The 85319-nt window shown below is 64.5% G+C and carries 95 protein-coding genes and 1 tRNA gene (1 of these 96 cut by a window edge); 52 read left to right on the forward strand and 44 right to left on the reverse strand.

Annotation, left to right across the window (positions count from 1 at the left end; genetic code table 11):
* A protein-coding gene (locus SAB01S_RS08205) for a ribose-phosphate pyrophosphokinase (RefSeq protein WP_021227672.1) crosses the window boundary here: on the reverse strand, nt 1–572 show its 5' portion. 364 nt of this gene lie to the left of the window's left edge; the window shows 572 of its 936 coding nt (coding positions 1–572); the start codon lies at nt 570–572; its stop codon lies off the left edge, out of view.
* 132 nt (nt 573–704) lie between these two features.
* Here SAB01S_RS08205 and SAB01S_RS08210 point away from each other — a divergent pair, with 132 nt between their 5' ends.
* Nucleotides 705–2366, forward strand: coding sequence for an NAD+ synthase (locus SAB01S_RS08210; RefSeq protein WP_062732560.1), 1662 nt, complete (start codon nt 705–707; stop codon nt 2364–2366).
* Nucleotides 2367–2383: 17 nt separating this feature from the next.
* Nucleotides 2384–3712 carry a glutamate--tRNA ligase gene (gltX, locus tag SAB01S_RS08215; protein WP_062732561.1) on the forward strand — a complete coding sequence of 443 codons (1329 nt, stop codon included), beginning with the start codon at nt 2384–2386 and terminating at the stop codon, nt 3710–3712.
* 25 nt (nt 3713–3737) lie between these two features.
* Here the strand turns inward: gltX and SAB01S_RS08220 are convergent, their stop codons facing one another.
* The gene (locus SAB01S_RS08220) at nt 3738–4487 is read right to left on the reverse strand and encodes an esterase/lipase family protein (RefSeq protein WP_062732562.1); all 750 of its coding nucleotides are present in this window, start codon (nt 4485–4487) and stop codon (nt 3738–3740) included.
* 283 nt (nt 4488–4770) lie between these two features.
* Nucleotides 4771–4847, reverse strand: a tRNA-Pro gene (locus SAB01S_RS08225).
* 186 nt (nt 4848–5033) lie between these two features.
* On the opposite strand from SAB01S_RS08225, the gene yajC reads away from it, so the two are divergent.
* The 4 genes from yajC (at nt 5034) to SAB01S_RS08245 (ending at nt 8480) form a co-directional block, all read left to right on the forward strand.
* Entirely contained in the window at nt 5034–5369 is a 336-nt protein-coding gene (gene yajC, locus SAB01S_RS08230; RefSeq protein WP_062732563.1) for a preprotein translocase subunit YajC, read from the forward strand.
* Nucleotides 5370–5377: 8 nt separating this feature from the next.
* Complete coding sequence (gene secD / locus SAB01S_RS08235) at nt 5378–6976, forward strand: protein translocase subunit SecD (protein WP_021226595.1); 1599 nt, start codon at nt 5378–5380, stop codon at nt 6974–6976.
* 128 nt (nt 6977–7104) lie between these two features.
* Nucleotides 7105–8091 (forward strand): protein translocase subunit SecF, encoded by a 987-nt coding sequence (gene secF, locus SAB01S_RS08240; protein ID WP_021226594.1) that lies wholly within the window; start codon nt 7105–7107, stop codon nt 8089–8091.
* A gap of 47 nt (nt 8092–8138) precedes the next feature.
* Entirely contained in the window at nt 8139–8480 is a 342-nt protein-coding gene (locus tag SAB01S_RS08245; RefSeq protein ID WP_083951225.1) for an MTH938/NDUFAF3 family protein, read from the forward strand.
* 10 nt (nt 8481–8490) lie between these two features.
* Here SAB01S_RS08245 and SAB01S_RS08250 read toward each other — a convergent pair whose 3' ends face one another.
* Complete coding sequence (locus tag SAB01S_RS08250; protein ID WP_062732565.1) at nt 8491–8895, reverse strand: DUF1489 family protein; 405 nt, start codon at nt 8893–8895, stop codon at nt 8491–8493.
* Between the two features lie 24 nt (nt 8896–8919).
* Nucleotides 8920–10359, reverse strand: a complete 1440-nt coding sequence (gene mgtE / locus SAB01S_RS08255) for a magnesium transporter (protein ID WP_062732566.1) — start codon at nt 10357–10359, stop codon at nt 8920–8922.
* Nucleotides 10360–10505: 146 nt separating this feature from the next.
* On the opposite strand from mgtE, the gene SAB01S_RS08260 reads away from it, so the two are divergent.
* On the forward strand, nt 10506–10961 hold the full coding sequence (locus SAB01S_RS08260; protein WP_062732567.1) for a peptidylprolyl isomerase: 456 nt from the start codon (nt 10506–10508) through the stop codon (nt 10959–10961).
* A 49-nt stretch (nt 10962–11010) separates the two neighbouring features.
* Here the strand turns inward: SAB01S_RS08260 and SAB01S_RS08265 are convergent, their stop codons facing one another.
* Nucleotides 11011–11703, reverse strand: a complete 693-nt coding sequence (locus SAB01S_RS08265) for a hypothetical protein (RefSeq protein WP_062732568.1) — start codon at nt 11701–11703, stop codon at nt 11011–11013.
* Nucleotides 11703–12371 (reverse strand): hypothetical protein, encoded by a 669-nt coding sequence (locus SAB01S_RS08270; RefSeq protein ID WP_083951227.1) that lies wholly within the window; start codon nt 12369–12371, stop codon nt 11703–11705. Before SAB01S_RS08270 ends, SAB01S_RS08265 begins: the two co-directional genes overlap by 1 nt.
* Before the next feature lie 315 nt (nt 12372–12686).
* Here SAB01S_RS08270 and SAB01S_RS08275 point away from each other — a divergent pair, with 315 nt between their 5' ends.
* Nucleotides 12687–13253, forward strand: a complete 567-nt coding sequence (locus tag SAB01S_RS08275; protein ID WP_021226587.1) for an outer membrane protein — start codon at nt 12687–12689, stop codon at nt 13251–13253.
* 79 nt (nt 13254–13332) lie between these two features.
* Here the strand turns inward: SAB01S_RS08275 and SAB01S_RS08280 are convergent, their stop codons facing one another.
* The 3 genes from SAB01S_RS08280 to SAB01S_RS08290 are packed head-to-tail and all read right to left on the reverse strand — an operon-like array spanning nt 13333 to nt 15391.
* Nucleotides 13333–14619, reverse strand: coding sequence for an arsenic transporter (locus tag SAB01S_RS08280; RefSeq protein ID WP_062732570.1), 1287 nt, complete (start codon nt 14617–14619; stop codon nt 13333–13335).
* Nucleotides 14619–15047, reverse strand: a complete 429-nt coding sequence (gene arsC, locus SAB01S_RS08285; RefSeq protein ID WP_083951244.1) for an arsenate reductase (glutaredoxin) — start codon at nt 15045–15047, stop codon at nt 14619–14621. The genes SAB01S_RS08280 and arsC overlap by 1 nt, the downstream gene beginning before the upstream one ends.
* An 11-nt stretch (nt 15048–15058) precedes the next feature.
* Nucleotides 15059–15391 (reverse strand): ArsR/SmtB family transcription factor, encoded by a 333-nt coding sequence (locus SAB01S_RS08290; protein WP_062732571.1) that lies wholly within the window; start codon nt 15389–15391, stop codon nt 15059–15061.
* Nucleotides 15392–15501: 110 nt separating this feature from the next.
* On the opposite strand from SAB01S_RS08290, the gene SAB01S_RS08295 reads away from it, so the two are divergent.
* Nucleotides 15502–19080 (forward strand): hydantoinase B/oxoprolinase family protein, encoded by a 3579-nt coding sequence (locus SAB01S_RS08295; protein ID WP_062732572.1) that lies wholly within the window; start codon nt 15502–15504, stop codon nt 19078–19080.
* 17 nt (nt 19081–19097) lie between these two features.
* On the opposite strand, the gene SAB01S_RS08300 is transcribed toward SAB01S_RS08295, so the two are convergent.
* Nucleotides 19098–19856 (reverse strand): class II aldolase/adducin family protein, encoded by a 759-nt coding sequence (locus SAB01S_RS08300; protein ID WP_062732573.1) that lies wholly within the window; start codon nt 19854–19856, stop codon nt 19098–19100.
* 225 nt (nt 19857–20081) lie between these two features.
* On the opposite strand from SAB01S_RS08300, the gene rpsU reads away from it, so the two are divergent.
* Nucleotides 20082–20288, forward strand: coding sequence for a 30S ribosomal protein S21 (gene rpsU / locus SAB01S_RS08305; protein ID WP_021226581.1), 207 nt, complete (start codon nt 20082–20084; stop codon nt 20286–20288).
* Nucleotides 20289–20369: 81 nt separating this feature from the next.
* Nucleotides 20370–20930 (forward strand): FKBP-type peptidyl-prolyl cis-trans isomerase, encoded by a 561-nt coding sequence (locus SAB01S_RS08310; RefSeq protein WP_062732574.1) that lies wholly within the window; start codon nt 20370–20372, stop codon nt 20928–20930.
* Nucleotides 20931–20987: 57 nt separating this feature from the next.
* Here SAB01S_RS08310 and SAB01S_RS08315 read toward each other — a convergent pair whose 3' ends face one another.
* The 6 genes from SAB01S_RS08315 to pyrE form a co-directional block, all read right to left on the reverse strand.
* Entirely contained in the window at nt 20988–21317 is a 330-nt protein-coding gene (locus SAB01S_RS08315; RefSeq protein WP_062732575.1) for a hypothetical protein, read from the reverse strand.
* Between the two features lie 85 nt (nt 21318–21402).
* On the reverse strand, nt 21403–22485 hold the full coding sequence (locus SAB01S_RS08320; protein WP_062732576.1) for an AI-2E family transporter: 1083 nt from the start codon (nt 22483–22485) through the stop codon (nt 21403–21405).
* Nucleotides 22486–22506: 21 nt separating this feature from the next.
* A complete protein-coding gene (gene lepB / locus SAB01S_RS08325; protein ID WP_021226577.1) occupies nt 22507–23379 on the reverse strand; it encodes a signal peptidase I in 873 nt (290 codons plus the stop codon).
* A gap of 35 nt (nt 23380–23414) precedes the next feature.
* Nucleotides 23415–23816, reverse strand: a complete 402-nt coding sequence (gene acpS / locus SAB01S_RS08330) for a holo-ACP synthase (RefSeq protein WP_062732577.1) — start codon at nt 23814–23816, stop codon at nt 23415–23417.
* 109 nt (nt 23817–23925) lie between these two features.
* The gene (locus SAB01S_RS08335) at nt 23926–24654 is read right to left on the reverse strand and encodes a pyridoxine 5'-phosphate synthase (RefSeq protein ID WP_062732578.1); all 729 of its coding nucleotides are present in this window, start codon (nt 24652–24654) and stop codon (nt 23926–23928) included.
* 4 nt (nt 24655–24658) lie between these two features.
* Entirely contained in the window at nt 24659–25240 is a 582-nt protein-coding gene (gene pyrE / locus SAB01S_RS08340) for an orotate phosphoribosyltransferase (RefSeq protein ID WP_021226574.1), read from the reverse strand.
* Nucleotides 25241–25523: 283 nt separating this feature from the next.
* Between pyrE and coxB the strand changes: the two genes are divergently transcribed.
* The 10 genes from coxB (at nt 25524) to SAB01S_RS08385 (ending at nt 34588) form a co-directional block, all read left to right on the forward strand.
* Nucleotides 25524–26591, forward strand: coding sequence for a cytochrome c oxidase subunit II (gene coxB / locus SAB01S_RS08345; RefSeq protein ID WP_062732579.1), 1068 nt, complete (start codon nt 25524–25526; stop codon nt 26589–26591).
* A gap of 13 nt (nt 26592–26604) precedes the next feature.
* A complete protein-coding gene (gene ctaD / locus SAB01S_RS08350; protein WP_009822909.1) occupies nt 26605–28275 on the forward strand; it encodes a cytochrome c oxidase subunit I in 1671 nt (556 codons plus the stop codon).
* Nucleotides 28276–28374: 99 nt separating this feature from the next.
* Nucleotides 28375–29295: a heme o synthase gene (locus tag SAB01S_RS08355; RefSeq protein ID WP_062732580.1), complete on the forward strand. Its 921-nt coding sequence runs from the start codon at nt 28375–28377 to the stop codon at nt 29293–29295.
* On the forward strand, nt 29292–29429 hold the full coding sequence (locus tag SAB01S_RS18610) for a cytochrome c oxidase system small membrane protein (protein WP_009822907.1): 138 nt from the start codon (nt 29292–29294) through the stop codon (nt 29427–29429). Before SAB01S_RS08355 ends, SAB01S_RS18610 begins: the two co-directional genes overlap by 4 nt.
* Nucleotides 29429–30004, forward strand: a complete 576-nt coding sequence (locus SAB01S_RS08360; RefSeq protein ID WP_062732581.1) for a cytochrome c oxidase assembly protein — start codon at nt 29429–29431, stop codon at nt 30002–30004. The genes SAB01S_RS18610 and SAB01S_RS08360 overlap by 1 nt, the downstream gene beginning before the upstream one ends.
* 35 nt (nt 30005–30039) lie before the next feature.
* Nucleotides 30040–30870 (forward strand): cytochrome c oxidase subunit 3, encoded by an 831-nt coding sequence (locus tag SAB01S_RS08365; protein WP_021226570.1) that lies wholly within the window; start codon nt 30040–30042, stop codon nt 30868–30870.
* A 94-nt stretch (nt 30871–30964) separates the two neighbouring features.
* Nucleotides 30965–31615 (forward strand): SURF1 family protein, encoded by a 651-nt coding sequence (locus tag SAB01S_RS08370; RefSeq protein ID WP_062732582.1) that lies wholly within the window; start codon nt 30965–30967, stop codon nt 31613–31615.
* Between the two features lie 44 nt (nt 31616–31659).
* Nucleotides 31660–33075, forward strand: coding sequence for a threonine synthase (gene thrC, locus SAB01S_RS08375; protein ID WP_062732583.1), 1416 nt, complete (start codon nt 31660–31662; stop codon nt 33073–33075).
* Entirely contained in the window at nt 33072–33941 is an 870-nt protein-coding gene (locus SAB01S_RS08380; protein ID WP_062732584.1) for an RsmD family RNA methyltransferase, read from the forward strand. Before thrC ends, SAB01S_RS08380 begins: the two co-directional genes overlap by 4 nt.
* Before the next feature lie 59 nt (nt 33942–34000).
* Nucleotides 34001–34588: a hypothetical protein gene (locus SAB01S_RS08385; protein ID WP_062732656.1), complete on the forward strand. Its 588-nt coding sequence runs from the start codon at nt 34001–34003 to the stop codon at nt 34586–34588.
* 419 nt (nt 34589–35007) lie between these two features.
* Here SAB01S_RS08385 and SAB01S_RS08390 read toward each other — a convergent pair whose 3' ends face one another.
* Both SAB01S_RS08390 and SAB01S_RS08395 read right to left on the reverse strand, forming a co-directional pair.
* The gene (locus tag SAB01S_RS08390) at nt 35008–35274 is read right to left on the reverse strand and encodes a 3TM-type holin (protein WP_062732585.1); all 267 of its coding nucleotides are present in this window, start codon (nt 35272–35274) and stop codon (nt 35008–35010) included.
* On the reverse strand, nt 35271–35825 hold the full coding sequence (locus SAB01S_RS08395; protein WP_062732657.1) for a glycoside hydrolase family 108 protein: 555 nt from the start codon (nt 35823–35825) through the stop codon (nt 35271–35273). The genes SAB01S_RS08390 and SAB01S_RS08395 overlap by 4 nt, the downstream gene beginning before the upstream one ends.
* Nucleotides 35826–36061: 236 nt before the next feature.
* Here SAB01S_RS08395 and SAB01S_RS08400 point away from each other — a divergent pair, with 236 nt between their 5' ends.
* Together SAB01S_RS08400 and SAB01S_RS08405 are read left to right on the forward strand one after the other, a co-directional pair.
* Nucleotides 36062–36610: a hypothetical protein gene (locus SAB01S_RS08400; protein WP_062732586.1), complete on the forward strand. Its 549-nt coding sequence runs from the start codon at nt 36062–36064 to the stop codon at nt 36608–36610.
* Nucleotides 36610–37098: a DUF421 domain-containing protein gene (locus SAB01S_RS08405; protein WP_062732587.1), complete on the forward strand. Its 489-nt coding sequence runs from the start codon at nt 36610–36612 to the stop codon at nt 37096–37098. The genes SAB01S_RS08400 and SAB01S_RS08405 overlap by 1 nt, the downstream gene beginning before the upstream one ends.
* Before the next feature lie 31 nt (nt 37099–37129).
* Here the strand turns inward: SAB01S_RS08405 and SAB01S_RS08410 are convergent, their stop codons facing one another.
* Nucleotides 37130–37630: a MarR family winged helix-turn-helix transcriptional regulator gene (locus tag SAB01S_RS08410; RefSeq protein ID WP_245646427.1), complete on the reverse strand. Its 501-nt coding sequence runs from the start codon at nt 37628–37630 to the stop codon at nt 37130–37132.
* A gap of 269 nt (nt 37631–37899) precedes the next feature.
* On the opposite strand from SAB01S_RS08410, the gene ectA reads away from it, so the two are divergent.
* The 11 genes from ectA (at nt 37900) to SAB01S_RS08465 (ending at nt 50073) form a co-directional block, all read left to right on the forward strand.
* Nucleotides 37900–38406 carry a diaminobutyrate acetyltransferase gene (ectA, locus tag SAB01S_RS08415; protein ID WP_083951231.1) on the forward strand — a complete coding sequence of 169 codons (507 nt, stop codon included), beginning with the start codon at nt 37900–37902 and terminating at the stop codon, nt 38404–38406.
* 3 nt (nt 38407–38409) lie between these two features.
* Nucleotides 38410–39720 carry a diaminobutyrate--2-oxoglutarate transaminase gene (ectB, locus tag SAB01S_RS08420; protein ID WP_062732590.1) on the forward strand — a complete coding sequence of 437 codons (1311 nt, stop codon included), beginning with the start codon at nt 38410–38412 and terminating at the stop codon, nt 39718–39720.
* A 14-nt stretch (nt 39721–39734) separates the two neighbouring features.
* Entirely contained in the window at nt 39735–40148 is a 414-nt protein-coding gene (locus tag SAB01S_RS08425) for an ectoine synthase (protein WP_021226558.1), read from the forward strand.
* Between the two features lie 95 nt (nt 40149–40243).
* Entirely contained in the window at nt 40244–41164 is a 921-nt protein-coding gene (thpD, locus tag SAB01S_RS08430; protein ID WP_062732591.1) for an ectoine hydroxylase, read from the forward strand.
* Nucleotides 41161–42609: an aspartate kinase gene (locus SAB01S_RS08435; protein WP_062732592.1), complete on the forward strand. Its 1449-nt coding sequence runs from the start codon at nt 41161–41163 to the stop codon at nt 42607–42609. Before thpD ends, SAB01S_RS08435 begins: the two co-directional genes overlap by 4 nt.
* Nucleotides 42610–42636: 27 nt before the next feature.
* The gene (locus tag SAB01S_RS08440) at nt 42637–43884 is read left to right on the forward strand and encodes an MFS transporter (protein ID WP_062732658.1); all 1248 of its coding nucleotides are present in this window, start codon (nt 42637–42639) and stop codon (nt 43882–43884) included.
* Nucleotides 43881–45212, forward strand: coding sequence for an MFS transporter (locus SAB01S_RS08445; RefSeq protein WP_062732593.1), 1332 nt, complete (start codon nt 43881–43883; stop codon nt 45210–45212). The genes SAB01S_RS08440 and SAB01S_RS08445 overlap by 4 nt, the downstream gene beginning before the upstream one ends.
* A gap of 54 nt (nt 45213–45266) precedes the next feature.
* On the forward strand, nt 45267–47465 hold the full coding sequence (locus tag SAB01S_RS08450; protein WP_062732594.1) for a penicillin acylase family protein: 2199 nt from the start codon (nt 45267–45269) through the stop codon (nt 47463–47465).
* Between the two features lie 9 nt (nt 47466–47474).
* Complete coding sequence (locus tag SAB01S_RS08455) at nt 47475–48152, forward strand: DUF969 domain-containing protein (RefSeq protein WP_062732595.1); 678 nt, start codon at nt 47475–47477, stop codon at nt 48150–48152.
* Nucleotides 48149–49087 (forward strand): DUF979 domain-containing protein, encoded by a 939-nt coding sequence (locus tag SAB01S_RS08460; RefSeq protein WP_062732659.1) that lies wholly within the window; start codon nt 48149–48151, stop codon nt 49085–49087. The genes SAB01S_RS08455 and SAB01S_RS08460 overlap by 4 nt, the downstream gene beginning before the upstream one ends.
* Nucleotides 49084–50073: a DUF2891 domain-containing protein gene (locus tag SAB01S_RS08465; RefSeq protein ID WP_062732596.1), complete on the forward strand. Its 990-nt coding sequence runs from the start codon at nt 49084–49086 to the stop codon at nt 50071–50073. Before SAB01S_RS08460 ends, SAB01S_RS08465 begins: the two co-directional genes overlap by 4 nt.
* A gap of 43 nt (nt 50074–50116) precedes the next feature.
* Here the strand turns inward: SAB01S_RS08465 and dapD are convergent, their stop codons facing one another.
* The 4 genes from dapD to SAB01S_RS08485 form a co-directional block, all read right to left on the reverse strand.
* Complete coding sequence (gene dapD, locus SAB01S_RS08470; RefSeq protein WP_062732597.1) at nt 50117–50956, reverse strand: 2,3,4,5-tetrahydropyridine-2,6-dicarboxylate N-succinyltransferase; 840 nt, start codon at nt 50954–50956, stop codon at nt 50117–50119.
* A gap of 2 nt (nt 50957–50958) precedes the next feature.
* A complete protein-coding gene (locus tag SAB01S_RS08475; RefSeq protein WP_062732598.1) occupies nt 50959–51624 on the reverse strand; it encodes a pyrimidine 5'-nucleotidase in 666 nt (221 codons plus the stop codon).
* Nucleotides 51625–51827: 203 nt separating this feature from the next.
* The gene (locus SAB01S_RS08480) at nt 51828–52706 is read right to left on the reverse strand and encodes an LOG family protein (RefSeq protein WP_062732599.1); all 879 of its coding nucleotides are present in this window, start codon (nt 52704–52706) and stop codon (nt 51828–51830) included.
* A gap of 91 nt (nt 52707–52797) precedes the next feature.
* Nucleotides 52798–53499, reverse strand: a complete 702-nt coding sequence (locus tag SAB01S_RS08485) for an extensin-like domain-containing protein (protein ID WP_062732600.1) — start codon at nt 53497–53499, stop codon at nt 52798–52800.
* Between the two features lie 161 nt (nt 53500–53660).
* Here SAB01S_RS08485 and SAB01S_RS08490 point away from each other — a divergent pair, with 161 nt between their 5' ends.
* The 3 genes from SAB01S_RS08490 to SAB01S_RS08500 all read left to right on the forward strand — a co-directional run bounded on the left by SAB01S_RS08490 (nt 53661) and on the right by SAB01S_RS08500 (nt 57819).
* Nucleotides 53661–54821, forward strand: coding sequence for a phosphoserine transaminase (locus SAB01S_RS08490; protein WP_062732601.1), 1161 nt, complete (start codon nt 53661–53663; stop codon nt 54819–54821).
* Between the two features lie 122 nt (nt 54822–54943).
* A complete protein-coding gene (gene serA / locus SAB01S_RS08495) occupies nt 54944–56524 on the forward strand; it encodes a phosphoglycerate dehydrogenase (RefSeq protein ID WP_062732660.1) in 1581 nt (526 codons plus the stop codon).
* A gap of 164 nt (nt 56525–56688) precedes the next feature.
* Nucleotides 56689–57819 (forward strand): ATP phosphoribosyltransferase regulatory subunit, encoded by a 1131-nt coding sequence (locus SAB01S_RS08500; protein WP_062732602.1) that lies wholly within the window; start codon nt 56689–56691, stop codon nt 57817–57819.
* Between the two features lie 152 nt (nt 57820–57971).
* Here the strand turns inward: SAB01S_RS08500 and SAB01S_RS18055 are convergent, their stop codons facing one another.
* Nucleotides 57972–58385 carry a DUF4279 domain-containing protein gene (locus tag SAB01S_RS18055; protein ID WP_083951233.1) on the reverse strand — a complete coding sequence of 138 codons (414 nt, stop codon included), beginning with the start codon at nt 58383–58385 and terminating at the stop codon, nt 57972–57974.
* 285 nt (nt 58386–58670) lie between these two features.
* Here SAB01S_RS18055 and SAB01S_RS18740 point away from each other — a divergent pair, with 285 nt between their 5' ends.
* From SAB01S_RS18740 to SAB01S_RS08520, 4 genes are all read left to right on the forward strand, one after another.
* Entirely contained in the window at nt 58671–58952 is a 282-nt protein-coding gene (locus tag SAB01S_RS18740; protein WP_218016146.1) for a hypothetical protein, read from the forward strand.
* A gap of 918 nt (nt 58953–59870) precedes the next feature.
* Nucleotides 59871–61160, forward strand: coding sequence for an adenylosuccinate synthase (locus tag SAB01S_RS08510; RefSeq protein ID WP_062732604.1), 1290 nt, complete (start codon nt 59871–59873; stop codon nt 61158–61160).
* 55 nt (nt 61161–61215) lie between these two features.
* Nucleotides 61216–61398: a hypothetical protein gene (locus tag SAB01S_RS08515; protein WP_021226541.1), complete on the forward strand. Its 183-nt coding sequence runs from the start codon at nt 61216–61218 to the stop codon at nt 61396–61398.
* Nucleotides 61399–61489: 91 nt separating this feature from the next.
* Nucleotides 61490–62374 carry a bestrophin family protein gene (locus tag SAB01S_RS08520; protein ID WP_062732605.1) on the forward strand — a complete coding sequence of 295 codons (885 nt, stop codon included), beginning with the start codon at nt 61490–61492 and terminating at the stop codon, nt 62372–62374.
* An 11-nt stretch (nt 62375–62385) separates the two neighbouring features.
* On the opposite strand, the gene SAB01S_RS08525 is transcribed toward SAB01S_RS08520, so the two are convergent.
* Both SAB01S_RS08525 and pdxH read right to left on the reverse strand, forming a co-directional pair.
* Entirely contained in the window at nt 62386–63717 is a 1332-nt protein-coding gene (locus SAB01S_RS08525; protein WP_062732606.1) for a dicarboxylate/amino acid:cation symporter, read from the reverse strand.
* Nucleotides 63718–63899: 182 nt separating this feature from the next.
* Nucleotides 63900–64475 carry a pyridoxamine 5'-phosphate oxidase gene (pdxH, locus tag SAB01S_RS08530; RefSeq protein ID WP_062732607.1) on the reverse strand — a complete coding sequence of 192 codons (576 nt, stop codon included), beginning with the start codon at nt 64473–64475 and terminating at the stop codon, nt 63900–63902.
* Nucleotides 64476–64614: 139 nt separating this feature from the next.
* Between pdxH and SAB01S_RS08535 the strand changes: the two genes are divergently transcribed.
* The 6 genes from SAB01S_RS08535 to SAB01S_RS08560 all read left to right on the forward strand — a co-directional run bounded on the left by SAB01S_RS08535 (nt 64615) and on the right by SAB01S_RS08560 (nt 71385).
* Nucleotides 64615–65559 (forward strand): DnaJ C-terminal domain-containing protein, encoded by a 945-nt coding sequence (locus SAB01S_RS08535; RefSeq protein WP_062732608.1) that lies wholly within the window; start codon nt 64615–64617, stop codon nt 65557–65559.
* A 17-nt stretch (nt 65560–65576) separates the two neighbouring features.
* Complete coding sequence (locus SAB01S_RS08540) at nt 65577–66542, forward strand: YihY/virulence factor BrkB family protein (protein ID WP_062732609.1); 966 nt, start codon at nt 65577–65579, stop codon at nt 66540–66542.
* On the forward strand, nt 66539–67345 hold the full coding sequence (gene fabI / locus SAB01S_RS08545) for an enoyl-ACP reductase FabI (protein ID WP_062732610.1): 807 nt from the start codon (nt 66539–66541) through the stop codon (nt 67343–67345). The genes SAB01S_RS08540 and fabI overlap by 4 nt, the downstream gene beginning before the upstream one ends.
* Nucleotides 67346–67357: 12 nt before the next feature.
* On the forward strand, nt 67358–68440 hold the full coding sequence (gene aroC / locus SAB01S_RS08550; protein ID WP_062732611.1) for a chorismate synthase: 1083 nt from the start codon (nt 67358–67360) through the stop codon (nt 68438–68440).
* 298 nt (nt 68441–68738) lie between these two features.
* Entirely contained in the window at nt 68739–70520 is a 1782-nt protein-coding gene (locus tag SAB01S_RS08555) for an SLC13 family permease (protein ID WP_062732612.1), read from the forward strand.
* 79 nt (nt 70521–70599) lie between these two features.
* Nucleotides 70600–71385, forward strand: a complete 786-nt coding sequence (locus SAB01S_RS08560; RefSeq protein WP_062732613.1) for a PhzF family phenazine biosynthesis protein — start codon at nt 70600–70602, stop codon at nt 71383–71385.
* On the opposite strand, the gene SAB01S_RS08565 is transcribed toward SAB01S_RS08560, so the two are convergent.
* Entirely contained in the window at nt 71382–72506 is a 1125-nt protein-coding gene (locus SAB01S_RS08565; RefSeq protein WP_062732614.1) for a serine hydrolase domain-containing protein, read from the reverse strand. The genes SAB01S_RS08560 and SAB01S_RS08565 overlap by 4 nt on opposite strands.
* Before the next feature lie 37 nt (nt 72507–72543).
* Between SAB01S_RS08565 and SAB01S_RS08570 the strand changes: the two genes are divergently transcribed.
* The 3 genes from SAB01S_RS08570 (at nt 72544) to SAB01S_RS08580 (ending at nt 75025) form a co-directional block, all read left to right on the forward strand.
* The gene (locus SAB01S_RS08570; RefSeq protein WP_062732615.1) at nt 72544–72864 is read left to right on the forward strand and encodes a hypothetical protein; all 321 of its coding nucleotides are present in this window, start codon (nt 72544–72546) and stop codon (nt 72862–72864) included.
* Between the two features lie 113 nt (nt 72865–72977).
* Nucleotides 72978–73829 carry a D-amino-acid transaminase gene (locus SAB01S_RS08575; protein ID WP_062732616.1) on the forward strand — a complete coding sequence of 284 codons (852 nt, stop codon included), beginning with the start codon at nt 72978–72980 and terminating at the stop codon, nt 73827–73829.
* Nucleotides 73830–74020: 191 nt separating this feature from the next.
* Nucleotides 74021–75025 (forward strand): helix-turn-helix domain-containing protein, encoded by a 1005-nt coding sequence (locus tag SAB01S_RS08580; RefSeq protein ID WP_062732617.1) that lies wholly within the window; start codon nt 74021–74023, stop codon nt 75023–75025.
* A 120-nt stretch (nt 75026–75145) separates the two neighbouring features.
* Here SAB01S_RS08580 and SAB01S_RS08585 read toward each other — a convergent pair whose 3' ends face one another.
* The 16 genes from SAB01S_RS08585 to SAB01S_RS18060 all read right to left on the reverse strand — a co-directional run bounded on the left by SAB01S_RS08585 (nt 75146) and on the right by SAB01S_RS18060 (nt 84162).
* Nucleotides 75146–76234 carry a tyrosine-type recombinase/integrase gene (locus tag SAB01S_RS08585; protein WP_245646428.1) on the reverse strand — a complete coding sequence of 363 codons (1089 nt, stop codon included), beginning with the start codon at nt 76232–76234 and terminating at the stop codon, nt 75146–75148.
* A complete protein-coding gene (locus SAB01S_RS19020) occupies nt 76221–76502 on the reverse strand; it encodes a helix-turn-helix domain-containing protein (RefSeq protein WP_083951235.1) in 282 nt (93 codons plus the stop codon). The genes SAB01S_RS08585 and SAB01S_RS19020 overlap by 14 nt, the downstream gene beginning before the upstream one ends.
* Nucleotides 76499–77026, reverse strand: coding sequence for a hypothetical protein (locus SAB01S_RS08595; protein ID WP_157078298.1), 528 nt, complete (start codon nt 77024–77026; stop codon nt 76499–76501). Before SAB01S_RS08595 ends, SAB01S_RS19020 begins: the two co-directional genes overlap by 4 nt.
* Nucleotides 77019–77876: a BRO-N domain-containing protein gene (locus tag SAB01S_RS08600; protein ID WP_062732620.1), complete on the reverse strand. Its 858-nt coding sequence runs from the start codon at nt 77874–77876 to the stop codon at nt 77019–77021. The genes SAB01S_RS08595 and SAB01S_RS08600 overlap by 8 nt, the downstream gene beginning before the upstream one ends.
* Entirely contained in the window at nt 77873–78154 is a 282-nt protein-coding gene (locus tag SAB01S_RS08605) for a hypothetical protein (RefSeq protein ID WP_157078299.1), read from the reverse strand. Before SAB01S_RS08605 ends, SAB01S_RS08600 begins: the two co-directional genes overlap by 4 nt.
* Before the next feature lie 272 nt (nt 78155–78426).
* Nucleotides 78427–78603 carry a hypothetical protein gene (locus tag SAB01S_RS18430; protein ID WP_157078300.1) on the reverse strand — a complete coding sequence of 59 codons (177 nt, stop codon included), beginning with the start codon at nt 78601–78603 and terminating at the stop codon, nt 78427–78429.
* Nucleotides 78603–78842, reverse strand: a complete 240-nt coding sequence (locus SAB01S_RS08610) for a hypothetical protein (protein WP_062732622.1) — start codon at nt 78840–78842, stop codon at nt 78603–78605. The genes SAB01S_RS18430 and SAB01S_RS08610 overlap by 1 nt, the downstream gene beginning before the upstream one ends.
* Nucleotides 78839–79039 carry a hypothetical protein gene (locus tag SAB01S_RS08615; protein WP_062732623.1) on the reverse strand — a complete coding sequence of 67 codons (201 nt, stop codon included), beginning with the start codon at nt 79037–79039 and terminating at the stop codon, nt 78839–78841. Before SAB01S_RS08615 ends, SAB01S_RS08610 begins: the two co-directional genes overlap by 4 nt.
* Entirely contained in the window at nt 79036–79188 is a 153-nt protein-coding gene (locus SAB01S_RS18435; RefSeq protein WP_157078301.1) for a hypothetical protein, read from the reverse strand. Before SAB01S_RS18435 ends, SAB01S_RS08615 begins: the two co-directional genes overlap by 4 nt.
* 1 nt (nt 79189) lies before the next feature.
* Nucleotides 79190–79504 (reverse strand): hypothetical protein, encoded by a 315-nt coding sequence (locus SAB01S_RS08620; protein WP_062732624.1) that lies wholly within the window; start codon nt 79502–79504, stop codon nt 79190–79192.
* A 22-nt stretch (nt 79505–79526) separates the two neighbouring features.
* The gene (locus tag SAB01S_RS08625) at nt 79527–79835 is read right to left on the reverse strand and encodes a hypothetical protein (RefSeq protein WP_062732625.1); all 309 of its coding nucleotides are present in this window, start codon (nt 79833–79835) and stop codon (nt 79527–79529) included.
* Nucleotides 79828–80022 (reverse strand): hypothetical protein, encoded by a 195-nt coding sequence (locus tag SAB01S_RS08630; protein WP_062732626.1) that lies wholly within the window; start codon nt 80020–80022, stop codon nt 79828–79830. Before SAB01S_RS08630 ends, SAB01S_RS08625 begins: the two co-directional genes overlap by 8 nt.
* Nucleotides 80019–82661 (reverse strand): toprim domain-containing protein, encoded by a 2643-nt coding sequence (locus SAB01S_RS08635; RefSeq protein ID WP_062732627.1) that lies wholly within the window; start codon nt 82659–82661, stop codon nt 80019–80021. Before SAB01S_RS08635 ends, SAB01S_RS08630 begins: the two co-directional genes overlap by 4 nt.
* 282 nt (nt 82662–82943) lie before the next feature.
* Nucleotides 82944–83315, reverse strand: a complete 372-nt coding sequence (locus SAB01S_RS08645; protein ID WP_169802554.1) for an ogr/Delta-like zinc finger family protein — start codon at nt 83313–83315, stop codon at nt 82944–82946.
* The gene (locus SAB01S_RS18615) at nt 83312–83770 is read right to left on the reverse strand and encodes a hypothetical protein (RefSeq protein WP_062732630.1); all 459 of its coding nucleotides are present in this window, start codon (nt 83768–83770) and stop codon (nt 83312–83314) included. The genes SAB01S_RS08645 and SAB01S_RS18615 overlap by 4 nt, the downstream gene beginning before the upstream one ends.
* On the reverse strand, nt 83767–84162 hold the full coding sequence (locus tag SAB01S_RS18060) for a transcriptional regulator (RefSeq protein WP_369405239.1): 396 nt from the start codon (nt 84160–84162) through the stop codon (nt 83767–83769). Before SAB01S_RS18060 ends, SAB01S_RS18615 begins: the two co-directional genes overlap by 4 nt.
* Nucleotides 84163–84196: 34 nt before the next feature.
* On the opposite strand from SAB01S_RS18060, the gene SAB01S_RS08655 reads away from it, so the two are divergent.
* Together SAB01S_RS08655 and SAB01S_RS08660 are read left to right on the forward strand one after the other, a co-directional pair.
* Nucleotides 84197–84862: an XRE family transcriptional regulator gene (locus tag SAB01S_RS08655; protein WP_062732631.1), complete on the forward strand. Its 666-nt coding sequence runs from the start codon at nt 84197–84199 to the stop codon at nt 84860–84862.
* A complete protein-coding gene (locus SAB01S_RS08660) occupies nt 84862–85287 on the forward strand; it encodes an HIRAN domain-containing protein (protein ID WP_062732632.1) in 426 nt (141 codons plus the stop codon). Before SAB01S_RS08655 ends, SAB01S_RS08660 begins: the two co-directional genes overlap by 1 nt.
* Nucleotides 85288–85319 lie beyond the last annotated feature (32 nt).

Genomic DNA, 85319 nt, shown 5'->3' on the forward strand with positions numbered 1-85319 from the left:
TTGTCGACGATTGCCAGCGGCGCATTGTCCAGCCGCTTGGCCAGCGCGCGCGCACGCACCACACCGCCGACGTCAGGCGATACGACCGTGATGTTGCGATCGCCGAACCGGGCCTGGATGTCCGCCGACATGACCGGCGCGCCGAACAGATTGTCGGTGGGGATGTCGAAGAACCCTTGGATCTGCCCGGCGTGCAGGTCGACCGACAGCACGCGATCGGCGCCCGCCGTGGTGATAAGGTTGGCGACCAGCTTGGCGCTGATCGGGGTCCGGGGCCCGGGCTTGCGATCCTGCCGCGCATAACCGAAATAGGGGAGCACCGCCGTGATACGCTTGGCCGACGCGCGTTTCAGCGCATCGATCATGATCAGCAATTCCATCAGATTGTCGTTGGTCGGATAGGCCGTCGACTGGATGACGAACACGTCCTCGCCGCGCACGTTTTCGTGGATTTCGACGAACACCTCTTCATCGGCGAAGCGGCGAACGCTGGCGTCCGTCAGGGGGATTTCAATATAATCGGCGATGGCGGCCGCAAGCGGCTTGTTGGAATTGCCGGTCATGAGCTTCATGGCCAAAACCCCCAGGCTTAGGTGACGTGACGAATTGATGACGCTGCGCGAGACGCGGCCCCTTTAGCGGGGGGAGCCCATGGTGGAAAGGCGCTTTTGCGCCTTAGGCCAAAATGCACTAGGGCGCGCGCCATGACCGACAAACTCGTGATCGCGCTCGCGCAGATGACCCAGTCCATGGGCGACCTCAAGGCCAATGCCGACGCCATGCTGGAATGGCGCGCGCGGGCGCAGGGCGCTGACCTGATCGTCTTTCCCGAATTGCAGCTGATCGGTTATCCGCCAGAGGATCTGGTGCTGAAACCCGCTCTGGTGACGCAGGCCGATTATCAGCTCGACCGCTTGGCCCAGGAAACCGCCGATGGCGGCCCGGCCATGCTGGTGGGCACGGTGGTCGCGGCGCAGGGCGTGCTGTTCAACGTCGTCGCCTTGCTCGATAATGGCGCCGTCACCACGGTGCGCGCCAAGCGCGAATTGCCCAATTACGGCACGTTCGATGAAAAGCGGCTGTTCGCGCCCGGGCCGCTCCCCGCGCCGATTGATTTTCGCGGGGTGAAGTTCGGCGTGCCGATCTGCGAGGATATCTGGTTCCCCTTCGTCACCGCGCATCTGAAGGCGCAAGGCGCGAAAATCCTGATCAGCCCCAATGGCAGCCCGTTCGAAGTGGACAAGGACGATCGCCGGCTGAACGCGGTTGCCGGCACGCGCGTGCGCGAAACCGGCCTGCCGCTTGCCTATCTCAACCGGGTCGGCGGGCAGGATGAACTGGTGTTCGATGGCGCATCCTTCGTCATGAATGCCGATCTGTCCGTTGCGCAGCAGCTTCCCGACTGGGAAGAGACGCTGGTCCTGACGCAATGGGAAAAATGGGACGGGCAGTGGGTCTGCCTGCCCGGCGACCGGCATGAACTCGATCCGCGCCCGGCCGATATCTATAATGCCATGGTGCTGGGGCTGCGCGACTATGTGAACCGCAACCGTTTTCCCGGCGTGGTGCTGGGCCTGTCGGGCGGCATCGACTCCGCCCTGTCTGCCGCCGTCGCGGTCGATGCCCTGGGCGCGGACCGCGTCTGGTGCGTGATGATGCCTTCGCGCTTCACCAGTCAGGACAGTCTGGACGATGCGGTCGAATGCGCGCGCCTGCTGGGCGTGCGCTACGACATCATCCCGATCGCGCCGGCGGTCGGGGCGTTCGATGCCATGCTGGGTCCGGTCTTCGACGGGCGCGCGCCCGACCTCACCGAAGAAAATCTCCAGTCCCGCATTCGCGGCGTGACGCTCATGGGCCTGTCCAACAAGTTCGGGCACATGCTGCTCACCACCGGCAACAAGAGCGAAATGTCGGTCGGCTATGCCACCATCTATGGCGACATGGCCGGCGGCTATTCGGTGTTGAAGGACGCCTACAAGACGACGGTGTTTGACCTTAGCCGTTGGCGCAATGCCCATGTCCCCTCGCTTGGGGCGGGCATGGGACCGGCAGGCCCGGTCATGCCCGAGCGTGTCATCACCAAGCCGCCCAGCGCCGAGCTGCGCGCCGATCAGCGTGATGACGACAGCCTGCCGCCCTATGAGATACTTGACCCCATTCTCTATGGCCTGGTCGAGGAGGAATTGTCGGTCGATGATCTGGTCGCGCGCGGTTTTGAAAAAGAGACGGTCGCCCGGATCGAGCGCCTGCTCTACGTCGCTGAATATAAGCGTCGCCAGGCCCCGCCGGGCGTGAAGCTGGGCATCCGCAACTTCGGCCGCGACCGCCGCTATCCCATCACCAATGCGTTTCGCACCATCTAAGAGCGCCAGACAATCCCATGACCGTCATCACCCGTTTTGCGCCCTCGCCCACTGGCCATCTTCATGTCGGCAATATCCGCGCGGCGCTCCACAACTGGCTGTGGGCACGCAAGTCCGGCGGCCGCTTCCTGCTGCGTCTCGACGACACTGATCTGGAACGCTCGCGCCCCGAATATGCCGATGCGATCAGGGCCGATCTTGAGTGGCTTGGCCTCCATTGGGACGGTGAAGAAAAGCAGTCGGACCGTTTTGCCCTCTATGAAGATCGCTTCGAGGCGCTAAAGGCCGCCGGCCGCGTCTACCCGGCATATGAAACCAGCCAGGAACTGGACCTGCGCCGCAAGATATTGTTGGGGCGCGGCCTGCCGCCCGTCTATGATCGCGCCGCGCTGGCGCTGACTCCCGATCAGATCGCGGCTTATGAAGCCGAAGGGCGCGCGCCGCACTGGCGCTTCAGGCTGGACCATGACCGGCCCATCGTCTGGACCGACCTTATCCGGGGCGAACAGCGGTTCGACCCCAAACTCCTGTCCGACCCGGTGATCCGCCGCGCCGACGGGTCCTGGCTCTACATGCTGCCGTCCGTGATCGACGATATCGACATGGGCGTCACGCACGTCCTGCGCGGCGAAGATCATGTGTCCAACACCGCGACCCAGATACAGATGTTTGACGCATTGGGCGCGCCGCTGCCGCACTTCGCCCACGAAGCATTGCTGACCGGCAGCGAAGGCAAGCTGTCGAAGCGCCTCGGCTCGCTCGGCGTCGCCCATTTTCGTGAGGCGGGTTTGGAAGCATCCGCCATCGCCTCGCTGCTGGCGCGGCTCGGATCCTCGCAGCCTATTGAACCTTTCGTCGATAGGCAGCCGCTGATCGACAGTTTCGATTTCGCCCATTTCGGCCGCGCACCCGCGCGCTTCGACGAGGGGGAGCTGGCCGCGCTCAACCAGAAGATCGTTCACTTGCTTCCCTATGAAGCCGTCGCTGATCGCCTTCCCACCGGCATGAACGCGGCGGCGTGGGAGGCGATCCGGCCCAATCTGGAAACGCTTTCCGGCGCGGCTGACTGGTGGCGGATCGTCACCGGCCCGATTGCAGCCCCCGCGGTGGCGGAGGAGGATCGGGACTTCCTCGCCATGGCGCATCGCATCCTGTCCGACGCTGCCTTTGATGCGGATATCTGGCGCACGCTGACCGGCGCGCTCAAGGACGAGACGGGCCGGAAGGGGAAGACGCTCTTCCTGCCGCTCCGGCGCGCGCTGACGGGCCTTGACCATGGCCCCGATATGGCGCAGCTATTGCCGCTGCTTGGCAAAGATCAGGCATTGGCGCGGTTGGCGAATTGACGGCAGAAGGGCTGCCAGCGGGCCTTCAGCCGCGTATCGTCTCCAGCGCCTTGGCGACCGCCACGATGCCTTCGGGCGCGGCAGCAAAGCCCATATGGGTGCAATCGACCTCGATCGCGGCGTCCCGCTCGCCAGCGCGCCCCTTGGCGCACTCCGGCAGGATCACGCCATCCCGACGCGACCATAGCGCGATCGTGGGCACGGGTGGCTTCTCCTCGCGCGTACAGGGGAAGGGCGGACGATCGACGGGGACGCCCGATACCAGCTGGTAGAGCCGCCAGGCGTGATTGGCACGCGGATCGCCGGAAAAAGGCGTACCCATCGTCACCACACCGCCGACCTTGTTTCGCGCGAACTTGGCATATTCCCGCGCATATAGACCGCCCAGGCTCCACCCCACCAGCGTCACCGGCGCGCCGCTTTCCCGGCGGATCGCATCCACGCGCCGGTCGATCTGCTCCAAGCTGTCGGGGCGCGGACCCATATTACGGCCCATGCCCCAGTCATGCGCCTCATATCCACCAGCGGTCAGAATAGTGCGCAGCCATTCCATCCGCCGCTCCGACGCCATGAGGCCGGGGATCAGCAGCACAGGCCGTCCGTCGCCCTTGACCTGATCCGCCAGCGCGGCGGCCTGCGCCCGTGTGCGCGCAAGGTCGAACGGCAGCGACAAGTTTCCGAGCAGATGGTTGAGCGAGGGCAATTCGGCCGGACGCGGCCCGTCCGCCAGGCGGTCCTTCCAGAAATTGCTGACGGCATGGACGTAAGGCGGCACGGGACGATGATTCCAAAAGCGACTGGGCGAAAGATGACAATATCGTGACAAACGCCGCCGTCGTCCATCAGTTTCACCGCCCGCGACAAACAATTTTCCGTGTGGCGTTCGCGATTGATCGCCAACACCGCGCGCAGCATAGCAACGCTATGGCCGGTATATTCGCTTGGTAAAAAATGGCGGCGGACCGGACGCGTGGCGAACCGCGATCGCCGCAGGCAACAGGCGCCAGGCGCCACCCGCACTATGCGGCAGGGAACTGCTGGCTTAAGAAAAATGATTTTGGTCGGGACGAGAGGATTCGAACCTCCGACCCCCACACCCCCAGTGTGATGCGCTACCAGGCTGCGCTACGTCCCGACCGGAGGGCGCCCAATAGAGCCATGATCGCTGTGATGCAAGGGCTCAATCGCAATGGCGCGCGCGTCTCGCCGCGCGCCCTTATCATATTGCCTCCGCCCCCCTGTCTGTGTTAGCCGCCCGCCCTTGATCCGTGGGTGCTCCAATGGCCGCCCGCGACCGACAGACAACAAGGCAGTCCCACCCATGTTCATTACCCCAGCCTTTGCCCAGACCGAGGGCGGGCAAGCCTCCGGCGCCGGTATCCTGGTGCAGATGGCGCCGCTGGTCCTGATCTTCGTCGTCTTCTATTTCCTGCTCATCCGTCCGCAGCAAAAGAAGATGAAGGCGCACAAGGCCAAGATCGACGCGGTGAAGAAAGGCGATCAGGTCGTCACCGGCGGTGGTCTGGTGGGCAAGGTGGTGCGCGTCGATGACATCTATGCCGATGTCGAACTGGCGCCGGGCATGAAGGTCAAGGCGATCAAGGCGACGCTGACCGACGTCATCGACCCGATGACCGCCAAGCCCGCGAACGACTGAGCGGCGTCATGCTGAACTTTTCGCGCTGGGCGATCGCCGCGATCCTCCTGCCGCTCCTGATCGGCGTGCTGTGCGCCGTGCCGAGCTTCTTGCCCGATGCCGCCGTCGCCAGGCTGCCCGGCTTCATGCAGACGCGCGTCAATCTGGGCCTCGACCTGGCCGGCGGCAGTCATTTGCTGCTCGAAGCTTCGACCCAGGACGTGGCCAGGCAGCGGCTGGTCAATATGGAGGAGCAGGTCCGCACCGAATTGCGCCGCGGCGACCCGCGCATCGCGATCGGTGATATTTCCAGCCGCGACGGCAAGTTGAGCTTCATGGTGCGCAATCCGGCCCAGGTCGACGCCGCGGTCGAGCGCATTCGTCCGCTCACGCAAGGCGCGGGCCTCACCGGGCAGCGCGACTTCAATGTCGAGGTGGTGAACAGCTCAACCATCGTCATCACGCCGACCGAAGCGGGCATCGACAATGCGGTCAAGAGCGCGATGGAAGTCGCGACCGAAGTGATCCGCAAGCGCATCGACGAAATGGGCACGCGCGAACCCACGATTCAGCAGCAGGGCGACAACCGCATCGTCGTTCAGGTGCCGGGCCTGCAAAATCCCAAGGCGCTCAAGGACCTGCTGGGCCAGACCGCAAAGCTCGAATTCAAGCTGGTCGACACGACCGCCAATCCCGCCGAAGTCGCCCAGGGCCGCGCGCCGGTGGGCAGCGAAGTCCTGCCCTATCCTGACAATCCGTCCGGCGTCCCCGTGATCGCGGTCAAGCGGCAGGTGATGGTGTCGGGCGAGGACTTGACCGACGCCACGCAGGGCTATGACCAGAATAACCAGGCGATCGTCAACATCCGCTTCAATGGCTCTGGCGGCCGCAAGTTCGGGCAGGTGACGTCGCAGAATGTCAATCGGCCCTTCGCCATCATTCTGGACGGCCGGGTCTTGTCCGCCCCCAATATCAACGAACCGATCCTGGGCGGCAGCGCGCAGATCAGCGGCAGCTTCACCGTGGAAAGCGCCAACCAGCTGGCGATCGCGCTGCGATCGGGCAAGCTGCCGGTCGCGCTCACCGTCGTGGAGGAACGTACGGTCGGGCCGGGCCTGGGCGCTGACTCGATCCGCGCCGGCCTCATCGCGTCGGTCATCGCCGTGGTCGCGGTCGCCGCGTTCATGTTCGTGAGCTATGGACGCTTTGGCGTCTATGCGAACATCGCCGTCACCATCAACGTGCTGGTGATCCTCGGCGTCATGGGGATTTTGGGCGCGACCTTGACCCTGCCGGGCATCGCCGGCTTCGTGCTGACCATCGGCACCGCGGTCGACGCCAACGTCCTTATCTATGAACGCATTCGTGAAGAACGCAGGCGCGGCCGCAACGTGGTGCAGGCGATCGAACATGGCTATAAGGAAGCCAGCCGCACCATTTTCGAAGCGAACGTCACCCATGCGATCGCGGGCGGCATCATGCTCGCGCTCGGCTCCGGGCCGGTCAAGGGCTTCGCCATTGTGCTGCTGATCGGTATCGCCACCAGCGTGTTCACGGCCGTCACCTTCACGCGCCTGCTGGCGTCGCGCTGGGTCCGCGCCAAGCGCCCGACCGAAATCACGATCTGATGCGCGCGCGCCGCATTTCCGTTCGCCCTGAGCTTGTCGAAGGGCTGTTCTTTCTTCGGAAGGGAACTGGTCTTCAAGAAGGACTGGGCCTCGACAGGTTCAGCCCGAACGGCATTAGGTTTTAAGCCATGAAATTGCTCAAGCTTGTCCCGGACAACACCAATATCGGCTTCGTCGCGATGCGGAAATGGGCGTTCGCGCTCACCGCGTTGCTGACGGTGCTGGCGATCGGCGCCGTGGCCCACAGGGGCCTCAACCTCGGCGTCGATTTCGTCGGTGGCCTGATGATCGAGGCGAAATTCCCGCAAGCGGTCGAAACCGACAAGGTGCGCGCCACCATCGGCCGCCTGGGCGTGGGCGAAAGTTCGCTCCAGCAATTTGGCGATCCCAAGACGGTGCAGATCCGCCTGCCCTTGCCTGAACAGGGCGGCGCGGGCGCGGCCAATGCGGTGGTGGAAAAGACCCGCAACGCGATGACGGCGCAATTCCCCGGCGTCACCTTTTCCCGCTACGATACGGTGTCGGGCAAGGTGTCGGGCGAGCTGATCCAGAACGGCATATTGGCGGTGGTGCTGGCCGTGGTCGGCATCGCGATCTTTTCCTGGCTGCGCTACGAATGGCAATTCGGCGTCTCGACCTTTGTCGCGATCATGCACGACGTGCTGATGACGCTCGGCTTCTTCGCCATCACCCAGCTGGAATTCGACCTCAACATCGTCGCGGCCGTGCTGACGATCGTGGGCTATTCGATCAACGACAAGATGGTGATCGACGACCGTATTCGCGAAAATATGCGCAAATATCGCAAGATGGACATGAAGGCGCTCATCGACCTGTCGGTCAATGAGACGCTGCCGCGCACCGTGATGACGTCGCTGACCATCCTGCTGGCGCTGGGGTCGCTGTTGCTGTTTGGCGGTCATGTGCTGCGCGGCTTCACCGCCGCGATGATGCTGGGCGTGATCGTGGGGACCTATTCGTCCATCTATGTGTCGTCGTCGCTGCTCATCTCGCTCGGCCTCACCCCGCAGGCGTCGGAGAAAAAAGCGTCCAAGGCTGGCATCGCCGCGCAGGCGGAGCGTGTCGGGCCGCGCGATGACGGGGCGCGACCCTGACCGATTCGGGCATCAGGCTGCGCCGCGACGACAGCGGACAGGGGCCGATCGTCACCGGCTTTCAGGGGCGCGGCTTTCGCGTGCGCGATGATGTGTTTCCCGACGGTCTGTTTCTGAGCCCGCTGCGCGCCATGGCCTGGACCGATGCGCCGTTGGTCGACGCGCTGGACGTCGCGCAATTTGGCGATCTGTTCGCCCTCGATCCCGCGCCCGAATTTCTGCTGCTCGGCACTGGCGCGGGCCTGCGACAGCCGCCCCGGCCCTTCGTGCGCGCGCTGGAAGCACGGGGCATCGGCGTCGAGGCGATGGACAGCCGCGCCGCCGCGCGCGCCTGGGGCGTCCTGCGCGCCGAGGAACGCTGGATCGTCGCCGCTTTGCTGCCGCTCTGATCGTCTGCCGCTAGACCAGCCCTAACCGCGTCAGTTCGCCGAGCATAGCGGGCGGCATCGCCTCCAGATCATCCGCTTCGCCACTGCCCAGGTCCGGCGGCGCATCCTTGTCCTCCAGATAGCGCCAGCCCTGATGCGCCCGCTTGGGGCTGGTGCGCACGGGGATGAGCCGGGGGGCCAGCCGCACCCAATATCGCCCCTGGCCCGTTTCCTCGAAACCCAGCAGCGGGCTGCGGCCGATGATGGTGTGGGCGTGAATCCAGTACAGCGATCCGCCCACCATCTCCTCGACGCGCTTGGGCAGATAGCGGGTGGTGATCCGCGCCTCGCCCGATCCGGCCTGGCTTTCCAGCCAGGCGCGCAGCGACGCGGGGCCTTCGCTGCGGAAGGCGATCTTGGTCATATGCAGTGGCATTACGGCCTTACATGGGCGCTCGGATCAGCCGGTCAATCCCGCCGCGGTCGCCAACCCCAGGAAAGCGAAGAACCCCATCGAATCCGTGATCATCGTCACGAAGATGGAGGATGCCACCGCCGGGTCCAGGTTCATCCGGTCAAAGGCCAGCGGGACCGATGCGCCGGCCAGGCCCGCCGTGATGATGTTCGTGACCATGGCGGCCGCGATGACGCCGCCCAGCGCCATATTCTGGAACACCAGCGAGACGCCGATCCCCAGCACGATGGCGACGGTCGCGCCATTGAGCACCGCGACGCGGATTTCCCGCAAGATGGTGCGCCGGGCGTTGGACCCGGTAATCTGGTTGGTAGCGAGCGCGCGCACGGTGACGGCCATCGTCTGGCTGCCGGCATTGCCGCCCACTCCCGCGACGATCGGCATCAGCGTCGCCAGCGCGACCATCTGCTGGATCGTCCCTTCGAAAATGCCGATGATGGTGGATGCGACCAGGGCCGTCAGCAAATTTGTGAGCAGCCAGCGGACTCGTGCGCGATAGCTGTCGAGCACCGGTTCGTTGATGTCGCCTTCGCCCGCGCCCGACAGGCGCAATATATCCTCGCCCGCTTCCTGGCTGATGATGTGGACGATATCGTCCACCGTGATCATGCCCACCAGCCGGCCCGACCCGTCGACGACGGCGGCCGAGATCAGCGCATATTTCTGGAAGCGCAGCGCCACTTCCTCCTGATCCATGTCGACCGGAATCAGCGTCTGCTCGCGCTTCATGAGGTCGCTCATGGGCACGCCGCGCGGGCAGGTCAGGATCCAGCTGAGCTGGCAGGTGCCGATCGGCCGATGGCCTTCATCGACGACGAAGATCTCCCAGAAATCCCGCGTCAAATCGCCGCTGTCGCGCAGATAGTCGATCACCTGGCCGACCGTCATATGCTCGGGCACCGCGACCAGGTCGCGCTGCATCAGGCGGCCGGCGGATTCCTCCGGGTGCGCCAGCGCGCTTTCGATCGCGGCGCGATCTTCCGGCTCCATCGCCTCCAGCACGGCCTGCTGGTCGGCTTCCTCCAGATCCTCGATGATCGCGACCGCGTCGTCGGTATCCAGTTCGGACGCGAATTCCGCAACCTGTTCGGGCGCCAGTGCGCCGATCAGGTCGTCGCGCACATAGTCATTGAGTTCGGAGAGGACTTCCGCGCCGACCAGGTCGCCCAGCGCCGCGGCAATATCGGCGCGCCGTTCGGACGGGGCCAGTTCCAGCAGGTCGGCAATGTCGGCCGGGTGCAGCGGCGACACCAGGTCGCGCGCCTTTTCGCTGTCGCCATCCTCGACCGCGTCCAGCACGGCCGTCAGATATTCGGGCTTCAGCCGGTCATCCTCATCGTGGCTGGCCTCCGCCGCCTCGATCACCGGATCTTCGAAATCATCCCCATGCACCAGGGGTTCGGCCATATCGCCGCGCTCGCTCATGGCGCCCCCTACTGTCCGGTTCCTGTAACATATCGTCGCTTTCGCCCATGCCCACCGGAAATGCAATAAGGAGACAGCGCTTCCATCCCGGTCTTTAGCCTTTATATGGGCTCCATCCCCACGTCCCCGGCAAGAGAGGATTTTTCATGGCCGACGATACGCTTACCCTCACCCTCGACAGCGGCGGCGATGTCGTCATCAAGCTGCGCCCCGACCTTGCGCCCGGCCATGTCGCGCGCATCGTGGAAAATACCAAGGAAGGCTTTTACGACGGCGTCGTCTTCCACCGGGTCATCCCCGGTTTCATGGCGCAGGGCGGCGATCCGACCGGCACGGGCATGGGCGGCCATCCCGACAAGCCCGACCTCAAGGCTGAATTCAGCCGTCAGCCGCATGTGCGCGGCGTCTGCTCTATGGCGCGCGCGTCCAATCCCAACAGCGCCAACAGCCAGTTCTTCATCTGCTTTGACGATGCCACCTTCCTCGACGGGCAATATACCGTCTGGGGCGAAGTGACGTCGGGCATGGAGCATGTCGACGCGCTGCCCAAGGGCGAGCCGCCGCGCACGCCGGGCAAGATCGTCAAGGCGACCGTGGCCTGATTGTTGATGGGGGCGATGGCGGGTCATCCCGGCCATCGCCCCGCCACCGTCATTTCTGTTCTGCCTGCTTCCTGCGCGCCATGCCATCGGTGATGGAAATCGGCGCGCTCGCGCTGGACGCAACTTCCGCCTCCTCCGGGACATAGGCGCCGATCGACTGGATATGCCAGCGGCGCTGCTCTTCCGTAGATCCCGGCACATCATTGACGCGGCGCAGCGTCACCTGCCGCAACGCATACCAAGGCTTTCCGTTGGCGGCGATGCGGCCATAGACCTGCACCGGCACTGTCACATAAAGCGAACCGGCCGCCCCTTCGGGTTCCGATGGCGCACCGACATTGGCATGGATTTCGCTGAAACCCCGGAATCGCGCGGCAAAATGCGCGTCATCCTGCGCGCCGATCGCGGTCGCCGGATTCCACATATCCTGTGCGTCCTCGAAACGCTTTTCCTCCAGCAGGCCGTAATAGCCCTGCACCACCTGCGCCGCGCCCTGCGCGCTGTCCGGGTCGATCGACCCCTCCTCGATCGGTGCAGGGTCGACCGGCAGGCCGCCCGGCGTCCCCGGTTCGGGCGGTGCGAGCGGCTCCATCAGCGCCATCGCTTCGGCCCGTACATTATTTTCCACCTGCGCCTGGTTTGCGCCATTGGCCAGATTGTCGATTGCGCTCTCCTCCCGCCCATCGCAGGCTGCGACGAGCAGGAGGGTGGCCAGCGCGCTTGTCCTGATCGCTCCCCGCATCAGTTCGGGCGGACCCGATTTGCCGGCTCACGACCACCGCCCGACCGCATTGGTCGCGACATGCGTGATCCTGGCGAGGGTCGTGCGCTCATGCTGCGCTGAGGGCGGGGCTGACTTGCCTGGGGGCGGGGCTGGGGCGATGGGCGGACCGCATTCGCGCCATCGCGTCCGCGCCCGCCATTCCAACGTCCACGTCCGTCCCCGCGGCCGTCATTACCGCCAGGGCGCGGTCGGACATAATTGCCCGGCCGGCCATCGCGATCGGGGCGGCCATCACGGTCGGGTCGCTGCCAGTTGCCGGGCCGACCATCGCGATCGCCACGCCATCCGGGTCGACCGTCGCGATCCCTGTCTCGCCACCGGTCATCGCGCCGGTCATTCCGCCGCGCCTGCCAATAGCGCCGCTGGCTGTCGGTCCAGCGGTGCCGCCGTCCGCCGCGGTCATAGACATAATATCCGGTGCCCGGATAATAGAAGTCATTATACCAGCCATAGCCGCCGCCATAATAGCCGGGGCTGTAATAGGGGTCATAATAGCCCCCGCCATAATAGCCGGTGCCGACGCCCACTCCGCCATAGCCATAGCCATCGTCATAGGCGCATCCGCCCAATGTCATCGCGCCAATCAAGCCGAGGGCGGCCAGAAACCTTCGTGCAGGTCCAGTCATCGCCTGTCTCCTTATCTTCTTGCTGACAGGGGTAACGCGTGGAGTTTGAATTGGTTGTGAATGACCGTTCTGCCGCACGAATTTGATTTATCCGCCGTTCAGAAATCTTCCGCCTCGTTCATGTGCACGACAGAAACCGTGTTGTCGGTGCCACAATCTGGCAGTTTTCCGCCTTTTCGTCATTCCGCCGGGAAACCTTCCCGCCATCATGGTCATTATGATCCCTGCCGCTCCGGTCGCTTGAAGCACCCAGGAAGCGGCCCGGCGGGTCCAAACCGCCGCAAGCATCCAACAACAGATCAAAGGGTCACACCCATGAAGACACTGCTTATTTCGGCAGCCGCTGCCGCGTCCCTGATCCCCGCCGCCGCTATGGCCCAGAGCGGCCAGGCCGACGACGCAGGCGCCACCCGCCGCCTGGAACCTTATGTCGGCGTGATGGGCGGCGTGCATAATTTCGACAGCGAAACCGGCAAGGAAGGCATCCCGCCCGTCGGTTACAAGGGCCGCATGGTCGAAGGCGTCGCTGGCGTGAACTACAATGTCGCAGGACCGCTTGTGGTCGGCGTCGAAGGCACGGCTTCCAAGGGCGTCTCCGGCGACATTGATTGGGAATATGGCGTGGCTGGCCGCGCCGGGGTCAAGGCGGGCAAGGACAGCCTGATCTTCGGCAAGGTCGGGTATAAGTGGGTCAATTTTGACGCGCTCGGCCCGGACAGCCCGGACTTCCACGGCACCACCTATGGCGCCGGCGTCGAACTGTCGCCCGCGGACATGGGCGGATCGGCCCAGAGCAGCAACATCCGTCTGCGCGTTCAGGCCGACACGCTCGGCAATTTCCGCTCGATCCGTCCGATGGCGGGTGTCGTCGCGAAGTTCTGACGCGTTTTGACTGAGCTTCAGTGCTCGAGCGGGCGGGGTGGACCAGGGTCTGCCCCGCCCGTTTACGTGAATGGCGGCATCAACCCATCCCAATCCGCAGCGCCAGCGCCGCCAGGGTGACGATCAGGATGGGAATGGTGAGGCAAAAGCCGACCCGAAAATAATAGCCCCAGCCGATCCTGATGCCCTTCTGGCCGAGGACATGCAGCCATAATAAGGTCGCCAGCGATCCGATCGGCGTGATCTTGGGACCAAGGTCGCAGCCGATGACATTGGCATAGATCATCGCCTCCCTGACCGCGCCCGTGGCATCCGTCGCGCCGATCGACAATGCGCCTACCAGGACGGTCGGCAGGTTGTTCATGATCGAGGAGAGGAGGGCGGCGAGCACGCCCGTCCCGATCGCCGCGCCCCATATCCCGCCTTGCGCCATCTGGCTGATCAGCGCCGCAAGATGATCGGTCAGCCCTGCATTGCGCAGGCCGTAAACCACCAGATACATGCCGAGCGAGAAGATGACGACCTGCCAGGGCGCGCCGCGCAATACGGCCCGGGTCGCGATGACATGCCCCCGTGCGGCGATGGCCATCAGCAGGGCGGCCCCGGCGCCGGCCACCACGCTCACCGGCACGCCGCGCGGCTCAAGCAGGAAAAAGCCCACAAGCAGCAGTGCAAGGACGACCCAGCCCGCGCGGAAAGTCGCCATGTCCCGGATCGCCTCGCCCGGCATGCGCAAGGCCGTCACATCATAGGCCGCCGGTATGTCGCGCCGGTAAAAGAGCATCAGCGCGCCCAATGTGGCGGCGACGGCCGCCAGGTTCACCGGCACCATGATGCCGGCATAGTCCGCAAAGCCAAGGCCGAAGAAGTCGGCCGAAACGATATTGACCAGATTCGCTACGACAAGCGGCAGGCTGGCGGTGTCGGCGATGAAGCCCGCCGCCATCACGAACGCCAGCATCGCCTTGTCGCCATAACCCATCGCCCGCAGCATCGCGATGACGATGGGGGTCAGGATGAGCGCCGCGCCGTCATTGGCGAACAGCGCCGATACCGCCGCGCCCAGCAGCACGACCAGGACGAACAGCGCATGGCCATTGCCCTTGCCCAGCCGCGCGACATGCAGCGCCGCCCATTCGAAGAATCCGGCTTCATCCAGCAACAGGCTGATGATGATGATCGCCACGAACGCGCCGGTCGCGTTCCACACGATGTTCCAGACCACGGGCACGTCGGCCAGCGATATGACGCCAGCCAGCAAGGCGACGATCGCCCCGCCCATGGCGCTCCATCCGATGCCCAGGCCCCTGGGCTGCCAGATGACGAGCGCGATCGTGGCGATGAAGATCAATAAGGCCGGCAGCATCAGGCGACACGCTGGCCATCGGCGTCCACGACCGGCTCGCCATCTTCCTTGGCAAAGGCGCTGCGCTGTCTGGTGGGCAACAGGTCCAGCACCGCCTCGGACGGACGGCACAGCTTCACGCCCAGCGGCGACACGACCAGAGGCCGGTTGATCAGGATCGGATGCGCCATCATCGCGTCGACCAGCGCATCGTCGGACAGCGTCGCGTCGTCCAGGCCCAGGGCGGCATAGGGCGTATCCTTCTGACGCAACAGGTCGCGCGCGGTCATGCCGGCGCGGGCGATGAGATTGACCAGCAGGGCGCGGGAAGGCGGCGTCTTCAGATACTCGATCACATGCGGCTCGATGCCAGCGTTGCGGATCATGGCCAGCGCATTGCGTGACGTGCCGCATGCCGGATTATGATAGATGATGATGTCGACAGCCACGGCGCAGCCTCTCAGCACTGGGGGGTAAGTTCAGCGATCAGCGGCGCGCAAAGCTCGGTGCGTCCGGCGCAGCAATCCTGGAGAAGGAACAGAGCAAGCGCGCGCATCCGGTCCAGATCGGCGCGATAGATGATGAAGCGGCTGTGGCGCTCCGCGCGAACCAACCCGGCCCGCGCCAGAATCCCCAGGTGCGAGGACAGACTATTTTGCGGCACATCCAGTTGCCGCGCGATGTCGCCCGCCGCCATGCCCGCTGGCTCATGACGCACCAGCAGCCGGAACGCATCAAGGCGCGTCCCCTGAGCAAGCGCCCCCAGCGCGGATATGGCCGATTCCGTATCCATATATCCAGAATAATGGATATAATTTGATCTGCGCAACAGCTATTTTGTCCGCATACACGCCCATCGCCATCGACCTTGCCATATCCGGCGCGTGCGGCCATCACCCCGCCATGACCTGGCATTTCTGGATCGACCGCGGCGGCACTTTTACCGATGTAGTAGCGCGCGACCCTGAGGGGCGGTTGCACACGACAAAGCTGCTTTCTAGCGATCCCGAACGCTATGCCGATGCCGCCGTCGAAGCGGTCCGCCGGCTGACGGGCGCGGGCGACGGCCCGATTCCGCCCTGTTCGCTGCGCATCGGCACGACCATCGCGACCAATGCCCTGCTGGAGCGCAAGGGCGAACCTGTCCTGCTTGCTGTCACGCGCGGCTTTCGCGACGCCATCCGCATCGGCACGCAGGAACGCCCGGACCTGTTCGCGCGCCATATCCGCTTGCCCGATCCCCTGCATCACGATGTCATCGAGATCGACGAACGAATGAGTGCCGGCGGCGAAGTGCGCGTGGCGCTGGACGAAGCGGCCGCGCGTGCCGCGCTGGAGGCGGCCTATGACCAGGGATTGCGCGCCGTCGCGATCCTGCTGATGCATGGCTATCGCTACCCCGCGCATGAACAACGACTGGCGCAAATCGCCGCCGATATCGGCTTTACCCAGATCAGCGCCAGCCACGATGTCACGCCGCTCATCAAACTGGTGGGCCGGGGCGACACCACGCTGGCCGACGCCTATCTCTCGCCCGTGCTGCGCGATTATGTGGAGGGGTTGCATAAGGCGCTTGGTGGGCAAGCCGACATGCTGTTCATGCAATCCAATGGCGGCCTGACCCCCGGATCGCTGTTCCGGGGGAAGGACGCCGTCCTGTCGGGACCGGCGGGCGGCATCGTCGGCCTGGCGCGCACGGCCGAGCAGGCGGGTTTCCGCGAGGTCATCGGTTTCGACATGGGCGGTACGTCGACTGATGTCTCCCATTATGCCGGCAGCTATGAACGGGACAATGAGGCGCGGGTGGCCGGCGTCCGCCTGCGCGCGCCGATGATGCGGATCGACACGATCGCGGCGGGCGGCGGTTCGCTCTGCACCTTTGTCGACGGGCGTTTTCGCGTCGGGCCGGAAAGCGCGGGCGCGGTGCCCGGGCCGGCCTGCTACCGGCGTGGCGGGCCGCTCACCATCACCGATTGCAACGTCCTGCTGGGGAAGATCCAGCCTGACTTCTTTCCTAGCCTGTTCGGACCCAATGGCGACCAGCCGCTCGATCGCGACGTGGTCGAGCGGCGCTTCGCTACCCTTTGCGAACAGGTCGAGGCAGAAACGGGCCGTGCCATGACTCCGCGTGAAGCGGCGGAGGGCTTTATCGCCGTCGCCGTCGCCAATATGGCCAACGCCATCAAGCGCATCTCGGTCGCGCGCGGCCATGATGTGGCGCGCTATACCCTGGTCAGCTTTGGTGGCGCTGGCGGGCAACATGCCTGCCTCGTGGCCGACGCCCTCGGCATGGACCGGGTCATGATCCATCCGTTGGGCGGCGTGCTGTCGGCCTATGGCATGGGGCTGGCCGACCGGCGGGCAGTGCGGGAACGCACGCTTGCCCTGCCGCTCGCGCCCGACGCCATGCCTCAGCTTAAGGACGCACTCACTGCCATGGAGGCGGATGCGCGCGCCGACCTGCCACAGGCGGACCGGACCGAAATGCTGCTGCGCCTGCGCTATGGCCGCACCGACAGCCTGTTCGATGTGCCGCGCGCCGATCTGGAGACGATGCGCGCCGATTTCCTTGCGCAGCATCGCGCGCGCTTCGGCTTTGACGGGCGCGGCGAAATCCTTGTCGAGATGGCGCGGGTCGAGGCGATCGCTTCCGCGCAGTTGGCGATGGACGACATCGTCGCCTTCCCCGATGCGGCCGCACCGCCGCTGGCGCAGGTGGATTGCAGCGGCAGTTGTGTGCCCGTGCATGATCGCGCTGGCCTCAATCGCGACAGCGTTCTCGATGGTCCCGCCCTCATCATCGATCCGGTGTCCACCACTGTCGTGGAACCAGGCTGGCGGGCGCGGGTGGATGCGATCGGCAACCTCATCCTGACCCGGCACCAGTCCCGCCCATCGCCGCAGGCCATTGAGCAAGCGGGCGTCGATCCCGTGCGGCTGGAGGTGATGGGCAGGCTATTCATGGCGATTGCCGAGGAAATGGGCGCCGCGCTTCAGCATAGCGCCTCCTCCGTCAATATCCGGGAACGGCTCGATTTTTCCTGCGCCCTGTTCGATGCCGCCGGCAATCTGGTCGCCAATGCGCCGCATATGCCAGTGCATCTGGGCAGCATGGGCGAAAGCATCCGCGCGATCCTGCGCCGGCGCGGTCCCGGTGCGGACGGACGGCCTATCGACGGGCGGGGTATGCAGCGGGGGGATGTCTATGCGCTCAACGCGCCTTATGACGGCGGCACCCATCTGCCCGACGTCACGGTCATCATGCCGGTTTTCGTCGAAGGCCGCGACGCGCCTGCCTTCCACGTCGCGGCGCGCGGGCATCATGCCGACATTGGCGGCATCACCCCCGGGTCCATGCCGCCGGGCAGTCGGTCGGTAGAGGAAGAAGGCGTCATCCTCGACAATTTGCTGGTGGTCGACCGTGGCGACTTCCGGGAAGCGGCGATCCGCGACCTGCTTGGCTCCGGCCCCCATCCTGCGCGCAACATAGACCAGAATATCGCCGACCTGTCGGCCCAGATCGCCGCCTGCGCCAAGGGTGCTTCCGAATTGATACGGATCAGCAACGAATATGGCGTCGACACCGTCTCCGCCTATATGGCCCATGTCCAGGATCAGGCCGAAGCGGCCGTTCGCCGGCTGATCGGCCGGCTCGACGATGGGCGCTTCAGCTATGCCATGGACAATGGCGCAACCGTCCAGGTCGCCGTCACCATCGACGCCGCCGCCCGCGCCGCGACCGTCGACTTCACCGGCACCTCCGACCAGCTGCCCGGCAATTTCAATGCGCCCCTGTCGGTCGTGCGTGCCGCCGTTCTCTATGTCGTGCGCACGCTGATCGACGAAGCGGTGCCGATGAATGACGGCTGCCTCAAACCCATTACTATCATCGTGCCCGAAGGGTCGATGCTCCATCCGCGCCATCCCGCCGCCGTGGTCGCGGGCAATGTCGAAACCAGCCAGGTCGTCACCGACGCGATCTTCGGCGCGCTCGGCGTCATGGCCGGGGCGCAGGGAACGATGAACAATGTCACCTTCGGCAATGACCGGCATCAATATTATGAAACGATCGCCGGCGGGTCGGGCGCTGGGCCGGACTTTGACGGCGCAGCGGTGGTCCAGACGCATATGACCAACAGCCGCCTCACCGATCCGGAAATCCTGGAAACCCGTTTCCCGGTGCTGCTGGAGGAATTTTCGATCCGCTCAGGTTCGGGCGGGGCAGGGCGGCATCGTGGCGGCGATGGCGCGGTGCGCCGCATCCGCTTCCTTGCGGATATGACCGCCGGCATCCTGGCCAACCGCCGTGTGGTGCCGCCCTTTGGCCTTGCTGGCGGGGCGGACGGCGCGCCGGGGCGCAACTGGGTGGAGCGCGCCGACGGCTCGGTCGAACCACTGGGCAGCACCGCCGCGGTCGATCTTAACGCCGGCGACGCCTTCGTCATCGAAACGCCCGGCGGCGGCGGGTTCGGCAAGGCCTGACCCGCCCCGCCCCGGCTCTATTGCTTCCAGCTCGAATCGATCCGGTCGATCACCCGCACCATCGCCTGGAAATCCGGCACCCCCGGCCCGACCGGCAATTGCACCCCGGCCAGGTCCCGCTGATGCACGGCGATCACCTCCGCCGGGATGTCGACCGGCGTGCCCGCCGCGCTGGCCGCGACCTGAATCTCGCAGGCGCGCTGCAACGACCAATGTTTGAGGAAGGCTTCGGGCAGGCTCGCTGCCATGACCAGCGTGCCATGATTGCGCAGGATCATCACCCGCTTGTCCCCCAGATTGGCGATCAGCCTCTCGCCTTCCTCCGGCCGGATCGTGACGCCTTCAAAGGCGTGATAGGCGATCTGCCCCGCAAAGGCGGCGGCGTAGAAGCTGATCGGCCGCAATCCCTCGGCGCAGGCGCTCACCGCCATGCCCGCAGTCGTGTGGGTGTGGATGATGCAATGCGCGTCGGGCAGGTGACGGTGAAAGACGCTATGCTGAGTGAAGCCGGCGCGGTTCACCGGATAGGGGCTGCCGTCCAGCACCTGGCCCTCAATGTCGATCTTGACCAGATTGGACGCTGTTACTTCCTGATAGCCAAGGCCGAACGGGTTGATCAAAAAGGCGTTATCCTCGCCTGGCACGCGCAGCGTGATATGGTTGTAGATCAGTTCCGACCATCCCATATGGTCGAATATGCGGTAGCAGGCGGCAAGCTGCTGGCGCGCCTCCCATTCCTGCGGCGTCATGTCGGGTTGTTGTGCGGCGCTGGCCATGGGCGATCCTCCTGTCTGTTATCGCGCCACTATCGGCTGGCCCGGCGCAAATGTCGAGATCATGGCCTTTAGGCTTGAGTTTGCGCGACTCTGCTGGTAGGGCGCCGCCCACATGGCGCAGGGCGACCTGCGACGACTCACTGGCTTTGCTATTCGGTCGAGCCGTCGGGAAGGACAGAAACGTCCCGGCGACCCGCCCGTTTTTGATTGGAGATTGACGGACTTATGCAGATCATCGTTCGCGACAATAATGTCGACCAGGCTCTTCGCGCGCTCAAGAAGAAGCTGCAGCGCGAGGGCGTGTATCGCGAAATGAAGCTGCGCCGTCACTATGAAAAGCCGTCGGAAAAGCGCGCCCGTGAAAAGGCGGCCGCCGTTCGCCGCGCGCGCAAGATGGAGCGCAAGCGCGCCGAGCGCGACGGCGTCCGTTAAGACGCTGTCCTGACGCGGGCGGTATGCTGCCGCCGCGTTGGCGTACGACCTTCCTGCCCTGATTTTAGCGAGCTTAGGCCCATGTCCACGACGGCTGTTCCCCTTCGTCCCATCGCCAAGGGGTCGCTGACCCGGCTCTGGATCGGCGTTGCCATCGTCGCGCTGGCGGCCGGCGGGCTCGCCTGGGCGGGGCAGCAGGGCGTGGCGCCGTCGCCCGCCGCCTTCCTGGCGCAGAATGCGCATGAGGCCGGCGTGGTGACAACGGAATCGGGCCTCCAGTATAAGGTGCTGGAAGAAGGCACCGGCCCCAGCCCGACTAGCAGCGACGTCGCGCTGGTTGGTTACAAGGGCGCGTTGCTGGACGGCACGGTGTTCGACGAAAATCCGCAGGCGCCGATGCCGGTCGATGGCGTCGTGCCGGGTTTCTCCGAAGGCCTGCAAAAGATGAAGAAGGGCGGCAAGTATCGCCTCTGGATTCCGTCGGAGCTGGGTTACGGGGCCGAAGACAATGGCCCGATCCCCGGCGGTTCGGTGCTGGTCTTCGACGTCACCCTGCATGACTTCAAGTCCAAGGCGGAATTGATGCAGCTGCAGCAGCAGATGATGCAGCAACAGGGCGCGGCGCCGCAGCCCGGGCAATAAGTCGCGCAGCCAGTGCGTCGGTGAAAAAAGGGGCCGCCTTTCGGTCCCTTTTTTGTCTTATCCGTTGTCGCCGCAGATGGTTTCGGGCGTCTCGCCAAAGGCAAGCGCACCAGCATCGCCGACCTTGGCCTGTCCGGCAAACAGCTTGTCGAGCCGCTCGCGCACATCGCGGCGATATTCGGGGCAGGCGACGGAGCGGGGCGCGGATACTTCGATGTCGCAGGCGATGGCGTTCTTGATCCGGTCGATCGCCGGTTCGTCCAAAATGCCCGATTCGCGCAGTTCGAGACAGAGCTGAAGCAATCCCGCCGCAGTCGCCTGCGCGCGCAATCCCACATTGGTGAGATCGAAATGCAGCTTCTTCTGCTTGTCCAGGTCCATCTTCATGATCCGCTCCTTTCAGTCTCTTCTATCTTACGCTGAAAGCAAGCGACGGAAAGCCTGTATGTTCCGCTGGGTCAGGATGCCGGAATCATGGGCCGGCGGGCTTGATCGACGCTTGGTCGCCATCCTGCCTGTTCGCCTTGGATCGTTCCTCCAGATAGACCTTGATCATCGCGACGATGGGGTCGGCCAGGAACAGGCCGATGATGCCGAACAGCGCGCCGAACAGGATCTGTGCCGCCAGCACCAGCGCCGGCGCCAGGTCGACCGCGCGCTTGGCCACCATCGGCACGATCAGATAGCCATCGACAATCTGCACGACCAGATAGACGCCCACGGCATAAAGCCCGGTATCCACGCCGCCGGAAAAGCCCACCAGCACGATCAGCACGCCCGATATGATCGCCCCGATATTGGGCAGGAAGGCGAGCAGCCCGGTGAGGATGCCAAGCAGCCCCGCCATCGGCACGCCGAACACCCACAGCAGCAGCCAGGTGCCTACGCCTTCGACCGACATGCCGATGATCCGCCCGAACATCAGCCGGCGCAATGTCCAGCCCATCTTGTCGGCGATGGTGTAGAATTGCGCGCGCTTTTCCATCGGCAGCATCCAGGCAACGCCGCGTTCATAGAGTTTGGGTTCGGTCGCCAGGAAGATCGCCAGCACCAGCATCATCGCGCCGCCGGTGATCGCGCCGACGGCCGTGCCGAGCGCTGCCGTCACGCGCCCCATGGAACTCATCGCCTGCTGGGCCAGGCCTTTTAAATCGCTGGGCGTGGCGGTGATGCCCAATTGCTGCATCCAGCCTCCGATGCGCGTGACCTGCGCCTCGACAATGGTGCGCATCGCCTGCGCCTGTGCGGCCAGGCTGGACCCCGTCAGGTAGAAGGTCCACGCCAGGAAGGCGACGGCGCTCAACAGGACAATGGCGAGGCGCCATCCCCGGCCGATCGGCAGGACCCGGCCCAGCAGTCGCGATCCGCCGTCCATCATCGTGGCCAGCACCATCGCACCCAGGATCAGCATCAGCGGCTGGGCCAGCAACGCGGCAAGGGCGATGGCGATCGCGACCCCGAACCAGACGCCGGCGCGTTTCAGTTCCTGCTGGACGAGCGGGCTGCGGACTTCGCTGGGGCCGGGTTCCTCGACATGCCTGTGCGTCTCGCTCAAAACCCTGTGCCCCTCTGGTCGTCAATCAGGGGCAGCAACGCTCCGTGGACGCAGGCTGTTCCCCGCCCGTCCGCTGCGGAAGGCATGGAACCAGCTGATCGGATTCCAGCTGGCATTGCCGTCGAGGCTGAAGGTGATGAATTCGGCCCGCCCGCCGATCGCCTCCCACGGCACCGGCCCGCCCAGGCCATTTTCCGCCAGCGGCGCGCGGCTGTCGGCGCTATTGTCGCGATTGTCCCCCATCAGGAAGACATGATCGGCCGGCACGCGCACCGGGCCATACCAATCGAGCGCGCTCGGCCCCATGTCGATGGTGAGATAGGTCTTGCCATTGGGCAGGATTTCCTGCCGCACCGGCAATTCGCAATAGTCGCGACCGTCCGCGCCGCGAACGCGCGCGCCGGGAAACTGATCGGGCGAGCAGGGCGCGTTGCCATCGACCGGCAGGCGCAGCGGCTTCATCGCCTTCTGCTTCACCGCCGTGCCGTTCAGGATCACCTGGCCGCCCCGAACCTCGATGATGTCGCCGGGCAGGCCGATCACCCGCTTGATATAATCCTCCCGCCGATTGTGGGGCGACACGATGACGATGTCGCCGCGCTGGGGCAGGCGGCCCAGCACCCGGCCTTTGAGGAAGGGCAGGGGGTGGAAGCTGGGCGAGACATAGGACCAGCCATAGGGGAATTTGCTCACCACCAGACGGTCGCCGGTCAGCAGCACCGGCATCATCGATTCGGACGGGATATAGAAAGGCTTGGCGACGAAGCTATGAAATGCCAGCACCGCCAGGATCAGCAGCGTGATGCTGCGCAATTCATGCCACCAGTTGACGCCGTCCTTCTCCTGCTCCCCGGCGGGCGTGGCGCTGTCCTGGGGCGTGTCGATGGCCGGCATGGGCGAAGTCTCTTGGCGGTCGGCGGGGGGAAGGGTCACGAAGGCAGCGCCTCGATGATGACGAAGGCCTGGGCCCATGGATGATCGTCCGTGAGCGTCAGGTGAATGACCGGCCTATAGCCCGGCGGCACCATCGATTCCAGCCGCGCGAGCGCGCCGCCGGTCAACGCAAGCGTCGGCGCGCCGGATGGCGCGTTGACGACGCCGATATCCTTCATGAACACGCCCGCCTTGAACCCGGTGCCCACCGCCTTGGAAAAGGCTTCCTTGGCCGCGAACCGCTTGGCCAGCGTACCCGCGCGGGTCAGCGGCCGCCGCGCCGCCTTGGACTGCTCGACCGGCGTAAAGACGCGCTGGATGAAGCGATCCCCGAAGCGGTCGAGCGAATTCTGGATCCGTTCGATATTGCAGAGATCGGAGCCGAGACCGATGATCATGACGGCCCCCCCAGGCCGTCACCCCAGCGAAGGCTGGGGTCTCGTGCCTCCAGGTTTAATTTTTGAGGCCTGCGATCCCTGCTTTTGCTGGAATGACAACATGCGCTGGTCACCGCGCCAGGTCCATCTGCCGCCGCATTTCGCGGATGCTGCCTTCCAGCCCGCCGAAAATCGCCTCGCCGATCAGGAAATGGCCGATATTGAGCTCGGCGATCTGCGGGATGGCGGCGACCGGGCCGACATTGTCGAAGGTCAGGCCATGGCCGGCATGCGGCTCGATCCCGTTCTTGGCGGCCAGCGCCGCGGCGTCAGCGATGCGGCGCAGTTCGCCCGCGCGCGCCGCGCCGTCAAGATGGGCATAGGCGCCGGTGTGAAACTCGACGACGGGCGCGCCAAGCTGAATGGCCGCGTCGATCTGCGCGGCGTCCGCCTCGATGAACAGGCTCACGCGAATACCGGCCTCGCCCATCTTCTCGACGATCGGCGCCAGCGCCTCATATTGTCCCGCCGCATCCAGCCCGCCCTCGGTCGTGCGTTCCTCGCGCTTTTCCGGCACGATGCAGGCGGCGTGCGGCTTGTGGCGCAGCGCGATCTCCAGCATTTCCTGCGTCGCTGCCATTTCCAGGTTCAGCGGCACGTCCAGCGCCGCCATCAGCATGGCGATATCCTCGTCGCGGATGTGACGGCGGTCCTCGCGCAGATGGGCGGTGATGCCGTCCGCGCCCGCCTTCACGGCCAGCAGCGCGGCTTTCACCGGATCGGGATGCGCCCCGCCCCGCGCGTTGCGGATGGTCGCGACATGGTCGATATTGACCCCGAGGCGCAGCGGCATGGGCATGGGCCTATTGCTTCCGGCTGCCGGGCTTGGTCGCTGGGATGGCCTCCAGTTCGGGCGGCAGGGCGTCCGCGTCATAGACCGGGAAATTGATCGACACGAGCGGGTAGAAGGGCACGCCCAGATCGACCTCGCCCGCCGACCTGTCGACCAGCGCCACCTCCCCGATCACGATGCCGCCCTCGGCCTCCACCGCCTCGATCGCCTGGCGTGACGACAGGCCGGTGGTTACGACATCCTCGACCATCAATATCTTCTGCCCCGGCGTGATGGCAAAGCCCCGGCGCAGTTCGAACGTCCCTTCCGGCCGCTCCAGGAAAATGGCGTCCCGGTCCAGCGCGCGGCCGACTTCATGGCCGATGATGAGTCCGCCCATGGCCGGCGACACCACCAGGTCGATCTCCTGCCGCACTTCGCGGGGCAGTTTCTGCACCGTGGCGCGGGCCAGCTTGCCGGCGCGCTCGGCGTTCATCAGCACCCGCGCGCATTGCAGATAATTGGCGCTGCGACGACCCGACGACAGAATGAAATGCCCCTCCAGCAGCGCGCCCGCCGCCCGGAATTCCGCCAATACGTCCTCGTCAGTCATGTCGCATTCAAATCCTGTCGCGCGGCTGGCTCCCTCTCGGTGGCCGGGCCGCCTTCATCCCATCGCCGCGCGCCCGCGCGCCGCCATGCCGCGCCCCTGTGCGCGAAGCAGCGAGATAGGCGGGCCGGGGATGCGTTGCAACAGCGAAGAAAATCTGCTCCATCTGTGCTTGAGGCGGCGGGAAAGCATCCCTATAAGCCGCCTCAGACCGAACGGGCGAGGACGGCAGAATGGATGCGTTTTCGTTGCAGCGGCGCCAAGGGGTTAGGGGTACGAAGACGCTATGATGAAGGTGAAATCGTTCATTCTCGCTGGTCTGCTGGCCTTTGCGCCGGCGATGGCGATGAATGGCCAGGCGCTTGCGCAGAATGAAGCGGCCGCATCGGTTGCCGCCACGCCGGTCGATGCCGATCCCAAATCCTCCGATCCCGGCGCGCCCGCCGATTCGGCCGACGCCAATGTCGCCAATGTCAGCGCCGCCGCGCCTGCGGCCAAGGTGGCGGCCCCGCCGCGCATGAAGCCGACCGAAGGCATCGGCATGCCGCGTCCGGGCGAAATCACGCTGCAGGAACAGTTTACCGATACCGGCAGGACCGCCCGCTGGCTGCACGACGTCATGCTGGTGCCGATCATCACCATCATCTCGATCTTCGTGCTGGTGTTGATGCTCTATGTGATGTGGCGCTATCGTCGCGCCGCCAATCCGGTGCCGTCCAAGACATCGCACAATACCGTGATTGAAGTCGTCTGGACGGTGGTTCCCGTGCTTATCCTGCTGGCGATCGCGGTGCCCTCGATCGGCCTGCTCGCCGACCAGTATCGCCCCGCGCCCAAGGATGCGCTCACGGTCAAGGTGACGGGCTATCAATGGTATTGGGGCTATGAATATCCCGACGCGGGCATTCCCGAATTCGTGTCGAACATGCTGCCCGAAGACAAGGCGAAGGCCAATGGCGAGCCATATCTGCTGGCGCCCGACAATCGGCTGGTGCTGCCGGTCGGCCGCCCGATCAAGCTGATCATCACTGGCGCGGACGTCATTCACAGCTTTGCCGTGCCCTCGCTCTGGGTGAAGATGGACGCCGTCCCCGGCCGACTGAATGAAAAGAGCTTCACCATCGACAAGCCCGGCGTCTATTACGGGCAATGTTCCGAACTGTGCGGCGCGCGCCATGCCTTCATGCCGATCGCGATCGAAGCGCTGCCGCCGGCGCAGTTCGACCAGTGGGTCCTCTCGCAGGGCGGCACGTTGAAGGGCGGCACCGCCGCTCCAGCCGGCCAGATGGGACCGCAACAGGGCAGCGCACTGCCCGGACCGCCGGCCAGCGACGCCGGCACGACGACGCTTTGAGAGGGGCAAGGCCATGACCACCATTACCGCAGATCATCATGGCGATCACGCCCATGGGCATGATCATGACGCCGATCACAAGCCAGCCTTCTTCCAGCGCTGGTTCATGTCCACCAACCACAAGGACATCGGCACCCTCTATCTGATCTTCGCGATCATCGCCGGCATCATCGGCGGCGCGATTTCGGGCCTGATGCGCGCCGAACTGGCGGAGCCTGGCATCCAGTATCTCCAGACCTGGGCGCGCTTCAGCGACGGGCCGTCGGCGACGCTGGACCAGGCCTATCATCTTTGGAACGTGCTCATCACCGCGCACGGCCTTATCATGGTCTTCTTCATGGTGATGCCCGCGATGATCGGCGGCTTTGGCAACTGGTTCGTGCCGATCATGATCGGCGCACCCGACATGGCCTTCCCGCGGATGAACAATATCAGCTTCTGGCTGCTCATCCCCGCCTTCGCGCTGCTTCTCGGCTCGACCTTCGTGCCGGGCGGCACCGGCAATGGCGCGGGCACGGGCTGGACAGTCTATGCGCCACTCTCGACCAGCGGGTCGGCAGGGCCTGCCGTCGACATGGCGATCCTGTCGCTTCATATCGCGGGCGCAAGCTCGATCCTGGGCGCGATCAACTTCATCACCACCATTCTCAACATGCGCGCGCCGGGCATGACCCTGCACAAAATGCCGCTGTTCGTCTGGTCGGTGCTCGTCACCGCCTTCCTTCTGCTGCTGGCGCTGCCGGTTCTGGCTGCCGCGATCACGATGCTGCTGACTGACCGCAACTTTGGCACAACCTTCTATGATGCGGCCGGCGGCGGCGATCCCGAACTCTACCAGCACCTCTTCTGGTTCTTCGGCCACCCCGAAGTCTACATCATGATCCTGCCGGGCTTCGGCATCATCAGCCAGATCGTCTCGACCTTCAGCCGCAAGCCCGTCTTCGGCTATCTCGGCATGGCCTATGCCATGGTCGCGATCGGCGTCGTCGGCTTCGTCGTGTGGGCGCACCATATGTTCACCACCGGCATGTCGGTGAATGTGAAGATGTATTTCACCGCCGCCACCATGGTCATCGCGGTGCCCACCGGCATCAAGATCTTCTCGTGGATCGCCACCATCTGGGGCGGGTCGATCAGCTTCAAGACACCGATGGTCTGGGCGCTGGGCTTCATCTTCCTCTTCACCGTGGGCGGCGTCACCGGTGTGGTCCTCGCCAATGGCGGCGTCGATGACGTGCTGCACGACACCTATTATGTCGTGGCGCACTTCCACTATGTGCTCTCGCTGGGCGCCGTGTTCGGCCTGTTCGCCGGCTTCTACTACTGGTTCCCGAAAATGTCGGGCAAGATGTATAACGAGTTCCTCGGCCAGCTCCATTTCTGGGTCTTCTTCGCCGGCGTGAACCTGTTGTTCTTCCCCATGCATTTCCTGGGCCTGTCGGGTATGCCGCGCCGCTATCCCGATTATCCCGAAGCCTTTGCCTATTGGAACGGCATCGCCAGCCATGGCTATGAAATCATGGCGGCGGGCATGCTGATCTTCTTCGTCAACCTGATCTGGTCGCTTGCGGCCGGCAAGAAGGCGGAAGGCAATCCGTGGGGCGAAGGCGCGACGACGCTGGAATGGACGTTGACCAGCCCGCCGCCCTTCCACCAGTTCGAAACGCTGCCCGTCGTCGACTGACGGACGGCACCGCAATGGACGGGGGTCTAGGACCTTCCGTCCATTTGCGCGACATCGGCGTGCGGGTGTATAGGCGCGCGCTGATCGCTTGAGGAGATTATGGCCAGTTCGCCTATATTGACCGGGGTTCACGCGCCCGTCCTGCCGGCTCATTGGCGTGACTTCGTTGCGTTGACGAAGCCGCGCGTCATGACGCTGGTCGTGTTCACGGGCCTGTGCGGTCTGTTGACCGCGCCCGGCCATATCCACCCGGTCCTCGCCTTCACCGCCATCCTCTGCATCGCGCTCGGCGCGGGCGCGGCCGCCTCGCTCAACCAATGGTGGGAAGCGGACATCGACGCCAAGATGAAGCGCACCGCGTCCCGTCCGCTGCCCGCCGGCCGCATGGACCGGCAGTCGGCGCTGCACTTTGGCGTCGGCCTCTCCTTCTTTTCCGTCATCCTGATGGGCATGGCGACCAACTGGCTGGCGAGCGCCGTTCTGGCCGTCTCGATCCTCTTCTACGTCTTCGTCTACACCATCTGGCTCAAGCCCCGGACGGCGCAGAATATCGTCATTGGCGGCGCGGCCGGCGCCTTCCCGCCCGTGATCGGCTGGGCGGCCGTGACCGGCGATGTCAGTGCGCTGCCTATCGCTCTTTTCATGCTGATCTTCTTCTGGACGCCGCCCCATTTCTGGGCGCTCGCCTTATTTGTGAAGACCGATTATGCCGCCGCCGGCATCCCCATGCTGCCCGTCGTATCGGGTGAGGTCGCGACCCGGCGGCATATCTGGTTCTACACCGCCATCATGGCGGTCGCGGCGCTCGCGCCCGTTCTGCTGAACCTCACCGGCGTCATCTACGGCACGACGTCGCTGCTGGGCACGGCGCTGTTCGCGCTGTTCGCCTTTCAGGTCTATCGCCGGCGCGAAAGCGATCCCGCGCGCATGAAGCCGGAAAAGCGACTGTTCAAATATTCGATCCTCTACCTCTTCCTCCTGTTCGGAGCGGTGGTCGTCGACCGCTGGCTGCTGGCATGACGCCCGAAGAGCAGGATCTGGTGCGCGCCCGGCAAAAGTCGCGGTCGATCGTGACGGGCCTGTTGCTCGGCTTTCTCGTCATCTTGTTCTTTGCCATCACGCTGGCGAAGATCGGCGCGAGCGACGCGATCTGATGGCTACGCTTCCGCCCTCGCCCTTTGATCGCGCCCGGCGCAACCGGCGGACCTTCATCGCCATGATCGGCGTCGGCCTCGCAATGCTGGCGCTCGGCTTCGCCTCGGTTCCGCTCTATCGTATCTTCTGCCAGCAGACCGGCTTCAATGGCACGACGCAGCGCGCCGACGCCGGCGTGGATGTGCAGCAGGCCACCGGCCACACGCTCTCGATCCGGTTCGATTCGAATGTTCAGCCCGGAATGCCCTGGCAATTCCATCCCGAACGCCCGACGCAGACCGTGACCGTGGGCGCCAAGTCGATGGCCATTTTCGTCGCCAGGAATATGTCGGATCGACCGGTCACCGGCACCGCCAGCTTCAACGTCACGCCGACCCAGGCCGGCGCCTATTTCACGAAGATCGAATGTTTCTGCTTCACGCAGCAGACATTGCAGCCGGGGCAGGAAGTGCGGATGCCGGTGCTTTATTATGTCGATCCCAAGATATTGGCGGATCCCGACAATAAGGATACGCAAGAGATTACGCTGAGCTACACTTTCTACCCTGTTGAGCAGGGGCAAAAGGCGGGCTAAGGTCCGGCATAGAACAGGAAACGGGGAAGATACGCATGGCAGGCGCCAAGAATCACGATTACCACATTCTTCCGCCCAGCATCTGGCCGTTCTTCGGCTCGATGTCGGCGCTGGTGATGGCGCTGGGCGCGATCATGTGGATGCATCCCGATGCCATGGGGCCGGGCGGCGGCTGGGTCTTCCTGATCGGCCTTGCCGGCGTGCTGTTCACCATGTTCAGCTGGTGGGGCAATGTCATCAACGAGGCGCATGCGGGCGATCATACCCCGGTGGTGCAGCTGCATCTTCGCTACGGCATGATCCTGTTCATTGCATCCGAAGTCATGTTCTTCGTCGGCTGGTTCTGGGCCTTTTTCGACTTCGCGCTCTTCCCCAGCCTCTTGCCGCCGATCGACGGCCTCTTTCCGTCCAAGGATATCGAGGTGATGAACGCGTTTGAGCTGCCCTTGCTCAATACGCTCATCCTGCTCTGTTCGGGCACGACAGTCACCTGGGCGCATCACAGCCTGATCCATGGCGACCGCGACGGCCTGATCAAGGGGCTGTGGTGCACGATCATCCTGGGCGCGCTGTTCAGCAGCATCCAGGCCTATGAATATATGCACGCGCCCTTCGGCTTCGGCGGCAATCCCTACAGCTCGGCCTTCTACATGGCGACCGGCTTCCACGGTTTCCACGTCCTGGTCGGCACGATCTTCCTGATCGTCAATCTGGTCCGCGCCTATCAGGGGCATTTCACCCCGCGCCAGCATTTCGGCTTCGAAGCGGCGGCCTGGTACTGGCACTTTGTCGACGTCGTCTGGCTGTTCCTCTTCGTCGCCATCTATGTCTGGGGCGGCTGGGGCGCACCGGTCCATGGCGGCTGAACCGGCACACGGACGATATCATAATCGGGATCGACGGCCGGCGCTTTCCACGCCGGCCGTTTCTCTATCGGCAGCTATTGGGTAAGCATCCTGCATGACCGGACCGTCTCACCCTTCCATGCGAATCCCGATCCTGCCTACGCTGCTGGTCATCCTCGCCGTTCTGACGATGATCGGGCTGGGCCTCTGGCAACTGGATCGCCGTGCGGAAAAGCGGGACGCAATCGCTCTGGCGCAGGCCAATCCGCAGCGCCCTTCTGTCGCCTTTCCCATGCTGCCGCCGGTCGCGCCTGATCTACTATTCCGGCCATCGTCCGTCCATTGTCTGCGCGTCGTCGATTGGCGCGTGGAGGCTGGCCGGGCCGCTGATGGCAGCACCGGCTATCGCCATATTGCTGAGTGCGCCACCGGTGCGGAGGGGCCGGGTGTCCTCGTCGCGGTCGGTGTCGGGCAAAAGCCGGACCAGAGGCCGGACTGGCCCGGCGGGCAGGTTGCCGGCTGGATCAGCCAGGAGCCGGACCATCGCGCCCTGCTGAGCCGCATTGGCGGGAAGGCACCGCCGCTCCGTCCGATGCTGATCGCCCGGTCCGCCCCGCCCGGTCTCAAGCCGCTCGCGCCGCCCAGCGCTGCCGACCTTCCCAACAATCATCTGGCCTATGCCGTGCAGTGGTTCATCTTCGCGGCGCTCGCCATGCTGATCTATGGGCTGGCCCTGCGCCGGCGCGGCACCGGGAAGCCCGCCTAAACGCTTGCTCCCCGCGCTCGCTGCCGCTACCGCGCATAGCCATCATGCAATATCAGAGCACCAGGGGGAGCGCGCCCGCGCTCGGGTTTGAGGATGTGACGCTGGCCGGGCTGGCGTCGGATGGCGGTCTCTATCTGCCCACGCAGTGGCCGGCCTTCACCGCCGATCAGATTCGCGCCCTGGCAGGCCTCTCCTATGTCGATACCGCCGTTCAGGTGATGACCCCGTTCGTCGCCGGATCGCTTGGCGAGGACGAACTGCGGGAGCTGTGCACGGCCGCCTATGGTCGCTTCAGCCATCAGGCGGTGACGCCGCTGGTGCAGATGGACCACCGGCACTGGATGCTGGAACTCTTCCACGGCCCCACGCTCGCGTTCAAGGACGTGGCGCTGCAATTGCTCGGCCATCTGTTCGAACGATTCCTCTCGCGCCGGGACGATCATCTGACCATCGTCGGCGCGACCTCGGGCGATACCGGGTCGGCGGCGATCGACGCGGTGGCGGGACGGGCCAAGATCGATATCTTCATGCTCCATCCCGATGGTCGCGTGTCCGACGTGCAGCGTCGGCAAATGACCACGGTGCGCGCGCCCAACGTCCATAATATCGCGATCTCCGGCAGCTTCGACGATGCGCAGGCGCTGGTGAAGGCGATGTTCAACGATGCGGATTTCAAGAGCCGCTTCAACCTGTCGGCGGTGAACAGCATCAACTGGGCGCGACTGATGGCGCAAATCGTCTATTATTTCTACGCTGCCGTGCGGCTGGGCGCGCCCGAACGCTCCGTGGCCTTTTCCGTCCCCACCGGCAATTTCGGTGATGTCTTTGCCGGCTATGTCGCGGCGCAAATGGGCCTGCCAGTGGCAAAGCTGATCGTCGCGACCAATGTGAACGACATTCTGCATCGCGCGCTGGGGGAGGGTGACTATAGTCAAGGTCAGGTCGTGCCCACCGCCACGCCCAGCATGGACATTCAGATCAGCTCCAATTTCGAGCGGCTGCTGTTTGACGCGGGCGGCCGCGATGGCGCGGCGCTGGCTGACCAGATGCGCGGCTTTGAAACGAGCCGCGCCATGCGCCTTACCAATGCGCAGCGCGACGGCGCGGCGCGGCTCTTGTCGTCGGCGCGGATCGATGCCGACGCCATGACCATGGCGATGCGCTGGGCCTATGACGCGGCGGGCCATGTGATCGACCCGCACAGCGCGGTCGGCCTTGCCGCCGCGCGGGACGCGGAGCTGGCCCCCGACATACCTGTGGTGACGCTGGCGACCGCCCATGCCGCCAAATTTCCCGATGCGGTGGAACGGGCGACCGGCCTGCGTCCGCCGCTGCCCGCGCGCGTGGGCGACCTGTTCGCGCGGGAGGAACGCTATGATCGCCTGCCCGCGACGTTCGAGGCCATCACCGCCTATGTCGCCGAACGCGCGACGCCGCGGCACGGAGCCGGTCCCGCTTGAACCTCACCACCCTCATCGGCGAACCCTGGTCGGACTATGGCCTGATCGATTCGGGCAACGGCCGGAAGCTCGAACGCTATGGCCGCTTTCGCTTCATCCGCCCCGAACCGCAGGCGATGTGGCAGCCCGCCAGCGACGACTGGCGCGCGGACGGCGAATTCATTCCCGGATCGGATGAGGATGGCGGCGGCCGCTGGTATTATGAGCAGCCCGTGCCCGCCGATGGCTGGCCGCTGCACTGGAACGAAGTGACGTTCCAGTCGAGCTGCACGCCCTTTCGCCATTTGGGATTTTTCCCCGACATGGCGCCGGTGTGGGAGGATCTGCGCGGCGCGATCGCCGACAAGCCCGATGCCGAGGTCATGAACCTGTTCGGCTATACCGGCGTCGGCACGCTGGCCCTGTCGGCCGGCGGCGCGCGGATGGTGCATGTCGATGCCTCGAAGAAATCGGTGGCGCAGGCGCGCGCCAATGCCGCGCTGTCGGGGATGGAGGATCGGCCGGTCCGCTGGATCGTCGAGGACGCGGCCAAGTTCGTCGCCCGCGAAGTCCGGCGCGGCCGCCGCTATGACGGCATCCTGCTGGACCCGCCCAAATATGGCCGTGGCCCTGATGGCGAGATATGGCGGCTGGAGGAGGATCTGCCCGCGCTCATCGCCAATTGCCGCGCTCTGCTGGACGCTGACAGCCGCTTCCTGTTTCTGACCGTCTATGCTGTGCGCATGTCGGCGCTGGCGATCGGTGAATTGCTGCGCCAGGCGTTCGCCGACCTGCCCGGCACGGTGGAAGCGGGCGAACTGGCCGTGCGCGAGGAACAGCGCGGCCTGCTGCTGCCGACCGCCATCTGGGCGCGCTGGCGGCGCTGATCGCTCCATCGGTCCTTTTCGGGTTGAGCCGTCCCGCCCGGTCCGGCATGACGCAGGGCATGCGCTTGCCCCTGACCTTTACCACCGCTTCGTCCCTTCTGGTGCTGCTCGCGTCGTGCGTCGGCCCGCCCGCCTCTGCGCCAGCGCCCTCGCGTGCCGCCCGCGCCCGCCCGGCGCCCGCACCCCGGCCGGCTCCCGCGCCAGCCCCCACACCCACGCCCGTCGCAACGCCCGCGCCCGCAACGCCGGTTGCCGCCTCGACCGCCTGGGCCGATCGCCCGCTGACGCCGGGCAGTTGGAGCTATCGCGCCGAACAGGGCGGCAGCATCGCGCGGTTCGGTCCGTCGGCCCAGCCGCTGCTGACGCTCCGCTGTGATCTGGCAAGCCAGCGCGTCGTCCTGACGCGCTATGGCGCAGGGCAGAACGCGATGGTGATCCGCACCAGCTATGGCGCGGTCAGTTGGCCCGCCACCGCGCAGGGCGGCGCGCAACCGGCGCTGGTGGCCGCGCGCGCGGCCAGCGACGCCGTTCTGGACCAAATGGCCTATAGCCGTGGCAAGATCGCCGTCGACGCGCCAGGCCTTGCGCCTCTGGTCATGCCGGCCTGGGCGGAAATCGCGCGGGTGGTGGAGGATTGCCGCGCCTGACGCGGGATCTGTGCCGCCCCGACGCGGACGCACAAGTATGATTCCAAAAAAGAATAATACAAGGCTTGAAGATCGCCTTCGTCTGATTCACATTCCGTCTTGTGGACGGATGCAGACATGCTCTTGCGGCGGCCACACGGGCTCAACATAGCGAAAGGAGGTGATCCGATGTCTCATGGTTCAGCAATGGGGTCGGTCAAGTCCATTCGGGGAATGCGCCGCTGATCGACGCGCAAGCGTCGGCGATGTCGGGGTGATTCCGGAGCCTTGCGTAGGCCGACATACAGGCCGCTCCTCCCCTGATAGAGCGCGATTCACCATTTCCCACTGGGCGGCGCTTCTGGCCGCTGACCATGTCAATGATGGGCCGTCGGGGATTATGTCGCCCGGCGGCCCCTCTCATTTTTACGTTCTGGGCGTCACCGCTCGCTGCCCCTGGCCTTCCCCCAGGCGCGCGCGGCGGTGTAGCCCAGATACCCCGTCCCAAATAGCGCATAGAGCGGTTCGGGCAGCGCGTTGAGATAAGCACGCATCCCCGCCGTGATCGCGGCGGCCATGTCCGGGTCGATCCCTGCGATCAGCCCCATGGGAATGGACCAGAGCAGCAGCGCATAGATGACGTACAGAAAAGCCGGGCGCGCCCGCCGCGTCCAGACGTCCGGCTCGACCTCTCCCGCATCGCTCATGACCGTGCGCCCGAACCGATCCGGTTGGCGAGCCACCCGTACAGAAACGCCTCATTGGCCGGACGGCTTTCGGCGAGCGTGATATAGCGTTCACCTTGCAGCGCCTCCATCGCCTTCAGCAGCACGATGTCCCCCGACGGCCCGCGCAGCGCGCGAAACGCCCGCAGCGCGGCGAGCGTGCGCCCGCCCAGAAGGCGATCGACCTTGATGTCGGGATAATCCTTCTGGTTGCGATTAAGGGCGTTGAGCGCGCGCTGCAAAAATCCCGTTGCGGTCGGCGGGCCCATATTGACGGCGGCGTCGAACAATTCGGCCGCCACCGGCCAGGACAGTTCCGCCACGAAGGCATAGCCGGGCTCCTCCCAGTACAGGCGGCGATAGAGCGCTTCCGCCGTGGCGCGCGGCAGCGCCTGCATCGCGCCAAAATAGCCATTGTCGCGCGCGACCGCTTGCGTGATGCCCATATTGGTGGCGCCACCCCGGTCCGCCGGATGATCGCTATAGCCGCCTTCACGCGCGATCACCTCGTCAATCAAATCCTGCACGTCCATGGGGGCCTCCTGCTTCGCAATGAGGTGGAGCATTTATCCCATATGGTTATCTGTAGGACAGCCGAAATTGGATTGACGCTCCATGTCCTTCATTTGTCCGCCTGGATGGCGCATTAGCCCACCGGAACGGAAGGCGTGGGCTTCGGTTTCTGCTGATTGGCATGAAAGGTATGGAATGATGTACAGGTCATTGGGGGAACATGGCCAAGTCCCCATTGCGGAAAGACGACCGCGATATGACGTCTGACCCCGAAGCCCTGGCTCGTGCCGTGCCGGCCGGCGAATTTCCCGACGGCATCAGCCTCCGCAATTTTGGCGGCAGCCGCGCTGCAAATCCGCTGCCGCCGCTTTTCCTTGGCGCGATTTTGCTCGCGGGCCTTGCGGGTCTGTTTGGCGGCAAGCCCGACATGACGCGCCGGGTCGACTCGACCGATGCCAGACTTACCGTCAAGGCGCCCGTCGTAATTCGTAACGGTATGTTCTTCGAAACGCTGGTCGAAGTGCGAGCGCGCCGGCCAATTGGTCAACTCGTCATTGCCATCTCCGACCCGCTATGGCGACAGATGACGATCAACACCATGATCCCGGCCGCCAGCGAGGAAAGCTATAGCGACGGCGCGCAACGCTTCACCTTCGCCCGCCTCGACGCAGGCGACACGTTCCAATTCAAGGTCGATGGGCAAATTAATCCGTCGCTGCTGATCGGGAACCGGGGCGATATCACGATACTGGATGGAGAGCGCAGGCTGGTCTCCATGCCGGTGACGATGAAGGTTCTCCCCTGATGGACATCATCCTGCGTGCTACCGTGATGTTCTTCATCATGTATCTGTTGCTGCGGCTGCTGGGGAAGCGGGAACTGAGTCAGGTGACGCCGTTCGAACTGGTGCTCCTCATCGTCATGGGTGATCTGGTGCAGCAGGGCGTCACGCACAATGATTTCAGCGTGACCGGGGCGGCGCTGGCGATCGGCACGATCGCCTTCTGGGCGCTGGCCTTGAGCTGGCTCACCTATTTGTCGCCCCGCGCCGAACGGGTGCTCGAAGGTGTGCCGCGCGTGCTTATTCGTAACGGCGTCATCGTTCAGGCCAATATGCGCCGTGACCGAATCACCGGGGCGGAACTGGAAATCGAAATGCGGTTGGCAGGTATCGCGCATATGCGTGATGTCGCCTGGGGCATATTGGAACCCAATGGCAAGATCAGCTTCATCCGACGTGAACGGGGCGGCGACACCGACAGCAAGCAGGAAGATGACGATGATCCGGTATGAGCCCCGCCATCGGCCATCGGCTCGTTCGGCTTCAATCGACCTGCCATACCGGTTCTGACCGGTCGATCAGTCCGCTGTCCAGCAGCGGCGCGGCGTCGATGTCCTGCGCGCCCATCAAAGACGACAGCCGTTCGACGGACGCCAGGATCATCGCCTGTTCCCAGGGCTCCAATCTGCCGAACCCGTCTGTGAACTTCATCTGCAACGGGTCGGGCGCATCGGCGAGCGCCGCCACCCCATCGGGCAGGATACGCAGATGCGACTGGCGCTTGTCGCGTTCGCTGCGCTGGCGCTGGACATAGTTGAGCGCGACCAGCCGGTCGACGATCGTGGTGATCGTAGCCTGGCTGAAATGCAGCGCATGGGCGATGGCGCCCGGCGTCGCTGCATCGCGCGCATCAATCTCGCGTAGCACCAGCAATTGCGAAGGCGTCAGGCCGGTGGCCGCCGCCAACTGTCGGCTGCCAATCTCGGTAGCGCGCATGATCCGGCGGAGCGCGCGCAGGGTCTGGGTGGCGATATCAGCATGCATATTTGGCTCCATAGCGGAACCAAAGCATGGCCACCAACATTGTCTTCGCTCCTTTTTGGGCCGGCCAAAATACTTCGCTCTGCAAAATAAAATTTCAACGGCGGGGTTGAAAAATTCGTCAAAAATGGCATATTCCGTGCCGTATCGAGAAGGCATCGAGTCCTTCGCCTAGAAAATAATTCGGGAGATGAACAATCTTCGACACCCAAGCTACAGCGGCTCTGCCGCCACGGGCTTCTGCGCGCCCTGATCCGGGCACGGGGCAGGACATCAGTTTCCGCAAGCCCGTCGGCACGGACGGACCGGCCATCAGCGCGCTGATCGCGGCTTGCCCGCCGCTCGATCCCAATTCGGCCTATTGCAATCTGCTGCAATGCACCGATTTCGCCGACAGCTGCATCGTTGCGACACGCGACGGCGCGGTGGTCGGATGGGTATCGGGCTATCGTCCGCCCGCCGCCCGCGACAATTTCTTCGTCTGGCAGGTCGCCGTGTCATCCGCCGCGCGCGGCCAGCGCCTTGCCAGTCGCATGATCAGTGCGCTGCTGGCCCGGCCGGAACAGGATGGCGTCACCCATCTCACGACGACCATCACGGACGACAATGACGCGTCATGGGCGCTGTTTCAGGGGCTGGCCCGCAAGTGGGGCGCGCCGCTGGAAAAGACCGCCCGTTTCGAACGCGAAGCCCATTTCGCCGGTGCCCATGCCACTGAATGGCAGGCGCGCATCGGTCCGCTGACCCCAAAGGGGCTGCCCCAACAGGAGGACATTTGAGCCATGACCACGACCCTTCTTCCCAAACCGACCTCGTCCATTCCCGACCGCGCCATTTACGAACGCCGCGAATCGGGCGTGCGCAGCTATGCCCGCTCGATGCCCCGCCAGTTCAACAAGGCGCAGGATGTATGGATGCACGACACCCAGGGCGGTCGCTATCTCGACTTCCTGTCGGGCTGCTCGACGCTGAACTATGGCCATAATCATCCGGTGCTCAAGACCGCGCTGATGGACTATATCGCCAATGACGGGGTGACCCACGGCCTTGACCTCCATACCGACGCCAAGGAAGCCTTTCTCGAAACATTCGAAGAGGTGATCCTTCAGCCGCGCGGCCTGGATTATCGCGCCATGTTTACTGGCCCGACCGGCACCAACGCTGTCGAAGCCGCGATCAAGCTGGCACGAAAGATCACCGGGCGCGAACTGGTGATCGCCTTCACCAACGGCTTCCACGGCATGACGCTGGGTGCGCTCGCCTGCACCGGCAACGCCGCCAAGCGGGGCGGCGCGGGCGTGCCGCTCAACCATGTCAGTCATGAACCTTATGACGGCTATCACGGTCCGGACGTGGATACCGCCGAATTGCTGGAACGCCGCCTGTCTGATCCGTCGAGCGGCCTGGATGCCCCCGCCGCCATTCTGGTGGAAACCGTGCAGGGCGAAGGCGGCCTCAATGCCGCCTCGCCGGCCTGGCTGCGCAAGATCGCCGAAATCGCCAAGCGTCACGGTGCGCTGCTGATCGTCGATGATATTCAGGCGGGCGTCGGCCGCACCGGCAGTTTCTTCAGCTTCGAAGGCATGGGCTTCACCCCGGACATCGTCACGCTGGCCAAATCGCTGTCGGGCATGGGCCTGCCCTTTGCCCTAACGCTGTTCCGCCCGGAACTCGACCAGTGGTCGCCGGGCGAACATAACGGGACTTTCCGGGGCAATAACCACGCCTTCGTCACCGCCACCGCCGCGCTGCGCCATTTCTGGAGCAACGACGCCTTTCAACAGGATATCGCCCGTCGCGGCGCGTTGCTGGAACGGCGGCTCGACGCGATGGCCGCAGAGCACGGCCTTTCGACCCGCGGCCGCGGCATGATGCGCGGCATCGACGTCGGGTCCGGCGAGGTCGCCGGAACCATCACCGCCGCCTGCTTCGCGCAGGGGCTCATCATCGAAACCAGCGGCGCGCATGACGAAATCGTCAAGGTGCTGGCGCCCCTCGTGATCGACGACGCCGTCCTTTCGGCGGGTCTCGACATATTGGAGGAAGCCGTCCGTTCCGCCCTGACCGTCACCTATGGCGTCGCCGCAGAATAAAGGAGACAAAAGCCATGTTCATCCGCAAGCTTCAGGACATCCGCAAGTCCGACCGCAACATCAAGTCCAAGGGCTGGGAAAGCGCCCGCCTTCAGCTGAAGGACGACAATATGGGCTTTTCCTTCCACGTGACGACCATGTACGCGGGCGAGGAACTGCACATGCATTATCAGAACCATCTGGAATCGGTCCTGGTGCTCAAGGGCACCGGCACGATCGAGGATCTGGGCGAAGGCGTGACGCATCAGTTGGCGCCGGGCGTCATGTATGCGCTCGACAAGCATGACAAGCATATCGTCCGGCCCGAAACCGACATTTTGTGCGCCTGCGTCTTCAATCCCCCGGTCACGGGCAAGGAAGTACATGACGAAAGCGGCGCCTATCCCGCCGATACGGAGCAGGTGAAGGAACCCGCATTCGCCGAATGACCGGCGGTGCGACGGCCTTTCGTTCGTAGCGAGACCGGACGAAAGGCCTGGCGCCTTCTTGAAATCTCACATCACCAAAAAAAGGGGGAAGTCCCATGCAAGACGTCTACCCGTCCCGCCACGCCGATGTGGCGGAATTTATGCCGCGCCTCGATCTTGTCGTGCATAGCGAATGGAGCGAAGGCGCGCCGCTCAGCCGCGAACAAACCGAACGCTTCGACCGCGACGGCTTCCTGGTTCTGGAGGATATTTTCTCCGACGCAGAAGTCACCTTCCTTCAGCGCGAGGCCGGCAAGCTGCTGGCCGATCCGCAGGCGCTGGAAGATGAAACCGTCATCACCGAACCAGGCGGCAAGGAAGTCCGCTCGATCTTCAAAATCCATGCGCAGAGCGATGTGATCGGCCGCCTTGCCGCCGACAGCCGCCTGGCCGGCGTCGCGCAATTCCTGCTGGGCGACCGCGTCTATATCCACCAGTCGCGCCTCAACTATAAGCCCGGCTTCACCGGCAAGGAATTTTTCTGGCACAGCGATTTTGAAACCTGGCATGTGGAAGACGGCATGCCGCGCATGCGCGCTTTGTCCATGTCGGTGCTGCTGGCGGAAAACACGCCCGATAACGGCCCGTTGATGCTGATCCCGGGCAGCCACAAGGCGTTCCTCACCTGCATCGGCGAAACGCCCGACGATCATTATCGCCAGTCCCTGAAGAAGCAGGAATATGGCGTGCCCGACGAAGACAGCCTGGCCGAACTGGCGCACAAGCATGGCATCGTTGCCCCGACCGGAAAGCCCGGTTCGGTCGTCATCTTCGACTGCAACACCATGCACGGGTCGAACGGCAATATCACGCCCTTCCCCCGCGCCAACGCCTTCATGGTCTATAACGCTGTCAGCAATCGCCTCGTCGCGCCCTTCGGCGTCGACAAGCCGCGCCCCGAGTTCATCGCCGCGCGCGGAGAGCCTGCGGCCATCACGCCCAGGACAGGTCTATTGATGGAGGAGGCGCTGGCATGAGCGGCCAACATAGTGTGGAAAAAGTCGGCGGCACGTCCATGGCGGCGACCGGCGTGCTGTTCGACAATGTCCTGATCGCGGGGCGCAAGGACGCGGACCTCTATAACCGCATCTTCGTCGTGTCGGCCTATGCCGGCATGACCGACCTGCTGCTGGAACATAAGAAGTCGGGCGAGCCGGGCGTTTATGCCCGGTTCGTCGCCGACGATGGCGCCGATGGCTGGCGCGATGCGATCGAAACCGTGCGCGACGCCATGCATGCGCGCAATGCCGATATGTTCGCGCGCGCCGAAAGCCTTGCCGAAGCCAATGGCTTTGTCGACGCGCGCATCGACGCGGTTGCCGCCTGCCTCGACGATCTGGCCCGCCTGCGCAGCCATGGCCGTTTCTGTGTCAAGGAACAGCTGATCACGGTGCGCGAACTGCTTGCCGGGCTTGGCGAAGCGCATAGCGCCCATTCGACCGCATTGCTGCTGCGCGATCGCGGCGTCAACGCCTGCTTCGTCGATCTGACATTGTGGGATCAGCAGGATATGCGCGGCCTCGACGAACGGATCGAACAGGCGTTCGCGCCCATCGACCTTGCCACCACCCTGCCGATCGTCACCGGCTATGCCGGGTGCAGCGAGGGCATGGTCCGCCGCTATCAGCGTGGCTATTCCGAAATGACCTTTTCCCGCATTGCTGTGCTGACGCAGGCGCGCGAGGCGATCATCCACAAGGAATTTCATCTGTCGAGCGCCGACCCCAAGCTTGTCGGCACCGACAAGGCGCGCAAGATCGGCCGCACCAACTATGATGTGGCCGACCAACTCGCAAACCTGGGCATGGAGGCGATCCATCCCGGCGCCGGGCGCGGCCTGCGCCAGACCGACATTCCGCTGCGGGTCCGCAACACCTTCGACCGGGAAGATGGCGGCACGCTCATCTGCGGCGACTATGTGTCCGACACGCCCCGCGTCGAAATCGTCACCGGCATCCGCACCGCGCAGGCGTTGCAATTCTTCGAACAGGACATGGTCGGGGTGAAGGGCTATGACGCCGCCATCCTGGACGTGCTGACCCGCCATGGCATCTGGATCGTCAGCAAGGCGTCCAACGCCAACACCATCACCCATTATCTTTCCGCCGACGCGGTCAAGGTGAAGCGGGTGATCGGCGACTTGCAGGATCGTTATCCTGACGCGTCCATCTCCGCCCATCCGGTGGCGATCGTCTCCGTCATCGGCAGCGACATTTCCCGCCCCGGCCTGATGCCCGATGCGCTCAAGGCGTTGGCGCAGGCCGATATCAACGTGATCGCGATGCAGCATCAGATCCGCAACGTGGATGTCCAGTTCGTCGTCGATGTGCGCCAATATGACGCCGCCGTCGCCGCGCTCCACCGCGCGCTGGTGGAGGATAATGACGAACCGGTAGCAGCGGAGGGCCGGCGCGCGGCCTGAGTGTCGCGCGCCGTCGGGCGCCTCCAGATGATAGCTGCGATCCGTCCCGTTCAAAGCCTGCTGCTCGCCATCTTCATGCTGATGGCGGGCAGCGGCTTTTTGTCGACCCTCATCAGCCTGCGACTGGAGCGCGCGGGCGCTGGCACCATGGCGATCGGCGCGGTCGCCACCGCCTATTTCGGCGGGTTGGTGGTGGGGGGCCTGCGCGCCGGCGGCATCGTGCGGCAGGTCGGGCATATCCGCGCCTTCGCCGCCTTCGTCGCGCTGCTGTCGGCTAGCACCTTGTCCTATGTGCTGCTCGATCACCCCTTGCTGTGGACCGCATTGCGGCTAATCGATGGCGTCTGCGTCGCGGGTGTGTTCATCTGCCTGGAAAGCTGGCTCAACGACCGGGCCGATGTAGAAACCCGCGGCAGCATCCTGGCCGCCTATATGGTCGCGCTCTATTCCGGCCAGGCGGTCGGCCAGTTGCTGCTGGGCGCGAGCGGGACGCTGCCCGCCATTCCCTTCCAGATCGCCTCGATCCTCATTTCGCTCGCCATCATTCCGCTCTGCCTCACCCGGTCGAGCGCGCCCGCGCCGCAGGAGGCGACGGCCTTTTCGCTGCGCTCGCTCTTCGCCGCGTCGCCGCTGGGCGTCATCGGCGCGGTGACGACCGGACTGATGCTGGGGGCCTTTTACGGGCTGGCGGCCGTCCATGTCCGCCGCCTCGGCCTTAATCTGGGCGCGACCGCCAGCTTCATGATGATCGTCATTCTGGGCGGCGTCGCGATGCAATGGCCGCTCGGCCGCCTGTCGGATCGCTATGATCGGCGCGCTGTGATCGTCTGGAGCTTCGCCGCGACCCTGGCGGTCAGCATCGCCCTCTCGACGCTCAGCCGGGGCGGCCTGCCGCTGCTGGTGCTGGGCGCAGCCTTTGGCGGGCTAAGCTTTGCCCTCTACCCGCTCTGCGTCGCGCACAGCAACGACCGGCTGCTCGCGTCCGAACGGGTCGCGGCGAGCGGGCGGCTGGTGCTGCTCTATTCGGTCGGCGCGGCGCTGGGGCCGATGGGTGCGGCGGCGATGATGACGCTGGCGGGTGCCAGCGGCCTCTTCCTGTTCATCGCCCTATGCGCCGGCACGACGCTTGGCTTTGGCCTGTGGCGTCAATTGTCCTCCGATCCGGTGCCCGCGCCCGAACAGCAGGATTTCCAGATCGTGCCGCGCACGACCCCGATGGCCTCGCTGCTTGACCCCAATACCGCAGATCATCTGCCCGATGGAGAGACGACATGACCGCAACCACCATCGCCGCGCCTCCCGGTGCGGCCGGGTCTGTCGATCAGGCAACGCTGCGCCGCGCGATCGCGGCCTCGGCGCTCGGCAATGCCACCGAATGGTTCGACTATGGCATCTATGCCTATGGCGTGACCTATATCTCCGCGGCGCTGTTCCCCGGCGAGGTGGATGACGCAGTCTTGTTCGCGCTCGCCACCTTCGCCATTTCCTTCCTCGTACGTCCGCTCGGCGGCCTCTTCTGGGGGCCGCTGGGCGATCGCATGGGGCGCAAATCCGTGCTCGCGCTCACCATATTGATGATGTCGGGCGCGACGCTGGCGGTCGGGCTGATCCCCTCTTATGCCAGCATCGGTTTCTGGGCGCCGGCGCTGCTCATCCTGCTGCGCATGGTGCAGGGTTTCTCCACGGGCGGCGAATATGGCGGCGCGGCGACCTTCATGGCCGAATATGCGCCCGATGACCGGCGCGGCTTTTACGGCAGCTTCCTGGAATTCGGCACGCTGGCGGGCTTTTCCTTCGGCGCGTTGCTGATGCTCGGCTTTTCGCTGCTGCTGGGCGACGCGGCCATGCATGCATGGGGCTGGCGCATCCCCTTCCTGGTCGCCGCGCCCATGGGCCTGATCGGCATGTATCTGCGCGCCCGCATGGAGGATACGCCGATCTTCCGCGAGGATGGGCAGGCCAGCGGAAAGGCGGAAAGCCCCAGCCTTGGCCAGTTGCTGGAACGCCATTGGCGGCCGATGCTGGTCGTGGGTGGCCTCGTGGTGGCGCTCAATGTCGTCAACTATACGCTGCTCAGCTACATGCCGACCTATCTTCAGCGGCGCATCGGCCTCACCACCGACGAAGCATTGGTGGTGCCGATCATCGGCATGATGTTCATGATGCTCTTCCTGCCCTTTGCCGGGCATCTGTCCGACCGCGTGGGGCGACGGGCGATGTGGCGCGTGTCGCTGCTCAGCCTGCTTGTCGGGGTGGTGCCGCTCTACCTGCTGATGGCGACCGGGCTTGTGGGCGCGATCATCGGCTTCGTGCTGCTCGGCCTCTGCTATGTGCCGCAACTCGCGACCATTTCCGCCACCTTCCCCGCGCTGTTCCCGACGTCGGTGCGTTTCGCCGGCTTTGCCATCGCCTATAATGTTTCCACCTCGTTGTTCGGCGGCACCGCGCCCGCGATCGGCAGCGGGCTCATCTCCTGGACCGGCAACGAACTCATGCCCGCCTTTCTGATGATGGCGGCCTGCCTCGTCGGCCTTGTCGCCTTGCGCTACATGCCCGAAACGGCGGGCAAGTCCCTGCGCGACGACCCGTTCGCGCGACACTGACGCGCATAGGCAAAAAGGATGACAGGGGGCTGCGAAGCGGGTTAGCTGGCGGCCATGAACATCACATTGTCGCTCGCCTGCATCCTGCCCGCCCTGCTGGTTGCCCAGCCCGCCGCCGCCCAGCCCGCCGCCCAGCCGCCCAGGGCGCAGGGCGACAGCGCGCGCTGGCAGGCGCAGGCGGCGCGCGTCACCATTCAGCGCGATGACTGGGGCATTGCCCATGTCCATGGCCGCAGCGATGCCGACGCCGTATTCGGCATGATCTATGCTCAGGCCGAAGATGACTTCAACCGGATCGAAACCAACTATCTGACCGCGCTCGGCCGCATGGCGGAGGCGGAGGGCGAGGACGCGATCTGGCAGGATCTGCGCGCGCGCCTCTACATGGACCCGCAAAAGCTACGCGCCGATTATGCGGCCAGCCCCGCCTGGTTGCGCGCTTTGATGGACGCCTGGGCCGATGGGCTGAACTATTATCTCGCCACTCATGGCCAGGTAAAGCCGCGCGTCATCACCCGCTTTGAGCCCTGGATGGCGCTCAGTTTCACCGAAGGCAGCATTGGCGGCGATATCGAACGCATCCCGCTCGACCGGCTCAAGGCCTTTTACGGCGCGCCCGACGGGCGTCCGATCGCCATGGCCGATCCCGACCCCGAACCGCGCGGCTCCAACGGCTTCGCCATCGCGCCGGGCAAAAGCGCCAGCGGCCATGCCCTGCTATGGATCAATCCCCACACCAGCTTCTTCTTCCGCTCCGAACTGCAAATGACCAGCGACGAAGGGCTCAATGCCTATGGCGCGGCGACCTGGGGGCAATTCTTCATCTATCAGGGGTTCAATCCCACCGCCGGATGGATGCACACCTCCAGCACCGTCGATGCGGTCGACGAATTTCTCGAAACCGTGACGCGCCGGCCGGACGGCACGCTGACCTACCGCTATGGCGCGGAGCAGCGCCCGGTCCGCGCCTCCACCGTCACCATCGCCTATCGCACGGCAGACGGCGGCCGTGCCGACCGCGGCTTTACCGTCTATCGCACCCATCATGGCCCGATCATCGGGGATCAGGACGGCAAATGGGTTGCCTTCGCCATGATGGACAAGCCCATCCCCGCGCTGGAGCAATCCTTTTTGCGGACGAAGGCGCACGATTACGCCGCCTTCGTCAAGGTGGCGACGCGTCAGGCCAATTCGTCCAACAACACCATCTTCGCCGACGCCAATGGCACCATCGCTTATCTGCACCCGCAATTCGTGCCGCTGCGCGATGACCGTTTCGATTATACCCGGCCAGTGGACGGCAGCGATCCCGCCACCGACTGGAAGGGGCTGACCCCGCTCGACGCATTGCCGGCCCTGCGCAACCCGGCGGGCGGCTGGATTCAGAACACCAATAATGGTCCGTGGTCGGCGGCGGGCAGGGACAGCCAGAAGGCCGCCGACTTCCCGCGTTACATGGACATGATAGGCGAAAATCCGCGCGGCGAGCATGCGGTCATGCTGCTGTCGGCCGGGCGGGACTTTACGCTCGACTCGCTCCGGGCGGCGGCGTTCGACAGCTATCAGCCCGCCTTCGCGCGGTTCCTGCCGCCGCTCCTGCAGGCCTGGGACACTCTGCCCGACACGGATGCGCGCAAGGCATTGTTGGCGCAGCCGATCGCCATGCTGCGCGACTGGGATTATCGCTGGGGCCTGACCTCTGTGCCCAACAGTCTTGCGGCGCACTGGGCGGAGGATCTGCGCCAATGGACGCTGGACCATAGTCAGGGGGCGCCGCGCACCCTCTATGATCGCATGGCCGCCGCATCCCCTGATGTGCAACTGACCCTGCTGGCGGGCGTGGTGCGGCGGCTGGATCGCGATTTCGGCAACTGGCGCACACCCTGGGGCGACATCAACCGGTTGCAGCGGCTTACCGGCGCCATCACCCAGGATTTCAGCGATGCCGCGCCCAGCATTGCCGTGCCCTTCAGCTCGGCGCGCTGGGGCTCGCTCGCCTCCTTCGGCGCGCGCGCCTATCCCGGCACGCGCAAATGGTATGGCACCAGCGGCAACAGCTTCATCGCCGCCGTCGAATTTGGCGATCGCGTCCATGCCAGGGCGGTCAGCGTCGGCGGCGAGAGCGGCAATCCCGCCTCGCCCCATTTCAACGACCAGTCCGCGCTCTATGCGCGCGGCATGCTGCGCCCGGTCTATTTCCATCCCGATGAACTCGCCGGCCATGTCGAACGCCGCTACCGGCCTGGGCAATAGGCGCCTGTAATGTGGGTCCTGCTCGGCATCGCCATCATCGTCGCAGGTTTCCTGCTGCGCTTCCATCCGCTGCTGGTGATCCTTGCCTCGGCGATCGTCACTGGCATCGCGGCGGGCCTCGACCTGCTCACCATCCTCGCCGCCTTCGGCAAGGCGTTCAACGAAGCGCGCTATGTCAGCATCATCTGGATCGTGCTGCCGGTCGTCGGCCTGCTCGAAGCCTATGGCTTGCAGGAACGCGCGCGCGGCCTGATCGCCAAGATGCGCGGCGCGACCGTGGGACAGTTCCTCACCGGCTATATGTTGCTGCGCCAGGGGCTGGCGGCCGTCGGGCTCACATCGGTCGCCGGCCATGCCCAGACCGTGCGCCCATTGGTCGCGCCGATCGCCGAAGCAGCCGCGGAGGCGCAGGCGGGCACACTGGACGACGACCGCCGGGAAGAGGTAAAGGCCTGGGCCGCGGCGACTGACAATATCGGCTTGTTTTTTGGTGAGGATATCTTCCTCGCCATCGGCTCGATCCTGCTCATCAAGGGGCTGCTGGAACAATATGGCATCAGCCTGGAGCCGCTGCATTTGTCGGTCTGGGCGATCCCGACCGCCATTGCCGCCTTCCTGATCCACGGCTTCCGCCTATGGCGTCTCGACCGCCGGCTGAGGCGCAGCGCGCCGGAGGACCCGGCATGATCACCCTGCACTGGGTCTATGCCGTCGCGGGCGCGATGTTCGCCGCTTTCGCCCTGCTCGGCGCTGGCGACCGCACCAATCCGCGCCGCTGGACCACGTCGGCCTTCTGGGCCTTGCTGGCGCTCAGCATGTGGGGCGGCGACAGGCTGGGCGATCTTGGCAATGGCGTCCTGCTGCTGGGCCTCGTCGCGCTGGCGGGGCTGGGCGGCATGGGGCGGGGGCAGTCCGCGCTGCCCGACGCCCTGCGCCGCGACCGGGCCGATCGCATGGGCAACCGCCTGTTCGTCATCGCGCTCATCATCCCCGCGACCGCGCTCATCGGCACCTTCGTCTTCAAGCAAGCCCCCGACTGGGTCGATGGCAAGCAGGCAACGTTGATCGCCCTGGCGCTGGGCGTGCTGATCGCCTCGGTGGTCGGCTGCCTCTGGCTGCGCGCGTCGCCGCTCGAACCGCTCCAGCAGGGGCGGCGGCTGATGGATTCGGTCGGCTGGGCCGCCATCCTGCCGCAAATGCTCGCCAGCCTGGGCGCGGTGTTCGCGCTGGCGGGCGTGGGGGATGTCGTCGGCCAGATCGTCAGCATGGCGATCCCGCAGGGCAGCCTCCTGGGCGCGGTCATCGCCTATGGCCTTGGCATGGCGCTCTTCACCATGGTGATGGGCAACGCCTTTGCCGCCTTCCCGGTGATGACCGCCGCCATCGGCCTGCCGCTGCTCATCCGCACCTATGATGGCGACCCGGCGGTCGTCTGCGCCATCGGCATGCTGGCGGGCTTCTGCGGCACGTTGATGACGCCAATGGCCGCGAACTTCAACCTCGTGCCCGCCGCCCTGCTCGACCTCAGGGACAAGCATGGCGTCATCAAGCGGCAGGTCGGTACCGCCGTCCCGCTGCTCGTCGTCAACATCCTCCTCATTTACTGGCTCGCCTTCCCATGACCCTGCTCACCCCTGATATCGCCAGCCGCTTCGCCGGCCTCACCCTGTCGCATCTCGGCCGCGAATATCCCTTCAAGATGGATCTGGTGCTGACCGGGCCGCAGGACGCCCGGCCCCCACGCGCGCATCACCCGATCTTCCACGGCAGTTTCGACTGGCACAGCTGCGTCCATGGCTGGTGGCAGGTGATGCGGCTGATGCGGCTCTATCCCGACATGGCGCAGGCGCCCGCCATCCGCGCGCGCGCCGACGCGATGCTCACGCCCGCCAATGTCGCGGGCGAACGCGCCTATCTCGCCCGCCCGATGAGCGCCGGGTTCGAACGCCCTTATGGCTGGGCGTGGGCGCTGGCATTGCACGCGGAACTCGCGCGCCACGATGCGCCTTGGGCGGCGGCGCTTGAGCCGCTGGCGCGCGATTTTGCCGCCCGCTTCCACGCCTTCCTGCCCAAACTCACCTATCCGCTGCGCGTCGGCACCCATTTCAACATCGCCTTCGCCCTCATCCTCGCGCGGGACTGGGCGCAGGGGCGGGACGACGCGCTCGCCGCCCTGATCGACGACCGCGCGCTGGACTGGTTCGCGCAGGACCGCGCCTGCCAGGCCTGGGAACCGGGCGGCGACGAATTCCTCTCACCGGCCCTCTGCGAAGCCTTGTTGATGAGCCGCCTGATGCACCGGCCGGATTTCGCCGCCTGGTTCCACGCCTTCCTGCCGGACGTTACGGACCGCGAGCCGGCGACGCTCTTCACTCCCGCCACCGTGTCGGATCGCAGCGATGGCAAGATCGCGCATCTCGACGGCCTCAATCTCAGCCGCGCCTGGTGCTGGCGCGGCATCGCTGCGGCCCTGGGCGAACATGATCCGGTCCATGTCTTGGCGCAGCAGGCCGCGCGCGTCCATCTCGACGCCAGCCTGCCTCATGTCGCGGGCGACTATATGGGCGAACACTGGCTCGCCACCTTCGCGCTGCTGGCGCTGGAATGACAGCGGGGGAGGGGGGCAGACACCCTCCCCAAAACCCGCCGCGTCAGTCGCGCAGCAATTCGTTGATCCCGGTCTTGGACCGCGTCTGCGCGTCGACGCGCTTGACGATCACCGCGCAATACAGGCTGGGGCCGGGCGTCCCGTCGGGCAGCGGCTTGCCGGGCAGGCTGCCGGGCACGACAACCGAATAGGGCGGCACTTCGCCCATGAAGATTTCGCCGCTGGTGCGGTCGATAATCTTGGTCGACTGGCCGATGAAGACGCCCATCGACAGCACCGATCCCTTGCCGATGCGCACGCCCTCGACCACTTCGGACCGCGCGCCGATGAAACAGTCATCCTCGATGATGACCGGATCGGCCTGCAACGGCTCCAGCACGCCGCCGATGCCGACGCCGCCCGACAAATGGACATTCTTGCCGATCTGCGCGCAACTGCCCACCGTCACCCAGGTGTCGACCATCGTGCCTTCATCGACGAACGCGCCGATATTGACGAAGCTCGGCATCAGGATGACATTCTTGGCGATATGCGATCCCGCGCGCGCGAAGCTGCCCGGCACGGCGCGGAAACCGGCGGCGCGGAACGCGGCCTCGTCCCAGCCGGCGAACTTGCTCGGCACCTTGTCCCACCAATGGCCAGCGCCCGGGCCATTGTCGATCATGGCATTGTCATTGAGGCGGAAGGACAGCAGCACCGCCTTCTTCGCCCACTGGTTGACCTGCCAGCCTTGTGGAGTTGGCTCGGCCACCCGCAACGCACCGCTGTCGAGCAGGGCCAGCGCCTTGTCCACCGCCTGGCGCACGTCGCCCTGCGTCTGAAGGTTGACGTCGGCGCGCCCTTCCCAGGCGGCGTCGATGGTGGCGATAAGGTCTTGGCTCATGGTCATTTCCCCAGAATGTCGGCCAGAAATGGCGTCAGATGGTCGGTTTCGAAATCGATGAAGTCGGGATGATGGTCATGATTGCCCGCTTCCGACCCGTTATTGACCCAGATGGTCGCCATGCCGATCGCCTTGGCCGGACGCAGGTTGCGCGCCATATCCTCGAAAAAGGCGGCGCGCGTCGGGTCGATGTCATGGGTCTTGCACAGCGCATCATAGCCCGACGGGTCGGGCTTGGGCACATATTGGCAGGCATGAATGTCGTGGATCAGCTCGAACGCGCCGGAAAGGCCCAGCTTCTCCAGCACGCGCCCGGCATAATCGGCGTCGCCGTTGGTGAAGATCAGCTTGCGCCCCGGCAGCGCCCCGATCGCGGCATTGAGCGCGGGGTCGACCTCCAGCCGCTCCATCGAAATGTCATGAACATAGTCGAGAAATTCGCGCGGCTCGATGCCATGATGATGCATCAGGCCCGACAGCGTGGTGCCATGCTCGATGAAATAGCGTTTCTGCGTCTCGCGCGCCAGCACAGGGTCGCAGCCGAGCAGCCCCTGGATATATTCGCCCATCTTGACGTCGATCAGCGCGAACAGGTCCGCCTTCGCCGGATAGAGCGTATTGTCCAGATCGAAGATCCAGCTATCGACATGGGAAAGCGCCGGCAACATGGCCGCGCCCTAGAGCGATGCGGGTTGCAGGGCAAGGTCTCTGACCTTCTCCCCTTGCGGGGAGAAGGATATGCAGCCTTGGCCCGAAGGGCCTAGGCGAAGTTGGAAGAGGGGGGCTTAGCCTTGGGCGCACCCCTTCTCCGGCTGCGACTAGGCGGCATAGCCGCCAAGTCTCGCGTCCCCCTCCCCCGTGGGGAGAGGGATTAGTCGCACCCCGGCGCGTCGCTATCCTCATAGAAACGCTGCACCGCGTCCCATCCTTCCTGCGCGCTCTCGACCCAGGTCAAAAGGTCCAGATCCTTGTGCGAAATCACCCCTTCGTCCGCCAGCGCCTCGAAATCCACGACGCGATTCCAGAATTCCTTGCCATAGAGAAGGATCGGAATCGGCTTCATCTTGCCGGTCTGGATGAGCGTCAGCAATTCGAACATCTCGTCGAACGTGCCGAACCCGCCGGGGAACACCGCCAAGGCGCGCGCGCGCAGCAGGAAATGCATCTTGCGCAGCGCGAAATAGTGGAACTGGAAACTCAGCTCCGGGGTCACGAAGCGATTGGGCGCCTGTTCGTGCGGCAGGACGATGTTCATGCCGATGGTGGTCTGGCCGACATCCTGCGCGCCGCGATTGGCCGCTTCCATGATCGACGGGCCGCCGCCTGAACAGACGACGAAATGGCGGCATCCCGCCTCGTTTACCGGATATTGGGCGGCGATGCGCGCCAGCTTGCGCGCTTCCTCGTAATAATGCGCCTTCCGACCCAGATTTTCCGCCAGCCGCTTGAGTTCGGGCGTCGGCGCGGCGTCGATCCGCGCCTGCACCTGGTCGGGTTCGGGAATGCGCGCCGACCCGTAGAAGACGAAGGTCGATTCGATCTTCGCCTCGTCCATCAGCAACTGGGGTTTCAGCAATTCCAGCTGGAAGCGGACGGGCCGCAGGTCTTCGCGCAGCAGGAATTCGTCATCCTGAAAGGCCAGCCGATAGGCCGCGCTCTGCGTCTGGGGGGTGCCGGTCTGCTTGGCGGCGTCGCCTGCCTCTTCGCGGGCAGGGCGGAACTTGCGTTCCTCAATCTCTTTTCTTGTCATCCATGGCCAATTAGGCGTCGGCGATGACATTGCCAAGACGCCAGGCCATAGAATCGCGTCTTGCCGCTGCGGCCAAAGCCGCGCCGCCGCCTCAGCGGCAAAAACCGCCTCTCCCGCCCATGTCGAAATGGAAATGGTCGTGATGCGCGGCATTATAGTCGGGGCTGAGCACGGTGTTGAACCGCTTGCAGGCGCTGGCGTGGATCAGACTCAGGAACTGGCGCGTCTGCCGGTCGCCATGCCAGCCCTGCTGCACCGTGATCCGCCGTCCGTCCGACAGGACGAAGGCCGATACGTCGATAGCATTGCTGTGCGCATGTTCGCTCAGCTTCGCGCTGCCCGCGATCGGGCGGCAATTATAGGTGCCGAACGTTTCGATCTTCTCGATCTCCGCGCCCAGCACCAGCCGCGCCGCCGGTTGCACGGCATAGCGCGCCCATGCGGCGAAATTGGCGGCCAGATTGCATGTCATCGCCCCCAGGCCCGTCGCGGGCACCCCGATGTCGAGCAGCTTGACGCTGCCGATCGCGCTGCATCCGCCGCCGAAATTGCGGTCGGGCAGGGGCTGGAAATTGACCGACTGGGATTGCAGTTTCGCGAAACATTGCCGCGTCTCCAGCGCCGGTTGCGATGGCGGGCGCGTCGCGCGCGCAGGTGCGCGGACCGGCTTCGACGCACGCGCCACCATGCCACGCGGCACCAGGTCGCCACCGCACCCCGCCAGTGTCATCATGCTTGCCATTAGCGCAGCCGTGGCCGCGCCGCGCAGATTGCTCATCGCCCGCTTTTCCATGAATCGGATGTTTACCAACCCAATCCTTTACGAAACTTAACCGCCCGCTCGGCTCGTCGCATTCCGACAATCGCCTTGACTCTTTCGCTGCGATCTTTAGGGCGGCCGACGGGCCACGCGGTCCCAACGCCGCGCGCGCTCTCTGCAAGGAGAAGCATGACATGACTGATCTGACTGCCGCCGACGCCACCATTGCGCCTGCCGCAAAGCCCGCCACCACGCCGGCGCGCCCCTTTTTCTCTTCCGGTCCCTGCGCCAAGCCGCCCGTGTGGAGCGCCGACAAGCTGAGCACGGACTCGCTCGGCCGCTCGCACCGCGCCAAGATCGGCAAGACCCGCCTCGCTTATTGCATCGACCTGATGCGCGAGATTTTGCAGCTGCCCGACACGCACCGGATCGGCATCGTCCCGGGCTCCGATACCGGCGCCTTTGAAATGGCGATGTGGACGATGCTGGGCGCGCGCCCCGTCACCACGCTCGCCTGGGAAAGCTTCGGCGAAGGCTGGGTGACGGACGCCGCCAAGCAGCTCAAGCTCGATCCCACCATCATCCGCGCCGACTATGGCCAGCTGCCCGATCTGACCCAGGTCGATTTCAGCACCGACGTGCTCTTCACTTGGAACGGCACCACGTCGGGCGTGCGCGTGCCCGATGCCGACTGGATTCCTGCCGATCGTCAGGGCCTGACCTTCGCCGACGCGACCAGCGCGGTCTTCGCCTATGACATCGACTGGGCGAAGATCGACGTCGCCACCTTCTCCTGGCAGAAGGTGCTGGGCGGGGAGGGCGGCCATGGTGTCCTGATCCTGGGCCCCCGCGCGGTCGAACGGCTCGAAACCCACACCCCGGCCTGGCCGCTGCCCAAGGTCTTCCGCCTGATGGCGAAGGGCAAGCTTGCCGAAGGCATTTTCAAGGGCGAAACGATCAACACGCCCTCCATGCTGGCGGTCGAGGATGCGATCTTCGCGCTCGAATGGGGCAAGTCGCTCGGCGGCCTTGCCGGCCTTATCGCCCGCTCCGACGCCAACGCGGCCGCGCTGGACAAGATCGTCGCTGACCGCGACTGGCTCGGCCATCTCGCCGCCGATCCGACTTCGCGGTCGAAGACCAGCGTCTGCCTGACGGTCGAGGGCGCGGACGAAGCCTTCATCAAGGCCTTCGCCGCTCTCCTCGAAAAGGAAGGCGCGGCCTATGACATTGCGGGCTATCGCGATGCGCCGGCGGGCCTGCGCATCTGGTGCGGCGCGACGGTGGAAACCGCCGATATCGAAGCGCTCGGCCCCTGGCTCGACTGGGCCTACGCCCAGACCAAGGCCGCTTAACTCCACGCCCCGTTTCTCGTCATCCCAGCGAAGGCTGGGATCTCAGGCCTCTAGCTACGGCTTCGCCGCCTGAGATCCTGACTTTCGTCAGGATGACGAATTGCAAAGAAAGGCAATTCGCCATGCCCAAAGTCCTCATTTCCGACAAAATGGACCCTCGCGCCGCCGCCATCTTCCAGGAACGCGGCGTCGACGTCGACGTCATCACCGGCAAGACGCCCGAAGAATTGAAAGCCATCATCGGCGACTATGACGGCCTCGCCATCCGTTCGTCGACCAAGGTGACGAAGGAGATTCTCGACGCGGCCACGAACCTCAAGGTCATCGGCCGCGCTGGCATTGGCGTCGACAATGTCGACATCCCCTATGCCTCGGCCAAGGGCGTGATCGTCATGAACACGCCGTTCGGCAACTCCATCACCACCGCCGAACACGCCATCGCCCTCATGTTCGCGCTCGCCCGCCAGCTGCCCGAAGCCAATGCGCAGACGCAGCAAGGCCTGTGGCCCAAAAACGGCTTCATGGGCGTCGAAGTCACCGGCAAGACGCTGGGCCTCATCGGCGCGGGCAATATCGGCTCGATCGTGGCGAGCCGCGCGCTCGGCCTCAAGATGAAGGTCGTGGCCTTCGATCCCTTCCTGACGCCTGAACGCGCCGTCGAAATGGGCGTGGAAAAGGCCGATCTCGACACGCTGCTCGCGAAGGCCGACTTCATCACGCTGCACACGCCGCTGACTGATCAGACCCGCAACATCCTCAGCCGCGAGAACCTCGCCAAGACCAAGAAGGGCGTGCGCATCATCAACTGCGCGCGCGGCGGCCTGATCGACGAGGCCGCGCTCAAGGATGCGCTCGATTCGGGCCAGGTCGCGGGCGCCGCGCTCGACGTGTTCCAGACCGAACCGGCCAAGGAATCGCCGCTGTTCGGCACGCCCAATTTCATATGCACCCCGCATCTGGGCGCATCGACCGACGAGGCGCAGGTCAACGTCGCGCTCCAGGTCGCCGAACAGCTCAGCGACTATCTGCTCGACGGCGGCATCACCAATGCGCTGAACGTGCCGAGCCTCAGCGTCGAGGAAGCGCCTAAGCTCAAGCCCTATATGGCGCTAGCCGAAAAGCTCGGCTCGCTGATCGGCCAGCTGGAAGGCGACGCCATCACCGGCGTCGCGGTGGAGGTCGAGGGCCAGGCTGCGCAGCTCAATCCCAAGCCGATCACCGCCGCCGTCCTCGCCGGCCTCATGCGCGTCTATTCCGACACGGTGAACATGGTGAACGCGCCCTTCCTGGCCAAAGAACGCGGCCTCGACGTGCGCGAAGTGCGCCATGATCGCGAAGGCGACTATCAGACGCTGGTGCGCGTCACCGTGACCACCGCCAGTGGCGACCGCTCGGTCGCGGGCACGCTGTTCGGCCACGCCCAGCCGCGCCTTGTCGAACTGTTCGGCATCAAGGTGGAGGCCGATCTGGGCGGCACGATGCTTTACATCGTCAACCAGGACGCGCCCGGCTTCATCGGCCGCCTGGGCTCGACGCTCGGCGAAGCGCAGGTCAATATCGGCACCTTCCACCTTGGCCGCCGCGACCAGGGCGGCGAAGCGGTGCTGCTGCTCTCGGTCGACGGCACCGTCACCGAACCGCTGCGCTGGGAAATCTGCAACCTCACCGGCGTCAACCAGGTCAAGCTGCTCCGCTTCGCGTAAGGTTTCCCTATCCGTTCGTCCTGAGTAGCCATTGAGCGAAGTCGAAATGGCGTATCGAAGGAGGTCCGCGAGGCCATCCTTCGATATGGGTCTTCGACTCCGCTCAGCCCCTACTCAGGACGAACGAAGTGGAATAAGCGGCAATTTCCGCTAAAGGGCCGTTCATGACTACCATCCCCCCCGGCCTCCTGCCCGAAGGGCTGTCCGATCGTCTGCCGCCCCAGGCCGAAGCGTCCGCGCGGCTGGTGCGGCGCGTGCTCGATACCGTGGCGACCCATGGCTATGAACGGGTCATGCCCCCGCTCGCGGAGTTCGAGGATACGCTGACGCAACGGCTCACCTCCATGCGCGCGCAGGATCTGGTGCGCGTGGTCGATCCGGTGTCGCAGCGGACCCTGGCCTTCCGCCCGGACATGACCGCGCAGGTCGGCCGCATCGCCGCCACCCGCCTTGCCGCCGCGCCGCGTCCGCTGCGGCTCTCCTATGCCGGCCCCGTCATCCGGCAAAAGGCGAGCCAGCTGCGTCCCGAGCGTGAAAAGATGCAGCTGGGCGCCGAACTCATCGGCAGCGACAGCGTCCCGGCCGCCGTCGAAATCGTCAACATCGCGATAGAGGCGTTGCAGGCCGCCGGCGTCACCGGCATCACCATCGACTTCACGCTCCCTGACCTTGTCGACATGCTCGCCGCCGGCCCGTTGCCGCTTGGCGGCGCCCAGGTCGAGGCGGTGCGCGCCGAACTCGACGCCAAGGATGCCGGCGCACTCGCCGCCCACGGCCCGGCCGCCGCCGCTTACCTCCCGCTCATCGAAGCGACCGGCCCGTTCCACGCCGCGATGGAGCGGCTGGAGGCGTTCAGCGCCAGCGTCGGCGGCGCGATCGACAGCCGCATTGCGGGCCTGCGCGCCATTGCCAAGCCCATTGGCTGGGACATCACCCTGACGCTCGATCCCACCGAACGCCATGGCTTTGAATTCCAGAACTGGTTCGGCTTCTCGATCTTCGCCGAAGGTTTCGTCGGTGAAATCGGCCGCGGCGGCAGCTACGCCATCGCCCGCGCCGATGGCGCCGATGAACCGGCGATGGGCTTTTCGCTCTATCCCGACCCGCTGATCGACGCAGGCTTTGGCGGCGACAGCCCGAAACGCCTATTCCTGCCCCTGGGCCACGACCCCGCCCGCGCGGCGGAACTGCGCGGCGAAGGCTGGCACACCATCGCCGCGCTCAGCGAAGGCGAAGACGGCGCCGCCCAACGCTGCTCCCACTGGCTCGATGGCGCAGAACCGCGCGCTTATTGATCGCGGGGAATCCCGGAAGGCCCGCCAAGCGGCCTCAATGAACGGCGAGGTTGGGTGGATAGGGGACTGTCGGCTTTTGGAGAGATGATCGACGATAGCGGACGTTGCGCGGTAAAAGATCGTTCGATAACAATCGCACCAGTTTCGGCCATTCACTCTGGCTCTGGTGCGCCATAAATATCGAGATCGAGGCACAAACCCCGATCACCAAGACGAGCAAGAGTTTGAGACCGGAGGGTAAGGCCCTCGTTGCTATCTTCAAGGAACAAGCCGCAAAATACGCGACTTCTAAACCGCTGCGAGAACATCCGCCATGATGTAATATCATCCGACAAACTATCTAACAGATCATTGATTTGTCGATCGAGATCGGCTGGTTGCTGATCTTTTGCTGTCACGCGCCATGACCCCGTGCGGGCTATCTTGTCCCTGCCGCCGGGCGTCTGAAATGTGCCGCCCATCTTGACGGCGACAGTTGGCTCACCAAGCCGTTCTGTTATCTCAGTCGGGTCAAGATCGTCTCCATAGAAGCCTATTGATGCAGCCGATCGGTGTAAGACGCCCATATCGCAGCCTAACATGGGCTGTTGCTTTTCGCCAGATTTCGTCGTTCAGCGTCCGATGTGCCATCTGAATGAGTGGACGGTTTCAGGGATGCGAATGGCATTAGCGAGCGACGACGAATGGTCGGTTGCGGTCAATCGTCAGCCGGGTCGTGGTGGCTTCGGAGTCAACCCGATGGCCACGGCTGCAATGCCAAGCATCAATGCTACCAAAGAATGATTTGCCGATAAAGCGTAGCCCGCTGCGACCAAAAGTATCACGATGGTAGCCAGACGGACCCAAAGAGGTTGGCTGTTCAAGCCTTTCAAACTCCATTCCTGGTTTTATTGGCAAAGCTGAAACATGAGATAGCTCGCCTTGGACAACGTCCGCTAGTGGGCAAAGAGATTTTCAACCTTAACGGCAATTTCTGGTCGATTTCAGATTGGCAGGTCTGTCCCCAAGAATTCCACTTCATCCCCAGACGCAACGATGCTCTCGCCTTCGAGGGTGCGAAGTCCAAGAATAGGTTCGCCATCAGCGTCCGCGATGTGACGCTCAGCCTGAACTACGATTACCGGGACCGTTGATCCGGTTTCGTCTTTCCAAAATGCATACTGCGGTATGGTAATCGGATATGCTTCGGCTGCCCCGCCTTGACTGAAAACCGCCTCCCCTTGATCCACATCGCCAACGCGAGCGGATCGGCCGGTGATAAACCCGCCTTGCGGTAGGTCTGGCCATGGAATACCCGGCTGCGAAAGAGAATATCGCTTATCGCGCTTGAACCACTTGCCGATCATGGGCGCAGTTTTGCAGTATAACTGACCGTCTGCAACCGGGGAGCCGTCAGCCCTGCTTTTACGGCAATTTCTGGTCGCTTTCTGCCATTCCTACAGTCGTCATGCCGGGCTTAACCCGGCATCCCGCTTTTCTTCGCTCACATGAAGAAGCGTGATCCCGGCTCAAGGCCGGGATGACGGTGAATGATGGCCCTTCCCACATAGCCCCCGTTCGCCCTGAGCTTGTCGAAGGGCCGTCCTGTTCCTCCGACCCATGGCCAGCCCGCCGGGCGACCGCCAGATTCATCCATCCCCCTTCCAATGTAGGATTTTCTCTGATCTACCCTCGGGGATGACGCCTGCGCCCTTCCCCTGCGGCCCCGCCGCCGTCCCCGGCCCGCAACGCGCCGCTTCCCCGCGCCGCGCGGCTATTGCCGGGCCGTCGACGCCGTTTCTGCCAGGTGTCGCTTCGTGGTCGCCTCATGGTCGCGTCGCGGTCGCTTCATGGGCGCATAGGCCCTGCGACACTGTGAACTTCGGCCGAAGGCGACACGCCCGCGCAGCCCTCTCTCCCGGCGCTCCGGCGCGGCCAGCCTTGACGCGGCGGTCCCACGCCGCTACCCCGCGCCCCGCATTCGGACGCCCCCGCGTCCCTCATCCCACCGGCATGCCGAGTCCCGTCGAAGGGCATGGCCGGTCACCGCGGCGGGCGGAAGGATTGTATCCATGGCAAATGTGACCGTGATCGGCGCCCAATGGGGTGACGAGGGCAAGGGCAAGATCGTCGACTGGCTGTCGGAGCGCGCCGATGTCGTCGCCCGCTTCCAGGGCGGCCACAATGCCGGCCACACGCTGGTCGTGGGGGACAAGGTCTACAAGCTGTCGCTGCTCCCTTCGGGCATCGTGCGCGGCACCCTGTCCGTCATCGGCAATGGCGTGGTGCTCGATCCCTGGCATTTCCGGGACGAGGTCGCCAAATTGAAGGGGCAGGGGGTGGAGATCACGCCCGACAATCTGCAGATCGCCGAAACCTGCCCGCTGATCCTGCCCTTCCACCGCGACCTTGACGGCCTGCGCGAGGATGCATCGGGCGCGGGCAAGATCGGCACCACCCGGCGCGGCATCGGCCCCGCTTATGAGGACAAGGTCGGCCGCCGCGCCATCCGCGTGTGCGACCTTGCCCATCTTGACGATCTGGGGCCGCAGATCGACCGGCTGACCGCGCACCATGACGCACTGCGCGCCGGTTTCGGCGAAGCCCCGATCGACCGCGCGGCGCTGATCGCCGACCTGACCGACATCGCCGCCTTCATCCTCCCCTTCGTCAAGCCCGTCTGGCTGACGCTCAACAAGGCCAAGAGCGAGGGCAAGCGCATCCTGTTCGAAGGGGCGCAGGGCACCTTGCTCGACATCGACCATGGCACCTATCCCTTCGTCACTTCGTCCAATACGGTGGCGGGCACGGCGGCGAGCGGCACCGGCCTTGGCCCCAGCGGCGCGGGCTTCGTGCTTGGCATCACCAAGGCCTATACCACCCGCGTCGGCTCCGGCCCTTTCCCCAGCGAACAGGATAATGATATCGGCCAGCGCCTGGGCGAGCGCGGCCATGAGTTCGGCACCGTCACCGGGCGCAAGCGCCGCTGCGGTTGGTTTGACGCCGTGCTGGTGCGCCAGTCGGTCGCGGTGTCGGGCGTCACCGGCATCGCCCTTACCAAGCTCGACGTGCTCGACGGCTTTGCGGAGCTGAAGATCTGCACCGGCTATCGCATCGGCGACCGCAGCTTCGACTATCTCCCCGCCCATGCGCAGGACCAGGCGCGCGCGGAGCCGATCTACGAAAGCATCGGCGGCTGGAGCGAAACCACGGCGGGCGCGCGCAGCTGGGCCGACCTGCCTGCGCAGGCGATCAAATATATCCGCCGGATCGAGGAGCTGATCGGCTGCCCGGTCACGCTCGTGTCCACCTCTCCCGAACGCGACGACACCATCCTCGTCCGCGATCCCTTCGCGGATTGATTTTGGGTTTCAGCTGAGCTGAAACCGGTGCGGTTCTCTAAATAAAGGAAATCCGATGGCGGGAGAACGGTTCGAGCGGCATAAGCAGCCCTGGACGCAGGATGAAATCCAGAAGCTGCACACGCTGGCGAAAAAGGGGATGGCCTTGAAGGCCATCGCCAAGGCGCTGACGCGCAGCGAGGAATCGGTCAAGGCCCGCGCCAAACAGGACGGGTTGTCGATTGCGAAACTGCGCTGATCGGCGGACTGTAATTTTTCGTTGCGGCCCCTTTACGGGGGAGCCTCTCCGCTGATGTTGCGTTGCAGCATTTCTGTATTCGGAGAGCCACATGATCGTTGATCCCGTCCCCAGTTTCCGCCGCATAGCGTCCGAAGTCTGGAAGCCGCTGACGGTCCTGTTCATCTGGGATTGCGCGGTCACAGTTACTTATTATCTGCTGCCCTTCAAAGCGCCCGAATTGCCGCTTACCATCTTCGGCTCGGCGCTCGCCCTGTTCCTGGGCTTCCGGTCGAACAGCGCCTATCAGCGTTGGTGGGAAGCGCGAACGCTTTGGGGGGCGATGATCAACGCCTCGCGCAACCTGGCCCGCGCCACCCGCAACTTCATGCCGGACCCCGATTCGGCCGAACTCAAGCGCGAGATCGTCAAGCGGCAGATCGCCTATGTAAACGCCCTGCGCTGCCAGCTGCGCCGCCAGCCCATCGGCGATGATGTCACCAAATTCCTGACGGATGAGGACAAGGGCAAGGCGCTGGCCCGCGTCAATCCCGCCAACGGCCTGCTCGACAGCACCGGGCGGCGGATCGACATCGGTCGGGGCAACGGCTGGCTCGACACCATCCAGCAAACGCAGATGGAGGCCGTGCTGGTCGACATCGCCAATGCGCAAGGGGGGATGGAGCGGATCAAGAACACGCCGCTGCCCGTCCAATATCGCTATCTGCCGACCATTTTCACTCACATCTTCTGCATCGCCCTGCCGATTGGCCTGGTGGAAACGCTGGGCTTTGCCACCCCGCTGGGGTCGACGGTCGCGGGGTTGATGTTCCTGGCGGTGCTGCGCATCGGCGACGATCTGGTCGATCCCTTCGCCAACACGGTGCACGACAATCCGCTGACGGCCATGTGCCGCACGATCGAGATCGACCTGCTCCAGTCGATCGGCGATCCCGCGCCCGACCCGATCAAGCCGGTGCGCGGGGTCTTGTGGTAGGGCGCGGCGAATCAGCCCTTGCGCGGGTCGTCCACCATGTCGGACGCCAGCTCCAGCCCGCGCCGGCCATCGGCCGATGTATGCGCGGGTGCCTTGGGATGGGGCACATCCTCCGGCTCCTCGACCTCCAGCATCCCTTCCCATTTGGTGATGACCGACGTCGCGATCGCATTGCCCAGCACATTGGTCGCGGTGCGGCCCATGTCCATGAAGTGATCGACCGCCAGGATGAAGGCGATACCCTCGACCGGCAGGTCGAACTGGCCCAGCGTCGCGGCGACGACGACCAGGCTGGCGCGCGGCACGGCGGCGATGCCCTTGCTGGTCACCATCAGCACCAGCAAAATGGTGATCTGCGTGGTGATCGGCAGGTCGATGCCATAGGCCTGGGCAATGAAGATGGTCGCGAAGGTCGCGTACATCATCGACCCGTCAAGGTTGAAGCTATAGCCCAGCGGCAGCACGAAACTGTAAATCCGCCGCGGCACGCCGAACCGGTCGAGCTGCTCCAGCATCTTGGGATAGGCCGCCTCGGACGACGCGGTGGAAAAGGCGATCAGGATCGGTTCGCGCACATAGCGGACCAGCTTGATCATGCGCTTGCCCAGGAACAGCGACCCGGCCAGGAACAGCAGGCCCCACAGGCAGAAGATCGCGATGTAGAATTCGCCGACCAGCTCGCCATAGGTCTGGAGCACGCCCAATCCCTGCACGGTGATGGACGAAGCCAGCGCGCCGAAAACGGCGAGCGGCGCGACCCGCATGACATAGCCGGTCACTTGCAGCATCAGTTCGACCATGGCCTCGATCACCGTGACGATCGGCTTGCCCTTTTCACCGATCGCCGTCAGCGCGACGCCAACGAACAGCGAAAAGACGACGATCTGCAAAATCGAATTTTCCGCCATCGCCCCGATCATCGAGGTGGGGAAGATATGGAGCACAAAGTCGCGGAAATTGAGGCCCTCGGTGCTGACGCCCGCGTCCACGCCCGACCGGACCAGGTTCAAGCCGGCGCCCGGCTGGAAGAAATTGACGAGGATGAGGCCCAGCGTCAGCGAAATCAGGCTGGCGATGATGAACCAGGCGAGCGCGCGCCCGCCGATGCGACCCAGCGCCGCGCTGTCGCCCATATGCGCGATGCCCGCGACCAGCGTGGAAAAGACCAGCGGCGCGATAATCATCTTGATGAGGTGCAGGAAAATGTCGGCGAGCAGATGGAAATAGCCGGCCACCTCCTTGGCGGTGGCGTCATCGCCCCCGACCCAGAGGTTGGCCACATAGCCGGTCAGCACCCCCGCGACCATGCCGATGAGGATGAACGCCGTCAGTCTGTTTCGCATCAAATTCCTCTAAGGCCGCCCGCAGGCATGCCCCCGCCTTATTTTTCCGTCTGTCAGGTCAGACACCTAACAGGCGCATGGCCGCCCGGCAATTGCGCGCGTCCCGTCGCATCAGGCAAGACGAAGCAGGATCGCCTTTCCGCCCCTGCCGCACGCCACCATCCTGGGGCTAACGGCATTTGTCAGGGATAGAGCAGCCCCTCGCGCCAGCTCTGGCCGTCCCGTTCGAACAGGCGCCGTTCATGCAGGCGATGCGCGCGATCCTGCCAGAATTCGATGCGCTCGGGCGTGACGCGAAAACCCGACCAATGCGGCGGTCGCGGCACCGGACCGCCTTCGAAACGCGCGCTCGCGTCGTCGAAACGGTCCATGAATATCTGCCGGTCGGGCAGGGGCCGGGACTGGTCGGATGCCCAGGCGCCAAGCTGGCTGTCGCGGCTGCGCGTTGCGAAATAGGCGTCGGCGATCGCGTCATCGACCGCGTCCACCTGCCCCTCGATCCGGATTTGCCGCCGCAGCGACTTCCAGTGAAACAGCAGAGCGGCATGCGGATTGTCCAGCAGCTCGCCTGCCTTGCGCCCTTCGAAATTTGTATAGAAGATGAAGCCGTCCGGCCCATGCCCTTTCAGCAGCACCATCCGCACCGACGGCCGCCCGCGCGCGTCGGCGGTCGCCAGCGCCATGGCATTGCTGTCATTGATCTCGGTTTCCCGGGCTTCGGCAAACCAGGCGTCGAAAAGCGTGAAGGGATTGGTCATGTGCGCGTTCTAAGCGGCCAGCGCCATGCTGTCGATATGCGCCATCCGATCTTGCGCCAGCGCGCATCCCCGTCTTGAATGTCGGTGATGCATCGTCCACATAGGTTTCAAGTGATGCTTTTTTGCAACAGGTAGATGAATGGCCGATCCCTATTCCATTTTGGGCGTAGCGCGCAGCGCCAGCGAGGCGGAGATCAAATCCGCCTATCGCAAGCTGGCCAAGGAACTGCATCCGGACCGGAACAAGGATAATCCCAAGGCTGCGGAAAAATTCTCCGCCGCGACCAACGCCTATGATCTTCTGTCCGACAAGGACAAACGCGCCCGCTTCGACCGGGGCGAAATCGATGCCGAAGGCAATCCAACGGCGCCCTTCGGCTTTGGCGGTGGCGGGGGCCAAGGCGGTTTTCGCGGCCACCCCGGCGGCCAGTCGGCGCATTTCGATTTTGGCGAAGGCGGCGCCGATTTCGGCGACATTTTTGAAGGCCTGTTTGGCGGCGCTGGCCGCAGGGCAGGCGGCGGCGCGGGTTTCGGCGGCGGCTTTGGCCGGCAGGCGCCACCGCCAAAGGGCGCCAATGTCGCCTATAGGCTCGCCGTCCAGTTCACCGACGCCGCGACGTTGGCGCCCCAAAGGATCACCTTGCAGGACGGCAAGACGATCGACCTCAAATTGCCGGCTGGCGTCGAAACCGGCACGCAGATGCGCCTGTCGGGCAAGGGGCAGGCCGGACCGGGCGGGGCGGGGGACGCGATCGTGACGATCGAGGTCAAGCCGCACCCCTTTTTCACGCGCGACGGCGACAATGTCCTCCTTGACCTGCCCATCACGCTGGATGAGGCCGTCAAGGGCGGCAAGGTCAAGGTGCCGACCGTGGATGGTCCCGTCATGCTGGGCGTTCCGGCGGGCACGTCGTCGGGCAAGACGCTGCGCCTGCGCGGTAAGGGCTTTACCGGCAAGGATGGGCGGCGCGGCGACCAGCTCGTGACGCTCCACATCGACGTGCCGGCTGATGACCCTGCGATCCGCGCGCTGGTGGAGGATTGGCAGGACGCCCGGCCCGTGCGCGCCCATCTGGGCGTGTGAGGCGTTAAGCTCGGCTGATGCCGATGCCGTCTCCTCTGTCGCCCGAATCGCGCCGCCGGTCCGGCCATGGCGCGCGGGCGCGCCTGCACCGCCAGATCGACAGGGTGAGGCCCGGGTCCCATGGTTTCGAAGTGGCCAAGCGGGTGCTCGTTGGCACCTATAGCGATGGCTTCATTCACGCCGGCAACCTTGCCTATCTCTCGCTGCTGACCCTGTTCCCCTTCTTCATCGTCGCGGCTGCGGTGGCGAGCATATTCGGCCGGACGGAGGACGGACTTCAGGCGCTCAATGCCTTTCTGTATACCGTCCCGCGCGGCGTGGCCGATGTCGTGCGCCAGCCGATCAACGATGTTCTAACCGCCCGTTCCGGGCCATTGCTGTGGCTTGGCGGCCTGGTCGGGCTTTGGACGGTAGGAAGCCTTATCGAAACCATCCGCGACATATTGCGCCGTGCTTACGGGACAAAGAGCACCAAGGCGTTCTGGCAATATCGTCTGAGCGCCATCGGCATCACGCTGGTCAGCGTCTTTGCGGTCATGTTCGCCTTTTCGATGCAGGTGATCATCACCGGCATCGACCAGTTCCTGCTGCGTCTCCTTCCCTGGGCCGATGACGCCATTGCCCTGGTCGCGTCGGCCCGACTGGTGCCGATGGCCGTGGTGTGCGTCGCGCTCTGGTCCCTGTTCGTCGCGCTCACCCCTACCGCCTACAAGGACAGGCGGTTTCCCAAATGGCCTGGCGCTGTCGCGACCGCGCTATGGTGGTATGGCACGACCCTGTTGTTGCCGCCCACCTTGGCGCTGCTGGGCGGCTATGGGCGCACCTATGGCAGCCTTGCCGGCGTCATGATCACCCTGATTTTTTTCTTTCTCGTCGGGCTTGGCGTGGTAATTGGCGCGGAATTGAACGCGGCGCTGGCCGAATTTCCCGATGAGGAAACGGACGCGACCGTGCAGGACAAAGGAAACGGAACGACGATATGACAGGCTTGATGGCAGGAAAGCGCGGCCTCATCATGGGGCTGGCCAACGACAAGTCGCTGGCCTGGGGCATCGCCAAGCAATTGCACGCACAGGGCGCGGAACTCGCTTTCTCCTATCAGGGCGATGCCCTGGCCAAGCGCGTAAAGCCGCTGGCCGAGCAGGTCGGCTCCGATTTCCTGATCGATTGCGACGTCACGGACATGGACAAGCTCGACGCGGCCTTCGCGCAGATCGAGCAGCGCTGGGGCAGCCTCGATTTCGTTGTCCACGCCATCGGCTTTTCCGACAAAAATGAACTGCGCGGCCTGTACGTCGACACCAGCCTCGACAATTTCCTGCTGACGATGAACGTGTCGGCCTACAGCTTCGTCGCCGTGACCAAGCGCGCCCGCGCGCTGATGTCCAATGGCGGCAGCATCCTGACGCTGAGCTATTATGGCGCGGAAAAGGTGATCCCGCATTATAACGTCATGGGCGTTGCCAAGGCGGCGCTGGAAACCAGCGTCAAATATCTGGCGATGGACTTGGGGCCGGAAAATATCCGCGTCAACGCCATCTCCGCCGGGCCGATCAAGACGCTCGCGGCCAGCGGCATCGGCGATTTCCGCTATATCCTCAAATGGAACGAGTTAAATTCGCCGCTGCGCCGCAACGTGACGATCGAGGATGTCGGCGGCGCGGGCCTCTACCTCCTCTCCGATCTCGCATCCGGTGTGACCGGCGAAATCCACCATGTCGACGCAGGCTACAACGTCATCGGCATGAAAGCCGAGGACGCGCCGGACATTGCGCTCGATAAATAGGGCGCAGGACATATGAGTCTCAACAGTTTCGGTCGCGTCTTTCGCTTCACAACCTGGGGCGAAAGCCATGGTCCCGCGATCGGCGCTGTGGTGGATGGCTGCCCGCCAGGCCTGGCGCTTACGGAAGCGGACATTCAGCCGTGGCTCGACCTGCGTAAACCCGGCACATCCAAATTCACGACCCAGCGGCGCGAAGCGGATGAAGTGCGCATCCTGTCGGGTGTGTTCGAGGGGCGTACCACCGGCACGCCGATCAGCCTGATGATCGAGAATATTGATCAGCGGTCCAAGGATTATTCGGACGTCGCCAAGTCCTATCGCCCCGGCCATGCCGACTATGCCTATGACGCCAAATATGGCTTTCGCGACTATCGCGGCGGCGGGCGCTCCTCGGCGCGCGAAACGGCGAGCCGGGTCGCGGCGGGCGCTGTGGCGCGGCTGGTCATCCCCGACGTCGATATTTTCGCCTATGTCAGCGAGATTGGCGGCGACGCGATCGACTATGCCAATTTCGATCCGGCACAGATCGAGGAAAATCCGTTCTTCTGCCCCGACCGGCAAACCGCCCAGCGCTGGGAGGCGTTGGTTGACGCGGCTCGCCTCGACGGCTCGTCCCTGGGCGCGGTCGTCGAATGCGTCGCGTCGGGCGTCCCGGCCGGGTGGGGCGCGCCGCTCTATGCCAAGCTGGACAGTGAACTGGCCGCTGCGATGATGAGCATCAACGCCGTCAAAGGGGTGGAGATCGGCGACGGCTTTGCCGCGGCGCGCCTGCGCGGCGAAGACAATGCCGATCCGATGCGGCCTGGGGCTGATGGCCCGACCTTCCTTGCCAACCATGCGGGCGGCATCGCCGGCGGCATTTCGACCGGCCAGCCGATCAAGCTGCGGGTCGCCTTCAAGCCGACCAGTTCCATCCTGATCCCTGTCGATACCGTGACACGCGAGGGCGACGCATCGCAGATCATCACCAAGGGGCGGCATGACCCGTGCGTCGGTATTCGCGGCGTACCCGTGGTGGAAGCCATGATGGCGCTGGTCCTCGCCGATCAGAAGCTGCTTCATCGCGCCCAGTGCGGCGGTGGCGCAGCCGACTGAAGCGCCGAACCGCGCCAATCCTGCGCCGGACGTCCGTTCCATCCGAGACGACTCGCCGCGGTTACGCTACTATGACGATCAACGCCCGCGGGAGGGCGTGCGGCAGAGCGTAAGCCTGGGGAGCGTCACTGCGCGTCAAAGCGTTTTCTTCGGAAAGCGCTATGATGAAAAAGCGTGGATTGACGGTCAAAACGTCCCCTCAACGCCGCGACACGGGCCAGCCATGCAACCATGGCTGGCCCATTTCGTTGACCCGGGCTAAAACGCGGTTCCACGCGTTCCAGGGGGCCAACGCCAGATGCATTTCATGTCCGCGCTCTTGGGCGTCTATCGCGCGGAAATCGGCCTCATCATCCTTGCGCTGATGTTCGTGGAATTCGTGCGCGAACGCTATTCGCCCACGGTCGTCTCGGTACTTGGCGCCTGCGCCTATGCCGCATTGGGATTGCTCGATGAAAAGGGGCTTTTCTCGGTCTTCTCCAACAGCGCGCCGCTGACGATCGGCGCGATGTTCGTGCTTGCCGGCGCACTCATCCGTACCGGCACGATCAACCGGGCGGCGGATTTCGTCATGAAGCGCGCGGAAAAACATCCGCGCCTGGCGATCGTGGAGGTGATGCTGGGCGCGACGGTGGCGTCCGCCTTCCTCAACAATACGCCTGTCGTCGTCGTGCTCATCCCGATCATCTTCAAATTGTCGCAGGTCACGGGCGTCCCGCTCAAGAAACTCATGATGCCGCTCAGCATCGTGGCGGTGCTTGGCGGCTGCATCACGCTAATCGGCACATCGACCAATCTGATCGTCGCGGGCATCGCGGCGGATCAGGGTATGACCCCCTTTGGCATTTTCGACATCGCGCCCTTCGGCATTGCCGGCACCGTCGCCGGGCTGGCGGCGCTTGTCGGCCTGTCCTTCCTGCTGCCCAGCGATCCGCCGGCCATATCGGGCCAGGATGGCGGCAATGCGCAGGATTATCTGACCGAACTGGTGGTGCCCCATGACAGCGAATATATCGGTCGGGAGATCGGCTCGCTGACGCTGTTCGGGCGATCGGCCGCGCTGCTCGGCCTCAAGCGGGCGGGGGAGATACGGCGCGGTGACCTGTCGCAGGAGGAATTGCACGCCGGCGATCGCCTGATCGTGCGCGCCGATGGCACGGCGATCATGACACTGCGGGAATCGGGGCATTTCGAGCTGGGCATCGCCGCCGATTCCGAAACCTCCGGGCGCGAAGGCACGGTGATCGAGGCGATGGTCGCGCCCAGCCATCCCTCAATCGGCGAACGGCTGATGGATATTCCCTTCCTCCACGCCTTGCGCGTGCGGATCATCGGCATCAATCGGGCGCGGCATCTGCCGGGACCCAATCTCGCGGAAGCCCGCATTCGCGGCGCTGACCGCCTGCTGATCGCGGGCAGTGACGACGCGATGCGCTCGCTGCGCGACAATCCCAATCTGATGGGTGTGGACATCAGCCGCACCCGCGCCTTCCGCCGTAACAAGGCGTGGATCGCGATCCTGGCCATGGCGATGGTGATCGCGCTGTCTGCGCTGGATATTGTGGGCATCGGCCTTGCCGCGATCATCGCGGTCGGCGCGATCCTCGCCACCCGCTGCATCGACGCGGAGGAGGCTTGGGGCGCGATCGACGGGGATGTCCTGGTGCTGATCTTCGCCATGCTGGCGGTCGGCGTCGCGCTGGAGCAGGCGGGCAGCGTCACGATGATGGTGGGCTGGATCACGCCGTTGATGCAGGTTGCGCCGCCCTGGGCGCTGATCTTCATCGTCTATTTCGCCGCGCTGATCCTGTCCGAATTGCTCAGCAACAATGCGGTGGCGGCGTTGATGACGCCGATCGTCATCGCCCTCGCGCATCAATTGCAGGTCGACGCACGCCCGCTCGTCATCGCGCTGATGATCGGGGCCTCGGCCTGTTTTGCAACGCCGATCGGGTATCAGACGAATGCGCTGGTCTATGCGGCGGGCGACTATCGCTTCGCCGATTTCGTGCGCATCGGCGTCCCCCTCAATATCATCGTCGGCTTGGCGGTTTGCGGCGCACTGGTGTTGCTGGGCTGAGCGGCCAGTCGGAACCGGCCGGCCCTGCCCAACGGCGCAGCAACCGGCCAGAAGGCCGCGCAACGAAAGGATGCCCCTGATGACCAGCCTGCCCTTCACCCAAGTCGACGCCTTTGCCGATGCGCCCTTTACCGGCAACCCCGCTGCCGTCATGCCGCTCGATACCTGGCTGGACGACGCGACGCTTCAGGCCATCGCGCAGGAAAACAACCTCTCCGAAACCGCCTTCACTATCGCGACGCCGGACGACCCGGACGCCGATTATGCGCTGCGCTGGTTCACGCCGACGCTGGAAGTGAAGCTGTGCGGTCATGCCACGCTGGCGAGCGGCCACGTGCTGATGGAGGGCGATGCGGTCCGCTTCCGCACGCGGCATGCCGGGATTCTCGCCGTGTCGCGGGACGGGCAGGGTTATGCCTTGTCGCTGCCGGCCTGGACCATGACGCCGCGCGATTTGCCCGATCTTGCCGAAGGGCTAGGCGGCGCTCCCATCGAATCGTATTGGCGGGACGGCGGCTACAGCCTCTTTCTCTTCCCTGATGAAGCCGCCGTGCGCGCGCTGACGCCGGATTTCGCAACGCTACGGGGGCAGGGCGACGTCATGCTCATCGCCACCGCGCCCGGCGCGGATAGCGACATCGTCAGTCGCGTGTTCGTGCCTGGCGGCGGCGTGGATGAAGATCCGGTGACTGGCTCGGCCCACTGCCTCCTTACCCCCTTCTGGGCGGAACGGCTGGGCAAGAAGCAGATCAGCGCGGTGCAGGCGTCTGCCCGGGGCGGTCGGCTCGGCTGCGCGCTGGAGGACGACCGAGTCATCCTGACCGGCGCCTGCCGCACCGTGATCGAGGGACGTTTTCTGCTCTAACCCGGAAACAACCCCATCAGTCGCGCCAGTCCCGCGCGCACCGCGCGGCGCTGCTCCTTGCGGGGCGACATGCCGATCCGCACGACGGTCAGCCGCTGCGATGGCGAAATCAGGATATATTGGCCATTATGCCCGACACAGCCGAACAAGCTTTCGGGCGCCTGACCGGGCATCAGCGCGCTTTCGTCGCTGGCGCGGTTGAGCCAGATATGCAGCCCATAGGCCGGATTGCGCCGCGATGGCGTGGTCATCAGATCGATCCATTTTTCCGGCAGTATCTGATGTCCCGCAGGCGTGCGTCCGCGCCGGCGGAGCAATTCGCCAAAGCGCCCATAATCGCGCGCGGTCATGTGCAGGATGCTGCCGCCGATCATCGTGCCATGGGCGTCATATTCAGGCGTCAGGCTGGGCAGCTTGCCCGGCGCCTTCAGCCGCCCGTCGATGAACATCTGCATCGCTCGCCGCCGCACGTCGGGGTCCTCGCTGTTGGTCAGCATCCGCGTCATCAGGTCCGACAGGATCATCGTGCTGCCGGTCGAATAGGCGAAGCTCTCGCCCGGCGCATGAGCCAGCGGCTTGGCTTCGGCATAGGCGGCCATGTCCTGCGCCCCGCCCTGGAACAGCATGCGCACCGTATCGCCCGCCGTGACCGGATCGCCATCCTCGACATGGTCGATGCCCGAACTCATGGTCAGCAATTGCCGCAGCGTGATCCGCCCGCGTGGATCGCCCGGCTGGCTCCAGGCGGGCACGGGCACCGGCGCGTCGAGCGCCAGCCGGCCGTCCGCCACCATCAGTCCAGCCAGCACCCCGGTTACGGTCTTGGCCATCGACCAGGCCAGCAACTTGGTATCAGGGCCAAAACCCGGTGCGTAGCGTTCCGCGACGACCTGACCGTCGCGCATGACGATCAGGGCGCGTGTCTCACCCATGTCCGCATCGTCGAACAGCGGGTCGATCGCGGCGCGCAGCGCACTTTGTCCCGTCACGACATCGGACGCGACGGTATAGACAGGTTCGTCGGTCGGGGCCGCGCGCCCAGCCAGGGATCCGGCGACGACCAGCGCGACGATGCCCGCGGTCAGGCCAAGACGCTTTACGATTCGGCTGTCGATCTGCATAAGCCGGCGCCTTTACAGGCGAGCGCGAGAAAGAGCCATGGCGGTTCGACGGAAATGGTGGATCGGTGCGATGCTGATCGTTCTTATATTTCTTGGCCTGCTTGCCTGGCAGTGGCCGACCTTGCATGCCCGCGCACAACTGGGCGCTGCCTATGGCGCGCGCATCGGCTGCTCCTGCCATTATGTCGAAGGTCGGCCGATGGGACAGTGTGCGGACGACAAGGAGCCCGGCATGGCCTTGGTCAGGTTGACCGACGTGCCGGAACAGCGGGCCGTGCGGGCCAGCGTTCCGCTGCTCGCCACACGCACGGCCCGCTTCAAGCCCGGCTGGGGGTGCCTGCTCGATCGTCGCGATTGACGCGCGAGACTGCGACTGAAATTTGCAGCGTCCATAACCTGCGGAATGGTTGACCCTGTCAGTCGAAGCAGGAAAAGCACCCCACCGTCTGTTGCTGAGGAAATCCGCCCATCATGTCCGTCGCCTATCTGAACGGGACCTACCTGCCGCTCGATGAAGCGCGCATTTCGCCGCTCGACCGTGGCTTCCTCTTTGCCGACGGCATTTACGAGGTGGCGGCGGTCATCGACGGAAAATTGGTGGACAGCGCGTCGCATCTTGCCCGGCTGGAGCGTTCGACCAAGGCGATCGGCATCGACCTGCCGCTTAGCCTGGAAGAGATTGAGGCGGTGCAGAAGCAGCTAGTCGTCCGCAACGGCCTCACCGAAGGGCTGGTCTATCTTCAAGTGACGCGTGGGGCGGACACGACACGCGATTTCATCCCGCCGGTTGGCCTGCAACCCACGATGTTCCTGTTCGTGCAGGCCAAGCCGTTCCTCGACATTCCAGCGGTGCGTGACGGCATCGCCGTCGCCACGGTTCCCGACCTTCGCTGGGCGCGCCGCGATATCAAAAGCGTGGGGCTGCTGGCGCAGGCCATGGCCAAGCAGGCCGCGCGGGAGGCTGGCGCGCAGGAAGCCTGGATGGTGGAGGATGGCTTTGTGACGGAAGGCGCATCCTCCACTGCGTTCATCGTCACTGAGGAGGGCATCGTCACCCGGTCCTACAGCCAGTCGGTGCTGGCGGGCTGCACGGGCGCGGCCATCGGCGCGCTGGCGCAAGAAAACGGCCTTGCGCTGATCCGCCGCTCCTTCACCGTCACCGAAGCCCAACAGGCGAAGGAGGCATTCATCACCAGCGCATCCACCTTGTGCCAGTCTGTGGTGCACATTGACGGAGCCATGATCGGGGATGGCCGGCCCGGGCCGGTCGCCATGCGCCTGCGCGCGCTCTACATAGAATTTGCCCGCGACACGGGGGTCTGACTCTCCCAAATAGATCGAAAATGGATGGATTGTGGCCAGCCGCGCGAAACATGGATCGGATGAAATTGGCACCTATGCTCGGCGGTCTTGTAACAATCTCTCCACTTAATACCCAGATCGGTCCCGAGTCCGGATGAATTGATCCGTTCTTGCTTTATTCTCCAGAACGAAGCTAGAACAGGTGAAGAATCATGACGGACAATTTTTCTAGCCAAGTGCCTTTCAAGGCTGCTGAATTGCCAATCGCAAAGCGCGATGACCGGCAGAGCCTGCTCGTCGTCGCCGACTGGGCCGATATGGAAGAGGTCGCGCCGATTGCGGACGCGGCGAAACTGCGTTTGCTGGGCGTGACCGGCCTCGCCGACGCCTCGGCCAGGCTCGACGAGCAAACGCAGTGCGACACGCTCCTGCTGTTCTGCCCGATCATGACCGCGACGCTGGAACGGCTGCTGGTCCAAGTGGAAACGCAGGCGATCCAGACCGGCATGGCGGTCGTGCTGGTGGCGGGATGGGACACGATAGACCTTGTCTTTGCGTGCATCCGAAGCGCCCATACTCAGCTTTTGTGCGATCCCGACCCGGTGGAACTGGCCGCCGCCCTCGTCACGGCGGGCGACCATCGGCCCCTTTCCGGCAGCGTGCATGAGGTTGATCGCGAAGGCCTGCGCCTTCAGCAACTAAGCGAGGAAGTCGGACGTTTGGCGCGTACGCTCGATGCGCTGACGCAGCGGAACAAGATCGCCGCCGCGCCCAGTTTCGACCTTGGGCCGCGCATTTCCGACCGGCCGAGCGACTATATCGGCATGCCAGTCATTACATCCTTCACGGAGCCTGCCCGCCCCGCCCCGGCGGCCTCTTTGACCGGGCAACAGGTCCGCGACATGCTGCGCGCGCGGCGTATCCGGGCCGATTTCCTGCCCGGCGACCTGTTCGCCGATCCGGCCTGGGACATGCTGCTCGATTTGCTTGCGGCCCGGCTGGAGCAGGAACGCGTATCCGTGTCCAGCCTGTGTATCGCCGCCGCCGTTCCGCCTACGACGGCGTTGCGCTGGATTCGTACGCTGACCGACAAGGGCATGGTGCTGCGGCATGCGGACCCCCAGGACGGCCGCCGCGTGTTCATTTCGCTGGCGGACGACACGGCCGAAGCCATGACGCGCTGGTTCGGCGCCAGCCGACGATTGCTGTGCGGCTGAGGCTTGACCGCCGCACCATTTCGCCGCAATAGGCGCCTTCCCCACGGGGGCGATTAGCTCAGTTGGTAGAGCGTCTCGTTTACACGGTGAGTGTTGGTAGGTCGCTGGGGCGCGGGAAAGCTAGGCTTTCCGCTTTTTCTTTTTCGTTTGGTCGGGACTATGTCGGGACTCGCTCGCTTCGAGCGCGTTGCGGACGTCGTCGTCCAGGACGTGCGCGTAGCGCAGCGTCGTTTCTATCCGGCGGTGCTTGAGCGCTTCCTTGGCGGCTGCGAGCGAGCCGGTGGCGCGCACGATGCGCGTGCCGCGCGTGTGGCGCAGATCATGAATGCGCAGATTGTCGACGCCGGCATCGGCCTTCGCCTGTTCGAAGGGCTTGCGCAGGGCCGTCGCGGTCAAGGGATAGCGCTTGCCGGCGCGGCGGTTGCCCCGGCTTTTCTGGCAGACATAGGTGAAGACGAATGGCTTGCCTTCGTCGTCGTCGGAGTGGGGCTGGCGCGCGATGATCTCGACCAGGGCGGTGGTGAGCGGACGCACGACAAAATCTCCACCCTTGATCCGGGTAATGGCCTGTTTGCGCGGCAGGTTGACGTCGGCCCAGCCCAGGCCGAGCACTTCGCCCCGCCGCCATCCTGACTTGAGCAGGAAATCGACCGCGTCCGACACATCGTTCCGCAGCGCCAGGAACAGCTTTTTCTCTTCGGTATCCTCGAGCTCGCGCGGGGGCTTGCGGGGCACCTTCAGGAAGAGGCGACCCCATTTGGGCATCGCCCCGATGTCATAGTCGCTGTCATCGGCGTGGCGCCAGATCGCGCGGGCGTTTTCAATCTCGCGATTGACGCTGGCATTGGCGCGGCCGTCGCGGCGTTTGGCGAAATAGACCTGAAGATCGCGCTGAGAGATTTCGGACAGGAGCTTGCCCGCCCCGAGCCCTTCGACCAGGGCCGCGATCATGTAGCGCATGGTCCGCCAGCTGGGCGCGCGCTCGACATGTTCCTGGTAGAGGCCGGCGGCCTCATTCACGGTGATGGCCTGGCGCTGCTGATCGGGAAGGGCAGCGCGATGGCGCACGCGGCGCTCGAATTCCTCCGCTAGGCGCTTGGTGGTGCAGCCCGTCGAGCCGTAGTGGCGCCGGCCCTGGAACTGGAAATCATAGAGATAGTGGGGTTTGCCCTTTGGCTTGTAGACAGTCACGCATTCACCGGCCGGCATTGCGCTCCGTAAAGGGGATGATGACATGTTCGCCGGCGCGGCGCTGAACGGACGTCCTGCGAGTAGGCGGGGCTGGAGCGCATGCGGGTGTCACCTGCCGGAGTTGCTCGACATATGATTCGAGGTCCGCGACAGTGTAGCGAACCGCCCGACCAATCAAGATATAGTGAAGCTGCCCCGCCTGGCGCGCCTTACGCAGGGTCTTCGCGCACAGGCGCATCCGCGCCGCCGCTTCGTCTTCTGTCAAAAGGATAGCGTGATCGGTCATGCCGCCCGTTTCTGTGCACGGGAGCCGCGGAGCTGGCGGTGAAAGGCGAGATAATCGTCAATCCCATGGAAGAGACCGGGCCAGCCCGCCTGTTCGGAACGATACCAGTCGCGCAATTCCTCGATCCGCCCGCGCCGATGGTGAAGGTCCAATATGGTTTCAACCGCGTCGCCATGGCGATCGCGCAGGCGGGCGATGTCGGCCCCCTCGACACAGTCGCGGCGCACCGCTTCGACCGATCCCCTGATCTCCTTCGCCAGAGCGGCGTTGTGGCGCTGAATCGCTTCAGTGAGCACGGCGATCTTGTCATCGATCGACGCAGCATCATCCTTTGCCCCTTCACCCATAAGGGCGAAGCGCCAGTCGGCGACGATCGCCTGCCATGTGCGGATTTCCGACGCCGCGGCCTTTTCCTCCAGGCGGCCAGATGCGACCAGCGCGGGATATTGGCGCAGGCGGCGATCAAGGGCGGCTTGAGCTTCTGAAAGGAGCGGCATGAAGCGGTTAGCGACGGAGTCATTCACTTGCCCCTCCATCAAATGGCAGGAGCGGCTGATCGCTATCAAATGAGTTCACGCCCGCCGACAAATGCCGAAACACGATGCAGCGCCGGATCGCCCCATCACGGGAATTAACATTCTTGGCGGCCATGAAACGCGGATTGTCGCTTAGCCGTAAAAGATCGAGCAAGCGGGTGCGCTGGAGCGGCATGCCCCTATCAGCAAGGAACGGAAGCAATTCGGTTGGGTGAAGGGCGATCTCACCAGCGTCGGCATTGCGGCTGTGATTGGCGAGGGTTTCGGTGTCGAGCGCGGGCCGAATGATCGCCCATAGCCGGCGCATATCCGCCATGTCGGCGCTAGAGGCCCGCCCGAACGCCTCGATCGGCGGGCAGGGATCGCCCAGCGCCTCGCAATAGGCAGCGATCGTGCGCCAGTGAATTTCCTTCGCCCCTTCCGATTGGGCAGCAGCGATGGCGCGAACCGCTTTTTCGCGGCGATCAAGCAAGATGAACCTGTTGGGCGCATTTGCGGCGGCGAGGTTGAAGCTGCCTTCCCTAGCCAGCTTCGGCAGAAGGGTGCCCGTGACCCATTTGCGGAATGCAACCGCTTCGGGGCGGCGTGATTTGAGGATCGCGTGATAGACGCCGCTCTCCGAAATGATCGTTAGCGGACGTTCGACCAAGCGACCGCCCTCCAACCTACTCACACTGTGAGTACGTTGCTCCTCTTTATCGAGGTTTCGGAGCATGTTGGCTGCGTCGCGATAGCCCAAGATTTTCGATACATCGCCAGCGACGAACCATATCTCTCCATCAATGATGACGGTGCGGACCTGATCAGCGTGGAAAAGGAAGATGCTAAGCGCGCTCATGCTGGTTTCCTTTCGCGGCGGGCTGGGTGGCGGGTGCGGGCATCGGCCATGATGCGCTGTCCGTGGCGCGCGAAGGTGAAGAGGAGCGGCGCGACATGATGCGGCTCAATCTCCGCGCCGGTCTGGTCGGGCGGGGTGTCAGCGACGATGGCGCAGACTTCCATCGCGCGGAACAGCATGCGCAGTTCCAGTTCGGCGTCTTCGGACAAAGCGATGTGGGTGTTCTTGTCGGGATCAAACAGGCGCGACACAGTCGCGCCAGAAGCTGCATAGCTCATGGTCAGAGTCCTTTCGCACGGACCCGACCAGCAGCTTCCAATCTGGTGGCCGGGCAACACCGGGTTGGAAGACCGGCGGACCCTGCGGGACCGGCAGGCACGAAGGCCTCCCGATGCGCCCGACCATAGAAAAACGCGCCCGGAAATCTCCCTAAGCGCGCCTGATCGGCAGAGTCCGTTGCGGCTTCCAAACCGCACCTCCGCCGTATTTGCGAAGGCGAGGCGGAAGCTGCGCTCGCCATATCGAATTGTCAAGATCATGTTGTCTCCCCTCACAGCCAGCCAGCACTGACGCCGCCCAAGGTGGCGTCGATCGTCGGGCGGGTGGGTTTGAAGGTGGGGACCAGGCGCGCGCCGGCGGCGATCATCGCGAGTTGTTCCTCAAGCGAGCGAGCGCGGCGGCGCGTGGGGCGCGCGGGGGCGGCATCATTGGTCGGGGCGCTATCCATCAAGCGTCCCCCTTTTCGCCGTGCCAATGATATCGAGATGGCGGCGTGGCGTTGACGCGGTGGCGGGCGAGCATCTGGAGAGCGCCGTCATTGTCGTCGAGCGATTGGGCCAGATCGAGGGCACGTCGGGGGCTGTAGCCCTGGAGCATCAGCGCGCGGCAGAATTCGTCGCGGTCAGCCTGGAGGACGGGGACGGGGCGCGCGGCGCTGGCGAATTCGAGCAATTCAAATTGGGTCATGACCGGCCCTTTCGCGCATGAAGGGCGGCCCGCAGTTCGAGATTGTCGCGCTGGAGCCGCTGGAGCGTGGTGCGATAGGCGGTGTTGCTGCGGATCAGGGCGCGGACGTCTTCGGCGCGGCCGAGTTCGCCCAGCCCGGCGAGGTGGTCAGCCGCCTGTCTGGCGAGATTTACGGTGCGAACGGCACGTTCCGTCATGGGAGCAACCTTTCGATCAGGGCATCGGCCGCGAGGCAGAGCCAGTGGAGCAGGGGGAAGGCGAAGAGCCACAGGGCCGCGAGACCGACGCAGCCGGCAAAGCGGGCGGCGGGATGGGCCGTGCAGGCGCGGAGATCGACGCCGGGCATGTCAGGACAGCGGCCGCGTGGGGCGGGTGCGCCGGTAAAGGGGACTGCGCGTCCGACCGACGCCCGCATAGCCGTCCTTGTGCCAGCCCAGATCCTGCATGATGCGGACCAGATGGCTGTTGTCGCTGTACCGGGGGATGCAGTCATGGGTGGCGGCGGTGGCGAGCGCGATGCCCAGATCGCGAAGCGCGACGGCATCGACGTTCCGAAGCAAGGCGGCGGCGTAGAGCGCGATGCGCGCGGTGGCGCGTTCCGCCCGGGTGATGACAGCCGATTTGGGGGGCATGGTGGACGGGCGAAGCGGGGTGACATTCATGTGCTGGATCCTTTCGGCAAGATCAGTCCTGTTCGCCCAGCAGGCGCTGGTGATTGGCGAATGCCTGTTGCGCGGTGACGGGCGGGAAGCCCCGGCCGAGGCGATTGGCGCGGGCAGACAGGCGGCGGCTTTCGGAGGCGAGATTGTCGGCCAGGAGCCGGCCCCCTTCCTTTTGTAGGGCGCGCCAGGCGGGGCGGTCGCCAGACCGGTAGGCGGCGATCAGCGCCAGCGTCAGGCGGCGCGGCAGGACGGCAAAGCAGCGGGCGCAGACGCGCTGCCAGCGGAAACGGTTGCGGGTGCAGCCGGTGACGTCGCAGCGATGCTTAGCCATGGTGCCGCCCCTTCGTGCCGGTGCAGTCAGGGCAGATCGCGCCGCCGGCGACGGCCATCCATGTTTCGGGCAAGGCGCCATCGGGCGAATGATTTTCGACTTGGCAGCGGGCGCAGATGACGGTGCGGGTATGCGGCGATGTGAGCGGCGCGCGCTGATCGCGCGCCGCAATGCGGTGCTTGGTCACAGGACATTCTCCGGGTTTTGAGGGTTTTCGAAAACCCAGCAGCGCACCACCTGCCCTGCGGGGTTGTTCACATTTTCGCTGGCGCCCAGGAATTTGCGGGACTTGGATCCGCGCAGCAGTTTCTTGAGCTTGTCGATGTCAGGCGGGATGATGCCCGCATTGCGGCAGCGGGATTCGAATTCGACCAGGCGAATGGCGATCTTGCCCGGATCGCGATGCTGGTTGATGGACTTGCCTTCGTCGTGATCGGTCAGCTTTTCGCGATCGAGCAGGAATTCCACCTGTTCCCAGAAGCGCGCGACCAGGGGATGGTCGCCGCCGCAGGATTGCTGGCGGTCCAGCGCCATGCCGTCGACCAGCTGCAGGGTTTCGGCGATCCATTCGGGACGGATGGACGGGAAGAGGTGCGGCAGCGCCTCGACAGCGGCGGCGAGCTGCGAATGCGTCTTGATCGGGCGACTGTTGACCAGGCCGGGCACGCGGCGCGGCATGTCGCGATCATGGGCGGCGAAGCGGTCGAAGAAGAAGGGTAGGAATTTGGCTTCGTTGCGGACGACATGGACGACGGTGCCCGAGACTTCCTCCATCGGCCAGGTTTCGAGGCGAATGGCGGCGTCCTTGGTCGCTTCGGACCAGCGCGCCTTGTCGATCGCCATCGACATGAGGCGTTCGAGCACGGCTGGGTGCGCGTCGATCCGTTCATTCTGCATGAGGTAGATCGCGCCCAGGAAAGGCGGTTCCGACGTTTCATAGCCGCCGGATTTCTGGCCCAGGCCGCGCGGGGAGCGACCGCCATAGAGGACCAGCAATTCATTATAGTCGAACTGGCGCGTGCCGGTGCGCTTGTCATCGTCGCGGCCGCCCTCGATCAGGCCGACGGGCAGGTTCGCGACCTTGAGCAGGCTGCGCGCAATAAAGGCGGGTGTGCCCTTGTTGGGATCGAAGCCTTCGTATCCGGAACGCCCCGCCAGCTTCCACATGAATTCGACCAGGGTGGATTTGCCCGAGCCCGGCGGCCCGGTCAGTTCCAGGAAACCAAGCGATTTATGTTTTTCGCGGATCTGGACCGCGAAAAAGCTCATGACGAAGAAAGCAAGCGTGATCAGCCCCTTGGGGCCGTAAGCGGTCCAGACGTCATCGACCCATGCAAAGGCGATGCGATCGGGATCATATTGGATATCGAGCAGGCGTTCGGCGCTGCGCAGCTTCACCGCCTGCTGGCCGAAATCGAAATAATTTTCGCTGTTGAGCTTTTCGATGCGTCCTTCCCGCACAGCGAAGTCGCCAAAGAGCCAGGCGCGGTGCGGGGCGGAATAGCCAGTGAAGGGGATGGGCTCGACCACCTTGAGCTTGCGCGTCTGGTTGCGCATCAGGCGGTCCAGCTGTTCGCCCGAGCCGCTCCACATGCCGGCGAAGTCCATCAGCCGCTTCTTGAATTCGCCCGAGCTGGCGCAGGCAGCGGCGCTGAAGCGCGCCTTTTCCGTGCCCTGATCCGGGAAGTCGATCTGGAGGAAATAATTGGTTTCGTCGGCGATCGCGTCGCGTTCGCGGTAGAGCATGCGGAAGGCGCAGTTGGCGATTTCCTCGACGATCAGTTCATGTTGTTCGTCCTTCCAGGTGCTGCGGCACCACCACAGGCGATTGCCATGGCGGAAATCGAAGCTGGCCAGCGCCTTCTTCTCAAAGATCAGGCGCGCCTTTTCGCGGGGCTTTTTCGCGAGGGTGACGTCGCCGTTCCAGCAATAGTCGGCGATCATTTCGGGCGACAGGGGGGCCTTGTCCCGATCGCCCTTCCACTGTTGATGGCGAAGCAGGAGGTCGTTCCAGTCGAGGGTGGTGCCCTCCCCATCGGGGCGGACCTGGGCAGCGCTGGCGGGCCAGCCTTCATCGGCCGCGCGGTCGACGAACTTGCGGGTCCATTTAACGCCGGCGGCACCGGGATCGAAGGCGAAGACGAGTTCGGGCCTGGTCGGCCGCTTGATGACGCGCAGGGCATCGTTCAACTGGGCGAGGAAATGTTCGGGCCAGTAGTTGCAGGACATGGCCGACACGGCCAGCAGGCCCGCGCCCTGGAACAGCGCCTGGGCGTTGAAGATCCCTTCGGTGATGAAGATGCGATCGGCCTGGGCGCAATCCTGTATGGTGACATGCGGGGGCATCCAGACATGGCCGCCGGGCTTGCCGCCCTTCTTAAAATGCGCCTTTTTCCCGAAGCGACCGGGGCGGTCGATGATCCGTTCCCACCAGGTGTCACCGATCGGGAAGCGCACGGTCGCCGCCGACTGGTTGGTTTCGGGATCGTGATAGACTTCCTGGCTATAGGCGCCGCGCAGATATTGGAGGTCGAAGCCGCGTTCGTGCAGCAGATAGGCGTCGGCAGCGGCAGTCGGATTGACGTCGGTCGTAGGGAAGCGGCGCGACCAATCCTCGAACAAGTCGGGCAGGAGGTTGCGGACGCTGTCTTCATAGCCGCAGCGCTCTTCGCGCGAGCAGCGCACGATCTTGGGATTTTTGGCCGAACAATAGAGTTCCCACTGTTTGCAGTCGGGGCATTGCCCTTCCTGCATCCATTCACCCTTTGGCTTTCGAAAGCGGAAGCGGTCCTGCAGGGATTTGAGGATCTGGGCTTCGAGGTTCACCGGGACGCGCCCCCCGTAACAAGGCGGAGGGTCGGCGCCGCGCGCGGGGCGCGGATGGGATAAGGGCCGGTATAAGGGCGGGCGGGGCCGCGCGCAGGATCCGCGCAGGCCCCGCAGAGACGGACGAAGCCGCGATCATTCTGGAAGGCGTCGAACAGGGTGCGATAGCGGCCGCCGCATCCGTCGCAGGCAGGCATATGGCGCAAGTCAGTAGGCAAAGCGTCCCCCTCGGCCGCAACGCGGCCGTCAGTCAGTTCTGGTTTTCGGTGCGATTGCCGGCGGTCAGCCGGGGTCGAACATCGTCATCTGGTCCGGATCATCCGGTGCGTCGCGGGTGGGCGGCATGACATGCGGCACCTGGTCGCGCGGGCAGACGGGCAAATCCAGATCGGGCCGGTCGATCAGGCCGGGATTGTAGGAGTGGCGAAACACCAGTTCGAGCCCGAAGGTATGGGCGCAGCCGGTGTTGGTGCAGTGGGCGTCGATATGCTTGACCCGTTCGGTCACACGGACACTGCGGCGAATGAAACAGGGCGCATCGCATTTGGGGCAGGTGATGAGCGCGTTATGCTTGGCGCGCTCGCCGCCCGAGCTGGTGCGGAATTGCAGCGGCGCCTCGATCAGCGGCCGCGGGGGATGACGGTTCATGCTCATGGCTGATCCCCCTTTTCGCGGCGATCCAAGGCGGCGAGGCCGCTGGTCAGGATTTCTATCGCCTCCTCCACTTCTTTGCGGGTGCGGCGGACGGTGCGATGGTCGCTGCATGCGCTTGCGCTTATGAGGGCAGCGATGGCTTCGCCTGTTTCCTTGGCCGCAGCCGCAGCAAGGACTGACAAACACAGATCAGGCCCCTCGCGTGATGCCATGTCGATCCGCAAGGCATGCAGGCGGTGAAACGGCGCGTGATCGCCGCCGTGGTCGAGAAAGGCCCGATCAAGGCGTTCCGCGTCGATCATGCGAATTTCCGTTTCGCAATCAGGGTCCGACCAAAGCCGCACGGTGCGATCGGAGCGCACCCCGCAAATGGCCGCGCAGCGATCCCAACCGATCAGGGCGGCGACCTTTGTGAGAGTGTATTGATAAGTCAAAGGTTCGCGGATCTTGGTCATAGAGCGACCCCCTTCGAAACTTGCTGACGTTTGAAGGAGACGGCGGCTTTCCGACTATCTAGCCCGCTATTGCGGGCTCCAACCCGCCGATCGGCCCCATGAAAGCGCACCGGGGCAGGTGGCATATCAACAGGGTAAATGTCGGGCCGAAGCCAATGCCGGGAAACGCCAGACGCCGCTTCGACGCGCAGGACATATTCGGGAGGAATACGCTTTGAGCTTTGGACCCATTTCCAAACTGCCGTCGGAGAGACGCCGCAAATGCGGGCCAGCTCCGACTGAGAGCCGAGGCTGTCCAGCGCCAACTGCAGCGCTTCATAGGGGGTGAATGTTTCAACCATGGTTGATGATTTAACTAAAGTTGATGGCGGTATCAACAATAAAAGTTGCATCGCTCAATTTTACCAAGGTTGTAATGATCGCCCTATGTTCCGGCGCGATCGACTAGTGGCCCTGATGGCTGAAAAAGGCATGACGCAAAGCGAACTGGCGCGCCGCGTGGGCGTGTCAGCCACGGCTATCTGGAAAATGATGAATGAACCCGCGCAGGGATCGAAGCATACGCACAAAATTGCGCGCGAGCTGGAGACGTCGGCCGAATATCTGATGGGTGAGACCGATGACGGGTCGACGTCGCGGCAGCTGGTCGCGGCACCGGTAGGCGGGGAAGAACCCAACAGCGATATCGTCGAGATCGACAGCATCGACCTGAAATTCGGCATGGGCGCCAGCTTTCTCGACACCGATCATGTCGACGTGGAAAAGGTCAAGTTTTCGGCCAGCTGGATCCGGCAGTTCACTAACGCTTCGCCCGACATGCTGTGCACCACGAAGGGCATCGGCGATTCGATGATGCCGACTATCCATGACCAGGACATCGTCATCATCGACCGGTCGCAGACGCGGCCCGAAATGGGAGACATGATCTGGGCAGTGGTCTATTCGGGATGGGGGATGATCAAGCGGCTGCGCGCATTGCCAGATGGGCGTATTCGCATCAGTTCCGACAATCAGCTGGTGCGCGACGAATATGCGGCTGACGGGGAATTGTTCGTCGTGGGGCGCGTGATCGCGGCGGTGAAGAGCCTTTGATGATCAGCGACCGGCTTCCTGCAATGTCGCTGCAGATCAAGGGGCTGGGCTTTCCCAATCGCGACGGGTCCGACAGGCGTTTCGAGGCGCTGTTGTGCCATCCAGGCGATCCGGTGGAGCTGCAGCTCGAACCGAAAAACAAGCATGATCCGCTGGCAATCGGGATATTCTCGGAGCGGGGCGTGCAGCTGGGCTATGTATCGGCGGAGCGGTGCGGCCGCATCGGGCAGCTGATCCGGCAAGGGCGCGAGGTGCAGGCGATCTTTCAGGGGCAAACTGATAAGGGCGCATGGATCCGCGTAGCGTTTGATGGGGAAGCGCCTGTAGTGCCGGAGGCACGATCGGAATCGCCTCATAGCAGTGCGGCATTGCTGCAGTCGCCATCGCCTGACTTCTATCCGGATGAGGAATGGCCAGATGGCTAGGGCGCTTTAAAATTCGAAAGGTCTGAAAACGA

The organism is Sphingobium abikonense NBRC 16140 (genome assembly GCF_001598335.1).
GTDB lineage: Bacteria > Pseudomonadota > Alphaproteobacteria > Sphingomonadales > Sphingomonadaceae > Sphingobium > Sphingobium abikonense.

Excerpts from the sequence above, each read along its gene's own strand:
- SAB01S_RS08515 (WP_021226541.1), top strand. The coding sequence starts at position 61,216 with ATGGCGGGAGAACGGTTCGAGCGGCATAAGCAGCCCTGGACGCAGGAT.
- SAB01S_RS08365 (WP_021226570.1), top strand. The coding sequence starts at position 30,040 with ATGGCAGGCGCCAAGAATCACGATTACCACATTCTTCCGCCCAGCATC.
- serA (WP_062732660.1), top strand. The coding sequence starts at position 54,944 with ATGCCCAAAGTCCTCATTTCCGACAAAATGGACCCTCGCGCCGCCGCC.
- rpsU (WP_021226581.1), top strand. The coding sequence starts at position 20,082 with ATGCAGATCATCGTTCGCGACAATAATGTCGACCAGGCTCTTCGCGCG.
- acpS (WP_062732577.1), bottom strand. The coding sequence starts at position 23,816 with ATGATCATCGGTCTCGGCTCCGATCTCTGCAATATCGAACGGATCCAG.
- SAB01S_RS08270 (WP_083951227.1), bottom strand. The coding sequence starts at position 12,371 with ATGACTGGACCTGCACGAAGGTTTCTGGCCGCCCTCGGCTTGATTGGC.
- SAB01S_RS08290 (WP_062732571.1), bottom strand. The coding sequence starts at position 15,391 with ATGGATACGGAATCGGCCATATCCGCGCTGGGGGCGCTTGCTCAGGGG.
- SAB01S_RS08565 (WP_062732614.1), bottom strand. The coding sequence starts at position 72,506 with ATGCAGATCGACAGCCGAATCGTAAAGCGTCTTGGCCTGACCGCGGGC.
- mgtE (WP_062732566.1), bottom strand. The coding sequence starts at position 10,359 with ATGAGCGAGCGCGGCGATATGGCCGAACCCCTGGTGCATGGGGATGAT.
- SAB01S_RS08570 (WP_062732615.1), top strand. The coding sequence starts at position 72,544 with ATGGCGGTTCGACGGAAATGGTGGATCGGTGCGATGCTGATCGTTCTT.
- coxB (WP_062732579.1), top strand. The coding sequence starts at position 25,524 with ATGATGAAGGTGAAATCGTTCATTCTCGCTGGTCTGCTGGCCTTTGCG.
- SAB01S_RS08645 (WP_169802554.1), bottom strand. The coding sequence starts at position 83,315 with ATGAGCATGAACCGTCATCCCCCGCGGCCGCTGATCGAGGCGCCGCTG.
- SAB01S_RS08540 (WP_062732609.1), top strand. The coding sequence starts at position 65,577 with ATGCCGATGCCGTCTCCTCTGTCGCCCGAATCGCGCCGCCGGTCCGGC.
- SAB01S_RS08355 (WP_062732580.1), top strand. The coding sequence starts at position 28,375 with ATGGCCAGTTCGCCTATATTGACCGGGGTTCACGCGCCCGTCCTGCCG.
- SAB01S_RS18615 (WP_062732630.1), bottom strand. The coding sequence starts at position 83,770 with ATGACCAAGATCCGCGAACCTTTGACTTATCAATACACTCTCACAAAG.
- SAB01S_RS08605 (WP_157078299.1), bottom strand. The coding sequence starts at position 78,154 with ATGAGCTATGCAGCTTCTGGCGCGACTGTGTCGCGCCTGTTTGATCCC.
- SAB01S_RS08360 (WP_062732581.1), top strand. The coding sequence starts at position 29,429 with ATGGCTACGCTTCCGCCCTCGCCCTTTGATCGCGCCCGGCGCAACCGG.
- SAB01S_RS08465 (WP_062732596.1), top strand. The coding sequence starts at position 49,084 with ATGACCCTGCTCACCCCTGATATCGCCAGCCGCTTCGCCGGCCTCACC.
- SAB01S_RS08425 (WP_021226558.1), top strand. The coding sequence starts at position 39,735 with ATGTTCATCCGCAAGCTTCAGGACATCCGCAAGTCCGACCGCAACATC.
- pyrE (WP_021226574.1), bottom strand. The coding sequence starts at position 25,240 with ATGACTGACGAGGACGTATTGGCGGAATTCCGGGCGGCGGGCGCGCTG.
- SAB01S_RS08535 (WP_062732608.1), top strand. The coding sequence starts at position 64,615 with ATGGCCGATCCCTATTCCATTTTGGGCGTAGCGCGCAGCGCCAGCGAG.
- SAB01S_RS08410 (WP_245646427.1), bottom strand. The coding sequence starts at position 37,630 with ATGCATGCTGATATCGCCACCCAGACCCTGCGCGCGCTCCGCCGGATC.
- SAB01S_RS08450 (WP_062732594.1), top strand. The coding sequence starts at position 45,267 with ATGAACATCACATTGTCGCTCGCCTGCATCCTGCCCGCCCTGCTGGTT.
- SAB01S_RS08300 (WP_062732573.1), bottom strand. The coding sequence starts at position 19,856 with ATGGCCAGCGCCGCACAACAACCCGACATGACGCCGCAGGAATGGGAG.
- SAB01S_RS08555 (WP_062732612.1), top strand. The coding sequence starts at position 68,739 with ATGCATTTCATGTCCGCGCTCTTGGGCGTCTATCGCGCGGAAATCGGC.
- SAB01S_RS08480 (WP_062732599.1), bottom strand. The coding sequence starts at position 52,706 with ATGACAAGAAAAGAGATTGAGGAACGCAAGTTCCGCCCTGCCCGCGAA.
- SAB01S_RS08440 (WP_062732658.1), top strand. The coding sequence starts at position 42,637 with ATGATAGCTGCGATCCGTCCCGTTCAAAGCCTGCTGCTCGCCATCTTC.
- SAB01S_RS08275 (WP_021226587.1), top strand. The coding sequence starts at position 12,687 with ATGAAGACACTGCTTATTTCGGCAGCCGCTGCCGCGTCCCTGATCCCC.
- SAB01S_RS08310 (WP_062732574.1), top strand. The coding sequence starts at position 20,370 with ATGTCCACGACGGCTGTTCCCCTTCGTCCCATCGCCAAGGGGTCGCTG.
- SAB01S_RS18430 (WP_157078300.1), bottom strand. The coding sequence starts at position 78,603 with ATGGATAGCGCCCCGACCAATGATGCCGCCCCCGCGCGCCCCACGCGC.
- SAB01S_RS08335 (WP_062732578.1), bottom strand. The coding sequence starts at position 24,654 with ATGCCCATGCCGCTGCGCCTCGGGGTCAATATCGACCATGTCGCGACC.
- SAB01S_RS08435 (WP_062732592.1), top strand. The coding sequence starts at position 41,161 with ATGAGCGGCCAACATAGTGTGGAAAAAGTCGGCGGCACGTCCATGGCG.
- ctaD (WP_009822909.1), top strand. The coding sequence starts at position 26,605 with ATGACCACCATTACCGCAGATCATCATGGCGATCACGCCCATGGGCAT.
- SAB01S_RS08560 (WP_062732613.1), top strand. The coding sequence starts at position 70,600 with ATGACCAGCCTGCCCTTCACCCAAGTCGACGCCTTTGCCGATGCGCCC.
- ectB (WP_062732590.1), top strand. The coding sequence starts at position 38,410 with ATGACCACGACCCTTCTTCCCAAACCGACCTCGTCCATTCCCGACCGC.
- SAB01S_RS08625 (WP_062732625.1), bottom strand. The coding sequence starts at position 79,835 with ATGGCTAAGCATCGCTGCGACGTCACCGGCTGCACCCGCAACCGTTTC.
- fabI (WP_062732610.1), top strand. The coding sequence starts at position 66,539 with ATGACAGGCTTGATGGCAGGAAAGCGCGGCCTCATCATGGGGCTGGCC.
- SAB01S_RS08455 (WP_062732595.1), top strand. The coding sequence starts at position 47,475 with ATGTGGGTCCTGCTCGGCATCGCCATCATCGTCGCAGGTTTCCTGCTG.
- SAB01S_RS08210 (WP_062732560.1), top strand. The coding sequence starts at position 705 with ATGACCGACAAACTCGTGATCGCGCTCGCGCAGATGACCCAGTCCATG.
- SAB01S_RS08390 (WP_062732585.1), bottom strand. The coding sequence starts at position 35,274 with ATGAGCGATGCGGGAGAGGTCGAGCCGGACGTCTGGACGCGGCGGGCG.
- SAB01S_RS08575 (WP_062732616.1), top strand. The coding sequence starts at position 72,978 with ATGTCCGTCGCCTATCTGAACGGGACCTACCTGCCGCTCGATGAAGCG.
- dapD (WP_062732597.1), bottom strand. The coding sequence starts at position 50,956 with ATGAGCCAAGACCTTATCGCCACCATCGACGCCGCCTGGGAAGGGCGC.
- SAB01S_RS08265 (WP_062732568.1), bottom strand. The coding sequence starts at position 11,703 with ATGCGGGGAGCGATCAGGACAAGCGCGCTGGCCACCCTCCTGCTCGTC.
- SAB01S_RS18435 (WP_157078301.1), bottom strand. The coding sequence starts at position 79,188 with ATGCCCGGCGTCGATCTCCGCGCCTGCACGGCCCATCCCGCCGCCCGC.
- thpD (WP_062732591.1), top strand. The coding sequence starts at position 40,244 with ATGCAAGACGTCTACCCGTCCCGCCACGCCGATGTGGCGGAATTTATG.
- SAB01S_RS08315 (WP_062732575.1), bottom strand. The coding sequence starts at position 21,317 with ATGAAGATGGACCTGGACAAGCAGAAGAAGCTGCATTTCGATCTCACC.
- SAB01S_RS08445 (WP_062732593.1), top strand. The coding sequence starts at position 43,881 with ATGACCGCAACCACCATCGCCGCGCCTCCCGGTGCGGCCGGGTCTGTC.
- SAB01S_RS08510 (WP_062732604.1), top strand. The coding sequence starts at position 59,871 with ATGGCAAATGTGACCGTGATCGGCGCCCAATGGGGTGACGAGGGCAAG.
- SAB01S_RS08655 (WP_062732631.1), top strand. The coding sequence starts at position 84,197 with ATGTTCCGGCGCGATCGACTAGTGGCCCTGATGGCTGAAAAAGGCATG.
- gltX (WP_062732561.1), top strand. The coding sequence starts at position 2,384 with ATGACCGTCATCACCCGTTTTGCGCCCTCGCCCACTGGCCATCTTCAT.
- SAB01S_RS18610 (WP_009822907.1), top strand. The coding sequence starts at position 29,292 with ATGACGCCCGAAGAGCAGGATCTGGTGCGCGCCCGGCAAAAGTCGCGG.
- SAB01S_RS08385 (WP_062732656.1), top strand. The coding sequence starts at position 34,001 with ATGCGCTTGCCCCTGACCTTTACCACCGCTTCGTCCCTTCTGGTGCTG.
- SAB01S_RS08370 (WP_062732582.1), top strand. The coding sequence starts at position 30,965 with ATGACCGGACCGTCTCACCCTTCCATGCGAATCCCGATCCTGCCTACG.
- SAB01S_RS08520 (WP_062732605.1), top strand. The coding sequence starts at position 61,490 with ATGATCGTTGATCCCGTCCCCAGTTTCCGCCGCATAGCGTCCGAAGTC.
- pdxH (WP_062732607.1), bottom strand. The coding sequence starts at position 64,475 with ATGACCAATCCCTTCACGCTTTTCGACGCCTGGTTTGCCGAAGCCCGG.
- yajC (WP_062732563.1), top strand. The coding sequence starts at position 5,034 with ATGTTCATTACCCCAGCCTTTGCCCAGACCGAGGGCGGGCAAGCCTCC.
- SAB01S_RS08250 (WP_062732565.1), bottom strand. The coding sequence starts at position 8,895 with ATGCCACTGCATATGACCAAGATCGCCTTCCGCAGCGAAGGCCCCGCG.
- SAB01S_RS08585 (WP_245646428.1), bottom strand. The coding sequence starts at position 76,234 with ATGCCGGCCGGTGAATGCGTGACTGTCTACAAGCCAAAGGGCAAACCC.
- lepB (WP_021226577.1), bottom strand. The coding sequence starts at position 23,379 with ATGCCGGCCATCGACACGCCCCAGGACAGCGCCACGCCCGCCGGGGAG.
- SAB01S_RS08485 (WP_062732600.1), bottom strand. The coding sequence starts at position 53,499 with ATGGAAAAGCGGGCGATGAGCAATCTGCGCGGCGCGGCCACGGCTGCG.
- SAB01S_RS08295 (WP_062732572.1), top strand. The coding sequence starts at position 15,502 with ATGACCTGGCATTTCTGGATCGACCGCGGCGGCACTTTTACCGATGTA.
- SAB01S_RS08600 (WP_062732620.1), bottom strand. The coding sequence starts at position 77,876 with ATGAGCGCGCTTAGCATCTTCCTTTTCCACGCTGATCAGGTCCGCACC.
- SAB01S_RS08400 (WP_062732586.1), top strand. The coding sequence starts at position 36,062 with ATGACGTCTGACCCCGAAGCCCTGGCTCGTGCCGTGCCGGCCGGCGAA.
- SAB01S_RS19020 (WP_083951235.1), bottom strand. The coding sequence starts at position 76,502 with ATGACCGATCACGCTATCCTTTTGACAGAAGACGAAGCGGCGGCGCGG.
- SAB01S_RS08660 (WP_062732632.1), top strand. The coding sequence starts at position 84,862 with ATGATCAGCGACCGGCTTCCTGCAATGTCGCTGCAGATCAAGGGGCTG.
- aroC (WP_062732611.1), top strand. The coding sequence starts at position 67,358 with ATGAGTCTCAACAGTTTCGGTCGCGTCTTTCGCTTCACAACCTGGGGC.
- SAB01S_RS08405 (WP_062732587.1), top strand. The coding sequence starts at position 36,610 with ATGGACATCATCCTGCGTGCTACCGTGATGTTCTTCATCATGTATCTG.
- SAB01S_RS08610 (WP_062732622.1), bottom strand. The coding sequence starts at position 78,842 with ATGACCCAATTTGAATTGCTCGAATTCGCCAGCGCCGCGCGCCCCGTC.
- SAB01S_RS08260 (WP_062732567.1), top strand. The coding sequence starts at position 10,506 with ATGGCCGACGATACGCTTACCCTCACCCTCGACAGCGGCGGCGATGTC.
- SAB01S_RS18060 (WP_369405239.1), bottom strand. The coding sequence starts at position 84,162 with ATGCAACTTTTATTGTTGATACCGCCATCAACTTTAGTTAAATCATCA.
- secF (WP_021226594.1), top strand. The coding sequence starts at position 7,105 with ATGAAATTGCTCAAGCTTGTCCCGGACAACACCAATATCGGCTTCGTC.
- SAB01S_RS08580 (WP_062732617.1), top strand. The coding sequence starts at position 74,021 with ATGACGGACAATTTTTCTAGCCAAGTGCCTTTCAAGGCTGCTGAATTG.
- SAB01S_RS08615 (WP_062732623.1), bottom strand. The coding sequence starts at position 79,039 with ATGACGGAACGTGCCGTTCGCACCGTAAATCTCGCCAGACAGGCGGCT.
- SAB01S_RS08280 (WP_062732570.1), bottom strand. The coding sequence starts at position 14,619 with ATGCTGCCGGCCTTATTGATCTTCATCGCCACGATCGCGCTCGTCATC.
- SAB01S_RS08620 (WP_062732624.1), bottom strand. The coding sequence starts at position 79,504 with ATGAATGTCACCCCGCTTCGCCCGTCCACCATGCCCCCCAAATCGGCT.
- SAB01S_RS08460 (WP_062732659.1), top strand. The coding sequence starts at position 48,149 with ATGATCACCCTGCACTGGGTCTATGCCGTCGCGGGCGCGATGTTCGCC.
- thrC (WP_062732583.1), top strand. The coding sequence starts at position 31,660 with ATGCAATATCAGAGCACCAGGGGGAGCGCGCCCGCGCTCGGGTTTGAG.
- SAB01S_RS08525 (WP_062732606.1), bottom strand. The coding sequence starts at position 63,717 with ATGCGAAACAGACTGACGGCGTTCATCCTCATCGGCATGGTCGCGGGG.
- secD (WP_021226595.1), top strand. The coding sequence starts at position 5,378 with ATGCTGAACTTTTCGCGCTGGGCGATCGCCGCGATCCTCCTGCCGCTC.
- SAB01S_RS08500 (WP_062732602.1), top strand. The coding sequence starts at position 56,689 with ATGACTACCATCCCCCCCGGCCTCCTGCCCGAAGGGCTGTCCGATCGT.
- SAB01S_RS08475 (WP_062732598.1), bottom strand. The coding sequence starts at position 51,624 with ATGTTGCCGGCGCTTTCCCATGTCGATAGCTGGATCTTCGATCTGGAC.
- SAB01S_RS08490 (WP_062732601.1), top strand. The coding sequence starts at position 53,661 with ATGACTGATCTGACTGCCGCCGACGCCACCATTGCGCCTGCCGCAAAG.
- SAB01S_RS08395 (WP_062732657.1), bottom strand. The coding sequence starts at position 35,825 with ATGGACGTGCAGGATTTGATTGACGAGGTGATCGCGCGTGAAGGCGGC.
- SAB01S_RS18055 (WP_083951233.1), bottom strand. The coding sequence starts at position 58,385 with ATGGGCGTCTTACACCGATCGGCTGCATCAATAGGCTTCTATGGAGAC.